Source organism: Pseudomonas helvetica (genome assembly GCF_039908645.1).
GTDB lineage: Bacteria > Pseudomonadota > Gammaproteobacteria > Pseudomonadales > Pseudomonadaceae > Aquipseudomonas > Aquipseudomonas helvetica.
Window position 1 is genome coordinate 1 of record NZ_CP150917.1, and the last position, 111,479, is coordinate 111,479.

At 59.3% G+C, this 111,479-nt stretch carries 110 protein-coding genes (1 of these 110 running past the window's edge); 54 read left to right on the forward strand and 56 right to left on the reverse strand.

Translation table 11 applies throughout. The annotated features are described in order from the left end of the window. From dnaA to gyrB, 4 genes are read left to right on the forward strand one after another with little or no spacing between them, the layout of a single operon-like run. A complete protein-coding gene (gene dnaA, locus AABM55_RS00005) occupies positions 1-1,518 on the forward strand; it encodes a chromosomal replication initiator protein DnaA (RefSeq protein ID WP_103314864.1) in 1,518 nt (505 codons plus the stop codon). Positions 1,519-1,557: 39 nt separating this feature from the next. Beyond that, complete coding sequence (gene dnaN, locus AABM55_RS00010) at positions 1,558-2,661, forward strand: DNA polymerase III subunit beta (RefSeq protein ID WP_044460382.1); 1,104 nt, start codon at positions 1,558-1,560, stop codon at positions 2,659-2,661. Between the two features lie 20 nt (positions 2,662-2,681). Continuing rightward, a complete protein-coding gene (recF, locus tag AABM55_RS00015; protein WP_054594865.1) occupies positions 2,682-3,785 on the forward strand; it encodes a DNA replication/repair protein RecF in 1,104 nt (367 codons plus the stop codon). 4 nt (positions 3,786-3,789) lie between these two features. Then, entirely contained in the window at positions 3,790-6,207 is a 2,418-nt protein-coding gene (gene gyrB / locus AABM55_RS00020; protein ID WP_347928500.1) for a DNA topoisomerase (ATP-hydrolyzing) subunit B, read from the forward strand. Positions 6,208-6,286: 79 nt separating this feature from the next. On the opposite strand, the gene AABM55_RS00025 is transcribed toward gyrB, so the two are convergent. Beyond that, on the reverse strand, positions 6,287-7,006 hold the full coding sequence (locus AABM55_RS00025) for a response regulator transcription factor (protein WP_103314866.1): 720 nt from the start codon (positions 7,004-7,006) through the stop codon (positions 6,287-6,289). 295 nt (positions 7,007-7,301) lie between these two features. Between AABM55_RS00025 and AABM55_RS00030 the strand changes: the two genes are divergently transcribed. The 3 genes from AABM55_RS00030 (at position 7,302) to AABM55_RS00040 (ending at position 11,234) form a co-directional block, all read left to right on the forward strand. Continuing rightward, entirely contained in the window at positions 7,302-7,478 is a 177-nt protein-coding gene (locus AABM55_RS00030; RefSeq protein WP_347928501.1) for a hypothetical protein, read from the forward strand. Positions 7,479-7,916: 438 nt separating this feature from the next. Further along, positions 7,917-8,909, forward strand: coding sequence for a FecR domain-containing protein (locus tag AABM55_RS00035; protein ID WP_347928502.1), 993 nt, complete (start codon positions 7,917-7,919; stop codon positions 8,907-8,909). Positions 8,910-8,927: 18 nt separating this feature from the next. Next, complete coding sequence (locus AABM55_RS00040; protein WP_347930097.1) at positions 8,928-11,234, forward strand: CHASE2 domain-containing protein; 2,307 nt, start codon at positions 8,928-8,930, stop codon at positions 11,232-11,234. A gap of 371 nt (positions 11,235-11,605) precedes the next feature. Here AABM55_RS00040 and AABM55_RS00045 read toward each other — a convergent pair whose 3' ends face one another. The 4 genes from AABM55_RS00045 to glyQ form a co-directional block, all read right to left on the reverse strand. Next, positions 11,606-12,376, reverse strand: a complete 771-nt coding sequence (locus tag AABM55_RS00045) for a lysophospholipid acyltransferase family protein (protein WP_347928503.1) — start codon at positions 12,374-12,376, stop codon at positions 11,606-11,608. Positions 12,377-12,457: 81 nt separating this feature from the next. Beyond that, positions 12,458-12,997, reverse strand: coding sequence for a D-glycero-beta-D-manno-heptose 1,7-bisphosphate 7-phosphatase (gene gmhB, locus AABM55_RS00050; protein WP_185019802.1), 540 nt, complete (start codon positions 12,995-12,997; stop codon positions 12,458-12,460). Between the two features lie 4 nt (positions 12,998-13,001). Beyond that, entirely contained in the window at positions 13,002-15,056 is a 2,055-nt protein-coding gene (glyS, locus tag AABM55_RS00055; RefSeq protein ID WP_054594886.1) for a glycine--tRNA ligase subunit beta, read from the reverse strand. Then, entirely contained in the window at positions 15,053-16,006 is a 954-nt protein-coding gene (gene glyQ / locus AABM55_RS00060) for a glycine--tRNA ligase subunit alpha (RefSeq protein WP_031319418.1), read from the reverse strand. Before glyQ ends, glyS begins: the two co-directional genes overlap by 4 nt. An 81-nt stretch (positions 16,007-16,087) precedes the next feature. Here glyQ and tag point away from each other — a divergent pair, with 81 nt between their 5' ends. The 3 genes from tag to AABM55_RS00075 all read left to right on the forward strand — a co-directional run bounded on the left by tag (position 16,088) and on the right by AABM55_RS00075 (position 17,901). Continuing rightward, positions 16,088-16,651, forward strand: a complete 564-nt coding sequence (gene tag, locus AABM55_RS00065; protein ID WP_019694421.1) for a DNA-3-methyladenine glycosylase I — start codon at positions 16,088-16,090, stop codon at positions 16,649-16,651. A gap of 51 nt (positions 16,652-16,702) precedes the next feature. Beyond that, positions 16,703-17,590 (forward strand): lysophospholipid acyltransferase, encoded by an 888-nt coding sequence (locus AABM55_RS00070; protein WP_054594887.1) that lies wholly within the window; start codon positions 16,703-16,705, stop codon positions 17,588-17,590. A 71-nt stretch (positions 17,591-17,661) separates the two neighbouring features. Then, positions 17,662-17,901, forward strand: coding sequence for a PilZ domain-containing protein (locus tag AABM55_RS00075; RefSeq protein ID WP_054594888.1), 240 nt, complete (start codon positions 17,662-17,664; stop codon positions 17,899-17,901). Positions 17,902-17,917: 16 nt separating this feature from the next. On the opposite strand, the gene AABM55_RS00080 is transcribed toward AABM55_RS00075, so the two are convergent. The 5 genes from AABM55_RS00080 to def form a co-directional block, all read right to left on the reverse strand. After that, positions 17,918-18,232 (reverse strand): tetratricopeptide repeat protein, encoded by a 315-nt coding sequence (locus tag AABM55_RS00080; RefSeq protein ID WP_054594889.1) that lies wholly within the window; start codon positions 18,230-18,232, stop codon positions 17,918-17,920. A gap of 178 nt (positions 18,233-18,410) precedes the next feature. Then, positions 18,411-19,784 carry a Trk system potassium transporter TrkA gene (gene trkA, locus AABM55_RS00085; RefSeq protein WP_054594890.1) on the reverse strand — a complete coding sequence of 458 codons (1,374 nt, stop codon included), beginning with the start codon at positions 19,782-19,784 and terminating at the stop codon, positions 18,411-18,413. Positions 19,785-19,807: 23 nt separating this feature from the next. Then, the gene (gene rsmB / locus AABM55_RS00090; RefSeq protein WP_347928504.1) at positions 19,808-21,118 is read right to left on the reverse strand and encodes a 16S rRNA (cytosine(967)-C(5))-methyltransferase RsmB; all 1,311 of its coding nucleotides are present in this window, start codon (positions 21,116-21,118) and stop codon (positions 19,808-19,810) included. Beyond that, on the reverse strand, positions 21,115-22,074 hold the full coding sequence (gene fmt / locus AABM55_RS00095; protein WP_347928505.1) for a methionyl-tRNA formyltransferase: 960 nt from the start codon (positions 22,072-22,074) through the stop codon (positions 21,115-21,117). Before fmt ends, rsmB begins: the two co-directional genes overlap by 4 nt. Positions 22,075-22,140: 66 nt before the next feature. Further along, on the reverse strand, positions 22,141-22,647 hold the full coding sequence (gene def, locus AABM55_RS00100) for a peptide deformylase (RefSeq protein ID WP_054594893.1): 507 nt from the start codon (positions 22,645-22,647) through the stop codon (positions 22,141-22,143). Between the two features lie 170 nt (positions 22,648-22,817). Here def and AABM55_RS00105 point away from each other — a divergent pair, with 170 nt between their 5' ends. The 3 genes from AABM55_RS00105 (at position 22,818) to AABM55_RS00115 (ending at position 25,636) form a co-directional block, all read left to right on the forward strand. Beyond that, complete coding sequence (locus AABM55_RS00105) at positions 22,818-23,843, forward strand: LysM peptidoglycan-binding domain-containing protein (protein WP_054594894.1); 1,026 nt, start codon at positions 22,818-22,820, stop codon at positions 23,841-23,843. An 80-nt stretch (positions 23,844-23,923) separates the two neighbouring features. Beyond that, complete coding sequence (dprA, locus tag AABM55_RS00110) at positions 23,924-25,027, forward strand: DNA-processing protein DprA (RefSeq protein WP_103314874.1); 1,104 nt, start codon at positions 23,924-23,926, stop codon at positions 25,025-25,027. Positions 25,028-25,078: 51 nt separating this feature from the next. After that, entirely contained in the window at positions 25,079-25,636 is a 558-nt protein-coding gene (locus AABM55_RS00115; RefSeq protein ID WP_054594896.1) for an L-threonylcarbamoyladenylate synthase, read from the forward strand. Positions 25,637-25,782: 146 nt separating this feature from the next. Here the strand turns inward: AABM55_RS00115 and AABM55_RS00120 are convergent, their stop codons facing one another. Continuing rightward, positions 25,783-26,760 (reverse strand): NADPH:quinone reductase, encoded by a 978-nt coding sequence (locus tag AABM55_RS00120; protein WP_054594897.1) that lies wholly within the window; start codon positions 26,758-26,760, stop codon positions 25,783-25,785. Positions 26,761-26,938: 178 nt separating this feature from the next. Between AABM55_RS00120 and hemF the strand changes: the two genes are divergently transcribed. Further along, positions 26,939-27,853, forward strand: coding sequence for an oxygen-dependent coproporphyrinogen oxidase (gene hemF, locus AABM55_RS00125; RefSeq protein WP_054594898.1), 915 nt, complete (start codon positions 26,939-26,941; stop codon positions 27,851-27,853). Positions 27,854-27,866: 13 nt separating this feature from the next. After that, the gene (aroE, locus tag AABM55_RS00130; protein WP_347928506.1) at positions 27,867-28,688 is read left to right on the forward strand and encodes a shikimate dehydrogenase; all 822 of its coding nucleotides are present in this window, start codon (positions 27,867-27,869) and stop codon (positions 28,686-28,688) included. A 163-nt stretch (positions 28,689-28,851) separates the two neighbouring features. Here aroE and AABM55_RS00135 read toward each other — a convergent pair whose 3' ends face one another. The 3 genes from AABM55_RS00135 to betC form a co-directional block, all read right to left on the reverse strand. Continuing rightward, on the reverse strand, positions 28,852-30,420 hold the full coding sequence (locus tag AABM55_RS00135; protein WP_347928507.1) for a SulP family inorganic anion transporter: 1,569 nt from the start codon (positions 30,418-30,420) through the stop codon (positions 28,852-28,854). A 194-nt stretch (positions 30,421-30,614) separates the two neighbouring features. After that, entirely contained in the window at positions 30,615-31,535 is a 921-nt protein-coding gene (gene choX / locus AABM55_RS00140; RefSeq protein WP_347928508.1) for a choline ABC transporter substrate-binding protein, read from the reverse strand. Between the two features lie 15 nt (positions 31,536-31,550). Then, a complete protein-coding gene (gene betC, locus AABM55_RS00145; RefSeq protein WP_347928509.1) occupies positions 31,551-33,065 on the reverse strand; it encodes a choline-sulfatase in 1,515 nt (504 codons plus the stop codon). A gap of 114 nt (positions 33,066-33,179) precedes the next feature. Here betC and AABM55_RS00150 point away from each other — a divergent pair, with 114 nt between their 5' ends. Both AABM55_RS00150 and AABM55_RS00155 read left to right on the forward strand, forming a co-directional pair. Beyond that, positions 33,180-34,130 (forward strand): LysR family transcriptional regulator, encoded by a 951-nt coding sequence (locus tag AABM55_RS00150; protein WP_347928510.1) that lies wholly within the window; start codon positions 33,180-33,182, stop codon positions 34,128-34,130. Between the two features lie 40 nt (positions 34,131-34,170). After that, on the forward strand, positions 34,171-34,497 hold the full coding sequence (locus tag AABM55_RS00155) for a DOPA 4,5-dioxygenase family protein (RefSeq protein WP_054594904.1): 327 nt from the start codon (positions 34,171-34,173) through the stop codon (positions 34,495-34,497). Positions 34,498-34,662: 165 nt separating this feature from the next. On the opposite strand, the gene AABM55_RS00160 is transcribed toward AABM55_RS00155, so the two are convergent. The 3 genes from AABM55_RS00160 to trpB form a co-directional block, all read right to left on the reverse strand. After that, a complete protein-coding gene (locus AABM55_RS00160; RefSeq protein ID WP_054594905.1) occupies positions 34,663-35,094 on the reverse strand; it encodes an anti-virulence regulator CigR family protein in 432 nt (143 codons plus the stop codon). A 123-nt stretch (positions 35,095-35,217) separates the two neighbouring features. Continuing rightward, positions 35,218-36,030, reverse strand: a complete 813-nt coding sequence (gene trpA, locus AABM55_RS00165; RefSeq protein ID WP_054594906.1) for a tryptophan synthase subunit alpha — start codon at positions 36,028-36,030, stop codon at positions 35,218-35,220. Further along, positions 36,030-37,250 carry a tryptophan synthase subunit beta gene (gene trpB / locus AABM55_RS00170; protein ID WP_054594907.1) on the reverse strand — a complete coding sequence of 407 codons (1,221 nt, stop codon included), beginning with the start codon at positions 37,248-37,250 and terminating at the stop codon, positions 36,030-36,032. The genes trpA and trpB overlap by 1 nt, the downstream gene beginning before the upstream one ends. A gap of 112 nt (positions 37,251-37,362) precedes the next feature. Between trpB and AABM55_RS00175 the strand changes: the two genes are divergently transcribed. Continuing rightward, complete coding sequence (locus AABM55_RS00175) at positions 37,363-38,253, forward strand: LysR family transcriptional regulator (RefSeq protein ID WP_054594908.1); 891 nt, start codon at positions 37,363-37,365, stop codon at positions 38,251-38,253. Here the strand turns inward: AABM55_RS00175 and AABM55_RS00180 are convergent. Continuing rightward, complete coding sequence (locus tag AABM55_RS00180) at positions 38,250-38,576, reverse strand: YqjD family protein (RefSeq protein ID WP_054594909.1); 327 nt, start codon at positions 38,574-38,576, stop codon at positions 38,250-38,252. The two genes, AABM55_RS00175 and AABM55_RS00180, sit on opposite strands and share 4 nt — an antisense overlap. Positions 38,577-38,718: 142 nt before the next feature. Here AABM55_RS00180 and AABM55_RS00185 point away from each other — a divergent pair, with 142 nt between their 5' ends. Together AABM55_RS00185 and AABM55_RS00190 are read left to right on the forward strand one after the other, a co-directional pair. After that, positions 38,719-38,934 carry a dodecin gene (locus AABM55_RS00185; protein WP_054594910.1) on the forward strand — a complete coding sequence of 72 codons (216 nt, stop codon included), beginning with the start codon at positions 38,719-38,721 and terminating at the stop codon, positions 38,932-38,934. 132 nt (positions 38,935-39,066) lie between these two features. After that, the gene (locus tag AABM55_RS00190; protein ID WP_054594911.1) at positions 39,067-39,288 is read left to right on the forward strand and encodes a DUF1161 domain-containing protein; all 222 of its coding nucleotides are present in this window, start codon (positions 39,067-39,069) and stop codon (positions 39,286-39,288) included. Between the two features lie 67 nt (positions 39,289-39,355). Here AABM55_RS00190 and AABM55_RS00195 read toward each other — a convergent pair whose 3' ends face one another. Then, the gene (locus AABM55_RS00195; protein WP_347928511.1) at positions 39,356-40,357 is read right to left on the reverse strand and encodes an LLM class flavin-dependent oxidoreductase; all 1,002 of its coding nucleotides are present in this window, start codon (positions 40,355-40,357) and stop codon (positions 39,356-39,358) included. Between the two features lie 241 nt (positions 40,358-40,598). Between AABM55_RS00195 and AABM55_RS00200 the strand changes: the two genes are divergently transcribed. Then, complete coding sequence (locus AABM55_RS00200) at positions 40,599-41,030, forward strand: OsmC family protein (RefSeq protein ID WP_054594913.1); 432 nt, start codon at positions 40,599-40,601, stop codon at positions 41,028-41,030. 127 nt (positions 41,031-41,157) lie between these two features. Then, entirely contained in the window at positions 41,158-41,391 is a 234-nt protein-coding gene (locus AABM55_RS00205; protein ID WP_054594914.1) for a DUF1161 domain-containing protein, read from the forward strand. A 6-nt stretch (positions 41,392-41,397) separates the two neighbouring features. Here the strand turns inward: AABM55_RS00205 and AABM55_RS00210 are convergent, their stop codons facing one another. After that, complete coding sequence (locus AABM55_RS00210; protein WP_054594915.1) at positions 41,398-41,817, reverse strand: hypothetical protein; 420 nt, start codon at positions 41,815-41,817, stop codon at positions 41,398-41,400. 40 nt (positions 41,818-41,857) lie between these two features. After that, entirely contained in the window at positions 41,858-42,274 is a 417-nt protein-coding gene (locus tag AABM55_RS00215) for a hypothetical protein (protein ID WP_347928512.1), read from the reverse strand. A gap of 59 nt (positions 42,275-42,333) precedes the next feature. Between AABM55_RS00215 and AABM55_RS00220 the strand changes: the two genes are divergently transcribed. Further along, complete coding sequence (locus tag AABM55_RS00220) at positions 42,334-43,410, forward strand: aminopeptidase (RefSeq protein ID WP_054594917.1); 1,077 nt, start codon at positions 42,334-42,336, stop codon at positions 43,408-43,410. 162 nt (positions 43,411-43,572) lie between these two features. Here the strand turns inward: AABM55_RS00220 and AABM55_RS00225 are convergent, their stop codons facing one another. Continuing rightward, complete coding sequence (locus AABM55_RS00225) at positions 43,573-44,223, reverse strand: HAD family hydrolase (protein WP_347928513.1); 651 nt, start codon at positions 44,221-44,223, stop codon at positions 43,573-43,575. 27 nt (positions 44,224-44,250) lie between these two features. Next, positions 44,251-44,796 carry a gamma carbonic anhydrase family protein gene (locus AABM55_RS00230; RefSeq protein WP_054594919.1) on the reverse strand — a complete coding sequence of 182 codons (546 nt, stop codon included), beginning with the start codon at positions 44,794-44,796 and terminating at the stop codon, positions 44,251-44,253. Between the two features lie 62 nt (positions 44,797-44,858). Here AABM55_RS00230 and prlC point away from each other — a divergent pair, with 62 nt between their 5' ends. Further along, the gene (gene prlC, locus AABM55_RS00235; RefSeq protein ID WP_347928514.1) at positions 44,859-46,937 is read left to right on the forward strand and encodes an oligopeptidase A; all 2,079 of its coding nucleotides are present in this window, start codon (positions 44,859-44,861) and stop codon (positions 46,935-46,937) included. Continuing rightward, complete coding sequence (locus AABM55_RS00240; protein ID WP_019694456.1) at positions 46,934-47,224, forward strand: YheV family putative zinc ribbon protein; 291 nt, start codon at positions 46,934-46,936, stop codon at positions 47,222-47,224. The genes prlC and AABM55_RS00240 overlap by 4 nt, the downstream gene beginning before the upstream one ends. Positions 47,225-47,361: 137 nt before the next feature. On the opposite strand, the gene AABM55_RS00245 is transcribed toward AABM55_RS00240, so the two are convergent. Further along, a complete protein-coding gene (locus AABM55_RS00245; RefSeq protein ID WP_054594920.1) occupies positions 47,362-48,018 on the reverse strand; it encodes a dual specificity protein phosphatase family protein in 657 nt (218 codons plus the stop codon). Between the two features lie 308 nt (positions 48,019-48,326). Here AABM55_RS00245 and AABM55_RS00250 point away from each other — a divergent pair, with 308 nt between their 5' ends. From AABM55_RS00250 to AABM55_RS00260, 3 genes are read left to right on the forward strand one after another with little or no spacing between them, the layout of a single operon-like run. Continuing rightward, positions 48,327-49,067, forward strand: a complete 741-nt coding sequence (locus tag AABM55_RS00250; protein WP_347928515.1) for a gluconate 2-dehydrogenase subunit 3 family protein — start codon at positions 48,327-48,329, stop codon at positions 49,065-49,067. 2 nt (positions 49,068-49,069) lie between these two features. Beyond that, the gene (locus tag AABM55_RS00255) at positions 49,070-50,854 is read left to right on the forward strand and encodes a GMC family oxidoreductase (RefSeq protein WP_054594922.1); all 1,785 of its coding nucleotides are present in this window, start codon (positions 49,070-49,072) and stop codon (positions 50,852-50,854) included. A gap of 12 nt (positions 50,855-50,866) precedes the next feature. Beyond that, positions 50,867-52,174 carry a cytochrome c gene (locus AABM55_RS00260; protein ID WP_347928516.1) on the forward strand — a complete coding sequence of 436 codons (1,308 nt, stop codon included), beginning with the start codon at positions 50,867-50,869 and terminating at the stop codon, positions 52,172-52,174. A 99-nt stretch (positions 52,175-52,273) separates the two neighbouring features. On the opposite strand, the gene AABM55_RS00265 is transcribed toward AABM55_RS00260, so the two are convergent. Then, the gene (locus AABM55_RS00265) at positions 52,274-52,576 is read right to left on the reverse strand and encodes a hypothetical protein (protein ID WP_054594924.1); all 303 of its coding nucleotides are present in this window, start codon (positions 52,574-52,576) and stop codon (positions 52,274-52,276) included. 244 nt (positions 52,577-52,820) lie between these two features. Between AABM55_RS00265 and AABM55_RS00270 the strand changes: the two genes are divergently transcribed. From AABM55_RS00270 to AABM55_RS00285, 4 genes are all read left to right on the forward strand, one after another. Beyond that, positions 52,821-53,879, forward strand: a complete 1,059-nt coding sequence (locus AABM55_RS00270; RefSeq protein ID WP_347928517.1) for a PA0069 family radical SAM protein — start codon at positions 52,821-52,823, stop codon at positions 53,877-53,879. A 243-nt stretch (positions 53,880-54,122) separates the two neighbouring features. Beyond that, positions 54,123-54,854 carry a carbonic anhydrase gene (locus AABM55_RS00275; RefSeq protein WP_347928518.1) on the forward strand — a complete coding sequence of 244 codons (732 nt, stop codon included), beginning with the start codon at positions 54,123-54,125 and terminating at the stop codon, positions 54,852-54,854. An 89-nt stretch (positions 54,855-54,943) separates the two neighbouring features. Continuing rightward, the gene (locus tag AABM55_RS00280; protein ID WP_347928519.1) at positions 54,944-56,482 is read left to right on the forward strand and encodes a SulP family inorganic anion transporter; all 1,539 of its coding nucleotides are present in this window, start codon (positions 54,944-54,946) and stop codon (positions 56,480-56,482) included. A 229-nt stretch (positions 56,483-56,711) separates the two neighbouring features. Continuing rightward, entirely contained in the window at positions 56,712-57,674 is a 963-nt protein-coding gene (locus tag AABM55_RS00285) for a transposase (RefSeq protein WP_347927096.1), read from the forward strand. A 34-nt stretch (positions 57,675-57,708) separates the two neighbouring features. Here AABM55_RS00285 and AABM55_RS00290 read toward each other — a convergent pair whose 3' ends face one another. Next, entirely contained in the window at positions 57,709-58,359 is a 651-nt protein-coding gene (locus tag AABM55_RS00290) for a hypothetical protein (protein ID WP_054594928.1), read from the reverse strand. Positions 58,360-58,732: 373 nt separating this feature from the next. On the opposite strand from AABM55_RS00290, the gene coxB reads away from it, so the two are divergent. From coxB to AABM55_RS00310, 4 genes are all read left to right on the forward strand, one after another. After that, the gene (coxB, locus tag AABM55_RS00295) at positions 58,733-59,860 is read left to right on the forward strand and encodes a cytochrome c oxidase subunit II (RefSeq protein WP_054594929.1); all 1,128 of its coding nucleotides are present in this window, start codon (positions 58,733-58,735) and stop codon (positions 59,858-59,860) included. Between the two features lie 82 nt (positions 59,861-59,942). Further along, positions 59,943-61,538: a cytochrome c oxidase subunit I gene (gene ctaD / locus AABM55_RS00300; protein WP_103314896.1), complete on the forward strand. Its 1,596-nt coding sequence runs from the start codon at positions 59,943-59,945 to the stop codon at positions 61,536-61,538. A 31-nt stretch (positions 61,539-61,569) separates the two neighbouring features. Then, on the forward strand, positions 61,570-62,127 hold the full coding sequence (locus AABM55_RS00305; protein ID WP_054594931.1) for a cytochrome c oxidase assembly protein: 558 nt from the start codon (positions 61,570-61,572) through the stop codon (positions 62,125-62,127). A 34-nt stretch (positions 62,128-62,161) separates the two neighbouring features. Continuing rightward, positions 62,162-63,049 carry a cytochrome c oxidase subunit 3 gene (locus tag AABM55_RS00310; protein WP_054594932.1) on the forward strand — a complete coding sequence of 296 codons (888 nt, stop codon included), beginning with the start codon at positions 62,162-62,164 and terminating at the stop codon, positions 63,047-63,049. Positions 63,050-63,057: 8 nt separating this feature from the next. Here the strand turns inward: AABM55_RS00310 and AABM55_RS00315 are convergent, their stop codons facing one another. Beyond that, a complete protein-coding gene (locus AABM55_RS00315) occupies positions 63,058-63,261 on the reverse strand; it encodes a twin transmembrane helix small protein (RefSeq protein ID WP_019694466.1) in 204 nt (67 codons plus the stop codon). Between the two features lie 69 nt (positions 63,262-63,330). Between AABM55_RS00315 and AABM55_RS00320 the strand changes: the two genes are divergently transcribed. From AABM55_RS00320 to AABM55_RS00340, 5 genes are read left to right on the forward strand one after another with little or no spacing between them, the layout of a single operon-like run. After that, positions 63,331-64,071: an SURF1 family protein gene (locus AABM55_RS00320; RefSeq protein WP_054594933.1), complete on the forward strand. Its 741-nt coding sequence runs from the start codon at positions 63,331-63,333 to the stop codon at positions 64,069-64,071. Further along, positions 64,037-64,627 (forward strand): hypothetical protein, encoded by a 591-nt coding sequence (locus AABM55_RS00325; RefSeq protein WP_347928520.1) that lies wholly within the window; start codon positions 64,037-64,039, stop codon positions 64,625-64,627. The genes AABM55_RS00320 and AABM55_RS00325 overlap by 35 nt, the downstream gene beginning before the upstream one ends. Before the next feature lie 10 nt (positions 64,628-64,637). Then, positions 64,638-65,717: a heme A synthase gene (locus AABM55_RS00330; protein ID WP_103314899.1), complete on the forward strand. Its 1,080-nt coding sequence runs from the start codon at positions 64,638-64,640 to the stop codon at positions 65,715-65,717. After that, entirely contained in the window at positions 65,705-66,604 is a 900-nt protein-coding gene (gene cyoE / locus AABM55_RS00335) for a heme o synthase (RefSeq protein WP_054594935.1), read from the forward strand. Before AABM55_RS00330 ends, cyoE begins: the two co-directional genes overlap by 13 nt. Continuing rightward, positions 66,601-67,236 (forward strand): SCO family protein, encoded by a 636-nt coding sequence (locus tag AABM55_RS00340; protein ID WP_054594936.1) that lies wholly within the window; start codon positions 66,601-66,603, stop codon positions 67,234-67,236. Before cyoE ends, AABM55_RS00340 begins: the two co-directional genes overlap by 4 nt. A gap of 153 nt (positions 67,237-67,389) precedes the next feature. On the opposite strand, the gene AABM55_RS00345 is transcribed toward AABM55_RS00340, so the two are convergent. The 7 genes from AABM55_RS00345 to AABM55_RS00375 all read right to left on the reverse strand — a co-directional run bounded on the left by AABM55_RS00345 (position 67,390) and on the right by AABM55_RS00375 (position 72,914). Then, positions 67,390-68,163 (reverse strand): MetQ/NlpA family ABC transporter substrate-binding protein, encoded by a 774-nt coding sequence (locus tag AABM55_RS00345; RefSeq protein ID WP_347928521.1) that lies wholly within the window; start codon positions 68,161-68,163, stop codon positions 67,390-67,392. Positions 68,164-68,224: 61 nt separating this feature from the next. Then, positions 68,225-68,899 (reverse strand): methionine ABC transporter permease, encoded by a 675-nt coding sequence (locus tag AABM55_RS00350; RefSeq protein WP_103314902.1) that lies wholly within the window; start codon positions 68,897-68,899, stop codon positions 68,225-68,227. After that, positions 68,899-69,906: a methionine ABC transporter ATP-binding protein gene (locus AABM55_RS00355; RefSeq protein ID WP_103314903.1), complete on the reverse strand. Its 1,008-nt coding sequence runs from the start codon at positions 69,904-69,906 to the stop codon at positions 68,899-68,901. Before AABM55_RS00355 ends, AABM55_RS00350 begins: the two co-directional genes overlap by 1 nt. 208 nt (positions 69,907-70,114) lie before the next feature. Then, on the reverse strand, positions 70,115-70,828 hold the full coding sequence (locus AABM55_RS00360; RefSeq protein ID WP_054594940.1) for a PA5502 family lipoprotein: 714 nt from the start codon (positions 70,826-70,828) through the stop codon (positions 70,115-70,117). 37 nt (positions 70,829-70,865) lie between these two features. Beyond that, the gene (gene znuB, locus AABM55_RS00365; protein ID WP_054594941.1) at positions 70,866-71,654 is read right to left on the reverse strand and encodes a zinc ABC transporter permease subunit ZnuB; all 789 of its coding nucleotides are present in this window, start codon (positions 71,652-71,654) and stop codon (positions 70,866-70,868) included. Further along, positions 71,647-72,432 carry a zinc ABC transporter ATP-binding protein ZnuC gene (gene znuC / locus AABM55_RS00370; RefSeq protein ID WP_054594942.1) on the reverse strand — a complete coding sequence of 262 codons (786 nt, stop codon included), beginning with the start codon at positions 72,430-72,432 and terminating at the stop codon, positions 71,647-71,649. Before znuC ends, znuB begins: the two co-directional genes overlap by 8 nt. After that, complete coding sequence (locus AABM55_RS00375; RefSeq protein WP_054594943.1) at positions 72,432-72,914, reverse strand: Fur family transcriptional regulator; 483 nt, start codon at positions 72,912-72,914, stop codon at positions 72,432-72,434. Before AABM55_RS00375 ends, znuC begins: the two co-directional genes overlap by 1 nt. 57 nt (positions 72,915-72,971) lie before the next feature. On the opposite strand from AABM55_RS00375, the gene AABM55_RS00380 reads away from it, so the two are divergent. Beyond that, a complete protein-coding gene (locus AABM55_RS00380) occupies positions 72,972-73,901 on the forward strand; it encodes a zinc ABC transporter substrate-binding protein (protein ID WP_081013722.1) in 930 nt (309 codons plus the stop codon). 49 nt (positions 73,902-73,950) lie between these two features. Here AABM55_RS00380 and AABM55_RS00385 read toward each other — a convergent pair whose 3' ends face one another. Further along, positions 73,951-74,901 carry a homoserine kinase gene (locus AABM55_RS00385; protein WP_054594945.1) on the reverse strand — a complete coding sequence of 317 codons (951 nt, stop codon included), beginning with the start codon at positions 74,899-74,901 and terminating at the stop codon, positions 73,951-73,953. A gap of 60 nt (positions 74,902-74,961) precedes the next feature. Next, the gene (locus AABM55_RS00390; protein WP_054594946.1) at positions 74,962-75,252 is read right to left on the reverse strand and encodes a DUF2782 domain-containing protein; all 291 of its coding nucleotides are present in this window, start codon (positions 75,250-75,252) and stop codon (positions 74,962-74,964) included. 74 nt (positions 75,253-75,326) lie between these two features. Between AABM55_RS00390 and polA the strand changes: the two genes are divergently transcribed. Further along, positions 75,327-78,098 carry a DNA polymerase I gene (gene polA, locus AABM55_RS00395; RefSeq protein ID WP_347928522.1) on the forward strand — a complete coding sequence of 924 codons (2,772 nt, stop codon included), beginning with the start codon at positions 75,327-75,329 and terminating at the stop codon, positions 78,096-78,098. A gap of 438 nt (positions 78,099-78,536) precedes the next feature. Here the strand turns inward: polA and yihA are convergent, their stop codons facing one another. Further along, positions 78,537-79,181 (reverse strand): ribosome biogenesis GTP-binding protein YihA/YsxC, encoded by a 645-nt coding sequence (gene yihA / locus AABM55_RS00400; protein ID WP_054594948.1) that lies wholly within the window; start codon positions 79,179-79,181, stop codon positions 78,537-78,539. A gap of 191 nt (positions 79,182-79,372) precedes the next feature. Here yihA and AABM55_RS00405 point away from each other — a divergent pair, with 191 nt between their 5' ends. From AABM55_RS00405 to AABM55_RS00435, 7 genes are all read left to right on the forward strand, one after another. Beyond that, positions 79,373-79,663, forward strand: a complete 291-nt coding sequence (locus AABM55_RS00405; RefSeq protein WP_054594949.1) for a cytochrome c5 family protein — start codon at positions 79,373-79,375, stop codon at positions 79,661-79,663. 46 nt (positions 79,664-79,709) lie between these two features. Further along, on the forward strand, positions 79,710-80,315 hold the full coding sequence (locus AABM55_RS00410; RefSeq protein WP_054594950.1) for a cytochrome c4: 606 nt from the start codon (positions 79,710-79,712) through the stop codon (positions 80,313-80,315). Between the two features lie 200 nt (positions 80,316-80,515). After that, positions 80,516-81,145 (forward strand): thiol:disulfide interchange protein DsbA/DsbL, encoded by a 630-nt coding sequence (locus AABM55_RS00415; RefSeq protein ID WP_216744876.1) that lies wholly within the window; start codon positions 80,516-80,518, stop codon positions 81,143-81,145. Positions 81,146-81,157: 12 nt separating this feature from the next. Then, positions 81,158-82,036 carry an endonuclease/exonuclease/phosphatase family protein gene (locus tag AABM55_RS00420; RefSeq protein WP_054594952.1) on the forward strand — a complete coding sequence of 293 codons (879 nt, stop codon included), beginning with the start codon at positions 81,158-81,160 and terminating at the stop codon, positions 82,034-82,036. After that, positions 82,033-84,180 carry a diguanylate cyclase gene (locus AABM55_RS00425; RefSeq protein ID WP_347928523.1) on the forward strand — a complete coding sequence of 716 codons (2,148 nt, stop codon included), beginning with the start codon at positions 82,033-82,035 and terminating at the stop codon, positions 84,178-84,180. Before AABM55_RS00420 ends, AABM55_RS00425 begins: the two co-directional genes overlap by 4 nt. Positions 84,181-84,279: 99 nt before the next feature. Further along, positions 84,280-85,059, forward strand: a complete 780-nt coding sequence (locus AABM55_RS00430; protein ID WP_347928524.1) for an N-acetylmuramoyl-L-alanine amidase — start codon at positions 84,280-84,282, stop codon at positions 85,057-85,059. Between the two features lie 76 nt (positions 85,060-85,135). Beyond that, positions 85,136-86,749, forward strand: a complete 1,614-nt coding sequence (locus AABM55_RS00435) for an EAL domain-containing protein (RefSeq protein ID WP_054598211.1) — start codon at positions 85,136-85,138, stop codon at positions 86,747-86,749. 7 nt (positions 86,750-86,756) lie between these two features. On the opposite strand, the gene AABM55_RS00440 is transcribed toward AABM55_RS00435, so the two are convergent. Beyond that, positions 86,757-88,547 carry an ATP-binding protein gene (locus AABM55_RS00440; RefSeq protein ID WP_347928525.1) on the reverse strand — a complete coding sequence of 597 codons (1,791 nt, stop codon included), beginning with the start codon at positions 88,545-88,547 and terminating at the stop codon, positions 86,757-86,759. A 10-nt stretch (positions 88,548-88,557) separates the two neighbouring features. Beyond that, a complete protein-coding gene (gene algB, locus AABM55_RS00445) occupies positions 88,558-89,904 on the reverse strand; it encodes a sigma-54-dependent response regulator transcription factor AlgB (protein ID WP_054594956.1) in 1,347 nt (448 codons plus the stop codon). Between the two features lie 442 nt (positions 89,905-90,346). Here algB and AABM55_RS00450 point away from each other — a divergent pair, with 442 nt between their 5' ends. The 4 genes from AABM55_RS00450 to AABM55_RS00465 all read left to right on the forward strand — a co-directional run bounded on the left by AABM55_RS00450 (position 90,347) and on the right by AABM55_RS00465 (position 94,321). Continuing rightward, positions 90,347-90,634 (forward strand): hypothetical protein, encoded by a 288-nt coding sequence (locus AABM55_RS00450; RefSeq protein ID WP_054594957.1) that lies wholly within the window; start codon positions 90,347-90,349, stop codon positions 90,632-90,634. A 73-nt stretch (positions 90,635-90,707) separates the two neighbouring features. After that, complete coding sequence (locus AABM55_RS00455) at positions 90,708-90,872, forward strand: DUF1328 domain-containing protein (protein WP_019694493.1); 165 nt, start codon at positions 90,708-90,710, stop codon at positions 90,870-90,872. 763 nt (positions 90,873-91,635) lie between these two features. After that, entirely contained in the window at positions 91,636-92,967 is a 1,332-nt protein-coding gene (gene gltP / locus AABM55_RS00460) for a glutamate/aspartate:proton symporter GltP (RefSeq protein WP_054594958.1), read from the forward strand. Positions 92,968-93,091: 124 nt separating this feature from the next. After that, on the forward strand, positions 93,092-94,321 hold the full coding sequence (locus AABM55_RS00465; protein ID WP_054594959.1) for a nucleoside recognition domain-containing protein: 1,230 nt from the start codon (positions 93,092-93,094) through the stop codon (positions 94,319-94,321). A 169-nt stretch (positions 94,322-94,490) separates the two neighbouring features. Here AABM55_RS00465 and AABM55_RS00470 read toward each other — a convergent pair whose 3' ends face one another. The 17 genes from AABM55_RS00470 to AABM55_RS00550 all read right to left on the reverse strand — a co-directional run. Further along, complete coding sequence (locus AABM55_RS00470; RefSeq protein ID WP_347928526.1) at positions 94,491-95,129, reverse strand: ABC-type transport auxiliary lipoprotein family protein; 639 nt, start codon at positions 95,127-95,129, stop codon at positions 94,491-94,493. Next, positions 95,126-96,064 carry an MlaD family protein gene (locus tag AABM55_RS00475; RefSeq protein ID WP_054594961.1) on the reverse strand — a complete coding sequence of 313 codons (939 nt, stop codon included), beginning with the start codon at positions 96,062-96,064 and terminating at the stop codon, positions 95,126-95,128. The genes AABM55_RS00470 and AABM55_RS00475 overlap by 4 nt, the downstream gene beginning before the upstream one ends. 1 nt (position 96,065) lies before the next feature. After that, a complete protein-coding gene (locus AABM55_RS00480; RefSeq protein WP_347928527.1) occupies positions 96,066-96,869 on the reverse strand; it encodes an ATP-binding cassette domain-containing protein in 804 nt (267 codons plus the stop codon). Then, entirely contained in the window at positions 96,866-98,011 is a 1,146-nt protein-coding gene (locus tag AABM55_RS00485; protein WP_347928528.1) for an ABC transporter permease, read from the reverse strand. The genes AABM55_RS00480 and AABM55_RS00485 overlap by 4 nt, the downstream gene beginning before the upstream one ends. Positions 98,012-98,065: 54 nt before the next feature. Then, positions 98,066-99,109: a DUF5924 family protein gene (locus tag AABM55_RS00490; RefSeq protein WP_054594964.1), complete on the reverse strand. Its 1,044-nt coding sequence runs from the start codon at positions 99,107-99,109 to the stop codon at positions 98,066-98,068. A gap of 231 nt (positions 99,110-99,340) precedes the next feature. Further along, positions 99,341-100,717: an insulinase family protein gene (locus AABM55_RS00495; protein WP_347928529.1), complete on the reverse strand. Its 1,377-nt coding sequence runs from the start codon at positions 100,715-100,717 to the stop codon at positions 99,341-99,343. A gap of 59 nt (positions 100,718-100,776) precedes the next feature. Further along, positions 100,777-102,435, reverse strand: coding sequence for a Na/Pi cotransporter family protein (locus AABM55_RS00500; RefSeq protein ID WP_347928530.1), 1,659 nt, complete (start codon positions 102,433-102,435; stop codon positions 100,777-100,779). 212 nt (positions 102,436-102,647) lie between these two features. Then, complete coding sequence (locus tag AABM55_RS00505; RefSeq protein ID WP_054594967.1) at positions 102,648-103,415, reverse strand: TerC family protein; 768 nt, start codon at positions 103,413-103,415, stop codon at positions 102,648-102,650. 70 nt (positions 103,416-103,485) lie between these two features. Then, entirely contained in the window at positions 103,486-104,793 is a 1,308-nt protein-coding gene (locus AABM55_RS00510; protein WP_054594968.1) for a CitMHS family transporter, read from the reverse strand. A gap of 407 nt (positions 104,794-105,200) precedes the next feature. Beyond that, positions 105,201-107,162, reverse strand: coding sequence for a DUF4105 domain-containing protein (locus AABM55_RS00515; protein ID WP_054594969.1), 1,962 nt, complete (start codon positions 107,160-107,162; stop codon positions 105,201-105,203). Continuing rightward, positions 107,159-107,479 carry a DUF2388 domain-containing protein gene (locus AABM55_RS00520; protein WP_054594970.1) on the reverse strand — a complete coding sequence of 107 codons (321 nt, stop codon included), beginning with the start codon at positions 107,477-107,479 and terminating at the stop codon, positions 107,159-107,161. Before AABM55_RS00520 ends, AABM55_RS00515 begins: the two co-directional genes overlap by 4 nt. 26 nt (positions 107,480-107,505) lie before the next feature. Then, positions 107,506-107,814 carry a DUF2388 domain-containing protein gene (locus AABM55_RS00525; protein ID WP_347928531.1) on the reverse strand — a complete coding sequence of 103 codons (309 nt, stop codon included), beginning with the start codon at positions 107,812-107,814 and terminating at the stop codon, positions 107,506-107,508. A gap of 106 nt (positions 107,815-107,920) precedes the next feature. After that, on the reverse strand, positions 107,921-108,238 hold the full coding sequence (locus tag AABM55_RS00530; protein WP_019694507.1) for a DUF2388 domain-containing protein: 318 nt from the start codon (positions 108,236-108,238) through the stop codon (positions 107,921-107,923). A gap of 180 nt (positions 108,239-108,418) precedes the next feature. Beyond that, positions 108,419-108,568: a DUF1127 domain-containing protein gene (locus AABM55_RS00535; protein ID WP_347930099.1), complete on the reverse strand. Its 150-nt coding sequence runs from the start codon at positions 108,566-108,568 to the stop codon at positions 108,419-108,421. Positions 108,569-108,898: 330 nt separating this feature from the next. Further along, on the reverse strand, positions 108,899-109,114 hold the full coding sequence (locus AABM55_RS00540) for a DUF1127 domain-containing protein (RefSeq protein ID WP_054594973.1): 216 nt from the start codon (positions 109,112-109,114) through the stop codon (positions 108,899-108,901). A gap of 319 nt (positions 109,115-109,433) precedes the next feature. Then, a complete protein-coding gene (locus tag AABM55_RS00545) occupies positions 109,434-110,927 on the reverse strand; it encodes an acetyl-CoA hydrolase/transferase family protein (protein WP_347928532.1) in 1,494 nt (497 codons plus the stop codon). A 180-nt stretch (positions 110,928-111,107) separates the two neighbouring features. Next, positions 111,108-111,479, reverse strand: partial view of an NAD(P)(+) transhydrogenase (Re/Si-specific) subunit beta gene (locus AABM55_RS00550; RefSeq protein WP_347928533.1) — the 3' portion only. Its footprint extends 1,065 nt past the window's final position; the window shows 372 of its 1,437 coding nt (coding positions 1,066-1,437); the start codon falls outside the window, past its right edge; the stop codon is at positions 111,108-111,110.

The following is a 111,479-nucleotide window of genomic DNA, read 5'->3' on the forward strand; positions in this document are numbered from 1 at the left end:
GTGTCAGTGGAACTTTGGCAGCAGTGCGTGGAGCTTTTGCGCGATGAGCTGCCTGCCCAACAATTCAACACTTGGATCCGTCCACTACAGGTCGAAGCCGAAGGCGACGAGTTGCGTGTCTACGCACCGAATCGTTTTGTTCTCGACTGGGTCAACGAAAAGTACCTGAGCCGCGTGCTCGAGCTGCTGGATGAGCACGGCAATGGCATGGCGCCGGCGCTTTCCTTATTAATAGGCAGCAAACGCAGTTCAGCACCTCGTGCTGCGCCGAATGCACCGTTGGCCGCAGCGGCGTCTCAAGCCCAGGCCGCGGCTGCACCTGCACCCGTCAGTGCACCTGCACCTGCCACGTCAACCAAGCGAGCAACACAAAAAACCGCCGAGGTCAGCGAAGAACCGTCTCGCGACAGCTTCGACCCAATGGCCGGCGCCAGCTCGCAACAGGCCCCTGTACGTGCAGAACAACGCACCGTGCAGGTCGAAGGCGCGCTCAAGCACACCAGTTACCTGAACCGCACCTTTACCTTCGAGAACTTTGTCGAAGGTAAGTCCAACCAACTGGCCCGTGCGGCAGCCTGGCAGGTCGCGGACAATCCCAAGCACGGTTACAACCCGCTGTTCCTGTATGGCGGCGTTGGCTTGGGTAAAACCCACTTGATGCACGCTGTGGGTAACCACCTATTAAAGAAGAACCCGAATGCCAAGGTCGTGTACCTGCATTCCGAGCGCTTCGTGGCCGACATGGTCAAGGCGTTGCAGCTGAATGCTATCAACGAGTTCAAGCGCTTCTACCGTTCGGTCGATGCGCTGCTTATCGATGACATTCAGTTTTTCGCCCGCAAGGAACGTTCCCAGGAAGAGTTCTTCCACACGTTCAACGCCCTGCTTGAAGGTGGCCAACAGGTCATCCTCACCAGTGACCGTTATCCGAAAGAAATCGAAGGCCTTGAAGAGCGCTTGAAGTCGCGCTTCGGCTGGGGCCTGACGGTCGCCGTCGAGCCGCCGGAGCTGGAAACCCGCGTCGCGATTCTGATGAAGAAAGCCGACCAGGCCAAAGTCGACCTGCCGCACGATGCTGCGTTCTTTATCGCCCAGCGTATTCGTTCCAACGTCCGTGAACTCGAAGGCGCGCTCAAACGCGTAATCGCCCACTCGCACTTCATGGGCCGCGATATCACCATCGAGTTGATTCGCGAATCCTTGAAGGACCTGTTGGCGCTTCAGGACAAACTGGTCTCTGTGGATAACATTCAGCGCACGGTCGCTGAGTACTACAAGATCAAGATTTCGGATTTGCTGTCCAAGCGCCGTTCGCGTTCGGTCGCACGTCCACGGCAAGTGGCCATGGCGCTGTCCAAGGAACTGACCAACCACAGTTTGCCGGAAATCGGCGACGTATTTGGCGGTCGCGACCACACCACGGTTTTGCACGCATGCCGCAAGATCAACGAACTTAAGGAATCCGACGCGGACATCCGCGAGGACTACAAGAACCTGCTGCGTACACTGACCACTTGATGAACACCAGCGCAGCTAATTAAGGCAAGGGACTAGACCATGCATTTCACCATTCAACGCGAAGCCCTGTTGAAACCCCTGCAACTGGTCGCAGGCGTCGTCGAGCGCCGACAGACCTTGCCGGTGCTTTCCAACGTGCTGCTGGTTGTCGAAGGCCAGCAGTTGTCGCTGACCGGTACCGACCTGGAAGTCGAGCTGGTCGGTCGTGTGCAACTCGAAGAACCGGCCGAGCCAGGCGAAATCACTGTCCCGGCGCGTAAGCTGATGGACATCTGCAAGAGCCTGCCGAACGACGCGCTGATCGACATCAAGGTCGATGAGCAGAAACTCGTCGTGAAAGCCGGCCGTAGCCGCTTTACCCTGTCGACGTTGCCAGCCAACGATTTCCCGACAGTGGAAGAAGGCCCGGGCTCGCTGACCTGCAGTCTGGAGCAGAGCAAACTGCGTCGTTTGATCGAACGTACCAGTTTCGCCATGGCTCAGCAGGACGTTCGCTACTACCTTAACGGCATGTTGCTGGAAGTCTCGGCGGGCATCATCCGCGCCGTGGCCACCGACGGTCACCGTCTGGCCATGTGCTCGATGCAGGCTGACATCGGCCAGCCGGATCGTCACCAGGTGATCGTTCCACGTAAAGGTATTCTGGAACTGGCGCGCTTGCTGACCGAGCCGGATGGCAATGTCAGCATCGTTCTGGGCCAGCACCATATTCGCGCCACCACCGGCGAGTTCACCTTTACCTCGAAACTGGTCGACGGCAAATTCCCTGATTACGAGCGCGTTCTGCCCAAAGGTGGCGACAAGCTGGTATTGGGCGATCGTCAGGCACTGCGTGAAGCGTTCAGCCGTACCGCGATTCTGTCCAACGAGAAGTACCGCGGCATTCGCCTGCAACTGGCCAACGGTCAGCTGAAGATCCAGGCGAACAACCCGGAACAGGAAGAGGCGGAAGAAGAGGTTGGCGTTGAGTACAACGGGGGCTCGCTGGAAATCGGCTTCAACGTGAGCTATCTGCTCGACGTGCTGGGCGTGATGACTACTGAGCAAGTGCGTTTGATCCTGTCTGACTCCAACAGCAGTGCGCTGGTGCAAGAGTCCGACAACGACGACTCGGCTTACGTTGTCATGCCGATGCGCCTGTAAACATGTTCAGCAGACGCTAGATGTCCCTCAGTCGTGTCTCGGTCACCGCGGTGCGCAATCTGCACCCGGTGACCTTCTCCCCCTCCCCCCGCATCAATATCCTGTACGGCGCCAACGGCAGCGGCAAAACCAGTGTTCTGGAAGCCATCCATCTGCTGGGGCTCGCCCGTTCGTTTCGTAGCAGCCGCCTTTTACCAGTCATCCAGTACGAGCAGTTAGCGTGCACGGTGTTTGGCCAGGTCGAATTGGCCGAAGGTGGACACAGCGCGCTGGGGATATCCCGGGACCGCCAAGGGGAGTTCCAGATTCGCATCGACGGGCAGAACGCCCGCAGTGCTGCGCAACTGGCAGAAATCCTGCCGCTGCAATTGATCAACCCCGACAGCTTCCGCCTGTTGGAAGGCGCACCGAAAATTCGCCGACAGTTTCTCGATTGGGGCGTGTTCCACGTGGAACCACGTTTCATGTCCACCTGGCAGCGCTTGCAGAAGGCCCTGCGCCAGAGAAACTCTTGGCTGCGGCATGGTACACTTGACGCCGTTTCGCAAGCGGTTTGGGACAGAGAATTGTGCCAGGCCAGCGCTGAAATTGATGAATACCGCCGCGCTTATATCAAAGCCTTGAAACCAGTCTTTGAACAGACCTTGAGCGAACTCGTCGAACTCGAGGGCTTAACGCTTAGCTATTACCGGGGTTGGGACAAAGAGCGAGAGCTGAGTGCAGTGCTCGCCGCGTCCGTTCACCGGGATCAGCAAATGGGGCATACCCAGGCCGGACCACAACGCGCTGATTTGCGCCTTCGATTGGGCGCACACAATGCCGCGGACATCTTGTCTCGTGGTCAGCAGAAGTTGGTGGTTTGTGCATTGCGGATTGCCCAAGGGCATTTGGTCAGCCAGGCCCGGCGCGGCCAATGTATTTATCTGGTGGATGACTTGCCGTCCGAGCTGGATGAGCAGCACCGCCGCGCGCTTTGCCGTTTGCTGGAAGACTTACGCTGCCAGGTTTTTATCACCTGTGTAGATCATGAATTATTGAGGGAAGGCTGGCAGACGGAAACGCCAGTCGCCCTGTTCCACGTGGAACAGGGCCGTATCACCCAGACCCACGACCATCGGGAGTGAAGGCATGAGCGAAGAAAATACGTACGACTCAACGAGCATTAAAGTGCTGAAAGGCCTGGATGCCGTACGCAAACGTCCCGGTATGTACATTGGTGACACCGACGATGGCAGCGGTCTGCACCACATGGTGTTCGAGGTGGTCGATAACTCGATCGACGAAGCTTTGGCTGGTCATTGCGACGACATCAGTATCATCATCCACCCGGACGAATCCATCACCGTGCGCGACAACGGTCGTGGCATCCCGGTAGACGTGCATAAAGAAGAAGGCGTATCGGCGGCCGAGGTCATCATGACCGTGCTGCACGCCGGCGGTAAATTCGATGACAACTCCTACAAAGTATCCGGCGGTCTGCACGGTGTAGGTGTGTCGGTTGTAAACGCCCTGTCCGAAGAGTTGATCCTGACCGTTCGCCGCAGCGGCAAAATCTGGGAACAGACTTACGTCCACGGTGTTCCGAAAGAGCCGATGAAAATCGTTGGTGAAAGCGGATCTACCGGTACGCAGATCCACTTCAAGCCTTCGGCTGAAACCTTCAAGAACATCCACTTCAGCTGGGACATTCTGGCCAAGCGGATTCGTGAACTGTCCTTCCTCAACTCCGGTGTCGGCATCGTCCTCAAGGACGAGCGCAGCGGCAAGGAAGAGCTGTTCAAGTACGAAGGCGGCCTGCGTGCATTCGTTGAATACCTGAACACCAACAAGACTCCGGTCAACCAGGTGTTCCACTTCAACGTCCAGCGTGAAGACGGCATCGGCGTGGAAATCGCCTTGCAGTGGAACGACAGCTTCAACGAGAACCTGTTGTGCTTCACCAACAACATTCCCCAGCGCGATGGCGGCACTCACCTGGTGGGTTTCCGTTCGGCACTGACGCGTAACCTGAACACCTACATCGAAGCAGAAGGCTTGGCGAAGAAGCACAAAGTCGCCACCACCGGTGACGATGCCCGTGAAGGCCTGACCGCGATCATTTCGGTCAAGGTGCCGGATCCCAAGTTCAGCTCCCAGACCAAAGACAAGCTGGTTTCTTCCGAAGTGAAGACCGCGGTCGAACAGGAAATGGGCAAATACTTCTCCGACTTCCTGCTGGAAAACCCGAACGAAGCCAAGCTGGTTGTCGGCAAGATGATCGATGCGGCCCGTGCTCGTGAAGCAGCGCGTAAAGCTCGCGAGATGACCCGTCGTAAAGGCGCGCTGGATATCGCCGGCCTGCCGGGCAAACTGGCGGACTGCCAGGAAAAAGACCCTGCCCTGTCCGAACTGTACCTCGTGGAAGGTGACTCTGCTGGCGGCTCCGCCAAGCAGGGACGTAACCGCAAGACCCAGGCGATTCTGCCCCTCAAGGGCAAGATCCTGAACGTCGAGAAGGCTCGTTTCGACAAGATGATCTCTTCGCAAGAAGTCGGCACCTTGATCACCGCGCTGGGCTGCGGCATCGGCCGTGATGAGTACAACATCGACAAGCTGCGTTATCACAACATCATCATCATGACCGATGCTGACGTCGACGGTTCGCACATCCGTACCCTGCTGCTGACCTTCTTCTTCCGTCAGTTGCCGGAGTTGATCGAGCGTGGCTACATCTATATCGCTCAGCCGCCGTTGTACAAAGTGAAGAAAGGCAAGCAAGAGCAATACATCAAAGACGACGACGCCATGGAAGAGTACATGACGCAGTCGGCCCTGGAAGATGCGAGCCTGCACTTGAACGAGGAAGCACCGGGTATCTCCGGCGAAGCCCTCGAGCGTCTGGTGAATGACTTCCGTCTGGTAATGAAGACCCTCAAGCGTCTGTCGCGCCTGTACCCGCAGGAGCTGACCGAGCACTTCATCTACCTGCCAGCGGTGAGCATGGACCAACTGTCCGATCACGCAGCGATGCAGAACTGGTTGGCCCAGTACGAAGTTCGCCTGCGCACCGTCGAGAAATCCGGCCTGGTCTACAAAGCCAGCCTGCGTGAAGACCGTGAACGTAACGTCTGGCTGCCAGAGGTCGAACTGATCTCCCACGGCCTGTCGAACTACGTCACCTTCAACCGCGACTTCTTCGGCAGCAACGACTACAAGACCGTCGTCTCCCTGGGCGCTCAGTTGAGCACCTTGCTGGACGAAGGCGCTTACATTCAGCGCGGCGAGCGCAAGAAAGCCGTCACTGAGTTCAAGGAAGCTCTTGAATGGTTGATGGCCGAAAGCACCAAGCGTCACACCATCCAGCGATACAAAGGTCTGGGTGAGATGAACCCGGATCAGTTGTGGGAAACCACCATGGACCCAGGCTCGCGCCGGATGCTCAAAGTGACCATCGAAGACGCCATTGGCGCGGACCAGATCTTCAACACCCTGATGGGTGATGCGGTCGAACCACGCCGAGACTTCATCGAAAGCAACGCGTTGGCAGTCTCTAACCTGGACTTCTGATCTGGTACGACCTGCAGTAATAAAAAAGGCCAACGCTCAGCGTTGGCCTTTTTTTGTTCACAAGAAACGGCTGGAGATTTTACTCGCTCGCAGCCGCGACGCTTTCCAGCCGATACCCATATCCATAGATCGTCAGCAACTGCCAACCCCGATCGGCCGTCAGCCCCAGCTTGTTGCGCAGGCGGTAGATGTGCGTATCCAGTGGCCGTGAAGACACCATCTCTTCATGGGTCCAGAAACGCTCGTAGAGATATTCCCGCGACAGCGGCCGGCCCAGGTTGGCAAACAGGCAGCGGGCCAGACGGTATTCCCGTTCGGTCAGGCTGATGGGTTTTCCAGCGCGGGTCACCGTCAGTTCGGCGTCATCGAAGTTCAGATCGTTGAAACTCAGCACTTCGCTGGCAGCATTGCGCTGCAAGCCGTGTCGGCGCAGTACGGCACTGACACGGGCCTGGAGCTCATTGGGACGGAACGGCTTGCTGACGTAATCATCGGCGCCGGCGTTCAAGGCCTGGACGATGTCACTCTCCGCATCGCGGCTGGTGAGCATGATCGCGGCGGGAGGTGCCTCCATATGTTCGCGGGTCCAGCGCAGCAGCGATAGACCGCTGATATCAGGCAGCTGCCAGTCGAGTATCAACAGGTCGAACGTCTCGCGCCGAAGCTGGCGTAGCAGGTCTTCGCCGCGCTCGAAGCTGTGCAAGGTCCACGCTTGCTCTCCGGCTCCGGGAATCTGTCGCAGTGTCTGTTCCACCCGGCGTAGCTCGGCGGGTTCGTCATCCAGTATTGCGACACGCATGCGGGGCGTTCCTTCATCTCGTAGAGTGCGATGGGTAAAAAATCCTATGTGCGGAGTTTAGGCTGATTGTTTGAATCTGAACAATTGTGGTGAATTGCTCCAGGTTCCTTGCGTCTGGGTAGGCTGATATCAATTGGCCGGCAATCGGCAGATATCAGCTCGAAGACTCGAGGACGCAGCGATGAGGAACAGTCGGAATGTTCGTACACTGATCGTGAAGGTGACCAGGGACAAGGCGCTGACACGCTGCCTGTCATTGGCATTTTTGGCTTATGTAGGAGTTGCTTCGCAAGCTGTGAGTTCAAGCAGCGAAGCACCGAATGAACATGTGACACAGCGCTATTTCAGTCCAGCGGTGGTGAATGTGGCGTTCAGTGACTCACGGGGCTTTGCACCGGTGAACACTCCTGCGGACGGCGAGCAACCGTTGCCACTGCGGCTTCCTGAAGAGCAGCAGCGCTGGGTGTTCTAACGCGGACTCGGGCAATTCTGAACAAATGTGGAGAATTGCCTCATCGAACGTCGGGGTCGGTAAATTCTCAAGCGTTGAGTGGCACAGGAGCATTCGGAAGTGCTCCGACACAGGGAGTGTCATCGCCAACCTGGCGGGACCGCCGATCGCCGGTTCGCTTGCGGTCTGCAGTTCAGGGGAAAAAAAGGAGTGCCGTCTCACATTGTAAAACCGGATTGATACTGACTCGGTTCCGACACACGGATGTGTCACCTCCTCCCCTCTTCGATTTGTTTGCCTTTATGGATATCCGCGACTGCTTTTGTAATGGATGTGGACGTTATGCATAGACGTGGGCTATCTGCCGCAGAGCCCTGTCGGGTAAGGTGCGTAAGGCTGATGAATCAGATGATCGGCCAGATTCTAATAAAAGCCTGAAAAGCGAATCCAATGAGCCAAATGACTTCTTTGCATTGTCGCCACCTGGGCACCTGCCTGTTACTGGTCATTGGCCTGGTGAGTCCATTGACCCAGAGCGCATCCGCAGCGTTCTTCAGCTCAAAGCGCTTGCCGTATATCGATGACAACCAGCAATGCCGTGGACAACCCCTGCCCGCCACTGTCGAACACCTGACGGGCGAAGCCTGGAAGCTCGACCGCAAGGGCAATCAGGTGGCGCTCGAAGAAGGGATGACGGTTGACGAGCAGGAAGGCGTGAAGACCTCCCCTTCGGCGTTCGTCAGCCTGTCGCTGGGTGATGGATCACGTATCGTTCTGCCGTCCAGTTCGCAGGTCACGTTGCGATTAAACGAAGAACTCCTTGTCCCTCAGGTGATTCTTGAGCAAGGTCAGGTCGAGTCGTATGTGATCAAGCGCGCCAGCGACTATGATCGTTTTCAGATTGTGACGCCGGTCGGCGTGCTTGGGGTCCGAGGCACCCACTTTCGAGTGCGAAACAACGACAATGGGCAATCGCTGATCGAAGTGCTGAATGGCCAGGTGGCGGTCGATCGTGGTGAAAACCTTGATGCGCCAGCGAAAAAACGCACAGGCAAACCACTCGCGAAAAAAGCCGAAAAACCGGTAGATGAAGTGCAGGTCATGGCTCGCCAGGGGTTACGCATTCAGAAGGAAGGCAAGCTGACGCCGAGCGAGCTGTTGCCAGCACCGCAGTTGTTGGGGCAGACCGGTCAAACCGGCCCTGCACCGGTCTGGCAGTTGATCATGAAACCCTTGAACGGGGCCACGCGCTACCGCGCGCAAGTGGCGACCGACATAGACTTCCTGAACATCAAGCAGGAACAGTTTTCCAGCACGCCAGAGATCGACTTCAGTGGATTGAAGGCGTTTTTCTACCATGTTCGACTCTCTGCGTATGACGAGCAGGGGCTTGAGGGAGAGACCGGGGTATATGACATCTTCTATTACCCCAGGACCACGCGTGTCCAATAACGACTCGGCCCATTGTCGATGAAACCCTGGCCAAGGAAGGAAGGTCGCGAGCCGACCCAGGCCCAGCGGCTGTTTCATCGGATGGTCCGTGAATGGCTGTGGGTCAGCCTGATCCTGCTGCCATTGACGGCGCTGCTGTCCTTGAACCATGGGCTGACGCTGAGCAATCTGCTGTACGACAACCTGCGTCGGCTGAGTCCGCTTCCGGTTGACCCGCGAATCCTTATCGTCACCATCGACGATTACAGCTTGCAGCAACTCGGTCAGTGGCCCTGGTCGCGAACCTTGCACGCCGACCTGCTGGATCGGCTCAGCGCTGCAAAGGTCAAGGGTGTGCTGTTTGACGTGATCTTTAGCGAGCCAGACAAGCTTCCCGACAACGACCTGCGCCTGGCACACGCCGCATGCCAGGCTGGCAACGTGTTCGTGCCTTTGCTGCGCGAAGGGGTTGCCCGTTATGGGTTGCCGCTGGGTGAAATCGAACCCGTGGCGCCGTTGAGGCTCTGTGCCAAAGGTATCGGGCATATCAACGCCGAGGCGGACGCTGATGGCATCGTACGCAGCGTGTACCTGCGCGAAGGCCCCGAGCGTAATCCAAGGGCGCAACTGGCCTGGCTGCTTTATGAGACGACCACTGAAGGTTCGGATACCCTGCCCGGCTCGCCGTTGGCATTAACGGTTCAAGGCTGGCAACGAACCAACGGCATTCGAATTCCCTTTATCAGCGCAAATGCAGGTTTTCCCAGCGTTCCTTACGTGAGCGTGCTGCGGGGTGAAGTGCCACCCGAGCTGCTGCGTGATCGCCTGATCCTGATTGGCTCTACGGCGCCGGGGTTGGGCGACCGCTATGTAACACCGCAATCAGCGAGCATTGGCACCACGCCGGGCATCGAGATTCAAGCCAACATCCTCAACGGACTGCTGCAACAGCGCAGCATCGTGGTACTCGCCGATGGCTGGGCGGTCGGGTTGTCGACGGCCATCGTCGCGTTGCTGCTGGCCTTGCTGCTGTTCCGTCCACGGCGTGCCTTGTGGTTGACCCTGGGCTGCATGGTGATGGCATTAGTCGCCTCGGCGCTGTTGCTCCGAGCCGGTTGGTGGTGGTCGCCCAGCGCCAGTTTGCTGGGGATGCTGCTGGGGTATTTGATCTGGAACTGGCGACGCTTGAGCGCAGTGCTCGCTTACTTCGGCTGGGAACTGGCACGGCTTGATAGCGAACCGAAAGTGTTTCCAGAGCGCCGCCGCACGCCGTCACCGGCCGGCGATGTATTGCAGGGGCAGATCGTCGCGCTGGAACAGGCGATGAGCCGGACGCGCGATACCCGACGCTTCATCGCCGACGGTCTGGAATACCTGCCGGTGGCGACGCTGATCAGCGATCCGAACGGACGGATCCTGCTGGCCAACCGCAATGCGCGGGGGCTGTTTGCCAGCGATCTGGTCGGCGAAGACCTGCTGCGACGGCTCTCGGAGATTGGTTATCCGGGGCTGCTCGAGCAGGGAAGTCCTGTGTTGTCGACGCTTGAGACCAACGAGTTTCGCGATACCCAAGGGCGAAGTTTGCGTATGGACCTGGCGCCATTGCTGCCGGCTGAAGGCGGAACGGCGATTGGCTGGTTGCTTAGCCTGACGGATCTGAGCGTCGAGCGCGATGCCGAGGAACAGCGCGCGGTGCTGCTGCGGTTTCTTTCCCATGACCTGCGCGCCCCTCATTCAGCGATTCTGGCCTTGCTCGACGTCCAGCATCACCAAGGCACGGGTGACGCGCAGTTGTTCAGCCAGATCGAGTTGCAGGTACGCAAGGCCTTGAGCCTGACCGAGGCTTTTGTGCAACTGGCCAAAGCCGAGTCCGAGGCGTACCAGTTCGAACCGAGCATGTTCGCGATGCTGGTGCTTGACGCGTTTGATCAGGCGATGAGTATCGCGCAACTCAAGCAGATCGAGCTGTTGCATGATCTGGATGAAGAAGCGGAAGGCATGGTCCTGGCCGATCAGTCGTTGCTGACCCGGGCGCTGTTCAACCTGTTGGAAAACGCCATCAAATACAGCCCGGCAGGTTCGCAAGTCAGCGTGCGGGTCAGTTGTGCACAGGGCTGGTTGACCTGCGAGATCGCCGACCAGGGCAAAGGTATTGCAGCCGAAGAACTACCGGAACTGTTCAGCCAGTACCGGCGCTTTGCTTCGTCTCAAGGCAGTGAGGGGCTGGGCCTGGGGTTGTCGATGGTCAAGGCCGTGGTGGATCGCCACGGGGGACGGATTTTCTGTGAAAGCCAGATTGGGCAAGGTACGACGTTCTGCGTTCAACTGCCGTTGCTGGAGGAGTGAAGCATTCCCCTCCGTAGCAGCTGTCGAGCCTGCGAGGCTGCGTTCGAGGCGGACCGCGATCGGGCGAAGTCCTCGCAAATCCTGTGTATGCGGTTTACCTGAAAGAATGCGTTACCTGATTTTACGACTGCTCCGCCCGAGCGCGGACCGAGCCGAACGCAGCCTCGGCAGCTGCTACGGATCGCGTGATAACCGGGGGTTGAAACAGGCATAAAAAAACCGGCGCAAATAGCCGGTTTTTTTTGCGTCGCGAAAACTTATGCACGTTTTTCTGCGTTTTATGAGCTTAAGAAATATCTATATAAATCATAAATTTAGCTAACAAATAAGACGCTTTTCAACAAAACGGTACACAGGTTATCCACAGAACGTCAGACAGTCTCTTTATCCGCCGCAGCAGGCAGTGGCGGTAGCGAACCCATGTCCCGCTGGGTCTGCTCGTTCCAGGCCGCAGCGCGGTCGTTGAGCTCGGCAATCGCCCTTGGGCCAGTGCCTTCGGCATACATCGGTGCACCGATGACAACGGTGATGGTGCCGGGTGTTTTCAGCCAACCGGTTTTCGGCCAGAACTTGCCGGCGTTATGCGCGATTGGCAGCACAGGCAACTGCGCATTGACCGCCAACGCCGTGCCTCCACGGGAGAACTTGCCGACGGTGCCGAACGGAACGCGGGTGCCTTCCGGGAAGATCAGCACCCAGACATTGTCCTTGAGCAGTTCATCGCCCTTCTTCGCCACATGCTTGAGCGCGGCTTTCGGGTTGTCGCGGTCAATGGCGATTGGTCGCAGCATGGCCATCGCCCAACCAAAGAACGGCACATACAGCAGTTCGCGCTTGAGCACCTGGCTCAATGGCTCGAAGTAGGCCGACAGAAAGAACGTTTCCCAGGTGCTCTGGTGGTTCGAGAGAATCACACACGGCTGGTCGGGGATGTTCTCGGCGCCTTTGACTTCGTAGTCAATGTCCAGGAACACCTTGCTCAGCCACAGCGCGCAGCGGCACCAGTAGACGTTGATGAAACGGTAGCGCGCCTTGAACGGTAAAAAAGGCGCGATAAAAAAGCTCAGGCTGCACCAGAGCAACGAGCTGGTGCCCAGCAGCAGGTAAAAAAGAAAGGTTCTGATTGCCTGCAAGATCGACATGGCCGCGTTTACCGTTGCGGGACTGTGCCCGCCTGTTAAAAGTGCTTCCCGAACAGTCCTTGATCAGGATGTCAGAAGAGCCTAGTTGTGGATAAGTTCTGCGGCAATCGCCGCCAGATCGTCAAAAATCAAGGTGCCTACCGGAAGGGTCTTGCTCTGCGTCTTTTCGCCTTTACCGGTTTTTACCAAAACTGGCTGACAGTCGACGGCTTTTGCCGCCTCCAGGTCACCGAGACTGTCGCCGACGAACCATAGGTCAGTCAGCGCCACGTCGTAATGTGCGGCAATGGTTTTAAGCATGCCGGGTTTTGGCTTACGACAATCGCAGCCTTCGTCCGGCCCATGTGGGCAATAGACGATGAGGCCGAGCTCGCCGCCCTGCTCTTCCACCAACGTGCGCAAGCGCTCGTGCATGGCGTCGAGGGTGGCGACATCGTAGTAGCCGCGAGCAATGCCGGACTGGTTGGTAGCGACAGCTACCGTCCAGCCGGCCTTGCTCAACTGCGCGATGGCTTCGATCGAGCCCGGGAGCGGAATCCACTCTTCCACCGACTTGATGTAAGCGTCGGAGTCGTAATTGATCACTCCGTCCCGATCGAGAATCAGCAGTTTCAACAGCAGCTCCTCAGCCCAGCAACGAGATGTCGGCAACGCCGAGGAACAGACCGCGCAAACGTGCCAGCAACGCATAACGGTTGGCGCGGACCTTGGCGTCTTCCGCGTTGACCATCACGGCTTCGAAGAACGCATCGACCGGCTCGCGCAACGCGGCCAGACGTGCCAGCGATTCGCTGTACTGACGGGCTGCAGCCATTGGCTGCACCGCTTGATCCGCTTGCTGGATCGCCGAGTACAGGGAGAATTCGGCGGCGTTGTCGAAGTACTTGGCTTCAACGGTGCTTGGCACGCTGCCTTCGATTTTGCTCAGCAGGTTCGATACGCGCTTGTTCACCGCAGCCAGTGCAGCGGCTTCCGGCAATTTGCGGAACGCTTCCACCGCTTGTACGCGCTGATCGAAGTCCAGCGCCGAACCCGGTTTCAGGGCACGAACCGACAGGTAAGTGGCCACATCCACGCCTTCGTCTTCGTAACGGGCACGCAGACGGTCGAAGACGAACTCCAGCACCGAATCAGCCAGGCCGGCAGCCTTGACCTTGCTGCCGAACGCATTCACGGCGAAGGCCACGGCGTCGGTCAGGTCGAGGTCGAGCTTCTTGTCGATCAGGATCCGCAACACGCCCAGCGCAGCACGGCGCAGTGCATACGGGTCTTTGCTACCGGTTGGCAGCATGCCGACACCGAAGATCCCGACCAGGGTATCGAGCTTGTCGGCGATGGCCACGGCCGCACCGGTCAGGGTGGTCGGCAGTTCAGCGCCGGCACCGCGCGGCATGTACTGCTCGTTCAGCGCCAGTGCGACATCTTCCGGCTCGCCATCGTTGAGGGCGTAGTAGTAACCGGCGACACCTTGCATCTCCGGGAACTCACCGACCATCTCGGTTGCCAGGTCGCACTTCGACAGCAGGCCTGCGCGCGCCGCCCACGAGGCGTTGCCGCCAATGCGTTGAGCGATGAATGCGGCCAGTTTGGACACGCGCTCGGCCTTGTCGTAGACGCTGCCGAGTTTTTCCTGGAAGACCACGTTTTGCAGGCGCAGGTTGAAGTCTTCGAGTTTCTGCTTCTTGTCTTGCTTGAAGAAGAATTCGGCGTCGGTCAGGCGTGGGCGAACCACTTTCTCGTTACCGTCGATGATCTGCTGCGGGTCTTTGCTCTCGATGTTGGCCACGGTAATGAAACGTGGCAGCAACTTGCCGTCGGCATCCAGCAAGCAGAAGTACTTCTGGTTGTCCTGCATGGTGGTGATCAGGGCTTCTTGCGGCACATCGAGGAAGCGCTCCTCGAACGAGCACACCAGCGGCACTGGCCATTCCACCAGCGCGGTCACTTCATCGAGCAGGTCTGGCGGAACGATCGCGGTCCCTTCCTGACGAGTGGCCAGTTCGGCGGTACGCGTGCTGATCAGCTCGCGGCGCTCATTGGCATCGGCCAGTACGTAGGCTGCGCGCAGGTCGTTCAGGTAGTTGGCTGGCGAGGTGATGCGCACGCTTTCCGGGTGATGGAAGCGGTGACCACGGGAATCGCGACCGGCCTTCTGGGCGAGGATGGTGCAGTCGATCACCTGATCACCAAGCAGCATCACCAGCCATTGGGTTGGGCGAACGAATTCTTCCTTGCGAGCACCCCAACGCATGCGCTTGGGGATAGGCAGGTCGTTCAGCGAGTCTTCGACGATGGTCGGCAACAGGCTGACGGTCGGCTTGCCGGCGATGCTTTGGCTGTAACGCAGCTTCGGCCCGCTTTGATCGATTTCGCTCAGCTCTACGCCGCACTTCTTGGCGAAGCCCAGGGCAGCCTGGGTCGGATTGCCTTCGGCGTCGAACGCGGCCTGGCGTGGCGGGCCGTCGAGGTTGATGCTGCGATCCGGCTGTTGAGTGGCCAGTTTGGTGATCAGCACGGCCAGACGACGCGGTGCGGCGTAGACCTGCTTGGCTTCAAAGCCCAGGCCAGCGGCCAGCAGGCCCTTCTCGATACCGGCGAGGAACGCATCGGCCAGGGTGTTCAGGGCTTTGGGTGGCAGCTCTTCGGTGCCCAGTTCAACCAGGAAATCTTGAGCACTCATTGTGCAGCCTCCAGCTTAGCCAACACTTCATCACGCAAATCCGGGGTCGCCATCGGGAAGCCCAGCTTGGCGCGAGCCAGCAGGTAGGCTTGCGCAACGGAACGCGCCAGGGTGCGAACACGCAGAATGTATTGCTGACGCGCAGTCACCGAGATCGCCCGGCGTGCATCCAGCAGGTTGAAGGTGTGCGAGGCCTTCAGGACCATTTCGTAGCTTGGCAGCGGCAGCGGTTGATCGAGTTCGATCAGGCGCTTGGCTTCGCTTTCGTAGAAATCGAACAGTTCGAACAGCTTCTCGACGTTGGCGTGTTCGAAGTTGTAGGTCGACTGCTCCACTTCGTTCTGGTGGAACACATCGCCGTAGGTCACTTTGCCGAACGGACCGTCAGCCCAGACCAGGTCGTAGACCGAGTCCACGCCTTGCAGGTACATGGCCAGACGCTCGAGGCCGTAGGTGATCTCGCCGGTCACCGGGTAGCACTCGATGCCACCCGCCGCCTGGAAGTAGGTGAACTGCGTCACTTCCATGCCGTTGAGCCAGACTTCCCAGCCCAGGCCCCAGGCACCGAGGGTCGGCGATTCCCAGTTGTCTTCGACGAAACGGATGTCGTGCACCAATGGGTCCAGGCCCACGTGCTTGAGGGAGCCCAGGTACAGTTCCTGGAAGTTGTCCGGGTTCGGCTTCAGGACTACCTGGAACTGGTAGTAGTGCTGCAGACGGTTCGGGTTTTCGCCGTAGCGGCCGTCAGTCGGGCGACGACTGGGCTGCACATAAGCGGCGTTCCAGGTTTCCGGGCCGATGGCGCGCAGGAACGTGGCGGTATGGAAAGTGCCGGCGCCTACTTCCATATCGTAGGGCTGAAGTACCACACAACCTTGCTCGGCCCAGTATTGCTGGAGGGCGAGGATCAAGTCTTGGAAGGTACGCACGGCTGGCGTAGGCTGGCTCACGAAATTCACCTGTTTCTTGGGCTGCGATTTAAAGAGCGGGAGTATACCCGATTCATTCGTCCGCACGCCCCCTGGAGCCTTATGCCACGCTGCTTTTGGTGTTCCGAAGATCCGCTGTACATGGCTTATCACGATCAGGAGTGGGGCGTACCGCTACGCGATGCGCAGCGCTTGTTCGAGTTGCTTTTGCTCGAAGGGTTCCAGGCCGGCCTGTCTTGGATCACCGTGCTGAGGAAGCGCGAGCGCTACCGTGAGGTGTTGTTCGGCTTCGATGTACAACGGGTGGCGCAGATGAGCGACGCCGAAATAGACGATTTGATGCTTGATCCGGGGATCATTCGCAACCGCCTGAAACTCAATGCCGCACGGCGCAATGCCCAGGCCTGGATGGCGCTGGAGGACCCGGTGGAGCTGCTTTGGTCGTTTGTCGGCGGCGTCCCGAAGATCAATCATTTCAAGGATCGCAGCGAAGTGCCGGCCGTGACGCCGGCCGCCGTGGAGATGAGCAAAGGTCTGAAAAAAGCCGGCTTCACGTTTGTCGGCCCGACCATCTGCTATGCCTTGATGCAGGCCTCGGGCATGGTCATGGATCACACCACCGATTGTGATCGTTACGCCATCTTGCGCAGTGGGCGGTTAGAATAGCCGGCTCGCGACAAGGTTCATGACGTCGGTTCAGAAGATCAGGAGTGACCTGTGGATAAGTTTAAAGGCGCCTTGCTGGTAGGCGCTCTGCGTTTGTTTGCCCTGCTCCCGTGGCGGGCGGTGCAAACGGTAGGTGCGGCGATTGGCTGGGTCATGTGGAAAACCCCCAACCGTTCCCGCGACGTGGTGCGCATCAACCTCGCCAAGTGTTTCCCGGACATGGACGCCGCCGAGCGCGAGCGTCTGGTGGGACAGAGCCTGATGGACATCGGCAAATCATTGACCGAAAGCGCCTGCGCCTGGATCTGGCCGGCCCAGCGTTCCATCGATCTGGTGCGTGAAGTCGAAGGCCTCGATGTGCTCAAGGACGCGCTGGCTTCCGGCAAAGGCGTGGTCGGCATCACCAGCCATCTGGGCAATTGGGAGGTGTTGAACCACTTCTATTGCAGCCAGTGCAAACCGATCATTTTCTACCGTCCGCCCAAGCTCAAGGCGGTGGATGAATTGCTGCGCAAGCAACGGGTGCAGTTGGGCAACCGCGTGGCAGCGTCCACCAAGGAAGGCATCCTCAGTGTCATCAAGGAAGTGCGCAAAGGTGGTGCAGTGGGGATTCCGGCTGACCCGGAACCGGCCGAATCCGCCGGGATCTTCGTGCCCTTCTTCGCCACCAAGGCTTTGACCAGCAAGTTCGTGCCGAACATGCTCGCGGGCGGCAAAGCGGTCGGCGTCTTCCTGCACGCCCTGCGCCTGCCGGACGGTTCAGGCTACAAAGTGATCCTGGAAGCCGCGCCCGAGGCTATGTACAGCACCGATACCGAGACGTCCTGCGCAGCCATGAGCCAGATCGTCGAGAAATATGTGCGGGCTTACCCGAGCCAATACATGTGGAGCATGAAGCGCTTCAAGAAACGCCCGCCGGGCGAAGCACGCTGGTATTGATCCAGCTGGCATGATCTGTGGATAACCTTGGGCTGGGGTTATCCACAACCGTTCAATCAAGGGCGCAGAAGATGTCCGAACACCGTAAGTCATTTCGAATCAAGATCCAGCATGAGAGCTTCGGCGAGTGCCTGGGCCAGACTCGCAACCTTTCCGCCAGCGGCGTCTACGTGAAGCATCCGACGCTCGCGGCGTTGGCCAAAGGCGCGGTCGTCTATGGTCAGGTGCAGGGGTTGCCGTGCGGTGCGCCGCGAGTGCGCATGGAAGTGGTGCAGGTCGACGCGGAAGGCATCGGCCTGCGTTACCTTTGAGTTGAGCGTTTTTTGATCAGCTGTCCAACCGGTCAAGCTTCTTCAGAAACACCGTCATTTCCTTTTCTGCCTGCTTGTCGCCATGCGCGCGAGCTGCTTCCAGACCCTGCTCCCAGGCCTGACGGGCGGCTGCATGGTTTGCCTGTGCCAAATAAGCCTTGCCCAACAGCTTCCAGGCTGCCGAGTACTTCGGATCGAATGCCACGCAGCGGCTGAAATGCTCGGCGGCCTTGGCATGTTCGCCCAGATCCAGATAACCCTTGCCCAGGCCGAAGCGCAGCAGCGAGTTATCCACACCCTTGGCGAGCATTTTTTCGAGGGATTCGATCATCTATGGGCTCCTTGAATGGGTGTCGAATGGCTTTCGTGGCGAGGGAGCTTGCTCCCGCTCGAGCGCGAAGCGGTCGCAACTCAGCTGACTCGATGTGCCTGAAAGAACATAGTTGCAGATTTTGCGACTGCTGCGCAGCCGAGCGGGAGCAAGCTCCCTCGCCACAATTGCGCACAGATCAGAAAAAGCTCAACCCCACGTGGAACAACTTCTCCACATCACGAATATGCTTTTTATCCACAAGGAACAGAATCACATGGTCGCCGGCTTCGATCACGGTGTCGTCGTGGGCGATCAACACTTCTTCATCGCGAATGATTGCACCAATAGTAGTCCCCGGCGGCAGGACGATGTTTTCGATGGCCTTGCCGATCACCTTGCTCGACTTCGCGTCACCATGGGCAATCGCCTCGATGGCTTCTGCCGCACCGCGACGCAGCGAGTGCACGCTGACGATATCGCCCCGGCGCACGTGGGCCAGCAAAGTACCGATAGTCGCCAGTTGCGGGCTGATGGCGATATCGATATCACCGCCCTGGATCAGGTCGACATAGGCCGGGTTGTTGATGATGGTCATCACCTTCTTCGCGCCCAGGCGTTTGGCCAACAGCGACGACATGATGTTGGCTTCGTCGTCGTTGGTCAGCGCCAGGAACAGATCGGCGTCGGCGATATTCTCTTCCAGCAGTAGATCGCGGTCCGAGGCGCTGCCCTGCAACACCACGGTGCTGTCGAGGGTATCCGAGAGGTAGCGGCAGCGCGCCGGGTTCATCTCGATGATCTTCACCTGATAGCGGCTTTCAATCGCCTCGGCCAGCCGCTCGCCGATCTGCCCGCCACCGGCGATGACGATGCGTTTGTAGCTCTCGTCGAGCCGGCGCATTTCGCTCATCACGGCGCGAATGTTCGCTTTGGCCGCGATAAAAAACACTTCGTCGTCGGCTTCGATCACCGTATCGCCTTGCGGCAGGATCGGTCGATCACGACGGAAAATCGCTGCCACGCGGGTATCGACGTTCGGCATGTGTTCGCGCAACTGGCGCAGTTGCTGCCCCACCAACGGTCCGCCGTAGTAGGCCTTGACCGCCACCAGTTGGGCCTTGCCCTCGGCAAAATCTATCACCTGCAATGCACCGGGGTGCTCGATCAGGCGCTTGATGTAATGGGTCACTACTTGTTCGGGGCTGATCAGCACGTCGACCGGGATCGCGTCGTTGTCGAACAGGCCGGCGCGGGTCAGGTACGCGGCTTCGCGCACCCGGGCGATCTTGGTCGGCGTATGGAACAGGGTGTGCGCGACCTGGCAGGCGACCATGTTGGTCTCGTCGCTGTTGGTCACCGCCACCAGCATGTCGGCGTCGTCGGCACCGGCCTGGCGCAGCACCGTTGGGAACGAGCCGCGACCTTGCACAGTGCGGATGTCGAGGCGGTCACCGAGGTCTCGCAGGCGTTCGCCGTCGGTATCGACCACGGTGATGTCATTCGCTTCGCTGGCCAAATGTTCCGCCAGCGTACCGCCGACCTGCCCGGCGCCGAGGATGATGATCTTCATCCGGTCACTCCTTTGAAATCCGCTTAACCGCGCGCGGCGGCAATCTTGATCAGCTTGGCGTAGTAGAACCCGTCGTGACCGCCCTCTTGTGCCAGCAACTGGCGGCCATGCGGTTGCTTGATACCGGCCTGGCTGGCGATATCCAGCTCGCGAGCACCCGGAGTTCGGGCGAGGAAGGCTTCGATGACTTCGGTGTTTTCGGTCGGCAAGGTCGAGCAAGTGGCGTACAGCAGGATGCCGCCGACGTCGAGGGTCGGCCACATCGCGTCGAGCAGTTCACCCTGAAGCACCGCGAGCGCAGTGATGTCATCCGGCTGGCGGGTCAGTTTGATGTCCGGGTGGCGGCGAATCACGCCGGTCGCCGAGCAGGGCGCGTCGAGCAGGATGCGCTGGAACGGCTTGCCGTCCCACCACGCCTGAGTGTCGCGGCCGTCGGCGGCGATCAATTCGGCGCTGAGGCCCAGCCGCTCAAGGTTTTCCCGCACACGCACCAGACGCTTGGCTTCCAGGTCCACGGCCACTACGCCGGCCAGTTTCGGCTCGACTTCAAGGATGTGGCAGGTCTTGCCGCCCGGTGCGCAGCAGGCGTCGAGCACCCGTTGGCCCGGCGCCAGGTCCAGCAGATCCGCCGCCAGTTGCGCGGCTTCGTCTTGCACGCTGATCCAGCCATCGGCGAAACCCGGCAGTTGGCGCACATCGCCTGGCGTGTCGAGCACGATGCCGTCCCGACTGAACACGCACGGCTTGGCCGCGACACCGGCATCACTCAGCAAGGCGAGGTAGGCATCGCGAGTGTGATGACGACGGTTGACCCGCAAAATCATGGGTGGATGCGCGTTGTTCGCGGCGCAAATGGCTTCCCACTGTTCTGGCCAGAACGCCTTGAGGGATTTTTGCAGCCAGCGCGGGTGGGCGGTGCGCACCACCGGATCGTGCTCAAGCTCGGCCAGCAGTGTTTCGCTTTCACGTTGGGCACGGCGCAGCACGGCGTTGAGCAGGGCTTTGGCCCACGGTTTTTTCAGCTTGTCGGCGCAGCCCACGGTTTCACCGATGGCGGCGTGGGCCGGGACACGGGTGTACAACAACTGGTAAAGGCCGACCAGCAACAGCGCTTCGACATCGGCGTCAGCGGCTTTGAAAGGTTTTTGCAGCAGCTTGGCCGCCAGCGCCGACAAGCGCGGCTGCCAGCGTGCGGTGCCGAAGGCTAGGTCCTGGGTGAAGCCGCGATCGCGGTCTTCGACCTTGTCCAGTTGCGTCGGCAACGAACTGTTCAGCGAAGCCTTGCCGTTAAGGACGGCGGCCAGGGCCTTGGCGGCGGCCAGACGCGGGTTCATTGGGCGTCCACCGCAAGGCCTAAGACGGTGCCCACGGCAAATTTCTCACGACGGCTGTTGAACAAGTCGCTGAAGTTCAGCGCCTTGCCGCCAGGCAATTGCAGGCGCGTCAGGCACAGCGCCTGTTCACCGCAGGCGACGATCAAGCCGTCTTTGCTGGCGCCGAGGATCTCGCCCGGTGCGCCCTTGCCTTCGGCGAGGCTGGCAGCGAGTACTTTCAAGGCTTCGCCATTGAGCGTGCTGTGGCAGATCGGCCACGGATTGAACGCGCGAACCAGACGCTCCAGCTCAACCGCTGGGCGGTTCCAGTCGATGCGCGCTTCGTCTTTGTTCAGTTTGTGTGCATAAGTAGCCAGGCTGTCGTCCTGGATTTCGCCTTCCAGCGTACCGGCGGCCAGCCCGGCAATTGCCTGAACCACGGCTGGCGGGCCCATTTCGGCGAGACGGTCATGCAGGCTGCCACCGGTGTCATCAGCACTGATCGGCGTGGTGACCTTGAGCAGCATCGGCCCGGTGTCGAGGCCAGCTTCCATGCGCATCACGGTCACGCCGCTTTCAGCGTCGCCCGCTTCGACGGCGCGCTGGATCGGCGCCGCACCGCGCCAGCGTGGCAGCAACGAGGCGTGGCTGTTGATGCAACCCAGACGCGGAATATCCAGCACCACTTGCGGCAGGATCAGGCCGTAGGCAACGACGACCATCAGGTCCGGCTTGAGTGCGGCCAGTTCGGCCTGGGCCTCGGCGTTGCGCAGGGTTGGTGGCTGCAGCACCTGGATGTTGTGCTCCAGAGCCAACTGCTTGACCAGGCTCGGCATCAGCTTTTGCCCACGACCCGCCGGGCGATCCGGTTGGGTGTAGACCGCAACGATCTCATAAGGGCTGTCGAGCAGGGCCTTGAGGTGTTCGGCGGCAAATTCGGGGGTGCCGGCAAAGACGATGCGCAGTGGCTCAGTCATGGGAATTCTCGGTTGGAAACACGCGGAAAAGAAAAAGGCTTGCCGCAGCAAGCCTTTGGAAGGGCATCAAGCGTTCTGGCGATGGAGCTTTTCCAGCTTCTTCTTGATCCGGTCGCGTTTGAGCGTGGACAGGTAATCGACGAACAATTTGCCGTTGAGGTGGTCGCATTCGTGCTGAATGCACACCGCCAGCAGTTCTTCGGCGATCAGTTCAAAAGGCTGGCCGTCACGGTCCAGGGCGTTGATCTTCACGCGTTGCGGACGGTCGACGTTTTCGTAGAAGCCCGGTACCGAAAGGCAGCCTTCCTGGTACTGACCCATTTCGTCGGTCAGGACTTCGAACTCGGGGTTGATGAACACCCGAGGTTCGCTGCGGTCTTCGGAAAGGTCCATGACCACGATGCGTTTGTGCACGTTGACCTGGGTCGCCGCGAGGCCGATGCCGGGTGCTTCATACATTGTTTCAAACATGTCATCGACCAACTGCCGCACTTCGTCGTCCACTACGGCCACCGGTTTGGCGATAGTACGCAGGCGCGGGTCGGGAAATTCGAGGATGTTCAAAATAGCCATAAGCGTAATTGCTGCACGTGTGAAGTAAAGTCTGGGCCGATGGCCTGGCGGGTCCGAAGATGCAGGCTACCGTTGTAAAACGTAGCTCCCTTCTTTTCATTAGAAAGGGGGAGCGGGCCACGAGGGCTCTGGCGTTCTACTCGAATGCACATAATAAAGGGATTCACCGCATGAGGAAATCACTACTCGCCTTGCTGCTTCTGGCCTCGGCCGGTTTCGCACACGGACAAGTGCAACTCAAGGAAGGTTTTCCACAGCATTACACCGTGGTGGCGGGCGACACACTTTGGGACATCTCCGGGAAATACCTCCGCGAACCCTGGAAATGGCCCGAACTCTGGCAGGCCAACCCGCAAATCGAAAACCCCAACCTGATCTATCCCGGTGACTCGCTGTCACTGGTCTATATCAACGGGCAACCGCGCCTGACCCTCAATCGCGGGGCTTCACGCGGCACTATCAAGCTTTCGCCACAAGTGCGCAGCACGCCGATGGCCGACGCCATTCCGAGTATTCCGCTGCGCTCGATCAACAGTTTCCTGTTGAGCAACCGCATCATCGACAACGTCGAAGACTTCAACAAGGCACCGTACATCGTTGCCGGCGACGCCGAACGGGTACTCAGCGGTATGGGCGATCGCATCTACGCACGCGGCAAGTTCGACCCGGAGCATTCGGTGTACGGCATTTTCCGTCAGGGCAAGGTCTACAGCGACCCGCAAAGCAAAGAGTTTCTGGGGATCAACGCCGACGATATCGGCGGCGGCGAGATCATCGCCACTGAAGGCGATGTCGCCACTCTCGCCTTGCAACGCACCACTCAAGAGGTTCGACTCGGCGACCGCTTGTTCAGCGGCGAAGAACGGGCGATCAACTCAACCTTCATGCCCAGCGCACCGAAAACCGATATTCACGGCTTGATCATCGACGTGCCACGTGGTGTTACGCAGATCGGTGCGCTCGATGTGGTCACTTTGAACAAGGGCCAGCGCGACGGCTTGGCCGAAGGCAACGTGCTGGTGGTGATGAAAACCGGTGAAACCGTACGTGACCGGGTCACCGGCGAACAGGTGAAAATACCGGATGAACGCGCCGGTTTGCTGATGATCTTCCGCACCTACGAAAAGCTCAGCTATGGCTTGGTGCTCAACGCTTCGCGCTCCCTCGCGGTGATGGACAAGGTGCGTAATCCGTAAAAGACTCAACAAGTTACCAACAGACTTATCCACAGCTTGTTGCTGATTCAACACGACCAATAACGATCAAGGATGATCTTATGCCGCTGTTCGCACCTACGCAGGTTTCACCGGCGGAACTGGAAGCGCGTTTGCGTTTGCATCGTCTTCCGGAGCTCGGCCCTCGACGTTTTCAAAAGCTGCTCGAAGCTTTTGGCTCGGCCTCAAAAGCCATCAGCGCACCAGCCTCTGCCTGGCGTGCGTTGGGGTTGCCAGCGGCGTGCGCCGACGCTCGGCGTAGCCCGCTTATTCGTGATGGCGCCTACCACGCATTAGCCTGGCTAGAGCGTGAAGGCCAGTATTTACTGATGGTTGACCAGCCGGGCTACCCGGCTCTGTTGGCAGAAATCAGTGACCCGCCACCGCTGTTATTTGTCGCGGGCGATCCGGGCATTCTGGAAAAACCGCAGCTGGCGATGGTCGGCAGCCGACGCGCATCAAGGCCGGGGATGGACACCGCCACGGCGTTTTCCCGCAGCCTGGCAGGCGCCGGTTTTGTCATCACCAGCGGCTTGGCATTGGGAATCGATGCGGCAGCGCATCAAGCCGCGCTGGACGTCGGAGGGCAGACCGTCGGAGTGCTCGGCACCGGCCTGGAAAATTTTTATCCACAGCGCAATCGGCGGATTGCCGACGCGATGATTGCACAAGGCAGTGCGGTGGTTTCCGAGTTCCCGCTGGACGCCGGACCGCAGGCCAGCAACTTCCCGCGGCGCAATCGGATCATCAGCGGTTTATCCCTCGGCGTGCTGGTGGTCGAGGCCAGTGTCGCCAGCGGCTCGCTGATTACCGCACGGCTGGCGGCAGAACAGGGGCGCGAGGTGTATGCCATTCCAGGATCGATCCATCACCCCGGGGCTCGTGGTTGCCACCAGTTGATACGTGACGGCGCGGTGTTGGTGGAGACTATCGAACATATCCTTGAAGGCCTGCGCGGTTGGCAGAATCTGCCGTTATCCACAGACACTGCGGCGCCCGTCGATCATCCGTTGCTGTGCCTGCTATTCGCCGCCCCGCATACCAGCGAGGCCCTGGCCGACGCGGCGGGATGGGCGTTGCCGAAGGTATTGGCGGCGCTGACGGAGCTTGAAATGGAGGGACGGGCGGTGAGCGAAGGCGGACGCTGGTTTGCGCGCGTAAGCTAGGTTCATGAAAGATCGGTAAACTGCGCACAGCCTTATTTTGGAGAGTCGGTAATGGTCAACAGTTGGCGTGTGCAACAAGCCGCACAAGCGATTCGCGCAGGGGCGGTGATTGCCTATCCAACCGAAGCGGTCTGGGGCCTGGGTTGCGATCCGTGGGATGAAGAGGCGGTGTATCGCTTGCTGGCGATCAAGGGCCGTTCGGTGGAAAAGGGCCTGATCCTGGTTGCCGACAACATTCGCCAGTTCGACTTCCTGTTCGAAGATTTCCCGGAACTGTGGATGGATCGCATGGCCAGCACCTGGCCGGGGCCGAACACCTGGCTGGTGCCCCATCAAAACATGCTGCCGCAATGGATCACCGGAGTGCATGAGACCGTGGCGTTGCGGGTTAGCGATCACCCGCAGGTGCGGGATTTGTGTGCGTTGGTCGGACCACTGGTGTCGACTTCTGCCAACCCGCAAGGCCGGCCGGCAGCGCGTTCGCGAATTCGCGTCGAGCAGTATTTCCGCGGGCAAATCGATCTGGTGCTGGGCGGGAATCTGGGCGGACGGAAAAACCCGAGCCTGATTCGCGATCTGGCGACCGGCAATGTGGTGCGCCCGGCCTGAGACCTTGTGGCGAGGGAGCTTGTCCCCGTTCGGGCGCGTAGCGCCGGTAAATCAGGCGTGGGTCATATGCCTGATTTACTGCATTGGCAGATTTTGGGACAGCTGCGCAGTCCAACGGGGGCAAGTCCCCTCACCACAATTCAGATTTAAGGCAACAACACCGTCGACCCGGTAGTACGCCGCGCCGACAGCTCAATCTGCGCCTTAGCCGCGTCAGCCAGTGGATAACGCTGGTTGATGTCCACTTTCAACTGGCCGCTGATGATCATCCCGAACAGCTCATCGGCCATGGTTTGCAGGTTTTCAGCGTTGTTGGCGTAAGTCCCCAGGGTTGGCCGGGTCACGTACAGCGAGCCCTTCGCCGCGAGAATCCCCAGGTTCACCCCGTCCACCGCACCTGATGCATTGCCGAAACTCACCACCAGCCCGCGTGGCGCTACACAGTCGAGCGAAGTCAGCCAGGTGTCCTTGCCAACGCCGTCGTAGACCACCGGCACCTTTTTGCCGTCAGTCAGTTCCAGAACGCGTTGTACGACGTTTTCCTTGCTGTAGTCGATGGTTGCCCAGGCGCCGAGGGATTTTGCCAGTGCGGCTTTTTCCGGCGAACTGACGGTACCGATCAACTTCACGCCCAAGGCCTTGGCCCATTGGCAGGCCAGCGAACCGACACCACCGGCAGCGGCGTGGAACAGGATGGTCTCGCCACCCTTGAGTTCGTAGGTCTGACGCAACAGGTACTGCACGGTCAGGCCCTTGAGCATGACGCCCGCGGCCTGTTCGAAACTGATGGCATCCGGCAGATGCACCAGATTGTCTTGCGGCAATACATGCATCTCGCTGTAAGCACCCAGTGGGCCACTGCCGTAGGCCACGCGGTCACCGACCTTGAAACGCGTGACGTCGCTGCCCACTGCGTCGACCACGCCCGCGCCTTCCGCGCCAAGGCCCGATGGCAGGGCGGGCGGCGCGTAGAGGCCGCTGCGGTAATAGGTGTCGATGAAATTCAGACCGATAGCCTTGTTGCTGACACGCACTTGCTGCGGGCCCGGCTCGGCAGGCTGATAATCCACATACTCAAGCACTTCGGGGCCACCATGGGCTCGGAACTGGATACGTTTGGCCATCTGCACTCTCCTTGGTGTGTTTGCCGTCGGTCTTTCGGCGAAGGCCCCTATCGGACTCCTAAGCTTGATCTTCGTCAACTGCGACGGTCACGAGTGCAGTGTTATGCTACGCGCCCATTTGCGCCGGCCGCCGTTCTGATCGAGCGCCGCGTAGCTTTGCCCGATTCAAGGTGATGCCATGACTACCCGCACCGAGGCCGTAAAAGCCTACCTGCTCGACCTGCAAGACCGCATTTGTGCTGCGCTGGAAGCCGAAGATGGTGGCACTCGTTTCGTCGAAGACGCCTGGACCCGGCCAGCCGGTGGTGGCGGTCGCACGCGGGTGATCGAAAACGGCGCGGTCATCGAGAAGGGCGGCGTCAACTTTTCCCACGTCTTTGGCAGCGGTCTTCCGCCGTCCGCCAGCGCCCATCGGCCGGAACTGGCCGGGCGCGGCTTCGAAGCCCTTGGTGTGTCGCTGGTGATTCACCCGCACAACCCGCATGTGCCGACGTCCCACGCCAACGTGCGCTTTTTCATCGCCGAGAAAGAAGGTGAGGAAGCGGTCTGGTGGTTCGGCGGCGGCTTCGACCTGACCCCTTACTACGGCAACGAAGAAGACTGCGTGCATTGGCACCGTGTGGCCGCGAAGGCCTGCGAGCCCTTTGGGCCGGACGTCTACAGCCGTTACAAGGCGTGGTGCGACAGCTACTTCCAGATCAAGCATCGCAACGAACCCCGAGGTATCGGCGGTCTGTTCTTCGATGACCTGAACGAGTGGGACTTCGACACCTGTTTCGCCTTCATGCGCGCTATCGGCGATGCTTACATCGATGCGTACTTGCCGATCGTCCAGCGTCGCAAGGCACAAGCCTTCACCGAAAAACAGCGCGAGTTTCAGGAATTCCGCCGTGGGCGCTACGTTGAGTTCAACCTGGTGTACGACCGCGGCACGCTGTTCGGCCTGCAATCGGGCGGTCGTACCGAGTCGATTCTCATGTCGCTGCCGCCGCAAGTGCGCTGGAGTTACGACTGGAAGGCCGAGCCTGGCAGTGAAGAAGCGCGCCTGACCGAGTATTTCCTGCAAGATCGCGATTGGTTGGCAAACGTCTGAACGAGGAATCCTGATGGACCGTTACGTCGTATTCGGTAACCCGATTGGCCACAGTAAATCGCCGTTGATCCATCGCCTGTTTGCCGAGCAGACCGCTCAAAAACTGGACTACAGCACCTTGCTGGCGCCGCTGGATGACTTTTCCGGTTGTGCCACGGAGTTTTTCCGCGAAGGTCGTGGAGCCAACGTCACGGTGCCGTTCAAGGAAGAGGCCTATCGTCTGGCCAACAGCCTGACGGAACGGGCCCAGCGGGCAGGTGCGGTCAACACCTTGAGCAAACTGGCGGATGGCAGCCTGTTGGGCGACAACACCGATGGTGCCGGGCTGGTGCGGGATTTGACGGTCAACGCCGGATTCAGCCTGCGCGGTAAACGCATTCTGCTGCTGGGTGCAGGCGGTGCAGTGCGTGGCGCGCTGGAGCCGTTGCTGGCCGAGCAGCCGGCGTCGGTGATCATCGCCAATCGCACACTGAAAAAAGCCGAGTTGCTGGCTGAACTGTTCGCGGATCTCGGCCCGGTGTCCGCCAGTGGTTTCGACTGGTTGCGTGAGCCCGTGGACCTGATTATCAACGCGACTTCGGCCAGCCTGTCAGGCGATGTGCCGCCGATTGCCAGCAGCCTGATCGAACCGGGCAAGACCGTTTGCTACGACATGATGTACGGCAAGGAACCGACTTCGTTCTGCCGCTGGGCCAGCGAACACGGCGCCGCGGTGTCGATGGATGGCTTGGGGATGCTCGCCGAACAGGCCGCCGAAGCGTTCTTCCTGTGGCGCGGCGTACGCCCGGACACCGCCCCTGTGCTGGCTGAACTCCGCCGCCAGTTGGCGCTCTAGGCTTTTGTGGCGAGGGAGCTTGCTCCCGCTCGGGTGCGAAGCGCCCGCGTTCTTGGCGATCTCACATTGCCTGATGCACCGAGTTGGCAAGTTTTAGGGCCGCTTCGCACCCCAGCGGGAGCAAGCTCCCTCGCCACAGGGGTCGACGCGGTATTTGCGTGTTTCAATCCTCAAACCGGATTGGGCATTTCTCCGGTCCTTCCAGTCTCAACAACTCTTCGACCACATGCCCGCGCGCCCGGCGCAGGATCAGGCTGCGGCCTTGTCTGAGCAGTCTTCGCGCTTCCTGGTGCAGCATCTCTACGCCGGAATAGTCGATGAAATTGATGTACTGCCCTTCGATTACCACCTTCAAGCCTTGAGTACGTTGCAGACGGACTTGCAGGTAGTGGCTGGCGCCGAAGAAGATCGAGCCACCGACCCGCAGAATCTCTTCATCGCCTTCGCTCCATTGCTGCACGCGGGGTTGCGAGGTGCGTTTGAGGTAGAAAAACAGCGAGACCAACACCCCAGCGTAGATCGCCGTTTGTAGCTCCAGCAGCAAGGTGGCGACGCACGTCAGCGCCATCACCGCGAATTCGGCATGGCTGACCCGGAACAACGCGCGAATGCCGCGATGGTCCACCAATCCCCAGCAAATCAGCAGAATGCTCCCGGCCATCGCTGGAATCGGGATATGCGCTATCAGCGTCGCCCCGGTCAGTGCAAACAACGCCACCCACAGCGCCGAGAACACCCCGGCCAGTGGCGAGCAGGCACCCGCCTCATAACTCAATCCCGAACGGGTAAAGGAGCCGGCCGACAGCGAGCCTGCGAAAAAGCTGCCGACGATGTTCGAAAGCCCCTGCGCGCGGACCTCCTGATTCGCATCGAGTAACTGCTGCGAGCGTTGCGACAAGGAGCGGGCAATCGACAGGCTGGTCACCAGCCCGAGCATGCCGACTGCCACCGCACTGGGCAGCAGGCGCAACACCAGGTCCAGATCCAGCGGCAACGGGCTGAATGGCGGTAACCGGCCGACGAACGAGCTGACCAACTTCACATGGCCAAACATCGACGGCCACAGCCACACCAACAGGCCGCTGAAAATCAGGCTGATCAACAGGCTCGGCCAGCGTGGCAGCAGCAGTTTCAGCACAATGCCCACTGCCAGAGTGCCAAGACCCAGCACCAGCGATGGTTTATCCAGCGCGCCAATATCGCCGATCAGTGACACCAGGCTGTTCAGCGCCGTGGCCTGATTCGGCAGGTCCAGCCCCAACAGGTTCGGCAACTGCCCAAGGGCGATCACCACCGCCGCACCGAGGGTGAAACCCAGCACCACCGAGTGCGAAACGAAGTTCACCAGCGCGCCAAAGCGCAACATGCCCAGCAGCCACTGGAAAATACCGGCGAGGAAGGTCAGCAGCAGGATCAGCGTGATGTAGTCCTGGGAGCCGGGCATGGCCAAGGGACTGACGCTGGCGTAAAGAACGATAGAGATCGCTGCTGTCGGGCCGCAGATCAAATGCCAGGACGACCCCCAGAGGCAGGCAATCAACACCGGGATGATGGCAGCGTACAAGCCGTATTCGGCGGGTAACCCGGCGATCAGGGCGTAGGCAATGGATTGTGGTAACGCAAGAATCGCCCCGCTGAGGCCTACGACAAGGTCGCGGCCAACGCTGGCGCGGGTTTGCCGGGGCAGCCAACTGAGAAAGGGGAAGAGCTTATGGCGTCTGGAGATTGCCATGGGGCCTCTCGGTCGGAATCATTCAAAGGCGTCAGGATAAAGCATTGTGGCGAGGGAGCTTGCTCCCGCTGGGCTGCATAACAGCCCCCAAACCGGCAATCGCGCTCTTTCAGATACAACGCAATGAGCGATTTTGCGACCGCTGCGCGGTCGAGCGGGAGCAAGCTCCCTCGCCACAGGGTGGTCAGAGATCCTTACAGTTTGGCCTTTACGGCTGGCAACGCGTCCTTCCCATCCACGGTCTTCACGCCATCAAGCCACTTGTCCAGCACCGCCGGATTGGCCTTGATCCACGCCTTCGCCGCGTCGGCGTTGCTGAGCTTCTTGTTGACCACTTCGGCCATGATGCTGTTCTCCATCTCCTGGGTGAAGCTCAGGTTGGTCAACAGTTTGCCGACGTTCGGGCAGGCCTGTGCATAACCTTTGCGGGTCAAGGTGTGCACACTGCCGGTGTCGCCGAAGTATTTCTCGCCGCCCTTCAGGTAATGCATTTTCAGCTGCACGTTCATCGGGTGCGGGGTCCAGCCGAGGAAGGTCACGAACTTCTGCTTTTTAACCGCGCGGGACACTTCGGCGAGCATTGCCTGTTCGCTGGATTCGATCAGCTTCCATTGGCCGAGGTCGAAATCGTTCTTCTTGATGATCTCTTGCAGCGAGATGTTCGCCGGGGCTCCGGAGCCTATGCCGTAGATCTTCTTGTCGAACTTGTCGGCGTATTTGTTCAAGTCGGCAAAGTTATGCACACCGGCGTCCCACACGTAGTCTGGCACTGCCAGGGTGAACTCGGTGCCGTCGAGGTTCTTCGACAGCTGGGTGACATCGCCATTGGCCACGAATTTGTCGTAGAAGCCCTGCTGCGCCGGCATCCAGTTACCCAGGAACACATCGACCTGGCCGTCCTTGAGCCCGCCAAAGGTGATCGGCACTGCCAAGGTGTCGACCTTGGCCTTGTAGCCCATGCCGTCCAGCAGGAAACCGGTGATGGCGTTGGTCGCGGCAATGTCGCTCCAGCCTGGGTCCGCCATTTTCACCGTGTCGCAACTTTGCTCGGCATAGGCCGAAACGCTGCTCAAGGCCAGCAGCCCCGCCGTCAGTACTGTGGATAACTTTTGCATGTTCTTCCCCTTACGTTATTGGTTTTGGCAGGGTTGTGGATAACGTGCTTTGCGCTCCAGATCATCGAGGTCGATATGGTTGCGCATGTACTGCTGACTGGCATCGATAAACGGCTGGTGATCCCAGCTCTTCAGCTTGCCGAACGTCAGCGCCTGGGCGACGAAACGTCGTCGACGCTGGCTGGCGAGAACCTGTTGGTGGATTTCCGGAATATTCCATTTAGCCCGTGCTTCGGCGAGAAAACCGTCGAACAACTGGCGATGTTGCAAGGATTGGCTGAGTTCTTCCTGTTCATGCGGATCGTTGTGCACGTCGAAAAGCAGGCACGGATCGTCTTCGCTGTAGATGAATTTGTAGGCGCCACGGCGGATCATCATCAGCGGACTGATGGTGCCTTCGGCCATGTATTCACCAAACACTTCGTCGTGTCCGCCCTGCCCTTGCAGGTGCGGCACCAGCGAGCGACCGTCCAGTGGCAAGCCCGGCTCTAACGTGCCGCCGGCCAGTTCCACCAGGGTTGGCAGCAAGTCGGCGGTGGACACCGCAGCGCCGACTCGCCCAGCGGCGAACTGCCCCGGTGCGCTGACCAGCAGCGGCACGCGGGCGGCCATTTCGAACCAGTGCATTTTGTACCAGAGCCCACGCTCACCGAGCATGTCGCCGTGGTCACCGGAGAAGACAATAATGGTGTCGTCGATCAGCCCCGTATCCTCGAGGGTTTGCAGAAGTTTGCCGACGTTGCTGTCGATATAGCTGCACGCACCGAAATAGGCGCGGCGCGCATCGCGAATCTTATCCACAGGCAGCGGCTTGTCCCACAGGTCGTACACTTTGAGCAGGCGCTGGGAATGCGGATCGAGATCGGTTTGCGCCGGGGTTTCCGGCAATGGGATGTCGTTGTCGTCGTACAGGTCCCAAAAGGCCTTGGGAATGGTGTACGGATCGTGTGGGTGAGTCATCGACACGGTCAGGCAAAACGGCTGATCGCCATCTTCGCGGATGTGATCGAACAGGTACTGCTGGGCCTTGAACACCACCTCTTCGTCGAAATCCAGCTGATTGGTGCGCACGCAGGGCCCGGCCTGCAGCACCGAGGACATGTTGTGATACCAGCTCGGGCGTACGTCCGGCTCATCCCAGTTCACTGCCCAACCGTAGTCAGCCGGGTAGATGTCGCTGGTTAGGCGTTCTTCGTAGCCATGCAACTGATCCGGACCACAGAAATGCATCTTGCCGGACAGCGCAGTTCGGTAGCCGAGGCGTCGCAGGTAGTGGGCATAGGTCGGTACATCTGCCGGAAAATCCGCTGCGTTGTCGTAGGCGCCGATCTTGCTTGGCAACTGGCCGCTGACCAGGGTGAAACGCGAAGGGGCACACAACGGGCTGTTGCAATACGCGGCGTCGAACACCACGCCTTGTGCGGCGAGGCGGCTCAGGTTGGGCAGCTTGATCGGCGATGAACCGTAGAACGGCAACAAGGGCGCGGCCATTTGATCGGCCATGATGAAAAGAATGTTCTTGCGCTTCATGAGATCGCGGCATTCCATAGTGAGCAGTTATGCGAAAGTGCTGTGATCGAGGATGTAACCCACGCACTTTGTGGTAAAGCCCACGCCCGGCAATGACTAGGATAAGCACAGCTTATGTATGACGCCCTTGGTGATTTGTCCCTGGACCTGTTTCGCGCCTTTGAAGCCGCGGCACGTCATCGCAGCTTTACCGCTGCGGCGGTGGAGCTCGGCACCACGCAGCCCGCCGTCAGCCAGCAGCTCAAACGGCTGGAGGAGCAACTTGGCACGCGGCTGTTCGACCGCATCTACCGTGGCATTGAGCTGACCGAGGCCGGGGCGATTCTGTTCGAGCAGGTACAGGCCGGTTTGCAGAGCATCGACGCCGGGCTGAATGCGATCAGCGCCCAGCATCAGCACGAAGTGTTGCAGGTTGCCACCGACTTCGCCTTCGCCGCCTATTGGCTGATGCCGCGTTTACACCGTTTTCATGAGGCCAATCCACAGGTGGACGTCAGCCTGGTCACCAGCGAACGCAGCCACAACATGCTGCGCACTGACATCGACGTGGCTGTGCTGTTTGGTGATGGGCGTTTCAAGCAGGGCGAAAGCCATTGGCTGTTCAGTGAAGAAGTATTCCCGGTGTGCAGCCCGCTGCTGCTCAAAGACCGCGCAGTACCCTTGCCCGCCCACGCATTGCAGGAACTACCGCTGCTGCATTTACGCGGTGAAAACAGCAGCCACTGGTTCGACTGGAGCGGCGTGTTCCGCACGTTGGGCATCGCCACCCCACCGGCACCGGGACAATTGCGTTTCGACAACTACACACTGTTGATTCAAGCGGCGATTGGCGGCCAGGGCGTGGCGATTGGTTGGCGGCACCTTGTGGATAACTTGCTGGCGCAAGGCTTGTTGTGCCGACCGATTGCCGAGACGGCGATATCGAGCTTCGGCTATTACGTGGTCTTGCCCCAGCGCAAGCGCCGCAGTGCGCTGATTCAGCAGTTCGTCGATTGGCTGATGACCGAACAGGCCAGCAGCGCGGAGTCGCTGACAGGTTTGGCGCTGCCGTCTATTGCGGTGTAGCGTTGCGGGTGAGGAATGAATCCCGAGACACGAGAACGCTATGCAACGAATCAAGGGCTATCACGCCCATGTGTACTTTGACGCGAACACCATCGATCAGGCGCGAGCCCTGTGTGAGCAGGCTGCGCAGCTGTTCCCGCTGAAGATGGGCCGGGTCCACGAACGGCTGGTCGGCCCGCACCCGGACTGGAGCTGCCAGCTGGCCTTTGCACCGGAGTTGCTCGGCGAAGTGCTGCCGTGGCTGGCGCTTAATCGCAAAGGTCTGGTGGTGTTTGTACACCCGGATACGGGCGACGACCTGGCGGACCACACCGACCATGCGATCTGGATGGGTGCGGTTCGGCCACTGGATTTGTCGATTTTTTGAGCATATGTTCAGTACAGTGCAAACCCGTGGCGAGGGAGCTTGCTCCCGCTGGGTCGCGAAGCGGCCCCAACTTCAACGACCCGGTTACATCAGGTAAGACGAGGTCGCTGAGTTACGACTGCTACGCAGTCGAGCGGGAGCAAGCTCCCTCGCCACGGACGGTATTTAGTACAGAACCCCTTCCAGCACTTCATAAACCACCCCGGTGCCTATGGCGATCAGCACGATGTCACCGCCCATGCGTCGCCATTCGTAACCTGGGTAATACGGCAAGCGTTCGAGGGCCCGGCTGTCCAGGCGTTCACCGTAGTAGCCGCGCGGCAAGGGTTGGCCTCTGACCCAGCGAACGCCTGGCGGTGGTGGTGCACCGCGGACGAAATACCCGTGGTTGACGCGGATCACTTCGCGCACCGGACCGAAGTCCTGAGGTGGCCGTCTGTATTCAGGGCGGTGATCGCGGTGATCATCGCCGCGATGCTCATACCGCGGGCCACCGCGATCATGATCGTCGCGCTCATCGGCGCTTACGTGGAGCAAGGGCGTGGCGCTGAGCATCAATACACCCAGGCTGGCGATCAAGCGTTTGGGCATTTTCATTTGGGTCTTCCTCAGAGCATCCACAGCAAAAAAAGGGGCTTAGAACTCGGTTCCAAACCCCTGGGTCTTGCTATTTAGTCTGCGGCGCCGGGCACTAATTCCTCTGTATCAGGAACTTTACTCTTAGCTGACGCGGGCTTTACGCACACCTTCGGATAACGCCGAGCACAGGCCGAGTACGCCGTCGATGGCCTGCTCGGGTGTGGTTGCGTTAGCGATGTGGTCGATCAGTGCCGAACCCACCACCACGCCGTCTGCCAGACGGGCGATGGACGCCGCTTGCTCTGGTGTGCGGATGCCGAACCCGATGCTGATCGGCAGGTCGGTGTGGCGACGCAAGCGGGCCACGGCTTCTTCGACGTGTTCCAGGGTCGCTGCGCCAGCACCGGTCACACCGGCCACCGACACGTAGTACACAAAACCGGAACTGCCATTGAGCACCGTCGGCAGACGCACGTCGTCGGTGGTCGGCGTGGTCAGGCGGATGAAGTCGATGCCAGCCGCTTGCGCCGGGTCGCACAGCTCGGCGTTATGTTCTGGCGGCATGTCGACCACGATCAGGCCATCGACACCGGCTTCCTTGGCATCGCTGATGAAACGCGGTACGCCGTAATAATGAATCGGGTTGAAGTAACCCATCAGCACCAGCGGCGTGTGGTTGTTGTCTTTGCGGAACTCGCGAACCATTTGCAGGGTTTTCGCCAGGTTTTGCTTGGCGCCCAGGGCGCGGATGTTGGCGAGCTGGATTGCCGGGCCGTCGGCCATCGGATCGGTGAAGGGCATGCCCAGTTCGATCACGTCAGCGCCCGCCGCTGGCAAACCTTTGAGGATCGCCAGCGAGGTGTCATAGCTCGGGTCGCCGGCAGTGACGAAGGTCACCAGGGCGGCGCGGTTCTGTTCTTTGAGTTCGGCGAAGCGCGTTTGCAGGCGGCTCATCAGTGTTTCTCCTGCTGGGACTGATCCATATGGTGCATCACGGTTTGCATGTCTTTGTCGCCACGGCCGGACAGGTTGACCACCATCAGGTGATCCTTCGGCAGGGTCGGTGCGCGCTTGAACACTTCGGCCAGGGCGTGGGCGCTTTCCAGTGCAGGAATAATCCCCTCCAGGCGGCAGCATTTGTGGAAGGCGTCCAAGGCTTCGTGGTCAGTCACCGAGGTGTACTGAACGCGGCCGATGTCATGCAACCAGGCGTGTTCCGGGCCGATACCCGGATAGTCGAGGCCGGCGGAGATCGAGTGAGCATCGATGATCTGGCCATCGTCGTCCTGCAGCAGGAAGGTCCGGTTGCCGTGCAGCACGCCCGGTACGCCGCCGTTCAGGCTGGCCGCATGTTTGCCGGTTTCGATGCCATGACCCGCCGCTTCAACGCCGATGATTTCGACGCTTTTGTCATCGAGGAACGGGTGGAACAGGCCCATGGCGTTGGAACCACCACCGATGCACGCCACCAGGCTGTCCGGCAGGCGACCTTCCTTGGCTTGCAGTTGTTCGCGGGTTTCTTTGCCGATCACTGCCTGGAAGTCGCGGACCATTGCCGGATAAGGGTGTGGGCCGGCCACGGTGCCGATCAGGTAGAAGGTGCTGTCGACGTTGGTCACCCAGTCACGCAGGGCTTCGTTCATCGCGTCTTTCAAAGTGCCGGTGCCGGCGACCACGGGGATCACTTCGGCGCCCAGCAGTTTCATGCGGAACACGTTGGCCTGTTGGCGCTCGATGTCGGTGGTGCCCATGTAGATCACGCAATCGAGGCCAAAGCGCGCGGCCACGGTGGCAGTCGCCACGCCATGCATGCCGGCGCCGGTCTCGGCGATGATGCGTTTTTTGCCCATGCGCCGTGCCAGCAGGATCTGGCCGATGCAGTTGTTGATCTTGTGCGCGCCGGTGTGATTCAGCTCTTCGCGCTTGAGGTAGATCTTCGCGCCGCCGCAGAACTCGGTCAGGCGCTCGGCGAAGTACAGCGGGCTTGGGCGGCCGACGTAGTCGCGCTGGAAGTAGGCCAATTCTTCTTTGAACGCCGGATCATCCTTCGCCGCTTCGTATTCGCGGGCCAGGTCGAGGATCAACGGCATCAGGGTCTCGGCAACGTAGCGGCCGCCGAACGCGCCAAACAGGCCGTTGGCATCAGGGCCGTTGCGCAGATTAGTCTGGGTCATGGGGCGCTCCAGTTGAATTCGTGAAGTGGCAATGGCGTTCACTCTACCCCTGACGTCCCGGGCTGAAAACCGATAAGATCGCCGTAACCTGTCAGAAAAACTCACAGATATCATGAGCCACGACCTCCCCCCGCTGAACGCCCTGCGCGCCTTCGAAGCCACTGCCCGCCTGAACAGCGTCAGTCAGGCTGCGGAGCAACTGCATGTGACTCACGGTGCCGTCAGTCGACAGTTGAAAGTACTGGAGGAGCATCTGGGGGTGAGCCTGTTCGTCAAGGATGGGCGCGGCCTGAAACTCACAGATGCTGGCGTGCGCTTACGTGATGCCAGCAGCGAGGCCTTCGAGCGTTTGCGCACCGTTTGCGGTGAACTGACGCAAGGTCACGCCGACGCGCCGTTCGTGCTTGGCTGCTCTGGCAGTTTGCTGGCGCGCTGGTTCATTCCACGTCTGGGCCGGTTGAATGCCGACCTGCCGGACTTGCGTTTGCACCTGTCGGCGGGTGAAGGCGATCTTGACCCACGGCGGCCGGGGCTCGATGCCTTGCTGGTGTTTGCCGAGCCGCCGTGGCCTGCGGACATGCAGGTTTATGAATTGGCCAGCGAGCGCATCGGCCCGGTGCTCAGCCCTCGCTTTGCCGGTTACGACAGTCTGTGCCAGGCGCCAGCGGCTGCGCTGCTCAACCAATCCTTGCTGCACACCACTTCACGCCCGCAAGCCTGGCCCAGTTGGGCTCAGCGCAACGACCTCGACGCCAAGGCGCTGAAGTTCGGGCAGGGTTTCGAGCATTTGTATTATTTGCTGGAGGCGGCGGTGGCCGGGCTGGGCGTGGCGATTGCCCCTGAGCCGCTGGTGGCCGAGGACTTGAAGGCCGGTCGCCTGGTTGCGCCGTGGGGTTTCAGTGAAACCCCGGCGCAACTGGCGTTGTGGCTACCCAAGCGCGCCGCTGACGGGCGCGCTCGGCAGTTGGCGCAGTGGCTGAAAAACGAGCTGCGCCAGCCTTAATGGCCGCGTTTGTATAGCAGATACGCGGCCAGCAAACCCAAGGCACCGACTGCGACGCTAGCGCTAGTCCATGGGTGTTCCTGGGCGTAATCGCGGGTGGCGATCCCGGTTTCGCGGGTTTTGACTTTGACTTCTTCGTACGCATCGCTGAGCAGGTGGCGCGAGTGTCTCAGCGCGTTCTCGGCGTTGTTTTTGAGGGCCTTGAGGGTTTTCAGCGACTCGTCCGAGGTATCACTCTTCAAGCTTTCCAGCGACTTGAGCAGACTTTCGATCTCGGCTTCCATGCTTTGCAATGAGGCTTTACGCAACGAGGTGATGGCCATGATGACTCTCCTTCATTGATTGAGTGCTTGTGTTGGTTGGGACTCCAACGGTTCGGGAAAGTGCATTCATTTTGAACCTTCAACGACAGAAGAAATACCGACAATCGCTGCTAGGCTCTAATCACAACTCCAGGAGAACGCCATGACTGACCATCACACTTACAAGAAAGTCGAACTGGTTGGCTCGTCCCCTACCAGCATTGAAGATGCCATCAACAATGCATTGGCCGAGGCCAGCAAAAGCATCAAGCTGATGGAGTGGTTCGAGGTTACCGAAACCCGCGGGCACATCAAGGACGGCAAGGCGGCACACTTTCAGGTCACGCTCAAAGTCGGGTTCCGGATTGCCAATAGCTGAGGTTGAGCTAGGCTTCTGAACTTGTGCGCTGGCCGATTGCCATAGGGAATGGCAAAGCGCTACTTCGTCTTGGGCGTCAGGTGCCCGAGTGTTAACGCTTACCCCTTTTGATCCGACCAGGGAATGTGACCGATGAAGAAATTTATATTGGCGGTGGGTTTGTTGAGCATTGCGGGAACAACCTTTGCGGCGGGCAAACCGTGCGAAGAGCTGAAAAGCGAAATTGCGGCAAAAATCGATGCCAAGGGCTCCAAAAACTATTCGCTGGAAATCGTCGATAAAGGCGCGGCCGCGGGTGGCAAGGTGGTCGGAAAATGCGAGGCAGGCAAGAAGGTCATCGTCTACAAGAAGTAGGTTGAGTCAGCTGTTTATGTAAAGCCGACGCCATGGCGTCGGCTTTTTTGCAGGCGCTTTCCGAGCCTTAGCCCTTCATTACTTGTGCCAGCAGTTCGTAGGAATGCAGGCGATCAGCGTGTTTGTACAGGTCACAGGTGAAGATCAACTCGTCGGCTTGAGTCTGCTCGATCAGCACTTCAAGTTTGCCGCGAATTTTCGCCGGGCTGCCGACCATCGCCAGGCCGAGGAAATCACCGACGGCTTCTTTCTCATGGGGCAACCACAGGCCATCCATGGTTTTCACCGGTGGCCGTTGAACCAGGCTTTGGCCGCGCATCAGCGCCAGGATTCGTTGGTAGACCGAGGTTGCCAGGTAATCGGCTTGTTCGTCGGTGTCGGCGGCTACCAGCGGCACGCCCAGCATCACGTAGGGTTTATCCAGTACGGCTGAAGGCTTGAAGTGATTGCGGTAAACCCGAATCGCTTCATGCATATAACGCGGTGCGAAATGCGAGGCGAAGGCGTAAGGCAAACCGCGCTCGCCGGCCAGTTGCGCGCTGAACAGGCTGGAGCCCAGCAGCCAGACCGGCACATGGGTGCCGGTGCCGGGCATCGCGATAATGCGCTGGTCCGGCGTGCGTGGGCCCAGGTAGCGCAGCAGTTCGGCGACGTCTTCGGGGAAATCGTCGGCGCTGCCGGAGCGTTCACGGCGCAAGGCGCGGGCGGTCATCTGATCGGAGCCCGGTGCGCGACCCAGACCGAGGTCGATTCGCCCCGGATAGAGGCTTTCAAGGGTGCCGAATTGTTCGGCAATCACCAGCGGCGCATGGTTGGGCAGCATCACGCCACCGGAGCCGACACGAATGCTCGACGTGCCGCCGGCCAGATAGCCAAGCAGTACGGAAGTCGCAGAGCTGGCGATGCCATCCATGTTGTGGTGTTCGGCGACCCAGAAGCGGTTATAGCCCCACTTCTCCACGTGTTGCGCCAGGTCCAGCGAGTTACGCAGCGATTGCGCAGGGCTGCCGTTCTCGCGAACGGGCACCAGGTCCAGCGTCGAGAACTTGATATCGGACAGTTGTTTCATAAGCCGGCTTCTCCAATGAGGGTACGCAGGCTTTTTTCACCAACGAAAACCTGCCGAATGCATGAGCGTGTTCTATGCAATGTGGGCATATACCCGAGTTTCAATAGCAGACGTGAAATTGCCGACCAGATAAGCGGTTCGATCCGACACGATGAACTTTGCCCAGCCTTCTATCCTCAGAACCCAGGCAACCGAAAACCATGAAGGCGCGATCCTCGCGCCGGATATTGAGGAGGCAGAGATGAGTATCAAAAAGAAAGCATCGGCACATTGGGTCGGTGATTTGAAGACCGGCCTTGGTTCTATCTCCACCGAAACCGGGGTCCTGAAAGATGCACCTTATGGCTTCAAGGCGCGTTTCGAAGGCGGCCCGGGCACCAACCCGGAAGAACTGATCGGCGCCGCTCATGCGGGGTGTTTCTCCATGGCATTTTCGATGATTCTCGGCGAGGCTGGCCTCAAGGCCGACACGATCGACACCCAGGCCGAAGTGACGCTGGATCAGGTCGACGGTGGTTTTGCGATCACCGCCGTGCACCTGACGCTCAAAGCGAAAATCCCTGGCGCGAGCCAGCAGCAATTCGAGGAGTTGAGCAAGAAGGCTAAAGTAGGCTGCCCGGTTTCCAAGGTGTTGAACGCTAAAATCACGCTTGATGCGACACTCGTGGGCTGATCGCGCCCTGGTAGCAGCTGGCACGCCAGCTGCTACAAATCAGAACTCGTGAACTGAAACTGTGGTCGAATAAGTGACAGCAGCTTCAGCGCATGACTGTGCGCGCTGCCTCAAGGGAGCTTCAACCATGAAACGTTTTGCCTTGGCGGTTATCTGCAGTGTGCTGGCCACATCGGCCCTGGCGGCAACCAAATCCTGCGAAGAACTCAAGGCCGAGATCGAATCCAAGATCCAGGCCAATAACGTATCGTCCTACACCCTGGAGATCGTCACCAATGACGAAGTGCACGACCAGAACATGGTGGTCGGCACGTGTGAAGGCGGAACGAAGAAAATCATCTATCAGAAGAACGACAGATAATCCGTCTTACGGGATGCAAAAAGTCTGACTCTCTTCGGCGACGAGCTCGCGCTTGGCGTTATACAGCCGGGCGCTGGGTGTGGTGGTCAGCGAGCGAGCTTCGAGCAGGTAACGTTGGCCGGCTTCGAAATGATCGTAGCGCACGGTCAAATAGCACAGTCGGTTTGGCGAGTCGAATTGCATGCCAAAACCTCCGTAAAACTGCTCAAAGTCGAAGCGAACCTTCAATTCATGGCTGCCGGGTGTGACCTGGAAGAATCGCCCGTCTTTCAGGCGCTTATTGTCCAGGCTCTCGGCCATGAGGACTTTGCCCCCGGGCGTCGGCATGGCGAAGTCGACCCAGGCCATGTTCGGGTTCGCGGTGGGTAGCGGGCTCACACAGGCAGTCAGAGAGCTGATAGCGAAAAACAGCAGATACCTGCGCATGATTGATTTCCGAGCGGTCAGGTAATAAGCATAGCGCTGATCAGGTGCGTTGGCAGCCCGCCAGATGCGCTTGGCCAACGACTTTGCGCTGCTGATCATAGAGTTTGGCCCACGGCCGGAAGCCGATATTCCCCGCTTGCAGTTGATATCGCTGGCCGGCACTGAAGTCGTTGAACTTCACACTTAACCGGCAATCGCGCCACAGCGGCTCGGCGTCGGGGCCGATATTTGTCGGTGCTACCGCGAACTGATAACGCACCTTCAACTCATGGCTGCCCGGTGGAACCTGGAAATAGCGTTTATCGGCGGTGGCCTTGGCATCCACTTCCAGCGCTTGCAACACAGTGTCATGTTGATGGGGCCCGAGGTCGATCCAGGCCTGCGCCGGGTCGGGTTGGGGCAGTCCAACACAGCCAGCCAGCATCAGCAGGTTTGCAGTCAGCATTAACGCGCGCATAGCGAAGCTCCAGTCAGGCGAGATAGTCTTGCGGGCAGACTCCCCAAGGATGATTTGATGTGATCAGGCTGCTTTCAAGCCATCGGTTACTTGATCGCGTTTTGCGCGTTTTGTTTCCGGCCGCGTTGCTTTTGTTGCTGAACGGTTGCTCGAGCGTCAATTACTACGGTCAGTTGGCCAGCGGTCAGTGGCAATTGCTGCGGGCGCGTGAGCCGGTGAGCGAGGTGGTTGCCGACCCTGCGCGTGACGCGAAACTGCGCGCGCGCCTGGCTCAGTCGCAAAAGGCCCGCGAGTTCGCCAGCCAGCGGTTGCACTTGCCAGACAACAAAAGTTATCGCCTCTACGCCGACATTGGCCGACCGTATGTGGTGTGGAATGTGTTCGCCACGCCGGAGTTTTCCCTCAAGCCGCAGAATCATTGCTTTCCGATCGCCGGGTGCGTGGCCTATCGCGGGTACTACAGCCAGAGCGCCGCGCGAGGCAACGCTGCGCTGTTGCGCCTGCAGGGCATGGACGTGTCGATCAGCGGTGTTGAAGCCTATTCGACCTTGGGCTGGTTCAACGACCCGATCATCAGTTCAATGATGAACTGGGGTGACGAGCGTCTGGCGACGCTGATTTTTCACGAACTGGCGCATCAGCGGTTTTATGTGAAGGACGACACAGAGTTCAACGAGTCTTTCGCCACCTTCGTCGAACAGGAAGGCACCCGCCAATGGCGTGCAGCTTGCGGTTTACCGCCGGCCGGCAAAGCTCAAGAGCAGCAACGTGATCAATTTACCCAGCTGATTCTGGACACCCGTACGCGACTCGAAAAACTCTATGCATTGCCCCTTGCGACCGAACAGATGCGCCAGCGTAAAGTCGCCGAGTTCGAACGTTTGCGCAGCGATTATCGAACCCTGCGCGACAGCCAATGGGCCGGCGACAAGCGCTTTGATGCCTGGATCAATGCCCCGATGAACAACGCCCGGCTGCTGCCATTCGGACTCTATGATCAATGGGTGCCGGCGTTTTCCGCTTTGTTTAGACAGATCGATGGTAATTGGGTGGCTTTCTACGCCGCCGTGGAAAAACTCGGCAGGTTGCCAGTTGGGGAGCGAAAGGCAGCGTTGAAAGCGTTGGCTGGCAAATAGCCCTGTGGCGAGGGAGCTTGCTCCCGCTGGGTCGCGCAGCGACCCCAATATCATGCGGCACGGTGTTTCAAGTTGAACACCTTCCACAGGTTACGACTGCTGCGCCCGAGCGCGGACCGGCCAGCGGGAGCAAGCTCCCTCGCCACAAAAGCGGTCCAGCGGTTAACCCCGCAAAAACGTCTGATGCAACTCGGCCAATGTCTCGAAGTGATACGCCGGCTGTTCGGCGCTCAATTCTTCGTGGCTGCCGAATCCATAGCCCACCGCCGCTGCGTCCAGACCGTTGCGTTTGGCGCCGATCAGGTCGTGTTTGCGGTCGCCGATCATCAGTGTGGTGGCCGGGTCCAGGCCTTCTTCGGCCATCAAATGGGCAATCAGCTCGACCTTATCGGTGCGGGTGCCATCCAGTTCGCTGCCGTAGATCACTTTGAAGTGCCGATCGAAACCGAAGTGCCGGGCGATTTCCCGGGCGAAAACCCACGGCTTCGACGTCGCGATATACAGCTGCCGCCCTTGCCCATCAAGGGTTTCCAACAATGGCATGACACCGTCGAACACGCGGTTTTCGTACAGGCCGGTAACCTTGAAGCGCTCGCGGTAGAAATTCACCGCCTCCCAGGCCTTCGGCTCATCAAAGTCGTAGAACTGCATGAAGGCTTGCAGCAACGGCGGGCCGATGAAGTGTTCGAGCTTGGTCAGGTCTGGCTCGTCGATCCCCAGTTTGCTCAAGGCGAACTGGATCGAGCGAGTGATGCCCTCACGCGGGTCGGTCAGGGTGCCATCGAGGTCGAATAAAACGGTTTGGTAATGCATGAATATTCCTGAGTGAGTCTGCCGGTGTCAGAGCTGGTCGTAGCCTTCGGCCAGATGCAGGTCTTTGAGCTTCACGTAATTCGCCGCGCTGTAGGTGAAAAACGCCCGTTCCTTGTCAGTCAGTGGACGGATCTGTTTCACCGGGCTGCCGACATAGAGGAAACCGCTTTCCAGGCGTTTGCCCGGCGGCACCAGGCTGCCAGCGCCGATGATCACCTCGTCTTCGACCACCGCGCCGTCCATGACGATGCTGCCCATGCCGATCAGGATCCGGTTGCCGACGGAGCAGCCGTGCAGCATGACTTTGTGGGCGATGGTCACGTCGTCGCCGATCAACAGCGGGAAACCGTCAGGGTTGAAGGGCCCGGCGTGGGTGATGTGCAGCACACAGCCATCCTGCACGCTGGTGCGCTGGCCAATGCGGATGCGGTGCATGTCGCCGCGGATCACGGTCAGCGGCCAGACAGAGCTGTCTTCGCCTATTTCGACGTCGCCGATCACCACCGCCGAGCTGTCGACAAAGGCGCATTTGCCGAGCACGGGGGTGTGGTTCTGGTACTTGCGAAGGGACACGATAGGCTCTCTCTCTGTTGTTGATAGCTGCGGTTGGCGTCGATTGTAATTAAGATGGCCACATGTTTCTTCCAGCCAAGGTGCCAACCGTGAGCGTGAACAATCCTCTTTTGCAGCCCTACGACCTGCCGCCGTTCTCGGCGATCCGCGCCGAGCACGTACAACCGGCCATCGAACAGATCCTTGCGGACAACCGCGCCGCCATCGCCGAGATCCTCAAAACCCAGGGCAAACAGCCTACCTGGGCGGGCCTGGTGCTGGCGATGGACGAACTGAACGATCGCCTGGGCGCAGCCTGGAGCCCGGTCAGTCACCTGAATGCGGTGTGCAACAGTGCCGAACTGCGTGAGGCTTACGAGTCCTGCCTGCCGGCGCTGAGTGCCTACGCCACCGAAATGGGCCAGAACCGCGAGCTGTTCCAGGCCTATGAAGCGCTGGTCAATAGCCCGGAAGCAGCCGGTTTCGATGTCGCGCAAAAAACCATTCTGGAACACGCGCTGCGTGATTTCCGTCTGTCGGGTATCGATTTGCCGGCGGCTGAGCAAAAACGTTACGCCGAGGTGCAGAGCAAGCTGTCCGAGCTGGGCAGCCATTTCTCCAACCAATTGCTCGATGCCACCCAGGCCTGGACCAAACACATCACCGATGAGGCCGCCCTCGCCGGCCTGACCGATTCGGCCAAGGCGCAAATGGCCGCCGCCGCCCAAGCCAAAGATTTGCAAGGCTGGCTGATCAACCTGGAATTCCCGAGCTACTACGCGGTGATGACCTACGCCCAAGACCGCGCGCTACGCGAAGAAGTCTACGCCGCCTACTGCACCCGTGCGTCGGACCAAGGCCCGAACGCCGGTCAGAACGATAACAGCCCAGTGATGGAAGAGATCCTCGACCTGCGTCAGGAGCTGGCCAAGCTGCTGGGGTTCGCCAGTTTCTCGGAGCTGAGCCTGGCAACCAAAATGGCCGAGTCCAGCGATCAGGTGCTGAGCTTCCTGCGCGATCTGGCCAAGCGCAGCAAACCGTTCGCCGCGCAGGATCTCGAGCAACTCAAAGCCTACGCTGCCGAACAGGGTTGCCCTGATCTGCAAAGCTGGGACAGCGGTTTCTACGGCGAAAAACTCCGTGAACAGCGTTACAGCGTTGCCCAGGAAACCCTGCGTGCGTACTTCCCGATCGATAAAGTCCTGAGCGGTCTGTTCGCCATCGTTCAGCGTCTGTATGGCATCGAAATCGCCGAGCTGAAAGGTTTCGACACCTGGCATCCGGACGTTCGCCTGTTCGAAATCAAGGAGAACGGCGAGCACGTCGGGCGCTTCTTCTTCGACCTGTATGCCCGTGCCAACAAGCGCGGCGGTGCCTGGATGGACGGCGCCCGCGACCGTCGCCGCACCGCTGAAGGTGTACTGCAAAGCCCGGTGGCTAATCTGGTGTGCAACTTCACCCCGGCCGACAGTGGCAAGCCTGCCCTGCTGACCCACGATGAAGTCACCACGCTGTTCCACGAATTTGGTCACGGCCTGCATCACCTGCTGACCCGCGTTGAATATTCCGGCGTGTCCGGGATCAACGGCGTGGCGTGGGACGCGGTCGAGCTGCCAAGTCAGTTCATGGAAAACTGGTGCTGGGAGCCGGAAGGCCTGGCGCTGATCTCCGGTCATTACGAAACCGGCGAGCCACTGCCGCAGGACCTGCTGCAAAAAATGCTCGCCGCGAAGAACTTCCAGTCCGGGCTGATGATGGTTCGCCAGCTGGAATTCTCGCTGTTCGACTTCGAGCTGCACGCTACCCATGGCGACGGTCGCAGCGTACTGCAAGTGCTTGAAGGCGTGCGCGACGAGGTTTCGGTAATGCGTCCGCCGGCCTACAACCGTTTCCCTAACAGCTTCGCGCATATCTTCGCTGGCGGTTACGCGGCGGGTTACTACAGCTATAAATGGGCTGAAGTGCTGTCGGCCGATGCCTTCTCGAAATTCGAGGAAGACGGCGTGCTCAATGCGGCCACCGGTCGTGCGTTCCGCGAGGCGATCCTGGCGCGCGGCGGCTCTCAGGAGCCGATGGTGCTGTTCGTCGATTTCCGCGGACGTGCGCCGTCGATTGACGCACTCTTGCGCCATAGCGGCCTCGACGAGGACGCGGCAGCATGAGTGACGCGCCAGTGAGCAAAACCAAGAAACGCTTCATCGCCGGGGCAGTCTGCCCGGCGTGCAGCGAGCCGGACAAGTTGATGATGTGGAGCGAAGACGAGGTGCCGCACCGCGAATGCGTGGCCTGTGGTTATTCCGACACGCTGAACGAGCAAGGTCTGTCAGTGCCCAAGGAATTGGGTACGCGGGTCAACACCACCGCGTTGAAAGTCCCGGACGCCAAGGTCCAGGCAGTGCAGTTCTTCCCCAATCCGAAGCTGAAGAAAAAGCCCGACGATCACTCCTGATCTCCCGGCGCTTGGTAATCCGCCTTTGAGTCTGAGCGCTCAAAGGCGGTATTTATCGACTGACGCCACACTCCTCGATTGTATGTTCACGACCCCGCCTTGCCTGTTTGGGGCAGGGGCTGGTTGTGGCGCGCCCCTCAGATCTTCGGTTTTTCGCTATTGACCGTTTTCAACCAGCTTTTCATCGAGCAGGTCGCAAACACACTGGTACTGCAATCGCCGTTGGCCAGTGCGGTACGCAGTTTGTCGATATCTGCCTTCATCATGTAGCGAATTCCGTTCTTGAAGTGGGTATTGTCGTCGAAACCGCCCTGGGTCATTTCGTCGAGGGCGTCTTCCTTGCTCCAGCCTTGTACCACCACGCGGTACATCGCAGCCATCAGGCCAGTGCGATCCGATCCGCGTTTGCAATGGATCAACACCGGGCCTTTGCTTTGACCGGTTTGTATGGCCCGCAATGCACTGAGCACCTCGCTGTCATCGACATGGCTGGTCTTGTACGGCAATTGCACCAGGTTGATGCCGGGTGTCGATAGCCAGCTTGCGTCGGACTCGGGCAGAAAATTGATCACCGTCGTGATCTGGAGTTTTTCCAGCAGCGGCAGCGCTCCGTGATCGGGAAGTGTGCTGCGGTAGAGAGTCGGTGACATCTGGTAAAGGCCGTACTGCGCTTCGACGGGCTGGGCCCATTCGCCGGGACGGATGGATTGGGTTTGCTCGGCTTGAACCTGATCGAACGCAAATAACGCCATGAGCGACAGGCACAGTGCGAGCAAGAGGTGGTTTTTCGACATGAGTCAGGGAGCCGTGGATGAAGGAATGGGTGACTAAATCCCAGCCTGAACCCTGAGCAGTCAAAGCTCTGTGAGGGGCTTGTCAAAGAATCGTTAAGCCTGAGGGGCCCTCGATACTTCAGAAATAATCTGTGGATTTTAAACTGAAACGATTCACTCATATGCTTAGCCTGCTACCATTTGTAACTAAAGTTTGCAGATATGTTCTTTTCCTTCGGGCCTTATCGGCCTGCATCGCTGCCAAAACGACAAGCTGCTCCATGAAGCAGCTGATCTATCCGTGAATGCCTGATGAGGTGCACCCCCCCATGTCTGATCAAGATCGAGACAACCCGCGGCGTGAGTTTTTACGCAAATCCCTGACCTTGATCCCGGTGGTCACCGTTGCCAGTACCGGTTTGGGCAGTTCGGTCTTGATGGCCGCTCCTGAAGCCGCACCGGCCGGTCCTGGCAAAACGCCGGTCAGTAGCAGTGTTTATGAGCCGAGCTACTTCACCGCCGAAGAGTGGGTATTCATCCAGGCAGCGGTTGCCCGCTTGATTCCTGCCGATGAACAGGGACCGGGTGCACTCGAAGCGGGTGTGCCGGAGTACATCGACCGGCAAATGAATACCCCGTACGCGGCGGGTGCTCTCTGGTACATGCAAGGCCCGTTCAATGCAGACGCTGCGCCGGAAATGGGCTGGCAGAGCAAACTGGTTCCCAAGGACATCTACCGTTTGGGTATCGCCGCGACGGACGCCTGGTCGAAGGCGTTCAACGGCAAAGCTTTTGCTGCGCAAGACAGCGCTACCCGAGACGATTTGCTCAAGCAATTGGAGGCCGGTACGCCAACATTCGACAGCGTCCCGCCGAAGATTTTTTTCAGCCTTTTGCTGCAAAACACCAAGGAAGGGTTCTTCTGCGACCCGATCCACGGCGGCAACAAAGGCATGGTCGGCTGGACCATGATCGGCTTTCCCGGCGCGCGCGCCGATTTCATGGATTGGGTTGAACGCAACGAGCAATACCCCTTCCCGGCAGTTTCTATTCGCGGCGAGAGGGCGTGAGCATGACAACCACGATGAAGAAGGTCGACGCAGTGATCGTCGGGTTTGGCTGGACCGGCGCGATCATGGCCAAGGAACTGACGGAGGCTGGCCTCAATGTGCTGGCGCTGGAACGCGGGCCGATGCAGGACACCTACCCCGACGGCAACTATCCGCAGGTGATCGACGAACTCACCTACAGCGTGCGCAAGAAACTCTTTCAGGACATCTCCAAAGAGACCGTGACCATTCGCCATAGCGTGAATGACATTGCGCTGCCCAACCGTCAGCTCGGGGCGTTCCTGCCGGGTAATGGTGTGGGCGGAGCCGGACTGCACTGGTCGGGTGTGCACTTTCGGGTCGATCCGATCGAGTTGCGTATGCGCAGTCATTATGAGGAGCGCTACGGCAAGCACTTCATCCCCAAGGACATGACCATCCAGGACTTTGGCGTCAGCTATGAAGAGCTGGAACCGTTTTTCGATTACGCCGAGAAAGTCTTCGGTACCTCGGGTCAGGCCTGGACCGTGAAAGGTCAAGTGGTCGGCGAAGGCAAGGGCGGTAACCCCTATGCGCCGGACCGTTCGAACCACTTCCCGTTGGCGTCGCAGAAGAACACCTACTCCGCGCAGTTGTTCCAGAATGCCGCCAATGCTGTCGGTTACAAACCCTACAACCTGCCTTCCGCCAATACCTCAGGGCCCTACACCAATCCCTACGGTGCGCAGATGGGACCGTGCAACTTCTGCGGTTTTTGCAGTGGCTACGTGTGCTACATGTACTCCAAGGCTTCGCCGAACGTGAACATCCTGCCGGCGCTCAAGCCATTGCCGAACTTCGAGTTGCGACCCAATTCCCACGTATTGCGGGTCAATCTCGACAGTACCAAGCGCAAGGCGACCGGTGTGACCTACATCGATAGTCAGGGTCGGGAAATCGAGCAGCCGGCGGACCTGGTGATCCTCGGTGCGTTCCAGTTCCACAACGTGCGGTTGATGCTGTTGTCCGGGATCGGCAAACCGTACGACCCGATCAGCGGCGAAGGTGTGGTCGGCAAGAACTTCGCCTATCAGAACATGGCGACGATCAAGGCCTACTTCGACAAAGACGTGCACACCAATAATTTCATTGGCGCAGGTGGCAATGGTGTGGCGGTGGATGACTTCAACGCCGACAACTTCGATCACGGCCCGCACGGCTTTGTCGGTGGTGCACCGATGTGGGTCAACCAGGCCGGCAGCCGGCCGATTGCCGGAACTTCGAACCCGCCGGGAACACCCGCCTGGGGCAGTGCATGGAAACGTGCGACTGCCGATTATTACACCCACCAGGTGTCGATGGACGCTCACGGTGCGCATCAGTCCTACCGAGGCAACTACCTGGATCTCGACCCGGTTTACCGCGATGCCTACGGCCAGCCGCTGCTGCGGATGACTTTCGACTGGCATGAAAACGACATCAAGATGAATCGCTTCATGGTCGACAAGATGAGCAAGATCGCACAAGCGATGAACCCCAAGGCCATTGCCCTGCTCGGCAAGCAGGTGGGTGAACATTTCAACACGGCTTCTTACCAGACCACCCACCTCAATGGTGGCGCGATCATGGGCACTCATCCGAAAACCAGTGCGCTGAACCGCTATTTGCAGAGCTGGGACGTACATAACGTGTTCGTGCCGGGCGCTTCGGCGTTCCCGCAAGGATTGGGTTACAACCCGACCGGTCTGGTCGCGGCACTGACCTACTGGTCGGCGCGGGCGATTCGCGAGCAGTACCTGAAGAATCCCGGCCCGCTGGTTCAGGCTTAAGGAGCGATGACCATGAAAAATCTCGTTATCGCCACCCTTGCCCTGCTCGGCAGTTGCTCGATCAGCGCGGCAGAAGATGCATCGCAAGCGTTGATCAAACAGGGCGAATACCTCGCCCGCGCGGGTGACTGTGTGGCTTGCCATACCGCCAAGGGTGGTAAGCCGTTTGCAGGCGGACTGCCGATGGAGACGCCGATCGGCACGATCTATTCCACCAACATCACCCCGGACAAAACCGGCCTGGGCGACTACAGCTTTGACGATTTCGACAAAGCCGTGCGCCATGGTGTGGCCAAAAACGGTAGTACGCTTTACCCGGCGATGCCGTATCCGTCCTATGCCCGTGTCAGCGATGCAGACATGAAAGCCTTGTATGCCTATTTCATGAAAGGCGTGGCGCCGGTCACTCAAGAGAACAAGGGCAGCGACATTCCCTGGCCGTTGAGCATGCGCTGGCCACTGACCGGCTGGCGCTGGATGTTTGCGCCAAGCGTCGTGGCGTATCAGCCGGCCGACGGTAAAGAGGCGGCAATCAGCCGTGGAGCCTATCTGGTGGAAGGCCTCGGACATTGCGGCGCTTGCCATACGCCACGAGCCCTGACCATGCAGGAAAAAGCCTTGAGCGCCAACGAAGGCAGTGCGTTTCTGTCAGGCAGTGCGCCGTTAGAAGGCTGGATCGCGAAAAGCTTGCGTGGCGATCACAAGGATGGACTCGGTAGTTGGAGCGAAGAGCAACTGGTGCAGTTCCTCAAGACCGGTCGTAGTGACCGCAGTGCAGTGTTCGGCGGCATGAGCGATGTGGTGGAACACAGCATGCAATATATGAGCGATGACGACCTGACAGCGATCGCCCGATACCTCAAGTCTTTGCCGGCGAATGATCCGAACGATCAGCCACACCCGTACGACCCGCAAGTGGCACAAGCGCTGTGGAAAGGTGACGACAGCAAACCCGGTGCCTCGGTGTACATCGACAACTGTGCCGCCTGCCACCGTACCGACGGGCATGGCTACACCCGGGTATTCCCGGCACTGGCGGGCAATCCGGTGTTGCAATCGGACGATCCGGTCTCGTTGATCAATATCGTGCTCAAGGGCGGTACCTTGCCGGCGACCCACACGGCGCCGTCGACGTTCACCATGCCGGCATTCGCCTGGCGTTTGTCGGATCAGGAAGTGGCGGATGTGGTGAACTTCATTCGCACGAGTTGGGGAAACAAGGGGGCGCAGATTAAGCCGGCTGACGTCGCTGAGGTGCGCAAGGATGAAGTGAAATCAATGCCTGCTGACAAGTCTGGAAAACTAACAAGTTCTAATTGATGTTTATTAAGTTGTAATAATCAACGCCTGCGAAATGAGCCTCGCAGGCGTTGGTTTATGATCGGTAGAGTGCATTAGCCGCCACGCGATCAAGTTTAATCATGGATTAACAATATTTGCGTAAGCTTTGGCCAGTGCCAGCAGCTTGGCTTTGTCATCGGCATCAATGTCGCCATCACCGTCGACATCCTTGCGCACGGTTCCGAGGGTGAAGGAGTGCCCGCCGTCGCTGGAAACAGCCGTCATGAAAATCGATTTCACCAGCGTCTCGGTTTGCATTTCATTTTCCGCATCCCAGCCAAGTTCTTTACGGGCAAGTTGCAGTGAAACCAGGGTATTGGGTTCAGAAGGACTCGGCTGCATAAGTTGCAGAAAGATACCGCGTTGATTAAAGAAAGACATTGTTAAATCCTTTTAATGGTTATTCAGTCTGGTGGTGCGTGTGCCAAGGATAGTACGGGTTATCTTTATCGGATGACCAATGCTTATATGTTTCTCGTTCTTGCGTATATAGCGTGATTAGCAAGTAGTTATATAAAGTGGGTAGGCGGCTAGCCTGATCTTTTCGCTGAAGCTGCCGAACGGCACTGGCCTGACATTGGATCTTTCGGTACTGTACACGCATACAGTAATGAGGGTTTTTCCAATGTTCACGCCCTTGCCACCTCGCGGACGTGGCACCGCCAGCAACCCGCACAATCGCTTTGCACCGAACCGTTCGGTGGTCGAAGACGATGGCTGGTACCAGGAAGCACCGCTGACCCAAGGCACCGAGGTGCGCATCGAAACGGCGAAAACCATCATCACCCGCAACAACTCGCCCGACCTGCCCTTCGATCGCTCGATCAATCCCTATCGAGGTTGCGAGCACGGCTGCATCTACTGCTATGCGCGACCCAGTCATGCCTACTGGGACCTGTCACCGGGGCTGGACTTCGAGACGAAGCTGATCGCCAAAAGCAACGCGGCCGACGTACTGGAGCAGCAGCTTTCCAAGCGCGGTTATCAGTGTGCGCCGATCAATCTGGGCTCAAATACCGATCCCTATCAGCCGATCGAGCGTGAACACAAAATCACCCGGCGGATTCTTCAGGTGCTGCTGCGTTACCGGCATCCGGTGACGATCATCACTAAAGGCTCGTTGATTCTTCGTGATCTGGATTTGCTCGGTGAGCTTGCCGAACAGCGGCTGGTGGCGGTGATGATCAGCCTGACCAGCCTCGACGACGAGCTCAAGCGCATCCTTGAGCCGCGAACGGCCGCCCCGAAGGCGCGGTTGCGGGCGATTCGGGTCATGCGTGAGGTCGGGATTCCGGTGGGTGTCTTGTGTTCGCCGATGATCCCGATGATCAACGACAGTGAACTGGAAAGCCTGCTGACCGAAGCTCACGCGGCCGGTGCGCAGAGTGCGGCGTACATGATGTTGCGTCTGCCGCTGGAAGTGGCACCGTTGTTCGAGGAGTGGCTGGCAGCCCACTATCCGCAGCGTGCAGCCCATGTATTGAGTTTGATCCGTCAAAGCCGCGGCGGCGAACTGTATGACAGTCGTTTTGGCGCTCGTATGCGCGGTGAAGGACCGTTCGCCGATCTGTTGGCGCAACGCTTCGCCAAAACAATAAAACGTCTTGGGCTCAATCAACGTGAAGGCTTCAACCTGGACTGCACAGCCTTTTGTCCGCCCGGGGCTCAAATGTCGTTGCTTTAGCAACAATTGGCCTATGGTGAGTAGTGAAAAGCGTTGTGTGTTTGTCCGTCAGTCACGTTTTTTTTAACCTGGAACGCACGTTCTAGAGCAGTTGATTCAGTTTGAGTTAAGTTTCGGTGGGTACCTTGCTCATCAAGTGACTGGATGGTCACTGATCGGCGATCTGGATGTTTCCTTACCAGTCGCTGGCTTTATCCCAGGTAAATCGGGAAAATTTCCCTACTCCGTCAAAGAGGATGAATCATGAGTGACAAGGATAAACAGCCGTTGGCTGCGTCGGCTTCCGCCCTCCCTGTGGCTGAAAGCGCCGATGCAGCGCTGCAGCATATCGTTGACGGCTTTTTACACTTCCACCACGAGGTCTTCCCGCAACAGGAAGAACTCTTCAAGAAACTCGCCACGGCTCAACGGCCCCGAGCGATGTTCATTGCGTGCGCGGACTCGCGCATCGTTCCCGAATTGATTACCCAAAGCGCTCCTGGCGATCTGTTTGTCACCCGCAACGTTGGCAACGTAGTGCCGCCCTATGGCCAGATGAACGGCGGGGTTTCCACGGCCATCGAATATGCAGTGCTGGCTCTTGGCGTGCAGCACATCATCATTTGTGGGCATTCCGATTGCGGTGCCATGCGTGCTGTACTCAATCCGCAAAGCCTGGAAAAAATGCCCACGGTCAAAGCCTGGCTACGCCACGCCGAAGTGGCAAAAACCATGGTCCAGGAAAACTGCCATTGCGCTGACGAAAACGAAAGCATGCAGGTGCTTACCGAAGAAAACGTCATCGCCCAGTTGCAGCATTTGCGCACTCACCCTTCAGTGGCCTCGCGCATGGCCAACGGTCAGCTGTTTATCCATGGCTGGGTCTACAGCATCGAAACCAGCGAAATAAAAGCCTACGACGCGGATAAGGGCTGCTTCCTGCCTCTGGATGGCAGTCATCCGATTCCCGTGGCGACGCCCAAAGCGCGCTTCTAAATCCTCCTAAACACCTTGTCTGGTCTGGCCAAGGCTGCTGAAAAAGCGGTCGGGCTTCGCCACGCCTGAAGAATCTCAGGAGAACGCTCATGCGTGCTGCGCAATTGAAAGCTGTTTTGCCACGGGAGCTGCTGGCTTCGGTGGTGGTGTTTCTGGTCGCCCTGCCCTTGTGCATGGGCATTGCAATCGCTTCCGGCATGCCGCCGGCCAAGGGCCTGATCACCGGGATTATCGGTGGTCTGGTGGTCGGTTGGCTGGCCGGTTCGCCGCTGCAAGTCAGTGGTCCGGCTGCGGGGCTGGCGGTACTGGTCTTTGAACTGGTGCGCCAGCATGGTGTGGCGATGCTTGGGCCGATTTTGCTACTGGCCGGGTTTCTGCAACTGGTGGCAGGGCGTTTGCGGCTGGGCTGCTGGTTCCGCGTGACGGCGCCAGCGGTGGTTTACGGCATGCTGGCAGGCATCGGTGTGTTGATCGTGCTGTCGCAGATACATGTGATGCTCGACGGAGTCCCTAAACCCTCAGGCCTGGACAACCTCAGCGGGTTTCCGGCGGCTGTTGCCCAAGCCTTGCCGACCCTGGGTGGCGGGCTGGGTTGGCAGGCCGGTCTGCTTGGGCTGTCGACGATTCTGGTCATGGGACTGTGGGAGAAATTTCGCCCGCAAGCGCTGCGCTTTATTCCTGGTGCGTTGCTTGGCGTTGGATTGGCGACCCTTGCCAGTCTGGCGCTGGCATTGAACGTCAAGCGGGTCGAAGTCCCGGCTAACCTCGCCGAGGCAATTGACTGGCTGAAACCGGCCGACCTGTTGAATTTCGCCGACCCCAACCTGCTGATCGCCGCCTTTGCCGTGGCCTTTATCGCCAGCGCCGAAACCCTGCTTTCGGCCGCTGCGGTCGATCGCATGCACAGCGGCGAGCGTTCGGATTTCGACCGCGAACTGTCCGCCCAAGGCATCGGCAACATGCTCTGCGGTCTGGTCGGCGCTCTGCCAATGACGGGCGTGATCGTGCGCAGTTCAGCCAACGTACAGGCCGGCGCCAAAACGCGGTTGTCGGCGATTTTTCACGGTGTCTGGCTGCTGGCATTTGTGTTGCTGTTGTCCAGTGTGCTGCAAAGCATCCCGGTTGCCAGTCTGGCAGGCGTGCTGGTGTACACCGGGGTGAAACTGGTGGATTTGAAGGCGTTTCGCGGACTGGGACGGTATGGCCGGATGCCGATGATTACCTACGCGGTGACCGCGCTGGCGATTATCTTCAGCGACTTGCTGACCGGAGTGCTGGTCGGTTTTGGCTTGACCCTGGCGAAGCTGGCCTGGAAGGCTTCTCGACTGAAAATCAGCCTGATCAACCTTCCGGCAGAGGGCGAAATGGAGTTGCGATTGATGGGGGCTGCGACCTTTCTCAAGGTGCCGGCGTTGACCCGGGTGCTAGGGGCTATTCCGGCGGGCGCGACGGTGCATGTGCCGCTGAATAACCTGAGTTATATCGACCACTCATGTCTGGAGTTGCTTGAGGAATGGGGGCGGGCCAATGCCAGCAAAGGCTCGAAACTGCTGATCGAGGCGCGCGGATTGAAGCGCCGGCTGGAGGGGCGATTGCGGACGACCGTAGGAGTGGGTTCCGCGGGATAGATAACAGTGTGGGAGCGGGCAAGCCCGCTTGTATGTTTAGACTTGAAGGGGTGGGTGGGACTAAAAGCCCGATTCTGACTCTAGCCAGTACAGACCGTGGGAGACTTCGTCCCACCCCTTCTACCCAAAAGCGCCAATAAGGAATTCATCGGCAAGGCCGACGATAGAGACAAGCCAGCGCAACGGTAGACCCCAACAAGCTCTTAAACCCTAGCTCCGAGGATTCGTCATGACAATCCTTACTTCGCAAACGGTCGTGGGTGTTGATGTGGCCAAGGCCGAGGTGCTCGTCTATCGCGCCGATCTGCAAACCACACAAGCCATCCCCAATAATCGGGCAGCACTCAAACGCTGGCTCAAGACGCTGCCCGCCAAAAGTGGCATTGCCGTCGAGGCCACCAACATTTACCACTTGGACACGGTTGAGTTGGCCCATGAGTTGGGTCATCAGGTCTACGTCGTGGACGGTTATCGCTTGAGTCATTACCGCCGCGGTGTCGGCCAACGAGCTAAAAATGATCCGTGCGATGCCCGTCTTCTGGCTCGGTATCTGGCGCATGAACAGGCTGGGTTACGCGCTTGGAGCCCGCCGCCCAAGGCTTACAAGGCCCTGCAAAGCCTGCTTCATCGACGGGCAGCACTGATCAAGGCGCGTGTCAGTCTGGCTCAGAGCTGGGCCAATGAGCCGCGCCTGGAAGAAGAGCTGAAATGTCTGATGGGGACGTTTAAGCACTCGGATTTGGCCATTCAAAAAAAGCTGCGTGACCTGAGCAAAGAGGCCGGAGCCGCCGAAAATATTGAGCGTTGCAAGGCCATTGAAGGCGTCGGTGTACTGACGGCAACCGGATTTGCGACGGCTTTTTTGCGTGGCGAGTTTAAGGACAGCAATGCCTTCATCGCTTTTTTGGGCATGGACTTGAGGGTTGATGACTCGGGAAAAAAGACGGGGAGTCGCAGTCTGACCAAGAAAGGGGATCCGGAAATACGGCGTTTGGCCCACAACTCGGCCATGGCCGCCTGTCGTTCAGCGACCTGGAAACCCTTTTATGAAGGGTACCTGGCCAGAGGTTTCAAGAAGACTCAGGCCCTGGTAATCCTTGCCCGAAAACTCGCCCGGGTGGCGTTCGCCCTGATGAAAAACCAGAGCGAATACCAACCGAATCGACCGTTGCAGGGTTGTCCTGCAACATAGAATCTCCCACAGGTGTTCGGTTTTTACAGTTGGATCAAGCCGCAGGCTGATCCAGTTCCAGGCCTACGCCCAGCTGGCGCGACAGGCATGGCCAGCGCTTCCAGGCGGCGCCGGTGTCCGGGCTGTTGAGTTTTTCCCGGTAGGCTTCGACGGACTCCAGCGCGAAGCTTTCTTCGTTCAGCATCTCATCAACGGCGTGATGCACAGCCTCATCCAGTTGATTGGCGAAGTCCTCGCCGATCAGTTGGTGGGCAATCAGGTTGGCGACAGTCATGTCCAATGGGATCAGTGGCTGGCCGAAATGTTTGATGTAGAGGTCGTTAACCTCTTCTACCAGGCGATGTGCCAGGTAGGCTTCGTCCAGCAGGCCATCCAGGCCTTCGTGACCGGCCATGATTGCCGGTGGCTGGAGGAAGAACTGCTCGGCGATTGTCAGCACCGGTTTGATCTGCGATTCGATCCCCGCTTCGCGCGCTACGTCATTGGCAGCGTCGAGCAAGTCCGGCACTTGTTCTATATAAGCAGTGACAAAACGGGTCATCACGCCCTTGGCGTCGATGTCTGGCAATTGGATGGATGAATGCAGGTGCGGCAATTGGACTTCCAGCTGACGGGTCAGCTGACCGGTTTCGGCTTCATGTTGTTGTGCACGTTGAATCTGCTCGCGCAATGCGGCGGTGTTCATGAAAACTCCAGGAAACGAAGGCAAGGAAATAGGGGAAGACATAAGTTAGCCTGCTTATAAACGTGGCTAAGACGTATTTGTCATAATTATTTCACCTTTCATGCCGCTGCGTTATATCGATTTGCCATCACCGATCCCACATCCTTCTCCATCCGTGGCCTGTGGCGCAAGTGTCAGGTGTTTCAGCTCATTTACGCCATCGCATTGCGGGGTCGCACTCGCTGTCTATACTCGGATCTGAATGGAGTTAGCTGATGACGCCCGACTGCGTAGGCAGCAAGGCCCGGCGATTCAAGTTCGTAGTCTGAAAAAGCCGCTCCCTTGCCGTCGGTGTTAGCCGGCGGGATAACAAGAACGATAAGGGGAACCCGCAATGATGCGACATCCACATGTCTGGATGGGCCTCCTGTTGTGGTCGATTTTCGGTCAGGCGCAAGCGGCCTGGACTGTGAATATGGCGCCTGGAGCGACTGAAGTCAGTCACGCAGTATTCGACCTGCACATGACCATTTTCTGGATCTGTGTGGTGATCGGCATCATCGTTTTCGGCGCCATGTTCTGGTCGATGATGCTGCATCGACGCTCCACCGGGCAGGTGGCTGCCAAGTTCCATGAAAGTACGACGGTCGAGATCCTCTGGACCGTGGTGCCTTTCATCATTCTGGTCGCCATGGCCGTTCCGGCGACCGCGACCCTGATCAAGATGTATGACACCAGTGAGCCGGATATCGATATCCAGATCACCGGTTATCAGTGGAAGTGGCACTACAAGTACCTGGGTCAGGACGTCGAGTTCTTCAGCAACCTGGCCACCCCGCAAGAGCAAATCCACAACAAAACTGCCAAAGGCGAAAATTACCTGTTGGAAGTCGATCAGCCGCTGGTGCTGCCGATCGGTGCCAAGGTGCGCTTTCTGGTGACCTCTGCCGACGTCATCCACTCGTGGTGGGTGCCGGCGTTTGCGGTCAAGCGCGATGCAATTCCAGGGTTCGTCAACGAAGCCTGGACCCGCGTCGACAAGCCCGGCATCTACCGTGGCCAGTGCGCCGAACTGTGCGGCAAGGACCATGGCTTCATGCCGATTGTGGTCGACGTCAAAACCCAGGCCGACTACGACACCTGGCTGACTGAGCGCAAAGCCGACGCCGCCAAGCTCAAGGAGCTGACCAGCAAAGAGTGGACCCTCGACGAGCTGAAGGAACGCGGCGACAAGATTTATCACACCACCTGTGCTGCCTGTCACCAGCCTGAAGGCCAGGGTATGCCACCGCTGTTCCCGGCACTCAAAGGTTCGCCTATCGCGACCGGGCCAATAGAAGACCATCTGCATCGTGTGTTCTTCGGCAAACCCGGCACCGCCATGGCGGCGTTCGGCAAGCAGCTGTCGGAAGTCGATATCGCCGCCGTCGTGACCTACGAACGAAATGCCTGGGGCAACAACAAAGGCGACATGGTCACCCCTAAAGACGTACTGGCCCTCAAACAGGCGGCAAGCAAATGACCCGGTCTATTGCGTGTTCCCTTGAACGCTTGGGGCTAATCACCCCGAGCCGTCCAGCCCACCCGTTTGCAGGAGACAGGCCATGAATGCTGTGAACGATGACCACGGTCATGCAATCGTCGACAACCACGTCCACGGTCCGGCCAAGGGCCTGATGCGCTGGGTGCTGACCACCAACCACAAAGACATTGGCACGCTGTACCTGTGGTTCAGCTTCATGATGTTCCTGCTCGGCGGTTCGTTCGCCATGGTGATTCGCGCCGAGTTGTTCCAGCCCGGCCTGCAGATCGTCGAACCGGCATTCTTCAATCAGATGACCACCATGCACGGTCTGGTGATGGTCTTCGGTGCGGTGATGCCGGCGTTTGTCGGCCTCGCCAACTGGATGATTCCGTTGATGATCGGCGCGCCGGACATGGCCCTGCCGCGGATGAACAACTTCAGCTTCTGGCTGTTGCCGGCAGCGTTCCTGCTGTTGGTGTCGACGCTGTTTATGCCGGGTGGCGGACCGAACTTCGGCTGGACCTTCTACGCCCCGCTATCGACGACCTACGCGCCGGAAAGCGTGACCTTCTTCATCTTTGCCATCCACTTGATGGGTATCAGTTCGATCATGGGCGCGATCAACGTGATCGCCACCATCCTCAACCTGCGTGCCCCGGGCATGACCCTGATGAAAATGCCGCTGTTCGTCTGGACCTGGCTGATCACCGCGTTCCTGTTGATCGCGGTGATGCCGGTGCTGGCGGGTTGCGTGACCATGATGTTGATGGATATCCACTTCGGCACCAGCTTCTTTAGCGCTGCCGGTGGCGGTGATCCGGTGCTGTTCCAGCACGTGTTCTGGTTCTTCGGCCACCCCGAGGTGTACATCATGATCCTGCCGGCGTTCGGTGCCGTCAGCTCGATCATTCCGACCTTCTCTCGCAAGCCACTGTTTGGCTACACCTCGATGGTCTACGCCACGGCGAGTATCGCCTTCCTGTCGTTCATCGTCTGGGCGCACCACATGTTCGTGGTCGGCATCCCGCTGGTGGGCGAGCTGTTCTTCATGTACGCGACGCTGCTGATCGCGGTGCCCACCGGGGTCAAGGTGTTCAACTGGGTCAGCACCATGTGGCAAGGCTCGCTGACTTTCGAGACACCGATGCTGTTTGCCGTAGCGTTCGTGATCCTGTTCTCGATTGGCGGGTTCTCCGGGTTGATGCTGGCCATCGCTCCGGCGGACTTCCAGTACCAGGACACCTACTTCGTGGTCGCGCATTTCCACTACGTGCTGGTGCCGGGGGCGATCTTCGGGATCTTCGCTTCGGCCTACTACTGGATGCCGAAATGGACCGGCCACATGTACGACGAAACCCTCGGCAAGCTGCACTTCTGGCTGTCGTTCATCGGCATGAACATGGCCTTCTTCCCGATGCACTTCGTGGGCCTGGCGGGTATGCCGCGGCGGATTCCGGACTACAACCTGCAATTCGCCGACTTCAACATGGTGTCGTCGATTGGCGCATTCACCTTCGGGGCAACGCAGATCTTTTTCCTGTTCATCGTGATCAAGACCATCCGTGGCGGCCCGGCAGCCCCGGCGAAACCCTGGGAAGGTGCGGAAGGCCTGGAGTGGAGCGTGCCGTCGCCGGCGCCGTATCACACCTTTGTCACGCCACCGGAAGTGAAATGAACGCCATGACCTTTGTGGGAGGGCTTGCGCCATGGCTGACTCTATTTCCTTGAAGAAGCTGGTCACCCGGCTGCTGTTGGTGGTGGCCAGCATGTTTGTCTTCGGGTTTGTCCTGGTGCCGATTTACGACGTGATGTGCAAGGCGTTCGGTATCAACGGCAAAACCGCCGGGCAGTACGAAGGCGAGCAGGTGGTCGACACGTCGCGGCAAATTCGCGTGCAGTTTCTGTCGACCAACGCCGTGGACATGGTCTGGGAGTTTTATCCCAAGGCCGACGACATGGTGATCAATCCGGGGGCAGTAAACGAGATGATCTTCGTTGCCCGCAACCCGACCGATCACCCGATGAGCGCGCAGGCGATACCCAGCATTTCTCCGGGCGACTCAGCGGTGTATTTCCACAAGACCGAGTGCTTCTGCTTCACCCAGCAGGTGCTGCAACCCGGCGAACGAATCGAAATGCCCGTACGTTTCATCGTTGACCGTGAGATTTCCAAGGATGTGAAGCACCTGACGCTGGCTTACACGCTGTTCGATATCACCGCACGTCATCCACCGGTCGTGGCAAACACCAATGCCGGTCCTTGAGGCGTTCAAGCGTGCCCGATAAGGAGAACAATAAATGGCAAGTCATGAGCATTATTACGTTCCCGCCCAGAGCAAATGGCCGATCATTGCCACGATCGGCATGTTCGTCACCGTGTTTGGCCTGGCGACCTGGTTCAACGACCTCAAGGCCGCGCGCCCGGAATCCCACGGCCCGCTGATCTTCTTCGTTGGCGGCCTGTTGCTGGCCTACATGCTGTTCGGATGGTTCGGCACGGTGATCAAGGAAAGCCGCGCGGGGTTGTACAGCTCGCAGCTCGATCGCTCGTTCCGCTGGGGTATGAGCTGGTTCATTTTCTCCGAGGTGATGTTCTTTATCGCCTTCTTCGGTGCGCTGTTCTACGTGCGTAACCTGTCCGGGCCGTGGCTCGGCGGTGAGGGCGGCAAGGGCATCGCGCACATGCTCTGGCCGAACTTCCAGTTCGCCTGGCCGCTGCTGCACACCCCTGACCCGACACTCTTCCCGCCGCCCAAGGAAGTTATCAGTCCCTGGGGCTTGCCACTGCTGAACACGGTGTTACTGGTGAGCTCCAGCGTCACGGTGACCATCGCCCACCATGCCTTGAAAAAGGGCCATCGCGGCGCACTGAAGCTCTGGCTGGCGCTGACAGTACTGCTGGGCTGTGCGTTCCTCAGCTTCCAGGCCAAGGAATACATCCACGCCTATCACGAGCTGGGACTGACCCTGGGCTCAGGCGTGTATGGCGCGACCTTCTTCATGCTGACCGGTTTCCACGGCGCTCACGTGACCATCGGCACGATCATCCTGTTCGTGATGCTGATGCGGATCATGCGTGGGCATTTCGATGGCGATCACCAGTTCGGCTTCGAGGCGGCCAGTTGGTATTGGCACTTCGTCGATGTGGTGTGGATTGGCCTGTTTGTCTTCGTTTACGTGCTTTGAGGTGGCGCTTACCAGGGCGCGCTGGACACCAGCTGGCCGCTGAAGAATCCCCAGGCAATCAAGCCGACGGTGATGGCAGCCAGGCCGACACGAACACTCAGGGCGGTGACCAGGCGTTTTGAGCTGCTGTCGTCCTTGACCAGAAAAAACAGGCCGCTGAACAGGCTGACAACCGTGGCAATCAGCATCAGGACGATGGCTGCTTTGAGCATGGTGAGACTCCGGGGGAATGCGATGTACTTGAGTATAGCTACCCTGTTTATCAACTTTTTGGCGACGCCATGAAGCGCTTTCGGCCAGGTATCGCACCGACCCTGGTGGTGCTCGCACTGCTGCCGTTGCTGGTCTTTCTGGGGTTTTGGCAATTAAGCCGGGGCGAGCAGAAACGCGTGTTGCTGGCGAGCTACGCCGAACGCCGCGTGGCTGAACCGATGACCAGCGAACTACTGTCGAGCACTCAAGACCCGGCATTCCGACGCGTTCGCCTGCATGGCCAGTTCGATGCGGCCCACAGTTACCTGCTCGACAACCGCACCCGCAATGGCCGGCCGGGGGTCGAGCTGCTGCAACCCTTTCACGACCAGGCGAGCGGTCTCTGGTTATTGCTCAATCGCGGCTGGCTGCCGTGGCCGAACCGGCGCACACCGCCGGTGTTCACCACCCCCGAGCAATCGTTGAGTCTCGACGCCTGGGTGTATGTCGCTCCGGGTGCGACCTTTCAACTGCACGCCGATCCGGCGAATGCCAACTGGCCACGGCTGGTGACGGCGATCGATCCGGCCAAGCTCTGGAGCGAGCTGGGTCGAACCGGGTTTGCTTACGAATTACGTGAAGAAGCCGGGCCGGCGTCCTACGAGGCCGATTGGCCGGTCGTGGCCATGGGGCCGGAAAAACACCTCGGTTATGCCGTGCAGTGGTTCGCCATGGCGCTCGCGCTGTTCGGTCTTTATCTCTACTTCGGATGGCACAACGCAAAGGAGAAACAGCATGGGAGCGGCCATGAATCCACCCAACATGTCTGAAGCGCAGGCGCCACAGCGTCGTCGTGGGCGCTGGCAGCTGGTGCTGATCCTGCTGATGGTGATTGGTCCGATGATCCTAGCCACCGGCATGTACAAGTTGCAGTTCTGGGTGCCGGAAGGTCGCAGCTATCACGGTGAACTGATCGGCAACGGTCAGAGCCGTGCCGAGTTGGGGGTGCAGGCGGACGAAGACCGCTGGCAGATGCTGGTGACCGCACCGCAGGACTGCTCGGTCGATTGTCAGCAGTTGGTGTACCTGGCCCGGCAGATTCAGGTCGCTCTGGGTCGTGATGCCTCGCGTGCCAGCCATGCATTGGCCGTGGCCCAACCCTTGAGCGCGGACTATGAGGACAAGCTCAAGCGCGAATACCCGCAGTTGCAGCGTTATCCACTGGACCTTTCGACCTACACTAAAAATGTTCAGGGCAAAGGCTCGGCGCAGCTCTGGATCATCGATCCGCACGGCAATCTGGTGCTGCGCTTCGACCCTACCGTCAAAGGCAAGGACCTGCTCAACGACCTGCGCCACCTGCTGAAACTGTCGAACATCGGATAAGGGCATCGTCATGGCCAAACCTGGATTTCGCCTCGCGCTGTTTGCCACCTTGCTGGCACTGATTGTCGTCTTGCTGGGCGCCTATACCCGGCTGACCCATGCCGGCCTTGGTTGCCCGGACTGGCCGGGTTGCTACGGGTTTATCAGCGTGCCGAAGAGCGAAGCCCAACTGGCCCATGCCGAGTTGCATTTTCCAGACACGCCGGTGGTTGCCCACAAGGGCTGGAACGAGATGATTCACCGCTATTTCGCTGGCACCCTTGGCTTGCTGATTGTGTTGCTGGCGGCGCGTTCCTGGACTCATCGCCATCATCTGGACCAACCCCTGAAGCTGCCGTTGTTCTTGCTGGCGGTAGTGTTTGCCCAAGCGGCCTTTGGCATGTGGACGGTCACCCTCAAGCTCTGGCCGCAGGTGGTGACGGGGCATTTGCTGGGTGGCTTTGCAACCTTGAGCCTGCTGTTTCTGCTGACCTTGCGCTTGTCCGGTGTATTGCCGGCGCTGATCGTGCCGCGACGTTTGCAGTACTGGGCGACGGCCGGGTTGTTGCTGGTGATCGGGCAGATCGCTCTCGGCGGCTGGGTCAGTGCCAACTACGCGGCGGTGGCCTGTATCGACTTCCCCACTTGTCACGGCCAATGGTTGCCACCGGCTGATTTCGCCAACGGCTTTCACCTGACCCAACACATCGGCCCCAACTACCTCGGCGGACAGCTCGACAGCGATGCGCGCACGGCGATTCACCTGACTCACCGCATTGGCGCTTTGCTGGTCACGCTGGTGCTGCTGGGGCTGGCCTGGCAGCTCAAGGTCGTCGGCATGACCCGACTCGCCGGGTTGGTACTGGGGGCGTTGGCGGTGCAGATCACCCTGGGCATCAGCAATGTGCTGTTTCACCTGCCGTTGCCGGTGGCCGTGGCCCATAACGCGGGCGGCGCGGCGCTGTTGCTGACGATGGTGCTGGTCAACTATCACGCACGAACCAGCCTGGTTCGAGTCAGACAGCAGACGCCCGGACGCTGGCGCTTCAGCCCGCGTAAACACACGGCCGGGCCGATAACAATAAAAGGAGAAATGCCATGGCGACTCTGATCGGCGAACGTCACCGCCAAGCGATCTGGCGTGACTATCTGGAGCTGACCAAGCCGAAAGTCGTGGTGTTGATGCTGATCACGTCGCTGGTCGGTATGTTTCTCGCCACGCGTGCCGGGGTGCCGTGGACGGTGCTGGTGTTTGGCAACCTGGGGATCGGACTGTGCGCGGGCGGCGCGGCGGCGGTCAACCATGTGGTGGACCGGCGGATTGACGCGGTGATGGCGCGCACGCACAAGCGGCCACTGGCCGAAGGCCGGGTTTCACCAACCGCCGCACTGACCTTTGCGCTGTTATTGGCGGTGGCCGGGCAAGCCCTGCTGCTGGCGTTCACCAACCCGCTGACCGCCTGGCTGACCCTCGCCTCGCTGCTTGGCTATGCGGTGGTCTACACCGGTTTTCTCAAGCGGGCGACGCCGCAGAACATCGTTATCGGCGGACTGGCCGGCGCTGCGCCGCCACTGTTGGGTTGGGTCGCCGCTACCGGGCATGTCAGCGCCGAACCGCTGCTGCTGGTGCTGATTATCTTTGCCTGGACCCCGCCACACTTCTGGGCGCTGGCGATTCATCGCAAGGAGGAGTACGCCAAGGCCGATATTCCCATGCTGCCGGTGACCCACGGCGAGCATTACACCAAGATCCACATCCTGCTTTACACCTTTGCCCTGCTGGCCGTGAGCTTGATGCCCTATGTCATTCACATGAGCGGTTTGCTGTACCTGGTTTGCGCCCTGGGACTGGGCGCGAGGTTTCTGCAATGGGCCGTGGTGCTGTACCGTGGCACTCAGCCGCACGCGGCGATCAACACCTTCAAGTACTCTATTTATTACTTGTTCCTGCTGTTTATCGCCCTGCTCGTAGACCACTACTTAATGTTGAACCTATGACCCGAACCCAGAAAACCGTCTTCATTCTTGTTGCCCTGATCGCGCTGGTCCTGGGGCTTACCGTCAACAAAGTACTGTCTGGCAAAGGCCAGGGCGATCCGACTGCGCTGATCGACGCCGGGATCATCCTGTTGCCGCAAAGCCGTAACCTGCCGGACGTGCAGATGACCAATCAGGACGGCCAACCGGTCACGGTCAACGCTTTGAAAGGCAAGTGGAGCCTGCTGTTCTTTGGTTACACCTTCTGCCCGGACATCTGCCCGACCACCCTGGCACAGCTGCGGCAGATCAAGAGCGAGCTGCCAGCGGACGCGGTCGACAAGTTGCAGATCATTCTGGTCAGCGTCGACCCGAACCGCGACACCCCCAAGCAGCTCAAGCAGTACCTGGGCTACTTCGATCCGCAGTTTGTCGGCCTGACACCGGCTTCGGTCGAAGACCTGCAGAAAGTCGCCAATGCGGTGAGCATTCCGTTCATTCCGGCGGACACCAGCAAACCCAACTACACCGTCGACCACAGCGGCAACCTGGCGGTAATCGGGCCGGACGGCACCCAGCGCGGGTTCATTCGTGCACCGTTGAACAACACGAAACTGGTGGCCCAGTTGCCGGTGATGCTCAAGCGTATGTAGGCGCACAGCTTGCTGGCAATGGCGATCTTGCGGGCGCCATCGCCAGCAAGCTGTGCTCCTACAGTGGAAAGGGCCATAGCAGCCAGACGGGACACAGGCATAAAAAAACGGGGACACAGTGATTGTGTCCCCGTTTTGTTTTACATCAGCAGATCAGAACGCCGGCAATACCGCGCCTTTGTACTTCTCCAGAATGAACGCCTTCACTTCCGGGCTGTGCAGCGCAGCAACCAGTTTCTTCATCGCGTCGCTGTCCTTGTCGTCCGCGCGGGCGACCAGGATGTTCACGTAAGGCGAGTCCTTGCCTTCGATCACCAGCGCGTCCTTGGACGGATCGAGCTTGGCTTCCAGCGCGTAGTTGGTGTTGATCAGCGCCAGGTCGACCTGGGTCAGCACGCGCGGGATGGTCGCGGCTTCCAGTTCACGGAACTTCAGGTCTTTGGTGTTCTCGGTGATGTCCTTGACGGTCGACAGGATGTTTTTCGAATCCTTCAACTTGATCAGGCCAGCCTTCTCCAGCAGCAACAGTGCGCGGCCGCCGTTGGTGGCGTCGTTCGGGATCACCACGTTGGCGCCGCCTGGCAGTTCGGCAAGGGTCTTGTACTTGTTGGAGTACGCGCCCAGCGGCTCGAGGTGCACACCGGCAACGCTCACCAGGTGTGTGCCCTTGGCCTTGTTGAATTCATCGAGGTACGGCTGGTGCTGGAAGAAGTTGGCGTCCAGGCGTTTCTCGGCAACCTGTACGTTCGGCTGCACGTAGTCGGTGAACACCTTGACCTTGAGGTCGACGCCTTCTTTGGCCAGTGCCGGCTTCACGAACTCGAGGATTTCCGCGTGCGGAACCGGAGTAGCAGCGACGGTCAGGGTTTCAGCGGCCTGAGCGGAGAACGCTGCAACGGCAGCGAATGCGACGAGTAGTTTTTTCATCCAGCAAACTCCTTGTGAGGCGCCCTTTCGAGCGCCTGCCAGCCGTGGCCGGCGATTGCATTTATTTTCGGGAAAAGTGCACCACCAGCTTATCGCCGACGGTTTGCAGAACCTGGACCAGTACCAGCAGCAACACCACGGTCACCACCATCACGTCAGTCTGGAAGCGTTGGTAACCGAAGCGGATTGCCAGGTCACCCAAACCACCGGCACCGACCACACCGGCCATCGCCGTGTAGGACACCAGCGTAATCGCGGTCACCGTGATCGCTGCGAAGATGCCTGGGCGGGCTTCCGGCAGCAGCGCGTTGACGATGATCTGGCGGGTCGTCGCGCCCATGGCCTGGGTCGCTTCGATGATGCCGCGATCAACTTCACGCAGGGCAGTTTCCACCAGACGGGCGAAGAACGGCGTAGCGCCGACTACCAGCGGTGGAATCGCACCGCCGACGCCCAGCGAGGTGCCGGTGATCAACACGGTGAACGGGATCATCACGATCAGCAGAATGATGAACGGCAGCGAGCGCAGGATATTCACGATCAGCGACAGCAGCGCGTAAACGCCTTTGGCTTCGAGCAACTGGCGCGGGCTGCAGAGGAACAGCAACACACCCAGCGGCAGGCCGAGCAGTACGGTGAACAACAGCGAACCGCCAAGCATCAGCAAGGTGTCGCCGGTAGCCTGCCAGATTTCGAACCAGTCGATATTGGCGAAGAAACTCATCAGGGCTTCCATTAACGCAGCACCTCCATGTGGACGTCAGCCGCGGTGAAGCGGGCAAACGCCGCGTCCATGTCGCCGCCGGTGACCGCCAGGGTCAGTTGCCCGTAGGGGACGTCTTTGATGCGGTCGATACGACCGGCGAGGATGCTGTAGTCCACACCCGTTTCACGGGCGACGGTGCCCAGCAACGGCGCGTAGGTGGCGTCGCCCTGGAAGGTCAGACGCACGATACGGCCCGGCACGTGAGCGAAGTCGTCGCGCTGCTCGCTTTCGTCGATTTGCTCGTCTTCCTGCACGAATCGCTTGGTGGTCGGGTGCTTGGGGTGCAAGAACACGTCGGCCACCGGACCTTGCTCGACGATCACGCCGGCATCCATCACGGCGACCTGGTCGCAGACCCGGCGAATCACGTCCATTTCATGGGTGATCAACACGATGGTCAGGTTCAGCTCACGGTTGATCTCGGCCAACAGTTGCAGGACCGACGCGGTGGTTTGCGGGTCGAGGGCGCTGGTGGCTTCGTCACACAGCAGGATTTTTGGCTTGGTCGCCAGGGCGCGGGCGATGCCGACGCGCTGCTTCTGGCCACCGGACAACTGCGCCGGGTACTTCTTTGCGTGGTCGGACAGGCCGACGCGAGCCAGCAACTCGGCCACCCGTTGATCGATCTCGCTGCGCGACAGTTCACCGGCCAGGGTCAGTGGCAGTGCGACGTTGTCGGCAACTGTCTTGGAGGCCAGCAGGTTGAAGTGCTGGAAGATCATCCCGACTTGCTGACGGAAACGGCGCAGCGCATTGGCGTCCAGCGCGGTGACCTCTTCACCATCGACGATGATCTTGCCGCCGCTGGAGTCTTCCAGGCGGTTGATCAGGCGCAACAGGGTACTTTTTCCCGCACCGGAATGACCGATCAGGCCGTATACCTGACCGTTCTCAATCGACAGATTGGTAGGGTGCAGCGCGGGAATATCCTTACCGGCAACGCGGTAAGTTTTATGGACGTTTTGAAACTCGATCACGTAGCGAACCTTGTGGGGCGCGTTAGAAAAGGATCAGCGGTTAGCCGGGCGGGCATTTTAGCCTGTCCGTATAGAGGCTCTTAGCATTTATTTCGCATTCATCCAGTCATTTGGAAATAACGCGATAACCGGAAATGCAAAAGATCGGAGCCTCCGGCAGCTCCTACGGACCGATGTAGGCACTGCCGGAGGCTGCGATCTTCTTCTTTTAAGGCTTACGCGGCGTCAGAACCATCTGTGCCGGAACATTGCGCAGAATCTGTCGCTCGATCTTCAGGTCGAAGTCTGCATCCAGCTTCTTCACCCGTTTGGTCAGCAGCGTGGCCAGCCACGGGTAATCTTCGGTGCGCGGCGCCTGAATGCTGACGTCGCACTCATAACTCACCACATCGCTGGCAATCGCATCGAGTTGCCGACGCAATTGCTTGCTATCGGCGATGTTCAGCGCAACGGTGGTGCTCTCGGCCGTTGGGTCGATGACCTTGGCGACACGCTTGGCTTCGGCGGCTTTGAGGGCTGCCTCGGCCTGGTCCAGTTCGGCCTTGCGCGCGTGGCTGATGGCGTTGTTGACACCACCGGTCAGCGCCGGAGCTTTGGGCATCAACGCACGGGCCCGGCTCAGGGCCGTGGCGGCGGCATTCACGTCGCCTTTTTGCAGAACGATCTGGCTGCGTTGCAAATAGGCTTCGGCGAGTTGCCGTTGATATTGCTCCAGCGACTGATCGTTGGGTGATTCGGCCTGCAAGGCGGCCAATTGATCCTCGGCGGTGGCCAGTTCACTGCTGGCCAGGCTTTGCTCCAGCTGCGCGATCGCCGTAGCCCGTGCGTCCGGGACCTCGGGGGCCGGCGGCGTGCTTTGGCAGGCGCCAAGTAGCAGCGAAAATGCAACAAGGAGCAGATAACGGGAGGCGAACGGCTTCATTCCTGCGACTCTCTGATTGCGCAAAAAACGAGCAAGTCTACACCCCTCGACGGGGCAGGACAAAACTCAGCAGAAACAGCGCGGCGGCAGCCACCACAATCGATGGGCCGGCCGGCGTGTCCTTGAACCACGACAGCGCCAGGCCACCGCAGACCGCGAGTATACCGAGCAAACTCGCGCCCAAGGCCATCTGCTCTGGAGAACGTGCGTGACGTTGTGCCGCAGCCGCCGGGATGATCAGCAAGGAAGTAATCAGCAGCACGCCGACAATTTTCATCGCCACCGCGATCACCACCGCAATCAACAGCATCAAGGTCATGCGCAATGCTGCTACCGGCAGGCCTTCAACCGTGGCCAATTCTTCGTGCACGGTAATCGCCAGCAACGGCCGCCACAGCGCCACCAACAGCAGCATCACCGCCGCACTGCCGCCGAGGATCCACGCCAGATCGGTCGGGCTGATCGCCAGCAGGTCGCCGAACAGATAGGCCATCAGGTCGATCCGCACTTCATGCATGAAGCTTAGTACCACCAGGCCGAGAGAGAGCGTGCTCGGCGCAAGAATCCCCAACAAGGTATCGGAGGCCAGCGGCTGGCGCTGTTGCAAGGTCACCAGCAGCACGGCCAGCAACAGGCAGCCGACGGTCACCGCGATGGTCGGGCTGACATCCAGCAGAAAACCCAGCGCCACGCCGAGCAGCGCTGCATGGGACAGGGTGTCGCCGAAATAGGCCATGCGCCGCCAGACCACGAACGATCCCAGCGGACCTGCGACGGCGGCCAGGGCCAGGCCTGCGAGCAGGGCGTACAACAGAAAATCAGCCATGCTTGCAGCCATCTCCATGAACGTGGGTGTGAACGGTCGGTGCCGCGCTGACGACCGAGCCATGCAAGTCGTGGGCGTGGTCGTGATGGTGGTGATAGACCGCCAGGCTCTGCGCGTTCTTGCCGAACAGCTCGACGAACGCCGGGTCGCCGCTGACCTGCTCGGGATGCCCGGAGCAGCAGACATGGCGATTGAGGCAGACCACCTGGTCAGTGGTGCTCATCACCAGGTGCAGATCGTGGGAAACCATCAACACCCCGCAACCGTGGCGGTCGCGCAGGCGGGTGATCAGGCTATAGAGCTCGGCTTGTCCGGCCACATCGACGCCTTGCACCGGCTCGTCAAGCACCAGCAGTTCTGGCTCGCGCAACAGGGCGCGGGCCAGTAATACGCGCTGCATTTCGCCGCCGGAAACGCTTTGCACCGGGCTGTCGATCACCTGTTCGGCGCCGACTTCCTTGAGCGCTGCCAAGGCGCGGGCACGATCTACGCCCGGCACCAGGCGCAAGAAGCGCAGTACCGAGAGCGGCAAGGTCGGGTCAACATGCAGCTTCTGCGGCATATAGCCGACCCGCAGTTTCGGCTTGCGCCAGACGCTGCCGCTGTCGGGCTTGAGCAGGCCAAGCACGGCGCGGACCAGCGTGGTCTTGCCGGCGCCGTTGGGGCCGATCAGGGTAACGATCTGCCTCGGCTCGACGCTCAGCTCGATGTTGTCCAGCACGCTTTGTCCGGCAAAGGTCACCGCAACCTGATTGAGGCGAATTAACGCAGTGCTCATCAAGCCCCCTGGCAACCCGAGCAAAGACCGACCACTTCCACGGTCTGGCCTTCGACCACGAACCCGACTTCGCCGGCGCTGTGGATGATTGTGTCGCTGATGGATTTTTGCTCGAGTTCGATGGCCGCGTGGCATTCGCGGCAAATCAGGAACTGGCCCTGGTGGGCGTGCCCCGGATGATTGCAGCCGACGAAGGCGTTGAGTGAGGAAATGCGGTGGACCAGGCCGTTATCCAGCAGGAAATCCAGCGCGCGATACACCGTCGGCGGCGCGGCGCGGCGGCCATCCTGCTCGCTGAGTACCGCCAGAATGTCGTAGGCGCCCAGCGGCTTGTGGCTTTGCCAGACCAGTTCCAGCACCCGCCGACGCAGCGCGGTCAGGCGCAAGCCCTGACGTGCGCAAATGACATCGGCCTCGGACAATGCGCTGTGCACGCAGTGAGAGTGGTCGTGGGGACGGCTGGCTAGCGGTGTTTTAGGCATGAGCGGCGACGAGTTTTGTGAGAGACGTTATTATGTTACCCGTTCTCGCCTACTTGAGTGGTCATCGTGCCCAGACTTTTTGCCATTTTTGTCACATTTGCTGCCGGTTTTTTTGCGATCGGCGCCGCTCATGCCGAAGTGAACGTACTGACCAGCATCAAGCCCCTGCAGCTGATTGCTGCTGCGGTGCAGGATGGCGTCGGGGTTCCCGAGGTCTTGCTGCCGCCGGGTGCATCGCCGCATAACTATGCCTTGCGTCCATCCGACGTACGGAAGGTGCAGTCGGTGGAGCTGCTCTACTGGATCGGCCCGGACATGGAAGGTTTTCTTCCGCGCGTGCTCAAAGGTCGTAGCCTGCCATCGGTTGCGGTGCAGGACCTGCCAGGTCTGAAGCTGCGGCGTTTTGCCGAAGACAGCCACTCCCATGCGGAAGAGGCAGACGAACACGATCACGACCATCGCCCTGGCAGTCTCGATGCTCACCTCTGGTTGTCACCGGTCAATGCGCGAGTGATCGCGGCAAAAATCGCCACCGACTTGAGTGCTGCCGATCCGGCCAATGCGCCGCGCTATCAGAGCAACCTCAAGGCGTTCGATGAGCGCCTGGACGCGCTGGATCTGCGTTTGAAAGCGCGCTTGGCCGGTATCGCGGGCAAGCCTTACTTCGTGTTTCATGAAGCGTTCGATTACTTCGAAGACGCCTACGGCCTCAAGCACACCGGCGTGTTCAGCGTGGCCGCTGAAGTACAGCCAGGTGCACAGCATGTTGCAGCGATGCGCTCGCGCTTGCAGGAAGTCGGCAAGACCTGCGTGTTCAGCGAACCACCGCTGCGCCCACGCCTGGCCGAGACGCTGGTGGCCGGTTTGCCGGTGAAACTGGCGGAGCTGGATGCGTTGGGCGGCTACACACCGGCGACTGCTCGCGGCTATGAGCAGGTGTTGGAGAAATTGGGGAATGATTTGGCGGGTTGCCTGGAGTCGCTTTAACCCCCGAGCGCAGACCCTGTGGTGAGGGGGCAAGCCCCCTCGCCACGGTTTAGAGGGCGAACGGCAACGGCGTGCTGACGTGCTGACGCTGGGCCAACCGTTGCTGGAACTCCATCGGGTCGTGAATCAGCACGTCCTGCCCGGCAAAGGATTCGGCGGCGATCAAGCGCGACAGCCAGAACCTCACGCAGGCCACCCGCAACATGGTCGGCCACAATTCGGCCTCGGCAGCGGTGAACGGGCGCAGCGCGGCATAAGCCCCGAGCAATGCCCTGGCCCGCGGGCCGTCAAGCACGCCGTCTTCGTCCGAGCACCAGTCATTCAGGGCAATCGCCACGTCGTAGAGCATCGGGCCTGAGCAGGCGTTGTAGAAGTCGATCAGCCCGGTCAGGTGCGTGCCTTCGAACATCGCGTTGTCGCGGAACAGGTCGGCGTGGATGTTGGCCCGAGGCAGCGCCAGAATTTTAATCTTCTGCTCAGTAATTTCGTTCAAGGCGCGTTGCAGCAGATTGCTTTGCGCGGCATTCAGGTGCGACAGCAGTTGCGTGCCTTCTTCGAGCATCCAGTCGAGGCCACGATCAGTCTTGCGCTTGATCATGTGGTCTTTGGTCGCCAGGTGCAGGTGCCCCAGCAATTCGCCGACTTGTGCGCAATGTTGTGCGTTGGCTTCCTTGATGTGCTTGCCGGCCAGCCGCGGCTGCAGCAGTGCAGGCTTGCCGGCCAATTCGCGCAGGGCGATGCCGTCGGTGGTCCGCAATGCATAGGGCACCGGCAAGTTGGCGTCGTGCAGCACGTCGAGCAGCTCGATAAAGAACGGCATCTCCTGCACAGGGCCGCGCTCAACCAGGGTCAGGACAAACTCCCCCTGCTCCAGGCTGATGAAGAAATTGGTGTTTTCGCTACCCGCGGCAATCCCCTGGAAATCAAGCAGGCGGCCGAGCCCATAAGGGGCGAGAAAGGTTTCCAGCTCGGGCCGAGCCAGGGGGGTGAACACAGACATGGTTAAAAACTGCTCAGTTCGGGCGCCGCGGTTGAGCCAGCGCCGATTAAAGTTAAGAAACTACTTCCACGTAAAAATTTCCCACGCCGGAATCAGCATATTCGGCTGATCCGAGCGGATATAGTTTGCCTCCGTTCCGTCCGCACGTATCAGAAAGTACGGTTTTCCACCCTTCGGTGTGACCTTGATCGCGTACACGAAGCCGTTCTGGCGGTACTCCTGAATGACTTTGTCGCCTTCAGTGTGGATGGTGACTTCCGGTTCCGGCGTCGGTGCATCATTGGCTGCCATGACGGCCAGGGGAGTGATTGCAAAGAAGCCAGCCAGTAACAAGCGATTGAGTGAGCGCATGATAACCTTGTCCCTTTGTCGTCAACGGTCCCGCTATTCTAGCGCCGGACCCGCCGAAAAGGTTGATCCTGCTCATGAGCCAAGCCCCCCTCGTCCTGGTGGACGGTTCTTCTTACCTGTACCGCGCCTTTCATGCGCTGCCACCGTTGACCACGTCCAAAGGCCTGCCGACCGGCGCAGTCAAGGGCGTGCTGAACATGCTCAAGAGTCTGCGCAAGCAGTACCCGGACAGCCCGTTCGCCGTGGTATTCGACGCCAAGGGCGGAACATTTCGCGATGACCTGTACGCCGAGTACAAAGCCAATCGTCCCAGCATGCCCGATGACATGCGTGTGCAGATCGAGCCATTGCATGCGAGCGTGATTGCCTTGGGCTTTCCGTTGCTGTGCGTCGATGGTGTTGAGGCCGACGACGTGATCGGCACGCTGGCCCGCAGCAGCGCGGCCGCCGATCGTCCGGTGGTGATCTCGACGGGCGACAAGGACATGGCGCAGCTGGTCGACGGGCACATTACCTTGGTCAATACCATGACCGGTAGCGCGATGGATGTGGCTGGCGTGAAGGAGAAATTCGGCGTCGCTCCCGAGCAGATCATCGATTACCTGGCACTGATGGGCGATTCCTCCGACAACATTCCAGGCGTGCCGGGCATTGGCCCAAAGACGGCGTCCGGCCTGCTGGTGGGTGTGAACGGCGGCCTGACCGAGCTCTATGCGCAACTCGATATCGTCCCGACGCTGCCGATTCGTGGTGCCAAAACGTTGCCTGCCAAGCTTGAAGAACACAAGGAGATGGCGTTCCTCTCCTATCAACTGGCGACCATCAAGGTCGACGTGCCGCTGGATATCGGTCTGGACGACTTGCACCTGCGTGAGCCGGACCGTGAAAAGCTCGCCGAACTCTATACCCTGCTCGAGTTCAAGAGCTGGTTCGAGGAAGTTCAGCGTGATGCCAAGCGAGCGGGCCAGGAAGTGGTCGCGGCGGTTGAAGAAGCCGTAGCCGATAGCGATGGTCCCCACTACACCACGGTCCTCACCCAGGCAGATTTCGACGTCTGGCTGAAGAAGCTGCAAAACGCCACGCTGTTCGCCTTCGATACCGAAACCACGGGCATCGATGCGCAGCAAGCGCAACTTGTCGGGCTGTCGTTCGCTGTGCAGGCCAACGAAGCAGCCTACATTCCGTTGACCCATTCCTACATGGGCGTGCCGGATCAACTGGATCGCGACACGGTGTTGCGCGCACTGAAGCCGATTCTGGAAGACCCGAGCAAACTCAAGGTCGGCCAGCACGCCAAGTTCGACATGAACATCCTGGCCAACTGCGCCATCGGTGGAGATCAGAGCTGCGGCATCATGGTGCAAGGCATCGCCTTCGACACCATGCTCGAGTCCTACGTGCTGGATTCGACTGCGACCCGTCACGACATGGACAGTCTGGCGCTCAAGTATTTGGGCTACACCACCACCAGCTTCCAGGACATCGCGGGCAAGGGCGTCAAGCAACTGACCTTCGACCAGATCTCGCTGGAGCTGGCCGGGCCATACGCCGCTGAAGATGCCGACGTGACGCTGCGTCTGCATCAGACCCTGCATGAAAAACTCGACGCCATTCCGAGCCTGAGCAAAGTCCTCAGCGAAATCGAGATGCCGCTGGTGCCAGTGTTGGCGCGTATCGAGCGCCAGGGCGCGTTGGTCGACGCCAACCTGCTGGGCATCCAGAGCGTTGAACTGGGCGATAAGCTGGTCGCGCTGGAGCGTGAGGCGTTCGCCATTGCCGGTGAGGAGTTCAACCTCGGTTCGCCGAAGCAATTGGGCGTGATCCTCTACGAAAAACTCGGGCTGCCGATTCTCAGCAAAACCGCCAAGGGCCAGGCTTCGACTGCCGAAGCGGTACTGGCGGAACTGGCCGAGCAGGATTACCCGCTGCCCAAGGTATTGATGCAGTACCGCTCCTTGAGCAAGCTGAAAAGCACCTACACCGACCGTCTGCCAGAGCAGATCAATCTGCGCACCGGGCGGATTCATACGTCCTACCATCAAGCGGTGGCAGCGACCGGTCGCTTGTCTTCCAGCGATCCAAACCTGCAGAACATTCCGATTCGTACTGCCGAAGGTCGACGGATTCGTCAGGCGTTCATTGCCCCCAAAGGCTACAAGCTGCTGGCGGCGGACTATTCGCAGATCGAGCTGCGGATCATGGCCCACCTGGCCAAGGACGAAGGGCTGTTGCACGCCTTCCGCAATGATCTGGACGTGCACAAAGCCACCGCTGCCGAGGTGTTTGGGGTTGAGCTGGCGGACGTCACCACCGATCAGCGGCGCAGCGCCAAGGCGATCAACTTCGGCCTGATCTACGGCATGAGCGCATTTGGCCTGGCCAAGCAGATCGGCGTCGACCGTAAACAGTCCCAAGCCTATATCGACCGTTATTTCGCCCGCTATCCAGGCGTGCTCGAGTACATGGAGCGCACCCGCGCCCAGGCGGCCGAGCAAGGTTTCGTCGAAACCATATTCGGTCGTCGCCTGTACCTGCCGGACATCAACGCGAAAAATCCGGCCCTGCGCAAAGGCGCCGAGCGCACGGCAATCAACGCGCCGATGCAAGGCACTGCGGCGGATATCATCAAGAAGGCCATGGTGGCGGTGGATAACTGGCTGCTGACCTCGGGTCTGGACGCCAAAGTGATTCTGCAGGTGCACGATGAATTGGTACTTGAGGTTCGCGAAGACCTGATTGACCAGGTTCGTGAGGAAATTCGCGTTCACATGAGCAGTGCAGCGACCCTGGATGTACCACTTTTGGTGGAAGTCGGCGTTGGAAATAACTGGGATGAAGCGCACTAAGCCGGTGTGAGGCACTTTTTCGGGGATAGCGCCGCGGCGTAGTGTCGCGGCAAGTCATCGGCGAAGGGCTCTTAGTTCGGAAAATTCTTGGGGTTATTCCCAATAGGTTTTGAAATTAACCGGAACTAAATCTGTGAAGCGCCACTCAGAGTTACTGAATGGGTGGTGAAGCCCTTCGATGCTCCTATGTTGTGTTAAGTGTTGGCAGATATCTGGACCCCGCCCTAGCGGTCCGGAAACTTAGACCCCGAATTACTCTCTCCCCATACGTAATTCGGGGTTTTTTTTGCCCAAAAACTGCCTGTGGAACGGCCATGCTGCGTTAAAAACACGGCTCGAAATGCTCATTTAGGTCCCTAAACTCCGCTTTCGAGCCGTGTTTTTGCCTTGCCTGACCGTCCCACAGACAGTTTTCCGTATATCGGATATCCCAAAAGCTTATTGGGCTTCTGTCTCGGTGCCCTTGTCGGCCAGTTCCATCCAGTTCGCCAATACGGTGTAGGCGTCTTCGAGGCCCAGGCGTTTTGGTGCCGAGAACAGCTGGATGGTCACGGTTTCGCCCCAGCCTTTACGGATTTCTGCCTGAACTTTGAGCAAGGTGTTCTTCGCTGCGCCATAGGTCAGTTTGTCGGCCTTGGTCAGCAGAATGTGCATCGGCATGCCGCTGGCCACGGCCCAGTCGAGCATCAGCAGGTCGAAGTCGGTCATTGGATGACGGATGTCCATCATCAGAATCAGGCCTTTCAGACTCTCGCGGCTACCCAGATACGCTTCCAGGTGGCGCTGCCAGTGTTGCTTCAGCGGGATGGGTACTTTCGCATAACCGTAACCCGGCAGGTCGACCAGACGGCGTTCATCGTCTAGCTTGAAGAAGTTCAAGAGTTGCGTGCGGCCTGGTGTTTTCGAGGTGCGCGCCAGGCTGGCGTGAGTCAGGGTGTTCAGGGCGCTGGATTTGCCGGCGTTGGAACGCCCGGCGAAGGCCACTTCAAAGCCTTCATCGTCAGGACATTGGTCGACTTTGGCGGCGCTGAGCATGAAGGTGGACTGTTGGCACAGGCCGAGGATGGGGTTCTTGAGTTGCATGGGATTTCCGATGTGGGCGGTGCCGAGATTGGTCGCAAAGAGCAGCGTCGTTTCCGTTTCAGTGACGCCAGTATATAATGCCGCAGATTTTGTGTGCGCTTTGTCCCGGCGTAGGATGAAGTTCACGAGAGCGATTAACCTTGATTGCGCACTAGAACGCAGCACGCTCTCAACCCTGAAAAGGTCGTTTTATGACGAAATGGCTGCTAGCTGCCGGTGTCTTGATGCCGCTTTACAGCGCTCAGGCTACACAGGATCCGGAAGCTGTGTACAACCGTGTTTGTGGAGCCTGTCATTCCGGCCAACTCCCAACGGCGCCTCAAAAGGGCGATCAGGAAGCTTGGGCGCCAAGACTGGCGCAAGGTATGGAGACGCTGGTGCAACACGTGACCCAGGGTTTCAAGGCGATGCCGCCGCGTGGTTTGTGCATGGACTGCAGTGCCGAGGATTACCGAGCAATCATCCAGTGGATGAACGAGTGATCCCGGTCCATAACTCTTTAACCCTTAGCCGTAGTTGGATTAGCTGATGAACAAATTGATCGTGAGTCTGCTGTTGACCCTGGGGATCTCCGGCATAGCCCATGCTGCAGGCGATGCGACTGCTGGTCAGGCGAAAGCCGCAGTATGTGGCGCCTGTCATGGCCCGGACGGCAATAGCATGGCGCCAAACTTTCCAAAGCTGGCGGGTCAGGGTGAGCGTTACCTGAACAAGCAACTGCACGACATCAAGTCGGGCAAGCGCACCGTTCTGGAGATGACCGGCCTGCTGACCAACCTGAGCGATCAGGACCTGGCTGACCTTGCTGCCTACTTCTCCAGCCAGAAAGGCAGCGTCGGCGCAGCAGATCCTAAAGTCGTGGCTCACGGTGAAGAGTTGTTCCGTGGTGGCAAACTGGATCAGGGCATGCCGTCTTGCACCGGTTGCCACTCGCCTAATGGCGCGGGCAACGCCGCTGCTGCCTTCCCGCATCTGGGCGGCCAGCACGCTCAATACATCGCCAAGCAGCTGACTGATTTCCGCGAAGGTAACCGTACCAACGACGGCGACACGAAAATCATGCAGAGCATTGCTGCAAAATTGAGCAACAAGGACATCGAAGCGGTGTCCAGCTACATTCAGGGCCTGCACTAAGGTCGGTTGAGCGGGCGTTGCGCAGGGTGTTGATCTCGCGCAATGTTAACGCTCGATTAATCCTTCGATGCAAACATAAAAAGGGTGGCTTAGGCTGCCCTTTTTTGTGGCTGCTGCCGTTACACTAGAGCACTAATGCCCGCCATGATCTGCCAGAAAACAGGTCGCGCGAGGCGACCCAATTTGTTCAGGAGTAAAGCATGCGTAATCTGATTCTCAGCGCCGCACTCGTCACTGCCAGCCTGTTTGGTATGACCGCCCAAGCTGCCGAACCGCTTGAAGCCGGTAAACAATATGTCGAATTGGGCAGCGCCGTTCCGGTGGCTGTGCCTGGCAAGATCGAAGTCGTGGAGCTGTTCTGGTATGGCTGCCCGCACTGCTACGCATTCGAGCCGACCATCAATCCCTGGGTTGAAAAACTGCCTGCAGACGTGAACTTCGTGCGTATTCCGGCCATGTTCGGTGGTATCTGGAACGTTCACGGCCAGCTGTACATCACCCTGGAAGCGATGGGCGTGGAGCATAAGGTCCATAAAGCCGTCTTCGAAGCGATCCACGGTGGCAAGAAGCTCGCTACCCCGGAAGAAATGGCTGAGTTCCTGGCCGGCGAAGGTGTCGACAAAGAGAAGTTCCTGAGCACCTACAACTCGTTCGCCGTCAAAGGCAAAGTTGAAGATGCCAAGAAAAAGGCTCAGGCCTATCAGATCTCTGGCGTACCAACCATGGTCGTGAACGGCAAATACCGCTTCGATCTGGGCACTGCCGGTGGTCCTGAAGGCACCTTGAGCGTGGCCGATCAGCTAATCGCCAAGGAGCGCGCCGCTAAGTAAGCGGCGCCCGCCATGCGCCGCTGGGGTACTGAACGTCTCGTTGGTCTGCATGATCCGCAGGTCAACGAGCATCATCTGGAGTCCTCGGGCTTGCCTGCAGACAGCCGTCTGCGTTTGCTCAGTTTCAACATCCAGGTCGGTATCAGTACCGAGCGTTATCGGCATTACCTGACCCGTAGCTGGCAGCATTTGCTGCCGCACACCGGGCGAGCGGATAACCTGCAGAAAATCGGCAATCTGCTGGGCGACTACGATCTGGTCGCTTTGCAGGAAGCCGATGGCGGCAGCCTGCGGTCAGGCTACGTCAATCAAGTCGAACACCTGGCCCAGCTCGGTGCCTTCCCCTACTGGTATCAACAACTCAATCGCAACCTGGGCCGCCTCGCCCAGCACAGCAATGGCGTGCTCAGTCGATTGCGCCCATGGGCGATTGAAGATCATCCGCTGCCGGGGCCAAAGGGCCGTGGTGCGATTCTTGTGCGGTTTGGCGAAGGACCGGATGCGCTGGTGGTCGTGATGATGCACCTCGCGCTGGGGGCGCGCGTGCGGACGATGCAGTTGGCCTACATTCGCGAGCTGATCGGTGACTACAAGCATCAGGTGCTGATGGGCGACATGAACACCCACGCCAGTGACCTGCTGCAAACCTCTCCACTGCGAGACCTGGGCCTGCTTGCGCCGCAAGTCGAAGCGACTTTCCCCAGCTGGCGCCCGCAACGCTGTCTTGACCATATTCTGCTCAGCCCTACGCTGGTCCTTGAACGGGTCGAAGTGCTGGCGCAACCGATTTCTGATCACCTGCCCGTCGCGGTAGAGATTCGTCTGCCGGGTTCGCTCACGGTCGATGCATTGCCCGCGCTGAGTCCTGCCCTTCGCGGAACCCCTGAATGAGCGACGAAGCACAGCGCTGGAAAGAGAAATACCTCAAAAGTATCGAACAACAGGAAAAGCTCGAGCGTCGTTGGGATGCCCGCCTCGACTTGCTGCGTCGCGGACTGGTTCGCAGCACGCTGGCGGCCGAGGGCACCGACCGTGCGGTTGACCAGTGCATGAAGGAAATGCGCGAAGTCATCCGCACCAACGATATGGATGCTGGATTGGCGGCATTGCTGCCACGCCTGGAGAAAGCGGTACTCGACTCCGAGCAGCGGCGCGAGACCCGGGTCAATCAAGTCAGCGCTGCGTTGACCGCCCTGGTCAGTCAGCTTCAGGCGTTGCCGTTGCCGCGCGAGATCAGCCGCCCGCTCAAGACCTTTGCCAAGCAGCTCGACGGACGGGTTGGCCAGGCACGTGAAATCCCCCTGTTGCTCGGTGAGCTCAGTGGTCTGCAAGGTCAGGCGCTGAATCTGCTGGATAACCCTGCCGAGCCAAGCCGCCCAGGTTTGCTGCAGCGTTTGTTTGGCGGTAGAGAGGCGGATGCTCAGGCTTCAGAAGCCGGTGCGCTACAACACGAAGCGCCTGCTCCGAGCCCTGTTGAGCAAGTGTCGGCACCTGTAACAGAGGCGACAGCCGAGCCGGTGCATGAATCACCAGTGCCGTTGCCGATCCAGGTTATTACCCCCGCTGTACACGAAATCCCGGCACCCACCGCGCAGGTGCCGCACGCTGTGATTGCAGAGTCGGAGCCGTTGGCACCTCAGTCGCTGGAAGAAGCAAAGCCAGCACCTGACGTGGTGGCTTTTGTTCCTCCAGTGCTGGCCGTGGAAGCTGCGCGTGGCAAAGCGCAGGTAGCGGAACAGAATCTGCCGGATGTGGATACGCCGGAAGAACCGCAGATATCCCCGACACCCGACCCGGTGACGGTTGCTGATTCAATGGCGATCAATCCCGACGAGCTGACATCCGAGGTCCCTCGGACGGCGGATGAAGCTTCGCCGTTAATTGATAGCCTTCCTCCCCTGCCGGCGATGGCAGAAGCCTTGGCTACTCTGGACCCGGAGCATCCTGAGCAGGATGTTCTTTACGCACTGCCCGACTCGCCGGAGCCGTCCTACAGCTCGGTGGCCAAACACATCGAGAGCACGCTGCTGGGGCTGCTGGACGATTTGTCGCTGCCCGAGCGTCACCGTCCGCAGGCCGAGGCGATGCGCGATCGGCTGCAAAATGGCTTGAATTGGTACGAGCTGCTGCCGATCCTCGATGATCTGGCGGTTTTGATGCTGGCGATCACTGACAGCGGTCAGCATGAGTTCGAGGTTTACCTCAAGCAACTCAATGAGCGATTGGAGTCCTTCCAAAGCAACCTGCAAGCCGCCAGTGAGGGTCATGCCGACAACCGCTCTGCTGCGCGGGAGATGGACACGCAGATCCGTGAGCAGGTCGATGGCTTGCAGAGCAGCATGCAGGACGCCGCCGATCTGGAGGGCCTCAAGCATGTGCTGGAGAACCATCTGGAAGGGTTGCTCGGCACCATGGATCAGCACCAGAAACAGCGCGACGAGCGTGAGCAGGAGGTTGCGGCACGTCTACAAGGCTTGGCCGAGCGAGTTGCGAGCATGGAGCAGGAGGCTCAGGGTTACCGCGAGCACCTGGAAGAGCAACGTCAGAAAGCCCTGGTCGATCCGCTGACCGGTTTACCGAACCGGGCGGCCTGGAGCGAGCGTCTGGAGCACGAGATTGCCCAGTGGCAGCAACACGGAAACTCGCTGTTGCTGGCGATGCTCGATCTCGACCACTTCAAGCGCATCAACGATAACTACGGTCACCTGGCCGGCGACAAAGTGCTGAAGATCATTGCCAACGTGCTGCGCAAGCGCCTGCGCGGTACGGACTTCATTGCCCGTTTCGGTGGTGAGGAGTTTGTCTTGCTGGTGCCCAATACCCCTTTGGCTGTCGGCGCCAAGTTGGCAGAAACCCTGCGCGCGGCTATCGAAGCCTGCCCGTTTCATTTCAAAGGTGAGCGCGTGACGATCACGGTTTCCATGGGAATGACGGCGTTCAAAGCGGGAGAACACAGCGATCTTGTGCTGAAAAGAGCCGATCAGGCGCTTTACCGGGCAAAAAATGCCGGCCGAAACCGAGTGGAGCTGGGCTGACGATAAGTGATCCATCGGGTTAAATGCCAGGCTTTGCCGGTCCAGAAGAAGGCGGTACGTTACACTGTTGCATTACTATCTCAGCGTATTGTCCAGATCATGAAATCGATTCCTCTGCTTTTGGTACTTCTGGTCCTGGCGGGTTGCGCCAGCGGTCCGCGAATCGACACCCGCCATCCGTCGGTGAACTTCGACAATCGTGTGCAGTTTATCGTGGTGCATTACACCACCGCCTCGCAGGAGCGTTCGTTGGCGCTGTTGACCCATGGCGAGGTCAGCAGCCATTACCTGGTGGGCGATGACAAGAGCGCCACTATTTTCAAGTTGGTGGATGAGAGCCGTCGGGCCTGGCATGCCGGGGAAAGCGAGTGGCAGGGCCGGACCTGGCTGAACTCAAGCTCGATTGGCATCGAAATCGTCAATCCGGGATTTCACGATACGCCTGCCGGGCGCGTCTGGTATCCCTACAGCGAGGCGCAGGTTCAGTCATTGATTTTCCTGATCAAGGACATCAGCAAGCGCAACAACATCAGCCCGCGAAACATCATTGGCCACAGTGACATCGCGCCGCTACGCAAGCTTGATCCGGGTCCGTTGTTCCCGTGGAAGCGTCTGGCCGACGAAGGGCTGGTGGTCTGGCCCGATGCCCAGGCCGTAGCGCGTCAGCAGGCGTTATTCGAAGCACAACTTCCGAGCATCACCTGGTTTCAGGAAGAGCTCGCGCGTCTGGGCTATACAACGCCGCAGACCGGTGAACTGGATGTGGCCACCCGGCATGTGCTGGCAGCTTTCCAGATGCACTATCGACCTTCACGGTTTGACGGTACGCCAGACGCGCAAAGCGCCGCGATTCTGCAGGTGCTCAACCAGACAAAATAATGACGCCCGCCCGACGGTCAGGGCTATTTTCTGATCAGTAGCTATAACTCATTGGTAATCCTTCGGATATTCAATGATGGCAGTCGCTGGCGAAACCCTGCGCAGTTGGTTCTATCGCCCTTGGTCTTTGGCGATACTAGCGGCTGCGCTGAGTGCGGCCTTGCTGTTGGCTGGCAGCCTCGGGGTGGCGCAGCGGCAGGTCCAGCAACGTGAAAGCGAACAGATGAATGCTCAGGGCGAACGCTTTCTGGAGCGTCTGGAGCAACTGTTCGGTCAACTGCGCGAAGGCCTGGATGACCTGGAAGCGCAGCCGTTGCGTAACTGTGATGCAGACATGATCGCGACCTTGCAGCAGGTCAGTTTCAATTACCGCTTCGTCTATGAAGCGGCCTATATCGATAGCACGCAATTTTGTTCGAGCCGACCGCGGCAGGATGGGCTTTCGGCAATCCGACCGCCGGACATCAAAGGGCCGACCTACAGTTATTGGCTCAACACCTCGACCGAGCCCGATGAAGACCGTGCAGCGCTGATGTTGGGACGCGGTAATTTTCGCGTCGCTACCTCCCGAGGGCATTTGACCGACATGGTTGATCTCACGCCCGGCAGCAGCCTGTTGGTAGTGGTCGATCATGGCGCTCGGGCGATCCCGGTACTCGGCACACCACAAGCCTGGCCACTCAGCGACCCTTGGTCGTCCTTCAGCAGTGAACCGTTGCAGGTCACGAAAACCCGGCTGATCTATCGCATGCCGACCAACAATCCCGAGTACCAGTTGGTGTTGATCAGCCCTCGAACCGCATCGCACCTGCCCACGCTGTGGTGGTGGCTGGTGCCGGCAAGCCTGGTGCTGGGCTTGAGCATTGGCGGTTTGGTGTTTTTGATGGCCCGCCAGCGGCAATCGTTGGGCGGTGAGTTGCAGGGAGCCCTCAAGCGGGGGGAGTTACAGGTCCTGTATCAGCCGATCTTCGATCTCAAGAGCCGTCACTGTGTCGGTGCCGAAGCCTTATTGCGCTGGCGCCGGCCGGACGGCACGCTCACCAGCCCGGACCTGTTTATTCCCATGGCGGAAGACTCCGGGCAGATCCGTCAGATCACTGACTTCGTGTTGCAGCGATTGCTTGAACAGCTCGGTAAGTTACTGCGCGCCAACCCGCAGTTGTATATTTCGGTCAACCTGGCGGCCTGCGACGTCATGGTGCCGCGGGTTGGCCAGGTCATGGCAGGCTTGCTGGCCACGCACCGGGTCGCTGCGCGGCAGATCGCATTTGAGGTGACCGAGCGCGGGTTGATCGATGTGGTGGTCGCACGGGAGAACCTGCAAGCGTTGCGCGATGCCGGGCATCAAGTGTTGATCGACGACTTTGGCACCGGTTATTGCAGCCTGGCTTACCTGCAAACCCTGCCAGTGGACTACCTTAAAATCGATAAGGCTTTCATTGATGCGCTGGGCCACGACGCCGCCAGCAGCGGCGTGGCGCCGCACATCATTCGCATGGCGCATGCCTTGCAGCTCAAGGTGATTGCCGAAGGTATCGAACATGAAGCCCAGGCCACGTTGCTGAGCAGTGAGGGAGTGAATTACGGCCAAGGCTGGTTGTTCGCCCATGCCTTGACCGCGACGCAGTTCATTGAACTGATCACCCGAGGCCGTCGGTTGGCGTCACGGCGGTTGGATGACGAGGCGTGATCGCTCGTTAGAGTGGCAGTGCCATATAGAACTGAGTGCCCTGCCCCGGCCGGGAATATACGCCCATGCGACCACCGTGCAGCTGCACGATCTCCTTGCACAGTGCCAGACCGAGCCCGGCGCCGCCCTTCTTGCGCCCGACTTGAACGAAGGGTTCGAAAATCCGCCCCTGCTGGCCGTAAGCGATGCCTTCGCCATTGTCCTCGACGCTGACGATCACCCTTTCGCCGTGCCGGCGAGCCTGCAAGCGTATCTGCCCATGGTGGCTGGTATGGCGCAGCGCGTTGTCGATCAGGTTGTCCAGCACCCGGTCGAGTTGCGCCTGATCGGCCTGCAGGCGCGGGAGTGGTGTGTGCACTTCCACCAGCAACTCGATGCTTTGCTCATTAGCCCGCTCGGCGAAACGCTCCTGTGCCTGCTCCAGCAGGTCATCGATGTTGCACGGCGCCAGGGTGAGTTTTTGTAGACCATTCTGATAACGCGAGAAGTTCAGCAGGTCGTTGATCAACTGCATCAAACGCTGCATTTCCTCATTCACCGTGTTCAACAGGTCGGCTTCGCGAGAGTCCTCGGTAAAGTGCGCGCGCTCGCGGAACAGGCCGAAGGCCATGTGCATGCCGGTGACCGGCGTACGCAGCTCATGGGAGGCACGCAGTACGAACTCGCTGCGCACCCGTTCAAAGGCCCGTTGCTCGGTGACATCGTGCAGCACCATGACGGCGCCGAGGATATGCCCCTGGGGATGAATGACCGGCGTCAGGCTGTAGGTCAACAGACGCGACTCGCCATCGACTTCGATGCTCAGGTCTTCAGGCGCACGCTCCAGCGTTCCGCCGCGCAGTACCGTTTGTAGTTGTTCATCGAGCTCTGGCCGCTGGAGTGCGGTGCCCAGGCCTTGGCCGAGGCGGCCTTCGTCCCAGCCCAATTGACGCTGTGCAACCGGATTAAGGTGCTCCAGTTGGCCCTGACGATCAATCATCAGCAAACCGTCATCGATGCTGTCGAGCACGGCTTGCAAGCGTTGCTGACCGGCGAGCAGTTCATCGACATTGGTTGCCTGATGCTCGCGCAAGGCTTCGGCCATGATCCCGAAGCGCCGGGTGAGCTGGGTCAGTTCCACCGCCGGGGAAATTGGCAGGGTGACATCGAAGTTACCCTGGCCGATGTTATCCGCGGCCTTGGCGAGTGCCTCGATCGGCTCACCGAAGCGCCGGGCGATGCCGTGAGCGGTGATGAAGCCGATGGCCAGTACTGCCAACCCGACCAATCCGAGCAAACCGGCAATCAGCAGTGCATGTTCGCGGGCATTGCGCTGGGTCTCGTCGATGTTGTCCAGGGCCTGTTTGTGTTCGGCAATAAGGCCGTTGCGCAGCACGTTGAACTTTTCGGTGAGGTCCCGATTGCCGGCGAGCTTGCCGGATGGTTCCTGCGTGAGGCTGAAGGCCTTGAGAAAGGACAGGTAGTCCGTTCGGGCCTGCTCGAAGCCGTGATGCTCGCCATTGAAACTGTTTTCATGCTCGATGCCTTGATCCAGCAGCTCGAAGTAGCGCCGTTCAGAGGATTCCAGTGCCTCAAGGTCGGGCTTTATGCTGAGCATGTTGATCAACTGATCGTCCAGGGTCTGGCGCAGCTTGAGTTCCAGGTCGAGGGTGATGAAGTTGTCGCGGATCAATGCTTCCTGATTACCGGCTATCTGCATCACGCTGACCAGCCCGAGTACCAGGCCGAGCAACGCCACGGTGATCAGTGCCGAGATACTCAGAAACAGCCGTGTGCGCAACTTCATCGCCAGCTTCATAAGGTGTTGCTCACAGGTTGTACTGCTTGCGTTTGCGGTACAGCGTCGAGGCGTCGATACCCAGGGTCTTGGCTGCTTGATCGAGGGTGCCGGCGCTGGCCAGTACCGCGCCGATGTGGGCTTTCTCCAATTCATCCAGGCTTAGCGCCGCTCCGATTCTGGGAGCGTTGCTGGTGGTTTGCTCGGCCATGCCCAAATGGCTGATCTCGACTCGCTCCTGTGGGCAAATGATGCTTGCTCGTTCGACCACGTTACGCAGTTCGCGGATGTTGCCTGGCCAGCGATAGCCGAGCAGCGCCTCGCGTGCTTCGTCGCTGAAGACACGAGCCGGCCGCGCGTATTCCTTGACGAAGCGTGCCAGGAAGCGCTCGGCCAGGGCCAGAATGTCCTCGGTTCGTTCGCGCAGTGGTGGCAGGTGCAAGGTGATGACGTTCAGCCGGTAGAGCAGGTCTTCGCGGAAACGACCGTCGCGAGTCATGTCTTCAAGATTGAGGTTGGTGGCGGCGAGGATTCGCACATCGGCGCGACGGGTCACCGGGTCGCCGACCCTTTCGTATTCCTTGTCCTGAATGAAGCGCAGCAGTTTGGGCTGCAGGGCCAGCGGGAAATCGCCGATCTCATCAAGAAACAATGTACCTCCGTCGGCCTGATTAACCCGGCCGAGGGTACTTTCGCTGGCACCGGTAAATGCCCCGCGGCTGTGGCCGAAGAGCTCGCTTTCCATCAGCTCGGTTGTCAATGATGGGCAGTTGATGGTGATGAAGGATTTCTTCGCGCGTTTGCTCCAGCCGTGAATGGCCCGGGCCAGTTCGCCTTTACCGGTACCGGATTCGCCGAGTATCAGAATATTGGCATCGGTGCTGGCGACCTGGCGGGCGGTTTCCAGTACGACTTTCATCGCCGGGCTGTGGGAATCCAGGCCATCGTTGGGTTTGCGGACTTCACCTTCGAGGGCTTCAAGGCGTGCCGAGAGCTGGCGCATTTCCAGTTGTTTGGCGGTGGCCAGGCGCAATTGGTCAGGGCTGCAAGGTTTGACCAGATAGTCGGCGGCGCCGGCCTGGATAGCATCGACGGCGGTGTCCACGGCCGAGTGTGCGGTGACGATCACTACGCGCATCCAGGGCGCCTGCACACGCATTTGCGCCAGGACGTCGAGACCGTTGTCTTCGCCCAGACGCAGGTCAAGGAAGCACAGGTCGAAGACCTGCCGTTGCAACAAGGCGTCGGCCTGGGCCGCGCTGTTGGCGGTGGCAACGCTATAGCCTTCGTCTTCCAGGCAGTAGCGGAAGGTGCGCAGGATGGCGGATTCATCATCTACCAGCAAAATGCGGCCTTGATGCTCGGTGGCGGATTCCATTTTTCCTACGCTCCTTAAATGAATGCTCTTAATTTAGTCTCGGAAAAATCGGGCAAGTTGCATGGTTTATTCTGGGCGCTTCTCATCAGAATGGGGTAGTTGTCTGTCGGGATTTATAATAACTGTATGATTTTAATAGTTTTTATTCTTTATCTGACGGCCTCGACGTTTTCCCGCCTCTTTTTCTGACATCCGTATCCCTTCATACATTCCAAAAATTTTCGATTTCCTGCAAATCGATCGTGCATTACGCACGATCTTCTGCGGGGCATCGTGCAGGATGCGTCCGAATGCACTTTGCTAATCAAGATATCTATTTGATTTTGTTGTGTTTATTTCTGTCCTGAAGCTGGCATGCAGGCTGCAACGGTCTGGTTAAGTCGGGGGCATTTTAAGAAGAAGCCCCCCTGACCAATAACCACCAGTGTGGGAGGAGTTTCGGATGAATCGCCAACGTGCCGCCCAATTGCGTATCTCGCCACTGTCTATCCAGCAAGGGATGTTTGCCGTGTTTGCCTTGTTGATCACCTTGATCGGCGGCCAGCAGTTCTTGCGCTGGGAACAAAGCCAGCAGCCAGAGGCAGCGATTGCGCCGACTCATCACTTGACCCAAACCCATTTCAGCGCAGTAGGCAGTCGGCCTGCTGGTGCAGCCTCAATGCGAATGATGAGTGTGGACCAGGCAGAACCTGGTGCCGTGGCGCTGCGTCAGGACCGTTGGGTGTTCTAGGTAACTGGCTCGGCGCGATGTTCATGTGCCGGGAATAGCAACACCTCTAAATAGAAGCGTAAGGAGAATCACCATGTTGAGCTGGGCGATTACATTTTTGATTATTGCCATTGTCGCTGCCGTACTGGGCTTCGGTGGTATCGCGGGCACCGCCACGGGTATCGCCAAGATTCTCTTTGTCGTGTTCCTGGTGATGTTTGTTGCTTCGTTCATCTTTGGCCGTCGTGGTCGAGGCTGATCGTGGGCATTTGCTTGAAGACAGACCCGAACGGGTAGCGGGTTTGAAAAACAGAAGGAGGTCAGCAATACCTCTTTCCTCTGCGCCCACCCGAGGAGGGTGCGCGCATGGCCAAGGGGCCGGGACGTTCTGATTGCTTCAGAATTGGAGTGACCTACGGGTACAGGGAGTACCCGCGCAAGGGCCGGGTCAGGACAAGCAGCGCCGCATATTTGACCGTCATTCATGACGTGACAAATCTGCGGCGTGCTTATATGTGCAAAGCATTGACCTAGAGCTGCCAAACCATTTTTATCGCTACCCCGGCCGGCAAAAAAACCATCGGTGTTCTTCACAAAACATTTCGCAGTGTTTCCGGGTGACCGTATATCGACAAATTTGGCGCTGATTGCTGCTCACTATTCACTACGGCGCGTAGGATTTTTCCTTGGTTTTTGTCCATATTCCGTTGCTCAAAAAACGATCAATCCCCTCTGCGATGGCCGGTTCACGGCACTTATGCCTGCCGAAATGTCGTATTCGAACCGGTTGGGACGGCGGTTTGCTTTGAAAAAGCTCATGCCGATTCGGCATAGGGTAGGCGTTTACGGCATTAGACGTCGCTCCTGTGCATCGGAATAGTTGCGCCTTTTTTATCTGCCAGAGAGCCGTAATTACGCGCTCCGGGCGACCTTATCCGGGGGCAGATGCACAGACTTTTCCGCCATTGGGCGTTCCAGTTTGTGCATCTTCCCGAGTCCATTTATAAGAAAAGGGTAATGATATGAAGAAGGCAAAGCTGAGCCTCGCTTGGCAGATCCTCATCGGTCTGGTACTGGGCATTGCAATCGGTGCGTTGCTCAACCACTTCAGTGCGGAAAAAGCCTGGTGGATCAGTAACGTCCTGCAACCGGCGGGCGATATCTTTATCCGTCTGATCAAGATGATCGTGATCCCTATCGTGATCTCCTCGCTGGTCGTCGGCATTGCCGGTGTGGGTGATGCGAAGAAGCTGGGGCGCATTGGTCTCAAGACCATCATTTACTTCGAAATCGTCACTACCATCGCCATTCTGGTCGGCCTGGTGCTGGCCAACGTGTTCCACCCGGGTTCCGGCATCGACATGAGCACCCTGGGCACTGTGGATATTTCCAAGTACCAGGCGACCGCGGCCGAGGTTCAGCATGAACACGCGTTCATCGAAACCATCCTCAACCTGATTCCATCGAACATCTTTGCCGCCATGGCGCGTGGCGAGATGCTGCCGATCATCTTCTTCTCGGTGTTGTTCGGTCTTGGTCTGTCGAGCCTGCAATCGGACCTGCGCGAGCCGCTGGTGAAGATGTTCCAGGGCGTCTCGGAAAGCATGTTCAAGGTCACTCACATGATCATGAACTACGCCCCGATCGGCGTGTTCGCACTGATCGCAGTGACCGTTGCCAACTTCGGTTTCGCGTCCCTGCTGCCGCTGGCCAAACTGGTGATCCTGGTTTACGTCGCCATCGCCTTCTTCGCCTTCGTAGTGCTGGGCCTGATTGCTCGCCTGTTCGGTTTCTCGGTGATCAAGCTGATGCGCATCTTCAAGGATGAGCTGGTGCTGGCCTACTCCACCGCGAGCTCCGAAACCGTGCTGCCGCGCGTGATCGAGAAGATGGAAGCCTACGGTGCACCGAAAGCTATTTGCAGCTTCGTGGTGCCAACCGGTTACTCGTTCAACCTCGACGGTTCGACCCTGTACCAGAGCATCGCGGCGATCTTCATTGCCCAGCTGTACGGTATCGACCTGTCGATCAGCCAGCAGTTGCTGCTGGTACTGACGCTGATGGTCACCTCCAAAGGTATCGCCGGCGTGCCGGGCGTGTCGTTCGTGGTTCTGCTGGCAACGCTGGGCAGTGTCGGTATTCCATTGGAAGGCCTGGCGTTCATCGCCGGTGTCGACCGCATCATGGACATGGCCCGTACCGCACTGAACGTGATCGGCAACGCCTTGGCCGTGCTGGTTGTCTCCCGTTGGGAAGGCATGTACGACGACGCCAAGGGCCAGCGCTACTGGAACTCCCTGCCGCACTGGCGCAGCAAAGAGAAGCTGCCGGCTGGCGAGGCTTCCCGCAACTGACAGTGCCCTCTGTAGGCGCCCCCCGCTCTTACAAGTAGAGCCAAACAAACCCCGGAGAAATCCGGGGTTTGTCGTTTCTGCCCACCCCGCTATCATTCGCGGCATCTTCTGGGGGATTTGACTGATGCTCAATGGCCTGTGGCTTGGCTTTTTCATCGTGGCGGCCGTTTCGGCACTCGCGCAGTGGCTGATTGGCGGCAATGCCGGGATCTTCGCGACGATGGTGGAAAGCATCTTCGCCATGGCCAAGCTGTCGGTCGACGTCATGGTGTTGCTGTTCGGCACCCTGACCCTCTGGCTGGGCTTTCTGCGGATCGCTGAAAAAGCCGGGATCGTCGACTGGCTGGCCAAGGCGCTGGGCCCACTGTTCCTGCGCCTGATGCCCGAAGTGCCGGCGGGTCATCCGGCCATCGGCCTGATCACCCTCAACTTTGCTGCCAACACCCTGGGGCTCGACAATGCCGCTACGCCGATTGGTCTCAAGGCGATGCGTGCGTTGCAGGAGCTCAATCCCAGCACCACGGTCGCAAGCAATGCACAAATCCTGTTCTTGGTGCTTAACGCCTCGTCCCTGACCCTGCTGCCCGTGACTATCTTCATGTACCGCGCCCAGCAAGGTGCGGCCGACCCGACGCTGGTGTTCCTGCCGATCTTGCTGGCGACCAGTTGTTCAACCATCGTCGGTCTGCTGTCGGTATCGTTCATGCAGCGTCTGCGACTGTGGGACCCGGTGGTGCTGGCCTATCTGATTCCGGGTGCGCTGCTGCTGGGTGGCTTCATGGCGCTGTTGACGGCGCTCTCAGCCACTGCCCTGGCGAGCCTGTCATCGATCCTCGGCAACCTGACGATGTTCGGGATGATCATGCTGTTTCTGGTGATTGGCGCGCTGCGCAAGGTCAAGGTCTACGAAGCGTTCGTCGAAGGTGCCAAAGAAGGCTTCGATGTTGCCAAGAACCTGCTGCCGTATCTGGTAGCGATGCTCTGTGCGGTGGGCGTATTGCGCGCGTCCGGGGCGCTGGACTTCGGTCTGGACGGGATTCGCCATCTGGTGCAGTGGGCCGGATGGGACACACGTTTCGTCGATGCCCTGCCGACCGCGATGGTCAAACCGTTCTCCGGCAGCGCTGCACGGGCGATGCTGATCGAAACCATGAAGACTCAAGGCGTCGACAGCTTCCCAGCGCTGGTGGCAGCAACTATTCAAGGCAGTACCGAAACCACGTTCTATGTGCTGGCGGTGTACTTCGGAGCGGTGAGCATTCAGCGTGCGCGACATGCTGTTGGTTGCGCACTGCTGGCGGAACTCGCCGGGGTGCTGGGGGCGATCGGGGTTTGCTACTGGTTCTTTGGGTAGTCCGCTATCTCTGTGGCGAGGGAGCTTGCTCCCGCTGGGTCGCGTAGCGGCCCTAAAACCTGTGATTACATTCTGTCTGGCACACCGTGCCCAATGGTTTGCGACTGCTTCGCCCGAGCGCGGACCGGCCGGCGGGAGCAAGCTCCCTCGCCACGGGTACGGTGCTGGCTCAGGGCTTCATGGTCGCAGTCTTCTGCCCCTGCTCTACCGTCCATGCAATCACCTGCGCCGTGAGCGTGTCACTGGCCTGACCAAACCCGGTCACCACTGCGGGCACCTTCACATCGCTCAATGGCTGGCGCACTTCGAAGCGGCGGCTGGCGAGGATCCGCTGGTCATTGCCACGCACCAGTAGCGCATCCAGGCTAATGACCACTTGCGCGGTGTTGCCTTGATATTCCGTCTGGAACGCTTGCAGGTTCCCGCCCAGTTCCAGATCCGTCTGCAAGTTGCTGTCGTCGGTACTGAGCCGCTGTACGCGGCCATCCTGGGCAAACCCGGCGAGCAGCCGATTGCGCAACAGGATCGGCGTAGGATCGCTCCAGCGCGAAGCCTTGTAGCTGCTGATCAGATCGCCTTGAGGGATCACGGCGATTTTTGCACTGTTGAGCACGTCGCTCGCCTGAGGTTTAGACAGACGTAGCGACCACTGCACCGAGTTGGCGTGCATCGATGACGCGGCGTTTGGCGCGACAGGCAAGCGGTAAACATCCAACGGGTCAGCCTTGGGTAAAATCGAGCAGGCACTGGTCAGCGCGAAACTCGCCAACAGCGCGCAGTGCGCAAAGCCGCGGTAGACAGGTTTCATGGCGTGAACTCCTTATCCTTGTCGCCGCCCAGCAAGTAACCACTGGGGTTGGAGTCCAGGCGACGAGAGATGGCACGTAACGAACTCAGGGTGTCGCGCAACTCACGTATGGCCGGGGCCAGGCTGTTGAGCCCCTGCATGCCGTTATTCAGCGCATCCTGATTGTCGGTCAGCAAGCTGTTGATGGTCGCGCTGCTCTGCTCCAGCGACTTCATGGCTTGCTCGGCACTGCCGACCATCTGTTTGCCTTGATCGTTGAGCATACCGTTGGCGTTGCGCATCAGCGCAGACGTCTGTTCCAGAGTGGCGCTGGCCTGTTTGCCTACCGACGCCAGTTGTTGCATGGCCTGGCTAAGATCCCCGCGCTGCTCGGCAATGCTTCCGGTGGTTTGCTCCAGGTTCTCAAGGGTTTTGCCCAGGCGGTCGACGTTTTCCGGCGACATCATCTGGTTGGCGCTATGCAGCAACAGGTTGACGCTGCTGATCAGGTCATCACTATTGTTCAGCAATCGTGAGATGGGCGAAGGAGAGGCAACAATCTCCGGTAAATTACCGTCCTTGCCGCGTAGCTCGGGGCTTTGTGGCGTACCCCCGCTGAGCTGGATGATCGAGGTGCCGGTAATCCCGGTCAGCGCCAGTTTCGCCTGGGTGTCTTCCTTGATCGGGGTTTCGCCACCCAGGCGAATCCGCGCCAATACCCGGCGCGGGTCTTTGGGGTCGAGGCGCAAACTCACTACATCGCCGACCTTGATCCCGCTGTACTGCACTGCACTGCCTTTGGACAGACCGCTGACCGCCTCGTTGAAGACGACCTCATAATCCTTGAACTCGCTGTCGACGCTGGACTTGGCCAGCCACAGGCCGAACAGCAATGCACCGGCCACCACCAATACGGTGAACAGGCCGATCAATACATGGTGGGCTCGGGTTTCCATGTCATACCTCGTTAAGCTGTGAAGCGGCTGAAAGCGCCGCACGGCCGCGTGGGCCGTGGAAGTATTCGTGAATCCACGCGTCGTCGGTTTCCGACACGGTGTCGATGGCGTCGGCCACCAGTACTTTTTTCTGCGCCAGCACCGCGACCCGGTCGGTGATGGTGTACAGCGTATCGAGGTCGTGGGTGACCAGGAAAACACTCAGCCCCAACGCATCACGCAACGTCAGGATCAACTGATCGAACGCCGCGGCGCCGATCGGATCGAGGCCGGCGGTCGGCTCATCGAGGAACAGGATGTCCGGGTCCAGCGCCAAGGCGCGGGCCAGCGCGGCGCGTTTGATCATGCCGCCGGACAGCGAGGCCGGGTACTTGTCGGCAGCCGACAGCGGCAGGCCAGCCAAGGCCAGTTTAACCGCCGCCAGATGTTCGGCGTCGTCGCGACTCAGGCCGGCGTGTTCGATCAAGGGCAAGGCGACGTTTTCGGTCACGGTCAGCGAAGAGAACAACGCACCCTTCTGAAACAACACGCCGAAGCGCCGCTCGACCAGTGAGCGTTCATGCTCCGTCAGGCTCGGCAGGTTTTTGCCAAACACCTTCACCATGCCTTCGCTGGGCTGGCGCAGGCCAACGATGCTGCGCAGCAACACCGATTTGCCGCTGCCTGAGCCGCCGACCACGGCGAGAATCTCGCCCTTGTACAAATCCAGGTCGAGGTTTTCATGCACGCTTTGGCGGCCGAAGCGATTGCACAGCCCACGGACTTCGATCACCGCCTCTGAGGGCGCACGGGGTAAACGACTCACCAGCCCATCTCCATAAAGAACAACGCGGCGACCGCATCGAGCACGATCACCACGAAAATCGACTGCACCACACTGGACGTGGTGTGGGCGCCAACGGATTCAGCGCTGCCACTGACCTTGAAGCCTTCCAGACAACCGATGGAGGCGATCAGAAAAGCGAAGATCGGTGCTTTGACCATGCCGACCAGAAAATGTTGAACGCCGATGTCCGATTGCAGCAAAGACAGGAACATCGCCGGCGAGATACCCAGCGATATCGCACAGACCACCCCGCCACCGACTATCCCCGAGAGCATTGCCAGAAAGGTCAGCATCGGCAGCGCTACCAGCAACGCCAACACCCGCGGCACCACCAGCAGCTCCATCGGATCGAGGCCCAAGGTGCGGATTGCGTCGATTTCTTCGTTGGCTTTCATCGAGCCGATTTGCGCGGTGAAGGCACTGGCAGTGCGCCCGGCCATCAGGATCGCGGTCAGCAGCACACCAAACTCACGCAGGAACGAGAATGCCACCAGGTCCACGGTAAAAATGCTCGCACCAAAACTGGCGAGTACCGTGGCACCGAGGAAGGCCACCACTGCACCCACCATGAAGGTCAGCAAGGCGACGATGGGCGCGGCGTCGAGGCCGGTTTGTTCGATGTGCGCGACCATTGGCGTGATCCGCCAGCGCTTGGGGCGAAACAGGCTGCGAGTGATGGTTTCCAGGATCAGCCCGACAAACCCCAACAGTTGCAGCGTGTCCTGCCAGACCGCATCGACCGCGCGCCCGATGCGGGTCAGCAGTTGAATGCCGACACTGATTTCGGGCTCTTTGATGGGGATGCAGAAGTCAGTCAGCGAGCAATAGACGGTTTGCAGCAGCGCGCGGTCGGCTGCGGACAGGCTGCAGTCGGGGTGCTCGGCGGACTTGCCGAGGCGTTCGGCACCGAGCAGCTCGACCAGCAGCGAGGCACCGGCGGTGTCGAGCGCGCCGAGGCCGTTGAGGTCGATGGGGGTTCGGTCGTCGTACTGACCTTTGAGAGTGTTGCTCAGGCGTTTGAGGTCGGCGTAATGGACAAGCGTCCAGTCACCCGTGACCCGCAACCGCGCAGGGGTGTTCGAAGTATCGAGTTGGGCACTGCCGGCAATTGTGCTGCTCATAATCTCCGTGCTTGTTCGACTGATACGCAGTGCTACGTAATAGCATGATCCCGGCTATTTTGCCTCGCTCGGCGTCGTGCCGTTTTGGCTGGCGTCGGTCACCTCAAAGCGCAGTACGCCGATCACCTGACCGTCTTCAGTCAGTACCCTTACTTGCCAGTCGCCTGCCGGGTTGCCGGGGAAGTTCTGTTTATGGCTCCAGGCCCGGTATCCTTCCTTGCGCCCGCCGTGGATATCCAGTGCGATGCGGTCGACCTCTTGGCCGTTGAACTGCCAGACGTGATAAATCCGCTCGTCGAGCCCGCGCGGTGCATTGATCGCGGTGTAGGCGTACAGACCATCAGGGCGCAGTTGGGCGACGCTGACTTCATTGTGGCTGTCGCCGGGTGTACGGTCTTGTAGTTGTGTGCTGATTGCCACTTGCGTCATCCACAACGTGGCCGGCGGCACCCAGGAACGCAGCAACCAGCCGGCGCAGCCGATGGCCAGGGTGATGCTGAGCACGCTCAGGGCGCCGCGGATCGTGCGAATCGGAAAGATCGACGCCAGGCTTGGAAAGGACAGCAGCATCGCGGTGCCAAGAGCCAGTTTGAAACTCTGGGCGGTGGTCAGGTTCAGGATGATCGGCAATGCCGTCAGCAGCGCGGCAAACAGCGTCAGGGTGTGCATCGCCAGGAACAGCCAGCGGCGCGGCGCCAGCCATTTGTAATACAGCGGGTCGGTGATCGAAACCAGCGCCGCCGCTCCGAGTAGCCCGGTGAACACCAGTTGCCCACTGTTCCAGGTGGTAGTGATGAAAAAGAACGGCAAGACGAAGAACAGACTTTCCTGATGAATCATCTGCGTCGCATAGCGCAACAACGGCTGCGGGATCTCACGCTTGAAGACTTTGGTGAACAGCTCCGTCAGGCTGTTTTCCAGCATCAGCCAGAGCCAGCTGACCAGCATGATGGTTGCAATCCAGGTTGCCAGGCTTTGTTGGCGGTCGACCAGAATGAAACTGCAGACCCCTGAGATGAAGCCACCGAGCGCAATGACCCCGGGGTAGCGCTTCATCAGTTCGAGGATGCGCGTTACGTAATGGGTCAGGATAGGCATTCGGTAGTTCGCAATTGTCGTGGGAAAAAACCCCGACAGGATAACGCTGGCACAGTGATGTTGCGAGGAGCCACTGTGTGACCGGGTACAGCAACTGTGGCGAGGGAGCTTGCTCCCGCTGGGTCGCGAAGCGGCCCTAAAAACTGCCAGCGCGATTGCGAAAGTTGAACTCCAGCGACCGTTTGCGGCTGCTGCGCACCCGAGCGGGAGCAAGCTCCCTCGCCACAGTCATCATTTTTTGCGATACAAGCGCCAACTTGGAACGCCCAGCGCCATCAACCCCAATACCCCGCCGAGCAACCACAGCACCTCGTCATAACTGAGCAGCGGCTGCTCGATGCGAATGTAACCCTGCTGTTCGAGCAATTTGCGCAGGGTCTGGTTGGCCTGGTCCAGAGTGACTGTTTGCAGGCGTTTGGCCGGGTCGTCGAAATGTCCGTCCTCATAGTCGCCAATGGCACTCCAGTAGTAGTCGGCCAGCCCGCTGTTGCCTTGCACGGCCCAGGCCTGTCGGGCGATGGCGACCTGTTTCAGGCGTTCAAAGCCTGCGGGGTCGAGGCCATTCTTGAGCAGATCGGCTTTCAGATCCTCGAGTACCTGCTGCGCTTGTGGCAGATCATCGCGCTCCAGATCGGCGTTCAGGCTAAGGAAGCCGACACTGCCGAACACTTCGCGTTCGGCCCAGGGGCCGTAGGACAATCCATGAGCCAGACGCAATTGACGATAAAGCGCCCAGTCGAGGTAGTCCTTGAGCAGGTCGTACGTTTCGTCATATTGGTCCTCAAGCGCCGGTTCCGGGAACAACCAGTGCAGTTTGGCGCCACCCCCCACCCAGCCCTGGATCAGATTGCGTTCGTCGAGCGCCGGGTGCTGGATCTCCGGCAGCGGCAAGTGCTCGGTGGGATCAATGGCTTTGAGCTCGCCGTAGGTGCGCTCCAGGTAGGCCGGCAGCAGGCGATCGAGCTCACCGACAATAATCAGTGTCATGTTGTTCGGTGCGTACCACTCTTTGCGGACCTTCTCCAATTGTTCGCGGGTCAGGTGCTCTACCTGGGCACGTTCCGAGCACTTCAGGCCCAGCTCCACCGCCAGCTGATTGCTCGCCGTGTGGCCCAGGTCCCGGCGGTCGAGCCAGCGCTGCAAGTGGGAGTAATGGCCGCCATCTTCGCGCTCGACCACCTGTTTGGCCGCGCTGATTGCGTTGTCGTCGAGTCGGGTCTGGGTCAGTAGTGCCAGCAACAGGTCGAGGACTTTGCGTTGATTTTTTGCCGGTGCTTCGATGACGAACGTGGTGTCGGCGTTACTGGTGTAGGCGTTCCATTCGCCACCCAGTGCCTGCATGCGCTCCTCAAGCCCGCCTTCGCCGCTCGCGTCGATGCCACTGAACAGCAAATGTTCAAGCAGGTGCGGCAGCTCTTTGTCGGCGCAGGCGAAGTCGTCCAGGCCAACGCCTACCACCAGGCGAATTGCCACATGCCCGCGTTCGCTGCCGGGCTTGAGCACTAACTGCAAGCCGTTGGGCAGCGAATAACCTTCGACCTGAAAGCGATCCAGGGCAAATGAGCAGGTGGAACTCAATAGCAGGCACGCAAACAACAGACAGCGCATAGCAACCTTCCTGGCGGGTAAAAGCGATCTTCTAAGTGACTGCTGTCAACGCTAGACGTTCAGGGTGAATGGGTGATGTCAGCCGTATCGTCGGCAGCCAATGTACCGGTTTCGGTGGTTTCGAGGACCACATAGGCGCTGCCACAGAACAGCGAGTTCAAGCGTCTCATGTCGGCGATCAGCTCCAGGTGCAGCGAGCTGGTTTCGAGGCTTTGCACGACCTTACGGTGCAAGCGGCTGACATGGGCGTGAGCCAAGCGTCTTTCCTGCGCGCGGAAGCGACGTTTCTCACGCAGCAGTTGCCGGGCGCTTTCCTTGTCGGCACTCAGAAACACCGACAGCCCCAGGCGCAGATTGGCAATCAACTGATGGTGCAACCCCGCCAGCTCCTCCAGGCCGACGTCGGAAAAGGAGCGGCGTTGCGAGGTCTTCTGCTGCTGGACCTTGCGCAACATGCGTTCGATCAGGTCAGAGGCGAGTTTCAGATTGATCGCCAGCTCGATGATTTCTGCCCAGCGCCGACTGTCCTGATCGCTGAGGTCTTCGCGGGGCATCTGCGCCAGATAGAGTTTGATCGCGCTGCAGAGGACTTCGACGTCATCGCTCAGGCGGCGCACTTCCTGAGTGACGGCGGTTTGCTTGCCACGCAGTACATCGAGCATGGCTTCAAGCATGTTGTCGATCAGGTCGCCGATGCGCAGGGTTTCCCGGGCGGCGTTGGCCAAGGCCAGGCTTGGCGTGGTGAGAGCTGTCGGGTCCAGGTGGCGAGGCTTGGCCTGTCCGTTGATTTCCGGGCGCTCTGGCAACAGCCAGGCACAGAGCCTGGCCATCGGACCGACGCTGGGCAACAGCACCAGGCAACGTACCGTGTTGTAGAGCAGATGAAAGCCGATCACCAGGCCTTGCGGGCGGAAATTGAGGCTGTCCATCCAGTGCACCAGCGGGCCGAGCACCGGAATGATCAGCAGCAGGCCGATCATCTTGTAGAGCAGGCTGCCCAACGCCACCTGACGTCCGGCAGTGTTCTGCATGCTGGTGCTGAGAAATGCCAGGACACCGCTGCCGATGTTGGCGCCGATCACCAGGCCGATGGCCACTGGCAGGCTGATCACTCCGGCACCGGCAAGGGTTGCGGTGAGCAGGACGGCGGCCAGGCTGGAGTAGGAAATCATCGCGAACAGCGCCCCGACGAGGGCATCGAGCAGGATATCGCCCGTCAGCGAGGCAAACAGTACTTTGACGCCGTGAGCGTGGGTGATTGGATCGGCCGCTTCGACGATCAATTGCAGCGCGAGAATAATCAGCCCCAGGCCGATGCCGACCCGGCCGAGCTGGCCCGCACGCGTCTGCTTGCGTGAGAGAAAGAAAATCACCCCGAGGAAAATCAGCAGCGGCGACAGCCATGACAAATCCAGCGTCAGGACCCGCGCCATCAGTGCGGTACCGACGTCGGCACCGAGCATGGTCGCCAGGGCGGGGGTCAGCGCCATCAGGCCCTGGCCGACAAACGAGGTCACCAGCATCGCTGTGGCGTTGCTGCTCTGGACCATCGCGGTGACGAGAATCCCGGCGATAAAGGCCAGCCAGCGCTTGGACATGTTCTGGCCAATGACATGGCGCAGGTTCGAGCCGTAGACCCGCAGGATGCCGGTTCGGACGATGTGCGTGCCCCAAATAAGCAGGGCGACGGCGGACAGTAGATTGAGCAGGGTCAGCATACTGGGCCCCCTGAATGGACAGCGCCCCAATGGAGCAAGTTGACGATGCCGCGCGACGTTCTACGTTCTGTATTTAAGCTGTAGTTGGCTAACGGTCCGGGCGCCAGCATCGCATAGCTAAAGAGTCGATTGAAACAAAACTGTCATGAAAACAGCTTCACGCAGGCGTGAAAAAGGGGCTCGAAAGCCCCTTCTTCTACTCTGCATTCAGGTTATTGACCCGGGATGTCCTTGCGCAGTTTCACCGGCTCCTGCTGTTTCTTCTTTTTCGCGATCGCGGTGCGCATCTTGATGTTGATCGCCTCCACGGCCAGCGAGAACGCCATGGCGAAGTAGACGTAGCCTTTGGGTACATGCACACCGAAGGCTTCGGCGATCAGCACGGTACCCACCACCAGCAGGAACGACAGCGCGAGCATTTTCAGTGACGGATGCTTGTCGATGAACGCGCTGATCATGCCCGAGGCCATCATCATCACCAGCACCGCAACGATGATCGCGGCAACCATGACCGGAACATGGGACACCATGCCGACCGCGGTGATCACCGAGTCCAGAGAGAACACGATGTCGATGATCGCGATCTGGATGATGGTGTAGAGGAAGTTTCCGCCCTTGCCACCTGGCTCGTCGGCGGTTTCGTCTTCACCTTCCAGTGCGTGAAACATCTCCTGGGAGCTTTTCCACAGCAGGAACAGGCCACCGAAGAACAGGATCAGGTCTCGCCCGGAAATACCCTGACCGAAGACCACGAACAAGTCGGCGGTCAGGCGCATGACCCAGGTGATCGACAGCAACAACAGGATTCGCGTGACCATGGCCAGCGCCAGGCCGAAGATCCGGGTGCGCGCCTGCATGTGCTTGGGCATGCGGCTGACGAGGATCGAGATCATGATGATGTTGTCGATGCCCAGAACGATTTCCAGGGCGGTCAGCGTGAAGAAGGCAACCCAGATTTCAGGGTTGGTCAGCCATTCCATGTGTATTCCTTTGAGCGAGTGTTAAACCACGACGCCAGCATTTAGCTGGCGGCACGGTGAGTTGATGCCGTTACAAGGTGCTGAACAGCGGGAAAATCCCCATCAGCAATGCAGCGACGAGTATGCACATGCAAACCAGTACTGCCCACTTCAGGGTAAAGCGTTGGTGGTCACCGAATTCGATCCCGGCCAATGCCACCAGCAAGTAGGTGGAGGGTACCAGCGGACTCAGCAAGTGGACGGGTTGACCGACGATCGAGGCACGTGCCATCTCCACCGCGGTGATGCCGTAGTGGCTCGCGGCTTCGGCCAGAACCGGCAGTACGCCGTAGTAAAACGCATCGTTGGACATGAAGAAGGTGAACGGCATGCTCGCCAGTGCGGTGATCACGGCCAGGTACGGACCGAGGAAATCCGGGATCACGGCCAGCAGGCTTTTCGACATGGCATCGACCATGCCGGTGCCGGACAGGATGCCGGTGAAGATACCGGCGGCGAAAATCAGCCCGACCACTGCCAGCACGCTGCCGGCGTGGGCCGCAACGCGATCTTTTTGCTGTTGCAGGCAAGGGTAGTTGACGATCATCGCAATACTGAACGCGACCATGAACAACACCGGCAGTGGCAGCAGGCCAGCGATCAGGGCACACATCAGGGCCAGGGTCAGGGCGCCGTTGAACCAGATCAGCTTCGGACGACGAGCATCCGGGAACTGCGAAACGCTGATTTCGCTGTGGTCGATTTCGTCGCCGATCAGGTGCAATTCACCCAGGCGCGCACGTTCACGTTTACCGTACAGGTAGGCAATCGCCAGGATCGCCACCACGCCAGCGAGCATGGCGGGGATCATCGGCACGAAGATGTCCGACGGGTCGACATGCAATGCACTGGCGGCACGTGCGGTCGGGCCGCCCCACGGGGTCATGTTCATTACACCACCGGCGAGGATGATCAGGCCGGCCATGATCCGCGGGCTCATGCCGATGCGGCTGTACAGCGGCAGCATGGCGGCCACGCAGATCATGTAAGTCGTGGCGCCGTCACCGTCCATGGACACCACCAGGGCCAGCACAGCGGTGCCTACGGAAACCTTCAGCGGGTCGCCCTTGACCAGTTTGAGGATCTTGCGCACGGCCGGATCAAACAGGCCGGAGTCGATCATCAGGGCGAAATAGAGGATGGCGAACATCAGCATCACCCCGGTCGGGGCCAGCTTGGTGATGCCTTCGAGCATCATCGGGCCGATCTTCGGGGCAAAACCACCGAACAGGGCGAACAGGATCGGAACGATGATCAGGGCGATCAGCGCCGACAGGCGCTTGGTCATGATCAGGTACATGAACGTGATGACCATGGCGAAGCCAAGGAAAGTCAGCATGGGAATACTCCAGGCGTAGCGCGGCTAGGGAATGGCGAACCGGGTGGGGTCAGCGCAGAACGGAAAGCACGAGGCGTACGGGGGGAGTCGGGGCAAACAGGCGGGTACGAGCGGACATCAGAATCACCATTGTTGTTGTTAATTGGGCCGTGCGAACGTTGCGACACTCGTTTGGCCAACCGGTCTGTTGCCGGCAGTGCGGGCGATCCTAATGGGCAAACCTTTCAGCCAGCTTTCGCTGGGCAAACACCTGACGAGATGTTCGAAGTGGGCTGGCGCGGCCTGAAGTAGTGGCCAATACCGCGGTTTGACGGCGTTAAATATGAAGAAGGAGGCATCGCAATGAGCGGGCTGCACTCAGGCGGATGCCATTGTGGATAACTGCGGTATCAATTTAACGGGTCGACTTAAGGCAACTCCAGCCCACCGGCCGCCTTATGCAACGCTCGCAGGTGCTCGCCCAGCTGTTTGATGTTGGCCTCATTCGCGGCGATCTCGGCGGCTCGGGCTGGCTCAAGCAGCGCCCTGACCTCTTTGTCCAGATCACCGGTCAACACCTGTAATTTCTTCTGTCGCGTACTGCTCTCCGACTCCAGGCGTTTCCATTCATTGGGTTGTGGAAGGCCGTAGCCGCCCCTGTCGAGCAGTTCTGCCGGACGGCTGAGGAAACCACTGTTGACGAGAATCTGCTTCAAGGTCTGATTGGCCTGGTCCATGCCGCCGTTTTTCAACTCGCGGGCATCCAGGTAGCGTTGTTTCACCTCATTCTGGGCAAGCAACAATTGCTGGCGGAAACTCGCCTGCTCCAGCAACAGCAGCGCAGCGCTGGTGCGCAGATCGGCCTGCTGAAACCACGGGCGACGTTCTGCGGCCGTCAGCGCCATCCAGTCTTCAACCTTGTCCTGTTTGATCGGCAGGTGCTTTTTCAGCACCTCGAACATCGCTTGATAGCGATCGCGGAACGAGTCGAAGCGATAGCCCAGGCGCAAGGCCTCGCGCGGATTGTCGAGCACGCTGGTATCCGCCAGTCCGCGGGCCTTGAGTATTTCCAGCAAGCCGTTGGGCATGATGCTGTCCATGCCGACCAGTTGTGGATTGTTACTGCCACTGCGCAACAGCTTCAGGCTCTCGACCGCGCAGTTGTTGGACAAGAAGTAATAGTTGCCGTCGTAGCTCCAATGCATTTCGGCGGCGTGTTCGACCAACTCTCCAATTTCACTGCGCGACAGATTGAGTGGCACCGAGGCCAGGCTGCGCAGTTCGGTCTTGGTGTATTCGTCGATGACTTGCGACAGCGGCAACACGAAGAGTCGCGACGGATACTTGCCGACCAGACCATCCCAGCTCGACAGTTGTACGTCGCCGACAAAGGCTCGGTAGGACAGCACCAGGGAGTATTCCAGGTCCAGTCGGCAATCCGGTCCGCGCGGGCGACCGGGCGCACAAATCACCAGCCGCAACATGCTGTGGCCCCAGCGGCTGACCAGATTCTGATTGGCTTCGGCCAGCAGGTAGTCGACCGAGTAGACCCTTTCCGGATCGACCTGGCCCAGCGGTTGTTTGGCGAAGTCATTGCCCGCGTTCAGGAAGGCGAAGGATTGGGCGCAGCTGTCCTTGGCCGGTGGCGCCCAGCCGAAGTGTTCCTGGTAATAACGGTATAGCGCCGGGCGGCGGCAGGCGTAGCTCGGGTCGAGGAGGAAGTACTCCATGTTGACCGCGACAAATTCCTTGGGGCTGCTGGTCTCGTAGAGGTCCGGGCTGCGGACTATTTGCCGGTTGTGCTGTTCGCGTTCACCGCGTCGGCCGACGTATTGCGGCCAGCCGGCGAGGTCCAGCAGGCGCGGATCGTCGCTCAAGGTGAAACGACGGTCAGTCTGCCCGCGGCATTGATCGGGAAGGCCGACCAGGCCTGAACTGTTGCTCTGTCGCGTACAGCGTTGGATCTGCAAACGCTCGACACTTGTCCACAAGCGCGCACGGTCATAAATGTGCGTGAGTTCATGCAGCACCGTGGCGAGCATTTCGCGGCGAACGGTGCCGTGGGGGCGATTGGTTTTTTTCGTCGCGGCGCTGCCGTCGGTGAGGCTGGTCAGCAGGTTGCGATTGAGGTCCACCTCTGACACCAGAGACGCCTCTCCATAGGCGTTACCGGGCATTGCGTCGGTCCAGCCAACATCAATCCGGCGGTCCAGTTGCTCGATGAAGCGCGGCGGCAATGCCTGCATCGCTTCATCCAGCAGTGCCTGGCTGGCCTGCTGTTCTGCCGGGCTCAGACCGTCGGTCTTGAGGTGTAGTTGCAGGCTGGCCTGAGCCGCGCTGCAAAGCAGCAATACGGCCCCAGCCATCAGCCAGGCGGCTAGTGTCTTCACAGTGCGAGGATGGCTTCGGCGAGGACTTGATCACTGGCGTCGCGGGCTTCCGGCACGCGGGTGCGCAAGGTGTCGAAGGCAGCTTCCAGGTGTGCACCACGGATATCGCCATTGCTGGCGACGAAACTGGCCGCGTCGTCGTGGGCTTCACGGACGACTTTCAGGTCACGAATCGAGGTGGTGGTGTCGGAGGTGAAATCGAGTGTGCGCTGCGAGGCACGGATGATCATGTTACTGGTGGCTTCGAGGGTGTGTGCCTGGGCCACGTCGGCCAACAGTAACAGGCCAAGGGTGGCGGCAATCAGCGGGCTACGCATGGAACGACTCCGGAAAAACAGGATAACTATTGGACGAGAATTGCCTGTGCCAGTTCAAGGTCGCTGGCATGAAGTTTTGGCTGGGTCTGACGCAGGTAAACCAGGGCGGACTCCAGTTGCGCTCCTCGCAGTTGACCGTCACTGGCAATGAACGCCGCCGCATCATCGTGGGCAGCGAGTAGCAGTTTATGGTCGAAGGGCGCGGAGGTCACCTTGCTTGTCACATAAGTGGTGACGACGAGATTCTGCGTAGTCAGGTCCAGGGCATGGGCCGGGCTGGTCCAGCAGGCAGTGATAAACAGGGATGTGATAAATGGTTTTGAAAGAAAATGCATGAGGCTCGACGGTTGGAAACGAGTCCCAAGGCTAGCGCAATGCCCGGACCAGAGCCAGCGCCGAGGAAACGGGACCCAATCTGAGAGCCCCGTTTTCCGACGTCGATCAGATCGCCAGAATGGCTTGAGCCAGCTGTGCGTCAGTGGCTTTCAACTGTGGAGCCTGTGTGTGGATGTAGTCGAGAGCACTTTCCAGGCGCACGCCACGGATGGCGCCTTCGCTGGCTACGAAGCTGGCAGCGTCATCACGGGCAGCGCGAACGATCTTCTTGTCCCGCAGCGAAGAGGAGAGGTTTGTTGTGGCGTCGGAGCTGTCCTTGAGTGCGCCGACGACAGTGTCTGTGGTGATAATGAAGCTGGAGGCGTGCGAATTGGCAGCCACAGCCAGCAGTGCTGCAACGCTGAGCAGACGAAGACGGGACATGGGGTAACTCCTGTGAATAAACCATAAATAGTGACGCCAAGAATAACGTCGGGCAGCCACGGCGTGATGCGTAACGTCTGAGAGATCAGACATACCCTGCGCAGGGCTCGCCACGTTGTCTTCGGATATTAGGCCGTTGTTCAACCGTTCGAATAGCCCTGTCACCCCATCTAGACACGGTTAGCGCCAAAAAGGTTTGTCCAGTTCGACCTGTCGATCTGAATGGCTGATACCTATGTCAGACAGCTGCTGTTCATTAAGTTGCGCGAGCAGGCGGCGGGTGCGCGCTTTTTCCATGCTTTGACCGATAGCGACGATCAGCCGGGCCATACGCTTGAGCAAGGAAAGCTTGCGAGTAGGCGGGAGCGGAACTTCAAGTAACCGATTCATGGTGTGTTCCTCGCGAACAGGCTGATTGAGCAGCCTTGGAAGACCATGTTCGGCGTTTCGCCGTCGCTGGAGCAGATACACCAATGTTAAATTGTACTGGTTCAGTTTGTTGGTTGTTGAAACTGTACCCGTCGTGCGATCGCCCTTCTGTACCCGCCGTTTTTCAGCCCTGAAACGACAAAACCCGTCGTGGTTTCCCACGACGGGTTTTGTGTGTGCAATTCGGGGTGCTGGCGGTGGACCCGGTGGGTCAGGGCCAGCGACGCTAACTTAGCGCCAGAACGGCTTGCTCAGCTCTTCGTAGCGTTGTGCTTCGCTAATCCCTGCGTCAGCCAGCAGACGCGAATCCAGGCGAGCCAGTTGGTGGCGGCTGGAGATGCGGCGCTGCCACAGCATCAGGTTGGCGATAACGCGAAGAGGCATGGAAGCCTGGGTTTTTACAGCGTTGTCTTCGAAGAACATTTCGGAACTGAGTGTACGTTCCATGGTTGACATCCTTCCGCTTATGGCGGGATTAGGTAGTGGTTTAACTGATGCCAATGATCCTCTCGTTTGGCCAGTCTCTCTAGATACAGTTCACCTGTATTGTGAGGGACCAGTTAACTGTTAATAGGTGCTGTACTGCTCGAAAACGAGGCAACTGTACCTATCTGCACTTTAGTGGTGCATTTTTAGGTGTTTGGCTCGGAAGTGTGGGTAATTACGGTAGGAAATGACCGGTACAGCAGTACAGTTTTTGAAGGATGTTGGGTTGGTGATGGCGAGCTGACGAAATTGTGTTTGCGTCAGCTGCCATCTGTATCAATCACACGGCGAGCATTCTGCCGGTTTCTTCCAGGTTAATGTGCCAGCTGAGGGCATCGCGCAGGATGTGCGGGGTGTGTCCGCCGACGGCGCAGGCCGCCTCGAAGTAAGCATTCAGTGCTTCGCGGTAGTCCGGGTGCACACAGTTGTCGATCACCACCCGCGCCCGCTCCCGTGGTGCCAGGCCACGTAAATCGGCAAGGCCGATCTCGGTCACGAGGATGTCGACGTCATGCTCGGTGTGGTCAACGTGACTGACCATCGGCACCACACTGGAAATCGCCCCACCCTTGGCAATCGATTTGGTGACAAAGATCGCCAGGTGCGCGTTACGGGCAAAGTCGCCGGAACCACCAATGCCGTTCATCATCCGTGTGCCGCAGACGTTGGTGGAGTTGACGTTGCCGTACAGATCGAACTCCAGCGCCGTATTGATGCCGATGATGCCCAGGCGACGAACCACTTCAGGGTGGTTGGAGATCTCCTGTGGACGCAGCACCAGTTTGTCCTTGTAGCGCGCAAGATTGCCAAACACATCCGCATTGCGCCGGCTCGACAGGGTGATCGAGCTGCCCGAGGCGAAGCTCAGTTTTCCGGCGTCGATCAGGTCGAAGGTCGAGTCCTGCAGGACTTCGGAGTACATGGTCAGGTCTTCGAACGGCGAGTCGATCAGGCCACACATCACCGAGTTGGCGATGCTGCCGATACCGGCCTGCAGCGGGCCGAGCTTGTTGGTCATGCGCCCGGCAGCCACTTCCTGCTTGAAGAAGTCGATCAGGTGGTCGGCAATGGCCTGGGTGTCGTTGTCCGGCGGCAGCACCGTGGACGGCGAGTCGGACTGGTTGGTGATGACGATCGCGACGATCTTTTCCGGCGGTATCGGGATCGCAGTGCTGCCGATACGGTCGTCGACCTTGACCAGCGGAATAGGCGTGCGGGTCGGACGGTAGGTCGGGATATAGATGTCGTGCAGACCTTCCAGATTCGGGTTGTGCGCCAGATTGATCTCGACGATCACGTGCTTGGCGAAAATCGCGAAGCTGGCCGAGTTACCGACCGAGGTGGTTGGCACGATGTGGCCCTGTTCAGTGATTGCTACGGCTTCAATCACTGCGATGTCCGGCAGCTTGAGTTGCTGGTTGCGCAGTTGTTCCACGGTTTCGGATAGATGCTGGTCAATGAACATCACCTCGCCGGCGTTGATCGCCTTTCGCAGGGTGCTGTCGACCTGAAACGGCATACGACGGGCCAGCACACCGGCTTCGGTCAGCTGTTTGTCGAGGTCATTGCCCAGGCTGGCGCCGGTCATCAGGCTGATTTTCAGCGGCGTGACCTTGGCGCGTTCGGCCAGTGCATGGGGCACGGCTTTGGCTTCGCCGGCGCGGGTAAATCCGCTCATGCCGACGGTCATGCCGTCCTGAATCAGAGCGGCAGCGTCAGCGGCGCTCATTACCTTATCCAACAACGAAGGCAAGCGGATACGATCACGGTACATGGATGGTTATCTCGGGCAACGGAAGCAAGATGCGCAGTCTAGTGATTTCGAAAAAATTCGCCCCGCGACCATGGTCGAATGCTGGCCCCTAATTTAGAGCCTTTGGTCGGTTTTCTGCAGGCAATAAAAAACCCCAGCCTACTAAAGGCCGGGGTTTTCGGTATTGCGTTGGAGCAGTTTTTACTCGACGGCTTTAACCATGTCTTCGATGACCTTCTTGGCATCGCCGAAGACCATCATGGTTTTGTCCAGGTAGAACAGTTCGTTGTCCAGGCCGGCATAGCCGCTGGCCATCGAGCGCTTGTTGACGATGATGGTCTTGGCCTTGAAGGCTTCAAGAATCGGCATGCCGGCAATCGGCGATTTCGGGTCGTTCTTCGCTGCCGGGTTGACCACGTCGTTGGCGCCGAGCACCAGTACCACATCGGCCTGGCCGAACTCGGAGTTGATGTCCTCCATTTCGAACACCTGGTCGTAAGGCACTTCGGCCTCGGCCAGCAGCACGTTCATGTGGCCGGGCATCCGACCGGCTACCGGATGGATCGCATACTT

What these genes read in the sequence shown, in the direction of transcription:
- dnaN (WP_044460382.1), top strand. Translation starts at nt 1,558, where the DNA reads ATGCATTTCACCATTCAACGCGAAGCCCTGTTGAAACCCCTGCAACTG.
- recF (WP_054594865.1), top strand. Translation starts at nt 2,682, where the DNA reads ATGTCCCTCAGTCGTGTCTCGGTCACCGCGGTGCGCAATCTGCACCCG.
- gyrB (WP_347928500.1), top strand. Translation starts at nt 3,790, where the DNA reads ATGAGCGAAGAAAATACGTACGACTCAACGAGCATTAAAGTGCTGAAA.
- AABM55_RS00025 (WP_103314866.1), bottom strand. Translation starts at nt 7,006, where the DNA reads ATGCGTGTCGCAATACTGGATGACGAACCCGCCGAGCTACGCCGGGTG.
- AABM55_RS00035 (WP_347928502.1), top strand. Translation starts at nt 7,917, where the DNA reads ATGACTTCTTTGCATTGTCGCCACCTGGGCACCTGCCTGTTACTGGTC.
- AABM55_RS00040 (WP_347930097.1), top strand. Translation starts at nt 8,928, where the DNA reads ATGAAACCCTGGCCAAGGAAGGAAGGTCGCGAGCCGACCCAGGCCCAG.
- AABM55_RS00045 (WP_347928503.1), bottom strand. Translation starts at nt 12,376, where the DNA reads ATGTCGATCTTGCAGGCAATCAGAACCTTTCTTTTTTACCTGCTGCTG.
- glyS (WP_054594886.1), bottom strand. Translation starts at nt 15,056, where the DNA reads ATGAGTGCTCAAGATTTCCTGGTTGAACTGGGCACCGAAGAGCTGCCA.
- tag (WP_019694421.1), top strand. Translation starts at nt 16,088, where the DNA reads ATGCCACGCTGCTTTTGGTGTTCCGAAGATCCGCTGTACATGGCTTAT.
- AABM55_RS00075 (WP_054594888.1), top strand. Translation starts at nt 17,662, where the DNA reads ATGTCCGAACACCGTAAGTCATTTCGAATCAAGATCCAGCATGAGAGC.
- AABM55_RS00080 (WP_054594889.1), bottom strand. Translation starts at nt 18,232, where the DNA reads ATGATCGAATCCCTCGAAAAAATGCTCGCCAAGGGTGTGGATAACTCG.
- trkA (WP_054594890.1), bottom strand. Translation starts at nt 19,784, where the DNA reads ATGAAGATCATCATCCTCGGCGCCGGGCAGGTCGGCGGTACGCTGGCG.
- rsmB (WP_347928504.1), bottom strand. Translation starts at nt 21,118, where the DNA reads ATGAACCCGCGTCTGGCCGCCGCCAAGGCCCTGGCCGCCGTCCTTAAC.
- fmt (WP_347928505.1), bottom strand. Translation starts at nt 22,074, where the DNA reads ATGACTGAGCCACTGCGCATCGTCTTTGCCGGCACCCCCGAATTTGCC.
- def (WP_054594893.1), bottom strand. Translation starts at nt 22,647, where the DNA reads ATGGCTATTTTGAACATCCTCGAATTTCCCGACCCGCGCCTGCGTACT.
- AABM55_RS00105 (WP_054594894.1), top strand. Translation starts at nt 22,818, where the DNA reads ATGAGGAAATCACTACTCGCCTTGCTGCTTCTGGCCTCGGCCGGTTTC.
- dprA (WP_103314874.1), top strand. Translation starts at nt 23,924, where the DNA reads ATGCCGCTGTTCGCACCTACGCAGGTTTCACCGGCGGAACTGGAAGCG.
- AABM55_RS00115 (WP_054594896.1), top strand. Translation starts at nt 25,079, where the DNA reads ATGGTCAACAGTTGGCGTGTGCAACAAGCCGCACAAGCGATTCGCGCA.
- AABM55_RS00120 (WP_054594897.1), bottom strand. Translation starts at nt 26,760, where the DNA reads ATGGCCAAACGTATCCAGTTCCGAGCCCATGGTGGCCCCGAAGTGCTT.
- hemF (WP_054594898.1), top strand. Translation starts at nt 26,939, where the DNA reads ATGACTACCCGCACCGAGGCCGTAAAAGCCTACCTGCTCGACCTGCAA.
- aroE (WP_347928506.1), top strand. Translation starts at nt 27,867, where the DNA reads ATGGACCGTTACGTCGTATTCGGTAACCCGATTGGCCACAGTAAATCG.
- AABM55_RS00135 (WP_347928507.1), bottom strand. Translation starts at nt 30,420, where the DNA reads ATGGCAATCTCCAGACGCCATAAGCTCTTCCCCTTTCTCAGTTGGCTG.
- choX (WP_347928508.1), bottom strand. Translation starts at nt 31,535, where the DNA reads ATGCAAAAGTTATCCACAGTACTGACGGCGGGGCTGCTGGCCTTGAGC.
- betC (WP_347928509.1), bottom strand. Translation starts at nt 33,065, where the DNA reads ATGAAGCGCAAGAACATTCTTTTCATCATGGCCGATCAAATGGCCGCG.
- AABM55_RS00150 (WP_347928510.1), top strand. Translation starts at nt 33,180, where the DNA reads ATGTATGACGCCCTTGGTGATTTGTCCCTGGACCTGTTTCGCGCCTTT.
- AABM55_RS00155 (WP_054594904.1), top strand. Translation starts at nt 34,171, where the DNA reads ATGCAACGAATCAAGGGCTATCACGCCCATGTGTACTTTGACGCGAAC.
- AABM55_RS00160 (WP_054594905.1), bottom strand. Translation starts at nt 35,094, where the DNA reads ATGAAAATGCCCAAACGCTTGATCGCCAGCCTGGGTGTATTGATGCTC.
- trpA (WP_054594906.1), bottom strand. Translation starts at nt 36,030, where the DNA reads ATGAGCCGCCTGCAAACGCGCTTCGCCGAACTCAAAGAACAGAACCGC.
- trpB (WP_054594907.1), bottom strand. Translation starts at nt 37,250, where the DNA reads ATGACCCAGACTAATCTGCGCAACGGCCCTGATGCCAACGGCCTGTTT.
- AABM55_RS00175 (WP_054594908.1), top strand. Translation starts at nt 37,363, where the DNA reads ATGAGCCACGACCTCCCCCCGCTGAACGCCCTGCGCGCCTTCGAAGCC.
- AABM55_RS00180 (WP_054594909.1), bottom strand. Translation starts at nt 38,576, where the DNA reads ATGGCCATCACCTCGTTGCGTAAAGCCTCATTGCAAAGCATGGAAGCC.
- AABM55_RS00185 (WP_054594910.1), top strand. Translation starts at nt 38,719, where the DNA reads ATGACTGACCATCACACTTACAAGAAAGTCGAACTGGTTGGCTCGTCC.
- AABM55_RS00190 (WP_054594911.1), top strand. Translation starts at nt 39,067, where the DNA reads ATGAAGAAATTTATATTGGCGGTGGGTTTGTTGAGCATTGCGGGAACA.
- AABM55_RS00195 (WP_347928511.1), bottom strand. Translation starts at nt 40,357, where the DNA reads ATGAAACAACTGTCCGATATCAAGTTCTCGACGCTGGACCTGGTGCCC.
- AABM55_RS00200 (WP_054594913.1), top strand. Translation starts at nt 40,599, where the DNA reads ATGAGTATCAAAAAGAAAGCATCGGCACATTGGGTCGGTGATTTGAAG.
- AABM55_RS00205 (WP_054594914.1), top strand. Translation starts at nt 41,158, where the DNA reads ATGAAACGTTTTGCCTTGGCGGTTATCTGCAGTGTGCTGGCCACATCG.
- AABM55_RS00210 (WP_054594915.1), bottom strand. Translation starts at nt 41,817, where the DNA reads ATGCGCAGGTATCTGCTGTTTTTCGCTATCAGCTCTCTGACTGCCTGT.
- AABM55_RS00215 (WP_347928512.1), bottom strand. Translation starts at nt 42,274, where the DNA reads ATGCGCGCGTTAATGCTGACTGCAAACCTGCTGATGCTGGCTGGCTGT.
- AABM55_RS00225 (WP_347928513.1), bottom strand. Translation starts at nt 44,223, where the DNA reads ATGCATTACCAAACCGTTTTATTCGACCTCGATGGCACCCTGACCGAC.
- prlC (WP_347928514.1), top strand. Translation starts at nt 44,859, where the DNA reads ATGTTTCTTCCAGCCAAGGTGCCAACCGTGAGCGTGAACAATCCTCTT.
- AABM55_RS00240 (WP_019694456.1), top strand. Translation starts at nt 46,934, where the DNA reads ATGAGTGACGCGCCAGTGAGCAAAACCAAGAAACGCTTCATCGCCGGG.
- AABM55_RS00245 (WP_054594920.1), bottom strand. Translation starts at nt 48,018, where the DNA reads ATGTCGAAAAACCACCTCTTGCTCGCACTGTGCCTGTCGCTCATGGCG.
- AABM55_RS00250 (WP_347928515.1), top strand. Translation starts at nt 48,327, where the DNA reads ATGTCTGATCAAGATCGAGACAACCCGCGGCGTGAGTTTTTACGCAAA.
- AABM55_RS00255 (WP_054594922.1), top strand. Translation starts at nt 49,070, where the DNA reads ATGACAACCACGATGAAGAAGGTCGACGCAGTGATCGTCGGGTTTGGC.
- AABM55_RS00260 (WP_347928516.1), top strand. Translation starts at nt 50,867, where the DNA reads ATGAAAAATCTCGTTATCGCCACCCTTGCCCTGCTCGGCAGTTGCTCG.
- AABM55_RS00265 (WP_054594924.1), bottom strand. Translation starts at nt 52,576, where the DNA reads ATGTCTTTCTTTAATCAACGCGGTATCTTTCTGCAACTTATGCAGCCG.
- AABM55_RS00270 (WP_347928517.1), top strand. Translation starts at nt 52,821, where the DNA reads ATGTTCACGCCCTTGCCACCTCGCGGACGTGGCACCGCCAGCAACCCG.
- AABM55_RS00275 (WP_347928518.1), top strand. Translation starts at nt 54,123, where the DNA reads ATGAGTGACAAGGATAAACAGCCGTTGGCTGCGTCGGCTTCCGCCCTC.
- AABM55_RS00280 (WP_347928519.1), top strand. Translation starts at nt 54,944, where the DNA reads ATGCGTGCTGCGCAATTGAAAGCTGTTTTGCCACGGGAGCTGCTGGCT.
- AABM55_RS00285 (WP_347927096.1), top strand. Translation starts at nt 56,712, where the DNA reads ATGACAATCCTTACTTCGCAAACGGTCGTGGGTGTTGATGTGGCCAAG.
- AABM55_RS00290 (WP_054594928.1), bottom strand. Translation starts at nt 58,359, where the DNA reads ATGAACACCGCCGCATTGCGCGAGCAGATTCAACGTGCACAACAACAT.
- coxB (WP_054594929.1), top strand. Translation starts at nt 58,733, where the DNA reads ATGATGCGACATCCACATGTCTGGATGGGCCTCCTGTTGTGGTCGATT.
- ctaD (WP_103314896.1), top strand. Translation starts at nt 59,943, where the DNA reads ATGAATGCTGTGAACGATGACCACGGTCATGCAATCGTCGACAACCAC.
- AABM55_RS00305 (WP_054594931.1), top strand. Translation starts at nt 61,570, where the DNA reads ATGGCTGACTCTATTTCCTTGAAGAAGCTGGTCACCCGGCTGCTGTTG.
- AABM55_RS00310 (WP_054594932.1), top strand. Translation starts at nt 62,162, where the DNA reads ATGGCAAGTCATGAGCATTATTACGTTCCCGCCCAGAGCAAATGGCCG.
- AABM55_RS00315 (WP_019694466.1), bottom strand. Translation starts at nt 63,261, where the DNA reads ATGCTCAAAGCAGCCATCGTCCTGATGCTGATTGCCACGGTTGTCAGC.
- AABM55_RS00320 (WP_054594933.1), top strand. Translation starts at nt 63,331, where the DNA reads ATGAAGCGCTTTCGGCCAGGTATCGCACCGACCCTGGTGGTGCTCGCA.
- AABM55_RS00325 (WP_347928520.1), top strand. Translation starts at nt 64,037, where the DNA reads ATGGGAGCGGCCATGAATCCACCCAACATGTCTGAAGCGCAGGCGCCA.
- AABM55_RS00330 (WP_103314899.1), top strand. Translation starts at nt 64,638, where the DNA reads ATGGCCAAACCTGGATTTCGCCTCGCGCTGTTTGCCACCTTGCTGGCA.
- cyoE (WP_054594935.1), top strand. Translation starts at nt 65,705, where the DNA reads ATGGCGACTCTGATCGGCGAACGTCACCGCCAAGCGATCTGGCGTGAC.
- AABM55_RS00340 (WP_054594936.1), top strand. Translation starts at nt 66,601, where the DNA reads ATGACCCGAACCCAGAAAACCGTCTTCATTCTTGTTGCCCTGATCGCG.
- AABM55_RS00345 (WP_347928521.1), bottom strand. Translation starts at nt 68,163, where the DNA reads ATGAAAAAACTACTCGTCGCATTCGCTGCCGTTGCAGCGTTCTCCGCT.
- AABM55_RS00350 (WP_103314902.1), bottom strand. Translation starts at nt 68,899, where the DNA reads ATGGAAGCCCTGATGAGTTTCTTCGCCAATATCGACTGGTTCGAAATC.
- AABM55_RS00360 (WP_054594940.1), bottom strand. Translation starts at nt 70,828, where the DNA reads ATGAAGCCGTTCGCCTCCCGTTATCTGCTCCTTGTTGCATTTTCGCTG.
- znuB (WP_054594941.1), bottom strand. Translation starts at nt 71,654, where the DNA reads ATGGCTGATTTTCTGTTGTACGCCCTGCTCGCAGGCCTGGCCCTGGCC.
- znuC (WP_054594942.1), bottom strand. Translation starts at nt 72,432, where the DNA reads ATGAGCACTGCGTTAATTCGCCTCAATCAGGTTGCGGTGACCTTTGCC.
- AABM55_RS00375 (WP_054594943.1), bottom strand. Translation starts at nt 72,914, where the DNA reads ATGCCTAAAACACCGCTAGCCAGCCGTCCCCACGACCACTCTCACTGC.
- AABM55_RS00385 (WP_054594945.1), bottom strand. Translation starts at nt 74,901, where the DNA reads ATGTCTGTGTTCACCCCCCTGGCTCGGCCCGAGCTGGAAACCTTTCTC.
- AABM55_RS00390 (WP_054594946.1), bottom strand. Translation starts at nt 75,252, where the DNA reads ATGCGCTCACTCAATCGCTTGTTACTGGCTGGCTTCTTTGCAATCACT.
- polA (WP_347928522.1), top strand. Translation starts at nt 75,327, where the DNA reads ATGAGCCAAGCCCCCCTCGTCCTGGTGGACGGTTCTTCTTACCTGTAC.
- yihA (WP_054594948.1), bottom strand. Translation starts at nt 79,181, where the DNA reads ATGCAACTCAAGAACCCCATCCTCGGCCTGTGCCAACAGTCCACCTTC.
- AABM55_RS00405 (WP_054594949.1), top strand. Translation starts at nt 79,373, where the DNA reads ATGACGAAATGGCTGCTAGCTGCCGGTGTCTTGATGCCGCTTTACAGC.
- AABM55_RS00410 (WP_054594950.1), top strand. Translation starts at nt 79,710, where the DNA reads ATGAACAAATTGATCGTGAGTCTGCTGTTGACCCTGGGGATCTCCGGC.
- AABM55_RS00415 (WP_216744876.1), top strand. Translation starts at nt 80,516, where the DNA reads ATGCGTAATCTGATTCTCAGCGCCGCACTCGTCACTGCCAGCCTGTTT.
- AABM55_RS00420 (WP_054594952.1), top strand. Translation starts at nt 81,158, where the DNA reads ATGCGCCGCTGGGGTACTGAACGTCTCGTTGGTCTGCATGATCCGCAG.
- AABM55_RS00425 (WP_347928523.1), top strand. Translation starts at nt 82,033, where the DNA reads ATGAGCGACGAAGCACAGCGCTGGAAAGAGAAATACCTCAAAAGTATC.
- AABM55_RS00430 (WP_347928524.1), top strand. Translation starts at nt 84,280, where the DNA reads ATGAAATCGATTCCTCTGCTTTTGGTACTTCTGGTCCTGGCGGGTTGC.
- AABM55_RS00435 (WP_054598211.1), top strand. Translation starts at nt 85,136, where the DNA reads ATGGCAGTCGCTGGCGAAACCCTGCGCAGTTGGTTCTATCGCCCTTGG.
- AABM55_RS00440 (WP_347928525.1), bottom strand. Translation starts at nt 88,547, where the DNA reads ATGAAGCTGGCGATGAAGTTGCGCACACGGCTGTTTCTGAGTATCTCG.
- algB (WP_054594956.1), bottom strand. Translation starts at nt 89,904, where the DNA reads ATGGAATCCGCCACCGAGCATCAAGGCCGCATTTTGCTGGTAGATGAT.
- AABM55_RS00450 (WP_054594957.1), top strand. Translation starts at nt 90,347, where the DNA reads ATGAATCGCCAACGTGCCGCCCAATTGCGTATCTCGCCACTGTCTATC.
- AABM55_RS00455 (WP_019694493.1), top strand. Translation starts at nt 90,708, where the DNA reads ATGTTGAGCTGGGCGATTACATTTTTGATTATTGCCATTGTCGCTGCC.
- gltP (WP_054594958.1), top strand. Translation starts at nt 91,636, where the DNA reads ATGAAGAAGGCAAAGCTGAGCCTCGCTTGGCAGATCCTCATCGGTCTG.
- AABM55_RS00465 (WP_054594959.1), top strand. Translation starts at nt 93,092, where the DNA reads ATGCTCAATGGCCTGTGGCTTGGCTTTTTCATCGTGGCGGCCGTTTCG.
- AABM55_RS00470 (WP_347928526.1), bottom strand. Translation starts at nt 95,129, where the DNA reads ATGAAACCTGTCTACCGCGGCTTTGCGCACTGCGCGCTGTTGGCGAGT.
- AABM55_RS00475 (WP_054594961.1), bottom strand. Translation starts at nt 96,064, where the DNA reads ATGGAAACCCGAGCCCACCATGTATTGATCGGCCTGTTCACCGTATTG.
- AABM55_RS00485 (WP_347928528.1), bottom strand. Translation starts at nt 98,011, where the DNA reads ATGAGCAGCACAATTGCCGGCAGTGCCCAACTCGATACTTCGAACACC.
- AABM55_RS00490 (WP_054594964.1), bottom strand. Translation starts at nt 99,109, where the DNA reads ATGCCTATCCTGACCCATTACGTAACGCGCATCCTCGAACTGATGAAG.
- AABM55_RS00495 (WP_347928529.1), bottom strand. Translation starts at nt 100,717, where the DNA reads ATGCGCTGTCTGTTGTTTGCGTGCCTGCTATTGAGTTCCACCTGCTCA.
- AABM55_RS00500 (WP_347928530.1), bottom strand. Translation starts at nt 102,435, where the DNA reads ATGCTGACCCTGCTCAATCTACTGTCCGCCGTCGCCCTGCTTATTTGG.
- AABM55_RS00505 (WP_054594967.1), bottom strand. Translation starts at nt 103,415, where the DNA reads ATGGAATGGCTGACCAACCCTGAAATCTGGGTTGCCTTCTTCACGCTG.
- AABM55_RS00510 (WP_054594968.1), bottom strand. Translation starts at nt 104,793, where the DNA reads ATGCTGACTTTCCTTGGCTTCGCCATGGTCATCACGTTCATGTACCTG.
- AABM55_RS00520 (WP_054594970.1), bottom strand. Translation starts at nt 107,479, where the DNA reads ATGCGTAGCCCGCTGATTGCCGCCACCCTTGGCCTGTTACTGTTGGCC.
- AABM55_RS00525 (WP_347928531.1), bottom strand. Translation starts at nt 107,814, where the DNA reads ATGCATTTTCTTTCAAAACCATTTATCACATCCCTGTTTATCACTGCC.
- AABM55_RS00530 (WP_019694507.1), bottom strand. Translation starts at nt 108,238, where the DNA reads ATGTCCCGTCTTCGTCTGCTCAGCGTTGCAGCACTGCTGGCTGTGGCT.
- AABM55_RS00535 (WP_347930099.1), bottom strand. Translation starts at nt 108,568, where the DNA reads ATGGCCCGGCTGATCGTCGCTATCGGTCAAAGCATGGAAAAAGCGCGC.
- AABM55_RS00540 (WP_054594973.1), bottom strand. Translation starts at nt 109,114, where the DNA reads ATGGAACGTACACTCAGTTCCGAAATGTTCTTCGAAGACAACGCTGTA.
- AABM55_RS00545 (WP_347928532.1), bottom strand. Translation starts at nt 110,927, where the DNA reads ATGTACCGTGATCGTATCCGCTTGCCTTCGTTGTTGGATAAGGTAATG.